At 45.2% G+C, this 115,343-nt stretch carries 110 protein-coding genes, 1 other RNA gene and 3 other annotated features (1 of these 114 only partly in view); of the genes, 98 read left to right on the top strand and 13 right to left on the bottom strand.

Annotated features, from left to right (window positions below):
• From D3H55_RS03915 to ysxE, 9 genes are all read left to right on the top strand, one after another.
• Positions 1 to 212: the 3' end of a cytochrome c biogenesis protein gene (locus D3H55_RS03915; RefSeq protein WP_119545602.1), read on the top strand. The gene continues 622 nt to the left of window position 1, outside the view; 212 of the gene's 834 nt are visible here — the last part of the coding sequence; its start codon lies off the left edge, out of view; the stop codon is at positions 210 to 212.
• A gap of 16 nt (positions 213 to 228) precedes the next feature.
• Positions 229 to 1,161 (top strand): hydroxymethylbilane synthase, encoded by a 933-nt coding sequence (hemC, locus tag D3H55_RS03910; RefSeq protein WP_119545601.1) that lies wholly within the window; start codon positions 229 to 231, stop codon positions 1,159 to 1,161.
• Complete coding sequence (locus D3H55_RS03905) at positions 1,161 to 1,952, top strand: uroporphyrinogen-III synthase (protein WP_119545600.1); 792 nt, start codon at positions 1,161 to 1,163, stop codon at positions 1,950 to 1,952. The genes hemC and D3H55_RS03905 overlap by 1 nt, the downstream gene beginning before the upstream one ends.
• 12 nt (positions 1,953 to 1,964) lie before the next feature.
• Positions 1,965 to 2,945: a porphobilinogen synthase gene (gene hemB, locus D3H55_RS03900; protein ID WP_119545599.1), complete on the top strand. Its 981-nt coding sequence runs from the start codon at positions 1,965 to 1,967 to the stop codon at positions 2,943 to 2,945.
• Positions 2,946 to 2,996: 51 nt separating this feature from the next.
• Positions 2,997 to 4,286: a glutamate-1-semialdehyde 2,1-aminomutase gene (gene hemL / locus D3H55_RS03895; protein WP_119545598.1), complete on the top strand. Its 1,290-nt coding sequence runs from the start codon at positions 2,997 to 2,999 to the stop codon at positions 4,284 to 4,286.
• A gap of 843 nt (positions 4,287 to 5,129) precedes the next feature.
• Positions 5,130 to 6,293 carry a stage VI sporulation protein D gene (gene spoVID, locus D3H55_RS03885; protein WP_119545597.1) on the top strand — a complete coding sequence of 388 codons (1,164 nt, stop codon included), beginning with the start codon at positions 5,130 to 5,132 and terminating at the stop codon, positions 6,291 to 6,293.
• Between the two features lie 59 nt (positions 6,294 to 6,352).
• Positions 6,353 to 6,709: a hypothetical protein gene (locus D3H55_RS24005; RefSeq protein WP_168412953.1), complete on the top strand. Its 357-nt coding sequence runs from the start codon at positions 6,353 to 6,355 to the stop codon at positions 6,707 to 6,709.
• Entirely contained in the window at positions 6,636 to 7,562 is a 927-nt protein-coding gene (locus tag D3H55_RS03880; protein ID WP_168412952.1) for a putative sodium/potassium/calcium exchanger, read from the top strand. Before D3H55_RS24005 ends, D3H55_RS03880 begins: the two co-directional genes overlap by 74 nt.
• A gap of 122 nt (positions 7,563 to 7,684) precedes the next feature.
• The gene (gene ysxE, locus D3H55_RS03875; RefSeq protein WP_119545595.1) at positions 7,685 to 8,728 is read left to right on the top strand and encodes a spore coat protein YsxE; all 1,044 of its coding nucleotides are present in this window, start codon (positions 7,685 to 7,687) and stop codon (positions 8,726 to 8,728) included.
• A gap of 17 nt (positions 8,729 to 8,745) precedes the next feature.
• Here ysxE and D3H55_RS03870 read toward each other — a convergent pair whose 3' ends face one another.
• Positions 8,746 to 8,937, bottom strand: a complete 192-nt coding sequence (locus D3H55_RS03870) for a YszA family small membrane protein (protein ID WP_119545594.1) — start codon at positions 8,935 to 8,937, stop codon at positions 8,746 to 8,748.
• A gap of 162 nt (positions 8,938 to 9,099) precedes the next feature.
• Positions 9,100 to 9,326 (top strand) — a binding site (T-box leader).
• Positions 9,327 to 9,396: 70 nt separating this feature from the next.
• On the opposite strand from D3H55_RS03870, the gene D3H55_RS03865 reads away from it, so the two are divergent.
• The 4 genes from D3H55_RS03865 to D3H55_RS03850 all read left to right on the top strand — a co-directional run bounded on the left by D3H55_RS03865 (position 9,397) and on the right by D3H55_RS03850 (position 18,201).
• Positions 9,397 to 12,042: a valine--tRNA ligase gene (locus D3H55_RS03865; RefSeq protein WP_119545593.1), complete on the top strand. Its 2,646-nt coding sequence runs from the start codon at positions 9,397 to 9,399 to the stop codon at positions 12,040 to 12,042.
• Positions 12,043 to 12,122: 80 nt separating this feature from the next.
• The gene (locus D3H55_RS03860; RefSeq protein WP_119545592.1) at positions 12,123 to 13,418 is read left to right on the top strand and encodes a bifunctional folylpolyglutamate synthase/dihydrofolate synthase; all 1,296 of its coding nucleotides are present in this window, start codon (positions 12,123 to 12,125) and stop codon (positions 13,416 to 13,418) included.
• 122 nt (positions 13,419 to 13,540) lie between these two features.
• A complete protein-coding gene (locus D3H55_RS03855; protein WP_119545591.1) occupies positions 13,541 to 15,250 on the top strand; it encodes a sensor domain-containing diguanylate cyclase in 1,710 nt (569 codons plus the stop codon).
• Between the two features lie 152 nt (positions 15,251 to 15,402).
• Positions 15,403 to 18,201, top strand: coding sequence for a vWA domain-containing protein (locus tag D3H55_RS03850; RefSeq protein WP_119545590.1), 2,799 nt, complete (start codon positions 15,403 to 15,405; stop codon positions 18,199 to 18,201).
• Between the two features lie 36 nt (positions 18,202 to 18,237).
• On the opposite strand, the gene D3H55_RS03845 is transcribed toward D3H55_RS03850, so the two are convergent.
• From D3H55_RS03845 to D3H55_RS03835, 3 genes are read right to left on the bottom strand one after another with little or no spacing between them, the layout of a single operon-like run.
• Positions 18,238 to 20,208 (bottom strand): hypothetical protein, encoded by a 1,971-nt coding sequence (locus D3H55_RS03845; protein WP_119545589.1) that lies wholly within the window; start codon positions 20,206 to 20,208, stop codon positions 18,238 to 18,240.
• Between the two features lie 14 nt (positions 20,209 to 20,222).
• Positions 20,223 to 20,816: a PilW family protein gene (locus D3H55_RS03840; RefSeq protein WP_119545588.1), complete on the bottom strand. Its 594-nt coding sequence runs from the start codon at positions 20,814 to 20,816 to the stop codon at positions 20,223 to 20,225.
• On the bottom strand, positions 20,758 to 21,276 hold the full coding sequence (locus tag D3H55_RS03835) for a type IV pilus modification PilV family protein (RefSeq protein WP_168412951.1): 519 nt from the start codon (positions 21,274 to 21,276) through the stop codon (positions 20,758 to 20,760). Before D3H55_RS03835 ends, D3H55_RS03840 begins: the two co-directional genes overlap by 59 nt.
• 114 nt (positions 21,277 to 21,390) lie before the next feature.
• On the opposite strand from D3H55_RS03835, the gene D3H55_RS24000 reads away from it, so the two are divergent.
• The 30 genes from D3H55_RS24000 (at position 21,391) to D3H55_RS23995 (ending at position 48,816) form a co-directional block, all read left to right on the top strand.
• Positions 21,391 to 22,947 (top strand): SdpI family protein, encoded by a 1,557-nt coding sequence (locus D3H55_RS24000; protein WP_168412950.1) that lies wholly within the window; start codon positions 21,391 to 21,393, stop codon positions 22,945 to 22,947.
• Positions 22,948 to 22,956: 9 nt separating this feature from the next.
• Positions 22,957 to 23,694, top strand: a complete 738-nt coding sequence (locus D3H55_RS03825) for a PRC-barrel domain-containing protein (RefSeq protein ID WP_119545650.1) — start codon at positions 22,957 to 22,959, stop codon at positions 23,692 to 23,694.
• 19 nt (positions 23,695 to 23,713) lie between these two features.
• Complete coding sequence (locus D3H55_RS03820) at positions 23,714 to 25,090, top strand: VanW family protein (protein ID WP_119545586.1); 1,377 nt, start codon at positions 23,714 to 23,716, stop codon at positions 25,088 to 25,090.
• A 26-nt stretch (positions 25,091 to 25,116) separates the two neighbouring features.
• Complete coding sequence (locus D3H55_RS03815; RefSeq protein WP_119545585.1) at positions 25,117 to 26,778, top strand: GspE/PulE family protein; 1,662 nt, start codon at positions 25,117 to 25,119, stop codon at positions 26,776 to 26,778.
• A 9-nt stretch (positions 26,779 to 26,787) separates the two neighbouring features.
• Positions 26,788 to 27,831, top strand: a complete 1,044-nt coding sequence (locus D3H55_RS03810) for a type IV pilus twitching motility protein PilT (protein ID WP_119545584.1) — start codon at positions 26,788 to 26,790, stop codon at positions 27,829 to 27,831.
• A complete protein-coding gene (locus D3H55_RS03805) occupies positions 27,831 to 29,042 on the top strand; it encodes a type II secretion system F family protein (protein ID WP_119545583.1) in 1,212 nt (403 codons plus the stop codon). The genes D3H55_RS03810 and D3H55_RS03805 overlap by 1 nt, the downstream gene beginning before the upstream one ends.
• A 114-nt stretch (positions 29,043 to 29,156) precedes the next feature.
• Positions 29,157 to 29,666, top strand: coding sequence for a type II secretion system protein (locus D3H55_RS03800; RefSeq protein ID WP_119545582.1), 510 nt, complete (start codon positions 29,157 to 29,159; stop codon positions 29,664 to 29,666).
• A 6-nt stretch (positions 29,667 to 29,672) separates the two neighbouring features.
• Positions 29,673 to 30,422 carry a prepilin peptidase gene (locus tag D3H55_RS03795; RefSeq protein WP_119545581.1) on the top strand — a complete coding sequence of 250 codons (750 nt, stop codon included), beginning with the start codon at positions 29,673 to 29,675 and terminating at the stop codon, positions 30,420 to 30,422.
• Between the two features lie 18 nt (positions 30,423 to 30,440).
• A complete protein-coding gene (gene pilM / locus D3H55_RS03790; protein ID WP_119545580.1) occupies positions 30,441 to 31,400 on the top strand; it encodes a type IV pilus biogenesis protein PilM in 960 nt (319 codons plus the stop codon).
• Positions 31,400 to 32,017 (top strand): PilN domain-containing protein, encoded by a 618-nt coding sequence (locus D3H55_RS03785; protein ID WP_119545579.1) that lies wholly within the window; start codon positions 31,400 to 31,402, stop codon positions 32,015 to 32,017. The genes pilM and D3H55_RS03785 overlap by 1 nt, the downstream gene beginning before the upstream one ends.
• On the top strand, positions 32,017 to 32,823 hold the full coding sequence (locus tag D3H55_RS03780) for a hypothetical protein (protein WP_119545578.1): 807 nt from the start codon (positions 32,017 to 32,019) through the stop codon (positions 32,821 to 32,823). The genes D3H55_RS03785 and D3H55_RS03780 overlap by 1 nt, the downstream gene beginning before the upstream one ends.
• Before the next feature lie 30 nt (positions 32,824 to 32,853).
• Positions 32,854 to 33,297, top strand: a complete 444-nt coding sequence (locus D3H55_RS03775) for a prepilin-type N-terminal cleavage/methylation domain-containing protein (RefSeq protein WP_168412949.1) — start codon at positions 32,854 to 32,856, stop codon at positions 33,295 to 33,297.
• Between the two features lie 147 nt (positions 33,298 to 33,444).
• On the top strand, positions 33,445 to 34,440 hold the full coding sequence (locus D3H55_RS03770; protein ID WP_119545576.1) for a hypothetical protein: 996 nt from the start codon (positions 33,445 to 33,447) through the stop codon (positions 34,438 to 34,440).
• A gap of 483 nt (positions 34,441 to 34,923) precedes the next feature.
• Positions 34,924 to 35,490 (top strand): Maf family protein, encoded by a 567-nt coding sequence (locus D3H55_RS03760; protein WP_119545649.1) that lies wholly within the window; start codon positions 34,924 to 34,926, stop codon positions 35,488 to 35,490.
• 70 nt (positions 35,491 to 35,560) lie between these two features.
• Complete coding sequence (gene radC / locus D3H55_RS03755) at positions 35,561 to 36,232, top strand: RadC family protein (protein WP_119545648.1); 672 nt, start codon at positions 35,561 to 35,563, stop codon at positions 36,230 to 36,232.
• Positions 36,233 to 36,357: 125 nt separating this feature from the next.
• Positions 36,358 to 37,362, top strand: a complete 1,005-nt coding sequence (locus D3H55_RS03750; protein ID WP_119545574.1) for a rod shape-determining protein — start codon at positions 36,358 to 36,360, stop codon at positions 37,360 to 37,362.
• A 226-nt stretch (positions 37,363 to 37,588) separates the two neighbouring features.
• Positions 37,589 to 38,467, top strand: coding sequence for a rod shape-determining protein MreC (gene mreC / locus D3H55_RS03745; protein ID WP_119545573.1), 879 nt, complete (start codon positions 37,589 to 37,591; stop codon positions 38,465 to 38,467).
• Positions 38,464 to 38,982, top strand: a complete 519-nt coding sequence (gene mreD / locus D3H55_RS03740) for a rod shape-determining protein MreD (protein WP_119545572.1) — start codon at positions 38,464 to 38,466, stop codon at positions 38,980 to 38,982. Before mreC ends, mreD begins: the two co-directional genes overlap by 4 nt.
• 200 nt (positions 38,983 to 39,182) lie before the next feature.
• Positions 39,183 to 39,863 (top strand): septum site-determining protein MinC, encoded by a 681-nt coding sequence (minC, locus tag D3H55_RS03735; RefSeq protein ID WP_119545571.1) that lies wholly within the window; start codon positions 39,183 to 39,185, stop codon positions 39,861 to 39,863.
• A gap of 1 nt (position 39,864) precedes the next feature.
• Entirely contained in the window at positions 39,865 to 40,668 is an 804-nt protein-coding gene (gene minD / locus D3H55_RS03730; RefSeq protein WP_119545570.1) for a septum site-determining protein MinD, read from the top strand.
• Between the two features lie 650 nt (positions 40,669 to 41,318).
• Positions 41,319 to 42,095 (top strand): M23 family metallopeptidase, encoded by a 777-nt coding sequence (locus tag D3H55_RS03725; RefSeq protein WP_119545569.1) that lies wholly within the window; start codon positions 41,319 to 41,321, stop codon positions 42,093 to 42,095.
• Positions 42,088 to 42,954 (top strand): M50 family metallopeptidase, encoded by an 867-nt coding sequence (locus tag D3H55_RS03720; protein WP_119545568.1) that lies wholly within the window; start codon positions 42,088 to 42,090, stop codon positions 42,952 to 42,954. Before D3H55_RS03725 ends, D3H55_RS03720 begins: the two co-directional genes overlap by 8 nt.
• 95 nt (positions 42,955 to 43,049) lie before the next feature.
• Positions 43,050 to 44,507, top strand: coding sequence for an Rne/Rng family ribonuclease (locus D3H55_RS03715; protein WP_119545567.1), 1,458 nt, complete (start codon positions 43,050 to 43,052; stop codon positions 44,505 to 44,507).
• Positions 44,508 to 44,969: 462 nt separating this feature from the next.
• Positions 44,970 to 45,051, top strand: a sequence feature (ribosomal protein L21 leader region).
• A 13-nt stretch (positions 45,052 to 45,064) separates the two neighbouring features.
• Entirely contained in the window at positions 45,065 to 45,373 is a 309-nt protein-coding gene (gene rplU / locus D3H55_RS03705) for a 50S ribosomal protein L21 (protein ID WP_119545566.1), read from the top strand.
• 12 nt (positions 45,374 to 45,385) lie between these two features.
• Positions 45,386 to 45,721, top strand: coding sequence for a ribosomal-processing cysteine protease Prp (locus D3H55_RS03700; RefSeq protein ID WP_119545565.1), 336 nt, complete (start codon positions 45,386 to 45,388; stop codon positions 45,719 to 45,721).
• A 12-nt stretch (positions 45,722 to 45,733) separates the two neighbouring features.
• Positions 45,734 to 46,024 (top strand): 50S ribosomal protein L27, encoded by a 291-nt coding sequence (gene rpmA / locus D3H55_RS03695; RefSeq protein ID WP_113930151.1) that lies wholly within the window; start codon positions 45,734 to 45,736, stop codon positions 46,022 to 46,024.
• A gap of 175 nt (positions 46,025 to 46,199) precedes the next feature.
• On the top strand, positions 46,200 to 46,724 hold the full coding sequence (locus D3H55_RS03690) for a Spo0B C-terminal domain-containing protein (RefSeq protein WP_119545564.1): 525 nt from the start codon (positions 46,200 to 46,202) through the stop codon (positions 46,722 to 46,724).
• Positions 46,725 to 46,790: 66 nt separating this feature from the next.
• Positions 46,791 to 48,083: a GTPase ObgE gene (gene obgE, locus D3H55_RS03685; RefSeq protein WP_119545563.1), complete on the top strand. Its 1,293-nt coding sequence runs from the start codon at positions 46,791 to 46,793 to the stop codon at positions 48,081 to 48,083.
• Between the two features lie 29 nt (positions 48,084 to 48,112).
• On the top strand, positions 48,113 to 48,568 hold the full coding sequence (locus D3H55_RS03680) for an ACT domain-containing protein (protein WP_119545562.1): 456 nt from the start codon (positions 48,113 to 48,115) through the stop codon (positions 48,566 to 48,568).
• A gap of 65 nt (positions 48,569 to 48,633) precedes the next feature.
• Positions 48,634 to 48,816 (top strand): hypothetical protein, encoded by a 183-nt coding sequence (locus tag D3H55_RS23995; protein ID WP_168412948.1) that lies wholly within the window; start codon positions 48,634 to 48,636, stop codon positions 48,814 to 48,816.
• Here D3H55_RS23995 and D3H55_RS03675 read toward each other — a convergent pair.
• Both D3H55_RS03675 and D3H55_RS03670 read right to left on the bottom strand, forming a co-directional pair.
• A complete protein-coding gene (locus D3H55_RS03675) occupies positions 48,813 to 49,358 on the bottom strand; it encodes a transcription repressor NadR (protein ID WP_119545561.1) in 546 nt (181 codons plus the stop codon). The two genes, D3H55_RS23995 and D3H55_RS03675, sit on opposite strands and share 4 nt — an antisense overlap.
• A 29-nt stretch (positions 49,359 to 49,387) precedes the next feature.
• Positions 49,388 to 50,524: an IscS subfamily cysteine desulfurase gene (locus D3H55_RS03670; RefSeq protein WP_119545560.1), complete on the bottom strand. Its 1,137-nt coding sequence runs from the start codon at positions 50,522 to 50,524 to the stop codon at positions 49,388 to 49,390.
• Positions 50,525 to 50,635: 111 nt separating this feature from the next.
• Here D3H55_RS03670 and nadB point away from each other — a divergent pair, with 111 nt between their 5' ends.
• From nadB to nadA, 3 genes are read left to right on the top strand one after another with little or no spacing between them, the layout of a single operon-like run.
• Entirely contained in the window at positions 50,636 to 52,216 is a 1,581-nt protein-coding gene (nadB, locus tag D3H55_RS03665) for an L-aspartate oxidase (RefSeq protein WP_119545559.1), read from the top strand.
• Positions 52,185 to 53,018, top strand: a complete 834-nt coding sequence (gene nadC / locus D3H55_RS03660) for a carboxylating nicotinate-nucleotide diphosphorylase (RefSeq protein ID WP_119545558.1) — start codon at positions 52,185 to 52,187, stop codon at positions 53,016 to 53,018. Before nadB ends, nadC begins: the two co-directional genes overlap by 32 nt.
• A gap of 31 nt (positions 53,019 to 53,049) precedes the next feature.
• Complete coding sequence (gene nadA, locus D3H55_RS03655) at positions 53,050 to 54,156, top strand: quinolinate synthase NadA (RefSeq protein ID WP_119545557.1); 1,107 nt, start codon at positions 53,050 to 53,052, stop codon at positions 54,154 to 54,156.
• Between the two features lie 507 nt (positions 54,157 to 54,663).
• Here the strand turns inward: nadA and D3H55_RS03650 are convergent.
• The gene (locus D3H55_RS03650) at positions 54,664 to 55,140 is read right to left on the bottom strand and encodes a tetratricopeptide repeat protein (protein WP_240628472.1); all 477 of its coding nucleotides are present in this window, start codon (positions 55,138 to 55,140) and stop codon (positions 54,664 to 54,666) included.
• Positions 55,141 to 55,402: 262 nt separating this feature from the next.
• On the opposite strand from D3H55_RS03650, the gene safA reads away from it, so the two are divergent.
• From safA to yajC, 10 genes are all read left to right on the top strand, one after another.
• Positions 55,403 to 56,878 carry a SafA/ExsA family spore coat assembly protein gene (gene safA / locus D3H55_RS03645; RefSeq protein WP_119545556.1) on the top strand — a complete coding sequence of 492 codons (1,476 nt, stop codon included), beginning with the start codon at positions 55,403 to 55,405 and terminating at the stop codon, positions 56,876 to 56,878.
• Positions 56,862 to 57,833 carry a phosphotransferase gene (locus tag D3H55_RS03640; protein ID WP_240628475.1) on the top strand — a complete coding sequence of 324 codons (972 nt, stop codon included), beginning with the start codon at positions 56,862 to 56,864 and terminating at the stop codon, positions 57,831 to 57,833. Before safA ends, D3H55_RS03640 begins: the two co-directional genes overlap by 17 nt.
• A gap of 126 nt (positions 57,834 to 57,959) precedes the next feature.
• The gene (locus D3H55_RS03635) at positions 57,960 to 58,682 is read left to right on the top strand and encodes a YhcN/YlaJ family sporulation lipoprotein (protein WP_240628471.1); all 723 of its coding nucleotides are present in this window, start codon (positions 57,960 to 57,962) and stop codon (positions 58,680 to 58,682) included.
• A gap of 349 nt (positions 58,683 to 59,031) precedes the next feature.
• The gene (locus D3H55_RS03630; RefSeq protein ID WP_119545554.1) at positions 59,032 to 59,601 is read left to right on the top strand and encodes an intercompartmental signaling factor BofC; all 570 of its coding nucleotides are present in this window, start codon (positions 59,032 to 59,034) and stop codon (positions 59,599 to 59,601) included.
• Between the two features lie 207 nt (positions 59,602 to 59,808).
• The gene (ruvA, locus tag D3H55_RS03625) at positions 59,809 to 60,417 is read left to right on the top strand and encodes a Holliday junction branch migration protein RuvA (protein WP_119545553.1); all 609 of its coding nucleotides are present in this window, start codon (positions 59,809 to 59,811) and stop codon (positions 60,415 to 60,417) included.
• A gap of 24 nt (positions 60,418 to 60,441) precedes the next feature.
• Positions 60,442 to 61,443 (top strand): Holliday junction branch migration DNA helicase RuvB, encoded by a 1,002-nt coding sequence (gene ruvB / locus D3H55_RS03620; RefSeq protein ID WP_119545552.1) that lies wholly within the window; start codon positions 60,442 to 60,444, stop codon positions 61,441 to 61,443.
• Positions 61,440 to 61,646, top strand: a complete 207-nt coding sequence (locus D3H55_RS03615) for a DUF2905 domain-containing protein (protein ID WP_119545551.1) — start codon at positions 61,440 to 61,442, stop codon at positions 61,644 to 61,646. The genes ruvB and D3H55_RS03615 overlap by 4 nt, the downstream gene beginning before the upstream one ends.
• 29 nt (positions 61,647 to 61,675) lie before the next feature.
• Positions 61,676 to 62,704 (top strand): tRNA preQ1(34) S-adenosylmethionine ribosyltransferase-isomerase QueA, encoded by a 1,029-nt coding sequence (gene queA / locus D3H55_RS03610; RefSeq protein ID WP_119545550.1) that lies wholly within the window; start codon positions 61,676 to 61,678, stop codon positions 62,702 to 62,704.
• Positions 62,705 to 62,726: 22 nt separating this feature from the next.
• Entirely contained in the window at positions 62,727 to 63,866 is a 1,140-nt protein-coding gene (tgt, locus tag D3H55_RS03605; RefSeq protein ID WP_119545549.1) for a tRNA guanosine(34) transglycosylase Tgt, read from the top strand.
• A gap of 59 nt (positions 63,867 to 63,925) precedes the next feature.
• Positions 63,926 to 64,186 (top strand): preprotein translocase subunit YajC, encoded by a 261-nt coding sequence (gene yajC / locus D3H55_RS03600; RefSeq protein WP_119545548.1) that lies wholly within the window; start codon positions 63,926 to 63,928, stop codon positions 64,184 to 64,186.
• 124 nt (positions 64,187 to 64,310) lie between these two features.
• Here yajC and D3H55_RS03595 read toward each other — a convergent pair whose 3' ends face one another.
• On the bottom strand, positions 64,311 to 64,697 hold the full coding sequence (locus tag D3H55_RS03595; RefSeq protein ID WP_240628470.1) for a TIGR04086 family membrane protein: 387 nt from the start codon (positions 64,695 to 64,697) through the stop codon (positions 64,311 to 64,313).
• A gap of 176 nt (positions 64,698 to 64,873) precedes the next feature.
• On the opposite strand from D3H55_RS03595, the gene D3H55_RS03590 reads away from it, so the two are divergent.
• Positions 64,874 to 66,169, top strand: a complete 1,296-nt coding sequence (locus tag D3H55_RS03590; RefSeq protein WP_119545547.1) for an ArsB/NhaD family transporter — start codon at positions 64,874 to 64,876, stop codon at positions 66,167 to 66,169.
• Between the two features lie 247 nt (positions 66,170 to 66,416).
• A complete protein-coding gene (locus D3H55_RS03585) occupies positions 66,417 to 67,061 on the top strand; it encodes a DUF421 domain-containing protein (protein ID WP_119545546.1) in 645 nt (214 codons plus the stop codon).
• 149 nt (positions 67,062 to 67,210) lie between these two features.
• Here the strand turns inward: D3H55_RS03585 and spoVB are convergent, their stop codons facing one another.
• Complete coding sequence (gene spoVB, locus D3H55_RS03580) at positions 67,211 to 68,761, bottom strand: stage V sporulation protein B (protein ID WP_119545545.1); 1,551 nt, start codon at positions 68,759 to 68,761, stop codon at positions 67,211 to 67,213.
• Between the two features lie 113 nt (positions 68,762 to 68,874).
• On the opposite strand from spoVB, the gene D3H55_RS03575 reads away from it, so the two are divergent.
• The 8 genes from D3H55_RS03575 to dtd all read left to right on the top strand — a co-directional run bounded on the left by D3H55_RS03575 (position 68,875) and on the right by dtd (position 79,296).
• Complete coding sequence (locus tag D3H55_RS03575) at positions 68,875 to 69,195, top strand: post-transcriptional regulator (protein ID WP_119545544.1); 321 nt, start codon at positions 68,875 to 68,877, stop codon at positions 69,193 to 69,195.
• 137 nt (positions 69,196 to 69,332) lie between these two features.
• Positions 69,333 to 71,600, top strand: coding sequence for a protein translocase subunit SecDF (gene secDF / locus D3H55_RS03570; RefSeq protein ID WP_119545543.1), 2,268 nt, complete (start codon positions 69,333 to 69,335; stop codon positions 71,598 to 71,600).
• A gap of 122 nt (positions 71,601 to 71,722) precedes the next feature.
• Entirely contained in the window at positions 71,723 to 72,643 is a 921-nt protein-coding gene (locus D3H55_RS03565) for a cation diffusion facilitator family transporter (RefSeq protein WP_119545542.1), read from the top strand.
• A 12-nt stretch (positions 72,644 to 72,655) separates the two neighbouring features.
• On the top strand, positions 72,656 to 73,003 hold the full coding sequence (locus tag D3H55_RS03560) for a LapA family protein (RefSeq protein WP_119545541.1): 348 nt from the start codon (positions 72,656 to 72,658) through the stop codon (positions 73,001 to 73,003).
• A gap of 469 nt (positions 73,004 to 73,472) precedes the next feature.
• Positions 73,473 to 75,818, top strand: coding sequence for a single-stranded-DNA-specific exonuclease RecJ (recJ, locus tag D3H55_RS03555; protein WP_119545540.1), 2,346 nt, complete (start codon positions 73,473 to 73,475; stop codon positions 75,816 to 75,818).
• A gap of 15 nt (positions 75,819 to 75,833) precedes the next feature.
• The gene (locus D3H55_RS03550; protein WP_119545539.1) at positions 75,834 to 76,346 is read left to right on the top strand and encodes an adenine phosphoribosyltransferase; all 513 of its coding nucleotides are present in this window, start codon (positions 75,834 to 75,836) and stop codon (positions 76,344 to 76,346) included.
• Positions 76,347 to 76,647: 301 nt separating this feature from the next.
• Positions 76,648 to 78,840, top strand: coding sequence for a RelA/SpoT family protein (locus D3H55_RS03545; RefSeq protein ID WP_119545538.1), 2,193 nt, complete (start codon positions 76,648 to 76,650; stop codon positions 78,838 to 78,840).
• 15 nt (positions 78,841 to 78,855) lie between these two features.
• Positions 78,856 to 79,296, top strand: a complete 441-nt coding sequence (gene dtd, locus D3H55_RS03540) for a D-aminoacyl-tRNA deacylase (RefSeq protein ID WP_119545537.1) — start codon at positions 78,856 to 78,858, stop codon at positions 79,294 to 79,296.
• Positions 79,297 to 79,342: 46 nt separating this feature from the next.
• Here dtd and D3H55_RS03535 read toward each other — a convergent pair whose 3' ends face one another.
• Positions 79,343 to 81,136 carry an N-acetylmuramoyl-L-alanine amidase family protein gene (locus D3H55_RS03535; RefSeq protein ID WP_168412947.1) on the bottom strand — a complete coding sequence of 598 codons (1,794 nt, stop codon included), beginning with the start codon at positions 81,134 to 81,136 and terminating at the stop codon, positions 79,343 to 79,345.
• A 97-nt stretch (positions 81,137 to 81,233) separates the two neighbouring features.
• Between D3H55_RS03535 and D3H55_RS03530 the strand changes: the two genes are divergently transcribed.
• From D3H55_RS03530 to D3H55_RS03510, 5 genes are all read left to right on the top strand, one after another.
• Entirely contained in the window at positions 81,234 to 81,410 is a 177-nt protein-coding gene (locus D3H55_RS03530) for an RNA polymerase subunit sigma-70 (RefSeq protein WP_119545535.1), read from the top strand.
• A 68-nt stretch (positions 81,411 to 81,478) separates the two neighbouring features.
• Positions 81,479 to 81,707, top strand: a binding site (T-box leader).
• A gap of 72 nt (positions 81,708 to 81,779) precedes the next feature.
• Positions 81,780 to 83,051, top strand: coding sequence for a histidine--tRNA ligase (hisS, locus tag D3H55_RS03525; protein WP_119545534.1), 1,272 nt, complete (start codon positions 81,780 to 81,782; stop codon positions 83,049 to 83,051).
• A gap of 13 nt (positions 83,052 to 83,064) precedes the next feature.
• On the top strand, positions 83,065 to 84,831 hold the full coding sequence (gene aspS / locus D3H55_RS03520; protein ID WP_119545533.1) for an aspartate--tRNA ligase: 1,767 nt from the start codon (positions 83,065 to 83,067) through the stop codon (positions 84,829 to 84,831).
• 64 nt (positions 84,832 to 84,895) lie between these two features.
• Positions 84,896 to 85,084, top strand: a non-coding RNA gene (gene ssrS, locus D3H55_RS03515) — 6S RNA.
• A 383-nt stretch (positions 85,085 to 85,467) separates the two neighbouring features.
• Positions 85,468 to 86,229 carry a tRNA threonylcarbamoyladenosine dehydratase gene (locus D3H55_RS03510; RefSeq protein WP_119545532.1) on the top strand — a complete coding sequence of 254 codons (762 nt, stop codon included), beginning with the start codon at positions 85,468 to 85,470 and terminating at the stop codon, positions 86,227 to 86,229.
• Between the two features lie 50 nt (positions 86,230 to 86,279).
• Here D3H55_RS03510 and D3H55_RS03505 read toward each other — a convergent pair whose 3' ends face one another.
• The gene (locus D3H55_RS03505; protein ID WP_119545531.1) at positions 86,280 to 86,651 is read right to left on the bottom strand and encodes a hypothetical protein; all 372 of its coding nucleotides are present in this window, start codon (positions 86,649 to 86,651) and stop codon (positions 86,280 to 86,282) included.
• 220 nt (positions 86,652 to 86,871) lie between these two features.
• Here D3H55_RS03505 and D3H55_RS03500 point away from each other — a divergent pair, with 220 nt between their 5' ends.
• From D3H55_RS03500 to D3H55_RS03480, 5 genes are read left to right on the top strand one after another with little or no spacing between them, the layout of a single operon-like run.
• Complete coding sequence (locus D3H55_RS03500; RefSeq protein WP_119545530.1) at positions 86,872 to 87,636, top strand: hypothetical protein; 765 nt, start codon at positions 86,872 to 86,874, stop codon at positions 87,634 to 87,636.
• Positions 87,637 to 87,638: 2 nt separating this feature from the next.
• Complete coding sequence (locus D3H55_RS03495; protein ID WP_119545529.1) at positions 87,639 to 88,019, top strand: GntR family transcriptional regulator; 381 nt, start codon at positions 87,639 to 87,641, stop codon at positions 88,017 to 88,019.
• On the top strand, positions 88,016 to 88,732 hold the full coding sequence (locus D3H55_RS03490; protein ID WP_119545528.1) for an ABC transporter ATP-binding protein: 717 nt from the start codon (positions 88,016 to 88,018) through the stop codon (positions 88,730 to 88,732). Before D3H55_RS03495 ends, D3H55_RS03490 begins: the two co-directional genes overlap by 4 nt.
• Positions 88,729 to 89,655, top strand: coding sequence for an ABC transporter ATP-binding protein (locus D3H55_RS03485; RefSeq protein WP_119545527.1), 927 nt, complete (start codon positions 88,729 to 88,731; stop codon positions 89,653 to 89,655). The genes D3H55_RS03490 and D3H55_RS03485 overlap by 4 nt, the downstream gene beginning before the upstream one ends.
• On the top strand, positions 89,648 to 90,598 hold the full coding sequence (locus D3H55_RS03480; protein WP_119545526.1) for a DUF2705 family protein: 951 nt from the start codon (positions 89,648 to 89,650) through the stop codon (positions 90,596 to 90,598). Before D3H55_RS03485 ends, D3H55_RS03480 begins: the two co-directional genes overlap by 8 nt.
• Positions 90,599 to 91,602: 1,004 nt before the next feature.
• Here D3H55_RS03480 and D3H55_RS03475 read toward each other — a convergent pair.
• Positions 91,603 to 92,868 (bottom strand): replication-associated recombination protein A, encoded by a 1,266-nt coding sequence (locus D3H55_RS03475; protein WP_168412956.1) that lies wholly within the window; start codon positions 92,866 to 92,868, stop codon positions 91,603 to 91,605.
• 431 nt (positions 92,869 to 93,299) lie between these two features.
• Between D3H55_RS03475 and cymR the strand changes: the two genes are divergently transcribed.
• The 18 genes from cymR to D3H55_RS03385 all read left to right on the top strand — a co-directional run bounded on the left by cymR (position 93,300) and on the right by D3H55_RS03385 (position 112,408).
• Entirely contained in the window at positions 93,300 to 93,719 is a 420-nt protein-coding gene (gene cymR, locus D3H55_RS03470; RefSeq protein WP_119545524.1) for a cysteine metabolism transcriptional regulator CymR, read from the top strand.
• 15 nt (positions 93,720 to 93,734) lie between these two features.
• Positions 93,735 to 94,877, top strand: coding sequence for a cysteine desulfurase family protein (locus tag D3H55_RS03465; protein WP_119545523.1), 1,143 nt, complete (start codon positions 93,735 to 93,737; stop codon positions 94,875 to 94,877).
• Positions 94,878 to 94,997: 120 nt separating this feature from the next.
• Positions 94,998 to 96,113 (top strand): tRNA 2-thiouridine(34) synthase MnmA, encoded by a 1,116-nt coding sequence (gene mnmA, locus D3H55_RS03460; protein WP_119545522.1) that lies wholly within the window; start codon positions 94,998 to 95,000, stop codon positions 96,111 to 96,113.
• Between the two features lie 135 nt (positions 96,114 to 96,248).
• Positions 96,249 to 96,914, top strand: coding sequence for a tetratricopeptide repeat protein (locus D3H55_RS03455; RefSeq protein WP_119545521.1), 666 nt, complete (start codon positions 96,249 to 96,251; stop codon positions 96,912 to 96,914).
• Positions 96,915 to 96,937: 23 nt separating this feature from the next.
• Positions 96,938 to 99,334: an SF1B family DNA helicase RecD2 gene (recD2, locus tag D3H55_RS03450; RefSeq protein WP_119545520.1), complete on the top strand. Its 2,397-nt coding sequence runs from the start codon at positions 96,938 to 96,940 to the stop codon at positions 99,332 to 99,334.
• Between the two features lie 209 nt (positions 99,335 to 99,543).
• Positions 99,544 to 99,729 (top strand): YrzR-like zinc ribbon domain, encoded by a 186-nt coding sequence (locus D3H55_RS03445; RefSeq protein ID WP_119545519.1) that lies wholly within the window; start codon positions 99,544 to 99,546, stop codon positions 99,727 to 99,729.
• A gap of 7 nt (positions 99,730 to 99,736) precedes the next feature.
• Positions 99,737 to 99,877: a YrzQ family protein gene (locus D3H55_RS03440; RefSeq protein WP_119545518.1), complete on the top strand. Its 141-nt coding sequence runs from the start codon at positions 99,737 to 99,739 to the stop codon at positions 99,875 to 99,877.
• 287 nt (positions 99,878 to 100,164) lie between these two features.
• Positions 100,165 to 101,241: an AI-2E family transporter gene (locus tag D3H55_RS03435; protein WP_119545517.1), complete on the top strand. Its 1,077-nt coding sequence runs from the start codon at positions 100,165 to 100,167 to the stop codon at positions 101,239 to 101,241.
• Between the two features lie 576 nt (positions 101,242 to 101,817).
• The gene (alaS, locus tag D3H55_RS03430; RefSeq protein ID WP_119545516.1) at positions 101,818 to 104,451 is read left to right on the top strand and encodes an alanine--tRNA ligase; all 2,634 of its coding nucleotides are present in this window, start codon (positions 101,818 to 101,820) and stop codon (positions 104,449 to 104,451) included.
• Positions 104,452 to 104,531: 80 nt separating this feature from the next.
• Positions 104,532 to 104,798, top strand: coding sequence for an IreB family regulatory phosphoprotein (locus D3H55_RS03425; protein ID WP_119545515.1), 267 nt, complete (start codon positions 104,532 to 104,534; stop codon positions 104,796 to 104,798).
• Positions 104,799 to 104,801: 3 nt separating this feature from the next.
• Complete coding sequence (gene ruvX / locus D3H55_RS03420) at positions 104,802 to 105,218, top strand: Holliday junction resolvase RuvX (protein WP_119545514.1); 417 nt, start codon at positions 104,802 to 104,804, stop codon at positions 105,216 to 105,218.
• A gap of 13 nt (positions 105,219 to 105,231) precedes the next feature.
• Positions 105,232 to 105,516 carry a DUF1292 domain-containing protein gene (locus D3H55_RS03415; RefSeq protein ID WP_119545513.1) on the top strand — a complete coding sequence of 95 codons (285 nt, stop codon included), beginning with the start codon at positions 105,232 to 105,234 and terminating at the stop codon, positions 105,514 to 105,516.
• 477 nt (positions 105,517 to 105,993) lie between these two features.
• Positions 105,994 to 107,130 (top strand): endolytic transglycosylase MltG, encoded by a 1,137-nt coding sequence (mltG, locus tag D3H55_RS03410; protein ID WP_119545512.1) that lies wholly within the window; start codon positions 105,994 to 105,996, stop codon positions 107,128 to 107,130.
• A 363-nt stretch (positions 107,131 to 107,493) separates the two neighbouring features.
• On the top strand, positions 107,494 to 108,129 hold the full coding sequence (locus tag D3H55_RS03405) for an O-methyltransferase (RefSeq protein WP_119545644.1): 636 nt from the start codon (positions 107,494 to 107,496) through the stop codon (positions 108,127 to 108,129).
• A 79-nt stretch (positions 108,130 to 108,208) separates the two neighbouring features.
• The gene (gene udk / locus D3H55_RS03400; protein WP_119545511.1) at positions 108,209 to 108,844 is read left to right on the top strand and encodes a uridine kinase; all 636 of its coding nucleotides are present in this window, start codon (positions 108,209 to 108,211) and stop codon (positions 108,842 to 108,844) included.
• A 216-nt stretch (positions 108,845 to 109,060) separates the two neighbouring features.
• Positions 109,061 to 109,537, top strand: coding sequence for a transcription elongation factor GreA (gene greA / locus D3H55_RS03395; RefSeq protein WP_119545510.1), 477 nt, complete (start codon positions 109,061 to 109,063; stop codon positions 109,535 to 109,537).
• 212 nt (positions 109,538 to 109,749) lie between these two features.
• Positions 109,750 to 111,510, top strand: a complete 1,761-nt coding sequence (locus D3H55_RS03390; protein WP_119545509.1) for a peptidoglycan D,D-transpeptidase FtsI family protein — start codon at positions 109,750 to 109,752, stop codon at positions 111,508 to 111,510.
• A 118-nt stretch (positions 111,511 to 111,628) separates the two neighbouring features.
• A complete protein-coding gene (locus tag D3H55_RS03385) occupies positions 111,629 to 112,408 on the top strand; it encodes a DUF1510 family protein (protein WP_119545508.1) in 780 nt (259 codons plus the stop codon).
• A gap of 123 nt (positions 112,409 to 112,531) precedes the next feature.
• Here the strand turns inward: D3H55_RS03385 and D3H55_RS03380 are convergent, their stop codons facing one another.
• Positions 112,532 to 112,744 (bottom strand): YrzA family protein, encoded by a 213-nt coding sequence (locus D3H55_RS03380; protein WP_119545507.1) that lies wholly within the window; start codon positions 112,742 to 112,744, stop codon positions 112,532 to 112,534.
• 115 nt (positions 112,745 to 112,859) lie between these two features.
• On the opposite strand from D3H55_RS03380, the gene mtnN reads away from it, so the two are divergent.
• The 4 genes from mtnN to D3H55_RS03360 all read left to right on the top strand — a co-directional run bounded on the left by mtnN (position 112,860) and on the right by D3H55_RS03360 (position 114,674).
• Positions 112,860 to 113,555, top strand: a complete 696-nt coding sequence (gene mtnN / locus D3H55_RS03375) for a 5'-methylthioadenosine/S-adenosylhomocysteine nucleosidase (protein ID WP_119545506.1) — start codon at positions 112,860 to 112,862, stop codon at positions 113,553 to 113,555.
• A 159-nt stretch (positions 113,556 to 113,714) separates the two neighbouring features.
• Positions 113,715 to 113,966 carry a YrhC family protein gene (locus tag D3H55_RS03370; RefSeq protein ID WP_119545505.1) on the top strand — a complete coding sequence of 84 codons (252 nt, stop codon included), beginning with the start codon at positions 113,715 to 113,717 and terminating at the stop codon, positions 113,964 to 113,966.
• Between the two features lie 377 nt (positions 113,967 to 114,343).
• The gene (locus D3H55_RS23990; protein ID WP_168412946.1) at positions 114,344 to 114,481 is read left to right on the top strand and encodes a YrzI family small protein; all 138 of its coding nucleotides are present in this window, start codon (positions 114,344 to 114,346) and stop codon (positions 114,479 to 114,481) included.
• A gap of 55 nt (positions 114,482 to 114,536) precedes the next feature.
• Positions 114,537 to 114,674: a YrzI family small protein gene (locus D3H55_RS03360; RefSeq protein ID WP_119545503.1), complete on the top strand. Its 138-nt coding sequence runs from the start codon at positions 114,537 to 114,539 to the stop codon at positions 114,672 to 114,674.
• Positions 114,675 to 115,343 lie beyond the last annotated feature (669 nt).

Here is a 115,343-nt window from a genome sequence, read left to right as displayed (position 1 = left end):
TCATTAAACTGCCTGATTTTATATGGTATGATCCCAAGATAATAGGTTCATTCATTTTGTTGATCATTTATAGTGTGTTTTTATATTTACGGGTACGGAAAGAGGTATATGGCAAGAATCTGGCACTGTTGAACATTGGTGCATTTCTGGTGATTTTGATCAATTTCCTTCTTGCCAGCCGCCTGTCATCATTCCATTTCTGGTATTCATAAGCTTAGGAGGTTCGTAATGCGAAAAATTATAGTAGGTTCACGTCGAAGCAAGCTTGCATTAACACAAACGAATTGGGTCATTAATAAATTGAAGGAATTGGACCCATCATTTGATTTTGAAGTAAAGGAAATTGTCACAAAAGGGGATCAGATTCTGGATGTGACATTATCAAAGGTTGGCGGAAAAGGGTTGTTCGTCAAAGAAATTGAACAGGCTATGATGGACAAGGAAATTGATATGGCAGTCCATAGTATGAAAGACATGCCGGCGGTACTTCCTGAAGGCCTGTGCATCGGCTGTATTCCCGAGAGAGAAGATCATCGCGATGCATTCATATCGAAGAATCATGTGAAACTGAGTGATCTTTCTGCAGGATCCATCATCGGAACCAGCAGTTTGAGAAGGGGAGCGCAAATTCTTGCTCAGCGTCCTGACCTTGAAATCAAGTGGATCAGGGGAAATATCGACACGCGTCTTGCCAAGCTTGACACCGAAGATTATGACGCAATTATTTTAGCTGCAGCGGGATTATCCAGAATGGGCTGGACTTCCAATGTGGTGACAGAATTCCTTGAACCGGAAATTTGTGTGCCTGCAGTCGGACAAGGTGCTCTTTCCATCGAATGCCGTGAAGACGATGATCAACTTCTCGGCTTATTGAGCAAGTTTGCATCAGCGCAAGTTACCAAGACGGTGACAGCGGAGCGGACTTTCCTTCACAAAATGGAAGGCGGCTGTCAAGTGCCGATCGCGGGATATGCCCGGTTGAATGATGAACAGGATGTAACCATGACTGTCCTGGTTGCTTCGCCGGATGGAAAAGATATCTACAAGGAAACCGTTACGGGACCAGATCCTGTTCAAGTGGGGGAAGAAGCTGCTGCACTGCTGACTGAAAGAGGTGCCAAAGCACTGATTGATAAGGTCAAAGAGGAGCTTGACCAGTAATGGAACCCGCTTTACCGCTTGCTGGTAGAGACATTCTCGTTACAAGAGAAGAAAAGGCTGCGAAAGGGATGGCGGACATTATCAGACAATATGGCGGTGTTCCCCATATTGTTCCGCTGATCTCTTTCAAACCCTTTCATGATAAAAAAGAAACTACATATTTAGAAAGACTGAAATCCTATGAATGGATTTTTTTTACTAGCAAAAATGGTGTCAGCTTTTTCTTTCAAAAATTAGAGGAACAGCAGCTTTCCCTGAAGGGCAGCCAAACCAGGTTTGCCGCTGTAGGGGAAAAGACCCGTCAAGAGATGAAGCTTCATGGAATAGAGGCAGATTTCATCCCCAGTCTGTATACCGGTGCTGACTTTGCGGCGGAGTTTCTTAGGGAATACCCCGATTCAGGTCCTGTGCTGCTATCTAAAGGGAACCTGGCGCGGGATACCATAGCAGCCTGCTTTAAGGATAGAGGTAAGCACCTGGATGAATGGATAACCTATGAGACTTGCTTTCCAAAGGATCGTGCAAAATGTCTCTCATCATTGCTGCAGAAAAGAGAAGTCTCAGCCGTCACATTTACCAGTCCTTCAACCGTACGGCGCTTTGTGAAGATAGTCAATGATCATCAATTGCATGATGCAGTGAACGGTATTACTGTAGCTTGCATAGGGCCGGTTACCGAGGAAGCTGCGCTCAAAAATGGTCTGACTGTACAAGTTGTCCCTGAAAGGTATACAGTGGAAGATATGATGGAGGGTTTAGCAAGATACTTTGACACTTTAGATGAAGAGTAGGGAGGAATAATCATGAAAGACTTGAAATTCAACCGCCACCGCCGTCTTCGCCAATCTGAAAACTTAAGAGCGATGGTACGTGAAAACTTTTTGAGGACCGATGATTTAATTTATCCGCTGTTTGTAGTGGAAGGTGATAACGTCAAAAACCCAGTTGCGTCCATGCCTGGTGTCTACCAAATTTCATTGGATTACCTAAAGGAAGAATTGGATGAATTGAACAGACTTGGCATCTATTCGATCATTCTGTTCGGAGTACCGGCGGAAAAGGATGCGCTTGGGAAGAGTGCATATGATGCGAATGGAATTGTCCAGCAGGCCGCACGCCTTGTAAAAGAATACTATCCGGAGATGGTAGTTGTTGCTGATACATGCCTGTGCCAATATACGGACCATGGACACTGCGGTATTGTGGAAGGCGGAAAAATCCTCAACGATCCTACACTTGACCTGCTTGCCAAAACTGCTGTAAGCCAGGCAGAAGCAGGAGCGGATATCATTGCACCATCCAATATGATGGATGGGTTTGTCGCAGCAATCAGAAAAGGGCTTGATGAAGCTGGATTCATCGATGTGCCGATCATGTCCTATGCGGTCAAATTTTCTTCAAGTTTCTACGGGCCTTTCAGGGATGCTGCCCACAGTTCACCACAGTTTGGCGATCGCAGAACGTATCAAATGGATCCTGCCAACCGAAAAGAAGCACTCCGAGAAGCGCAATCAGACATGGAAGAGGGAGCGGATTTCCTGATTGTTAAACCTGCACTTTCTTATCTGGATATCATCCGTGATGTTAAAAATGAATTCAATGCTCCAGTCGTTGCCTATAATGTCAGCGGGGAGTACTCCATGATAAAAGCGGCCGCAGCAAATGGCTGGGTCGATGAAAAAGCGATGGTCATGGAAAAGCTGACAAGCATGAAGAGAGCAGGAGCAGATTTGATCATCACATATGCAGCAAAGGATGCAGCAGCCTGGATTAAAGGCGAGTAAGCCTCTTGCACTTCTTTTACAATGAATTTATTAGAAACGGAGGAACGAATCATGCGCAATTACGACCAGTCAAAACAGGCATTCAAAGAAGCGGTAAAGCTAATGCCTGGCGGGGTGAACAGTCCTGTCCGTGCATTTAAATCAGTCGATATGGATCCCATCTTCATGGAGAAAGGGAAGGGCTCGAAGATATATGATATCGACGGAAATGAATACATCGATTATGTACTATCCTGGGGGCCGTTAATCCTTGGACACACCAATGAAAAAGTGGTTGAATCCATTAAGGAAGTTGCCGAGCTCGGTACAAGCTTCGGTGCACCTACCTTGGTTGAGAACAAACTTGCAGAGCTTGTCATTGAACGTGTACCTTCGATTGAAATTGTCCGGATGGTGTCGTCCGGTACAGAGGCAACAATGAGTGCCCTCAGGCTTGCCCGAGGATATACCGGACGGAACAAAATCGTTAAATTCGAAGGCTGCTACCATGGCCATGGTGATTCGCTGCTGATCAAAGCAGGTTCAGGTGTAGCAACTCTTGGATTGCCCGACAGTCCCGGAGTACCTGCAGGTGTCGCAGAAAATACGATCACCGTTCCTTACAATGATATAGAAAGCTTGAACTATGCTTTTGAACAATACGGTGATGATATTGCCGGTGTCATCGTTGAACCGGTTGCAGGAAACATGGGAGTCGTCCCACCGCAGCCTGGATTCCTGGAGTCACTGAGGGAAATCACGGATAAACACAGTTCCCTATTGATCTTTGATGAAGTCATGACAGGGTTCCGAGTGGGGTATAATTGTGCACAAGGCTACTTCGGCGTTACACCTGACTTGACTTGCCTTGGAAAAGTGATCGGCGGCGGACTGCCTGTTGGTGCATACGGCGGTAAAGCGGAAATCATGGAAAGAGTTGCGCCGAGCGGTCCGATCTATCAGGCAGGGACCCTTTCCGGGAATCCGCTTGCAATGACAGCCGGTTATGAAACACTTAGCCAGCTCACTCCAGAGAGCTACAAAGAGTTTGAAAGAAAAGCGGACCGGTTGGAAGAAGGCCTTCATTCGGCCGCTGAAAAATATGATATCCCTCATACAATCAACCGTGCAGGTTCCATGATCGGTATCTTCTTCACCAATGAAGAAGTGAAGAACTATGAAGGTGCAAAGAGTTCGGACCTGGAGCTGTTCTCTGCGTACTATCGTGAAATGGCAAACGAAGGCGTATTCCTTCCGCCATCTCAATTTGAGGGGCTTTTCCTGTCTACGGCCCATACGGACGAAGACATTGAGAAAACCCTCCAGGCAGCTGAAAAAGCCTTCCAGCGAATCAAAGGATAAAACAGTAAAGACAAAGCCAAACCGCTGGCTTTGTCTTTTTTTGCTTGTTTCTTGAATTTTTATATAGCAAAGCATTAACTTCCCTAAGCTTAATTCAATCGATGGTAAAGGGGAATGGTCTCATTAGCAAATCTTTTATAATAACTGTTTTTGCGCCTCCCCCCTTTCCGTAGGAGGATTGGAGCGGAAGATGTGAGATATCATGCGGGACTAGCGGGACTTGTCTAGTTCCAGCGGCCAACGACTAGCTGATTTCAGGCTCCTTCCTTGCGATAAGTCATCATCGAATCGTTCTGCTCTTCGTGATTCGTTTATCTCATGCAGGAGCCCTCCAATCCGTACGTCGTTGATCGCCGCTTCCACATTTGGTAGGTGAGACCCCGCAGGCGCAGCTGAGGATAAGGCCAGTCCAGCTCCAGCGCCTAGCCCCTCGGGGTCATAAGCCAATCCGTCAAGAAGGTGAAAGAGCAACCTTCCCGCCGGCTGGTCTTATGCCTGTCGGGTCTGACCAAGGCGCTTCCGCTTTTTAGTCAATCCAGCTCCAGCGCCTAGCCCCTCGGGGTCATAAGCCAATCCGTCAAGAAGGTTTAAAGAGCAACCTTCCCGCCGGCTCGTCTTATGCCTGTCGGGTCTGATCAAGGCGCTTCCGCTTTTTAGTTCACCGCCCGCCCCGCGGAGTCGTGCGCCTGGAGCGGAAATCCATTACTATGAACAGCCACACTTTGTGAAAAGAAATTCATGAAAAGATCATTTTTAAAATCAATTCATATTCTTCCGCTCCTCTTCATAAGTTGATAATGACATTGATATACCTTGTTACGGAATTGAAAGGAGGAGTTTTCTTTGTCACAAGAACAACAATCGTGCTTGCGATTTTCATTGGAAGAAGCTGTTTGGTTTAAAAAAGGACAGGAAGTAGAAGAATTGCTTTCCATCTCTTTAGATCCCCATATAACGATCCAAGAGCAGGAACAATATGTACTCATCCGCGGAACGCTGGATTTGACAGGTGATTATTTACCGAGCGGTTCTCCTGAAGAAGACCAGGAAAATTGGTATGACTTTCATCAGAACGGCAAGTATGTCCACCGGGTTGAGTACAGAGAAAAAGGAGAATGCGAGTTTTCACACAGCTTCCCTGTTGATGTGACGATTCCAAAGAACCGCATTGCCAACATGGATGAAATCGATGTGTATGTCGATTCATTTGATTATGTGGTCCCGGAAAACGCATGCCTTAAGCTTAATGCTGATTTGACGATTTCCGGCATTTACGGGGAACAGCAGGCGCATGTCCCGTATGAACTGACAGAGGAACAAGTGATTGAACCTGCATATCGTTCTGCGCCAGCAGCAGAAGTCCTTCAAGAAACGGAAGAGGAAGAATCGTTAGACGAATTGGAAGAAGTATACGAGACTGAAAGAGAAGAGGAAGAAACCGAAGTCGAGACAGAAGTATACTTTGAAGAAGAGTATGAAGAGGAAGAAGAAGATACGTATGAGCCATTTACGGTTGAGGGCAGAAGAGTGCCAGACCAAGAGGAAGAAGTGATCGTCCCTATTTCATATGAAGCAAAACAAGAATCTCCTCCGGTTTTTTCTTTTGAAGCGGAAGAATTTGAATATGCAAGAGGGGAACAGAACATAGAGTTTGAGGAAGAGGAATCGGCTGAGCTTTACCAGCAGGCTGAAAACGAGGCAGCCTCTCACGATGAAGAGGAAAGCAGCTCTTCGCCTGAAGTCGAGGGCAAGAAGAAAAAATCACTATTCAAGAAAAAAACAGAAATGATCTCTTTAACAGATTTCTTTGCCCGCAAAGATGATGGAAGAGCTGCGAAAATGAAGGTTTGCATCGTACAGCAAGGGGAAACGCTTGAACTGATTGCTGATAAATACGACTTATCGATTCCTCAGTTGCTGCGTGTGAATCACCTGGAAGCACACCAGGATGTTACTGAGGGCCAGGTCCTGTATATCCCTCAAGAGGAACCAGCCTATAAAAATTAACCAGTGGTGAGCAGGGTCTGATCCTTGCTCTTCTGTTTTTTATTTGGAAAGCAGTCCAGATGCCAGAGCTTCTGATGTATTTGAATGGTTATTCGGACAGAAAAGCCGGAAATGGGGAAAAAGAGTCCGAATCCGGTGGTGATTCGGACAGAAAAGCCGGAAATCACGAAAAAGAGTCCGAATTCGGTGGGTATTCGGACAGAAAAGTCGAAAATGGCAAAAAAGAGTCCGAATCCGGTGGTGATTCGGACAGAAAAACCGAAAGTGCCGGAAAAGAGTCCGAATCCGCTGGTGATTCGGACAGAAAAGCCGGAGATGGGGAAAAAGAGTCCGAATCCGGTGGTGATTCGGACAGAAAAGCCGAAAATCACAAAAATAGAGTCCGAATCCACTGGGTATTCGGACAGAAAAACTGAAAATGGCAAAAAAGAGTCCGAATCAGGTGGTTATTCGGACAGAAAAACTGAAAATGGCAAAAAAGAGTCCGAATCAGGTTGGTATTCGGACAGAAAAGCTGAAAATCACGAAAAAGAGTCCGAATTCGGTGGGTATTCGGACAGAAAAGTCGAAAATGGCAAAAAAGAGTCCGAATCCGGTGGTGATTCGGACAGAAAAGCCGGAAATGGGGAAAAAGAGTCCAAATCCGCTGGTTATTCGGACAAAAAAGCCAAAAATCACAAAAAAGAGTCCGAAGCAGGTTGGTATTCGGACAGAAAAACTGAAAATGGCAAAAAAGAGTCCGAATCAGGTTGGTATTCAGACAGCAAAACTGAAAATGGCAAAAAAGAGTCCGAATCAGGTTGGTATTCGGACAGAAAGGCCGGAAATGGGGAAAAAGAGTCCGAATCCGGTGGTGATTCGGACAGAAAAGCAGGAAATGGGGAAAAAGAGTCCGAATCCGGTGGTGATTCGGACAGAAAAGCCGAAAATGGCAAAAAAGAGTCCGAATCCGGTGGTTATTCGGACAGAAAAGCCGAAAATCACGAAAAAGAGTCCGAATTCGGTGGGTATTCGGACAGAAAAGCCGAAAATCACAAAAAAGAGTCCGAATCCACTGGGTATTCGGACAGAAAAACTGAAAATGGCAAAAAAGAGTCCGAATCCACTGGGTATTCGGACAGAAAAGCCGGAATTGGGAAAAAAGAGTCCGAATCCGGTGGTGATTCAGACAGAAAAGCAGGAAATGGGGAAAAAGAGTCCGAATCCGCTGGTTATTCGGACAAAAAAGCCAAAAATCACAAAAAAGAGTCCGAATCCAACGCGCATTAGGACAAAAAAGCCCACAAAACCATAAAAAGTCCAAGTCACCATCAATGTGAACCGACCAGTAAAGCACGGAATGAAACTTAACACATGCCCTTAACGGTTAAACTATAAAGCAGGTGAGGGAAATGGCTAACGACCAAGCTTTAAAAGAAGTTTTGAAGCCTTACGGCGTACAGCCGCACTTCGTGGAGGATTTCGGCAAAATCCAGAAAGTCTACACAGAGAAGGGAACGCTCGCTGTCAAAAAGATACCTGCCGGCACGGGGGTGGACTTTGTCAGGAATGTTCAGCATTTGTTTCAGTCAGGATATCACAGGATTGTGCCGATTTATCCTACCCTCGATGGCAGGTATGCGGTTTGGCAGGAAAATGATTTGTATTATGTCATGCCTTGGCTTGCAAACGAAGTCAAAGAAAATCACTTTGAACGGCACCAGACACTTTTTCGGGAACTTGCGAGGCTTCACACCCTTTCCTCCAAAGATCAGAAAATCGGAAAAGAAGAACGTGAGGAACACTATGAAACCTTGAATTCCAGATGGGAAAAAGAACAGAATTTCCTTGAGGAATATATAGAACTGTGTGAAAAGGAATGGTATATGTCCCCGTTCCAGCTGACCTATTGTATGTACTATGCGGATGCCTCGCAGGCTCTGCGGTTCGCGAGGAAAAAATTTGACAGCTGGTATGAGGAAACGAAGGATTCTGAGAAGGTCAGGAGTGTTGTTGTACACGGAATAATATCTCCTGAGCATTTTTTATATGATGACCGGGGTTCAGGGTATTTTGCCAACTTTGAAAACACCAGGATTGCCTCTCCGATACATGACATTCTTCCGTTCCTGTCGAGAACACTGAAGACATATCCGAAAGCATATGACGAATGCTTTGACTGGCTCATGACGTATTGCAGCCACTTCTCATTCAGGAATGAAGAGAAATTATTGTTTTTAAGCTATCTGGCTTATCCGAGCGGCTTGATTTCCATCGTGAAAAAATATCATGAAACACCTAAAGAAAAACGGAATGAAATCAAGTTCCTGAGGAAGCTTCAGCATCACTACTGGCTGCTGAAGAATACCGAATATATCGTCATGAAATGGGAAGAGTGGGAACAGCGGAAGAAAGAAGCGCAGCAGAAAGCACAAGAAGGAGCTTCATCCTCATAAGGGGGAGAAGCTCCTTTTTATAACCATTCAAAGTAAAAGGCAAGAGCAAGGCCGATGAAGATTGCCAGCAGCAAGACATCAAATGTTGTAGGGATGAGTATGGTCCTGATTCCTTGGAAGATACAAAATGGGATACTGAACTGCTTGCATACATTCCGGCAGTTGCGAAGCCAAGGAGGCAGCAGGTAGGGATTGTATTTTTTTCGCATTTGATCTCCCCCTAACACAATTTATTCTATTCTATGTTTGGAAATTCTATTTGTTCCGCATTTGTCCGAAAAGTTTTTTGCATTATTTTTAAAAAAATGGGCGATAATGATTGACGAATAGAATTAAAATCCTATACTATATTGAATAATAGTAAATACATTCGAAATGCAAAGAAAGGGAAGAGTACTTTGAAACTCGCCTCAAGAGAGGGAAATCATACCTGCTGAAAGATTTCCCAGGCTAAGACAAAGGAAGGTCGCCCCAGAGCAGTTTCCGTGAAGGACCAGTAGCGGAAGCCGGTTTAAAGCCGTTATCTCAATGAAGTGCCAGGCGTCAATTTTGCCTGTGTAAAAAGGTGGTACCGCGAATCAGCTCCCTCGTCCTTTTAGACGAGTGGAGTTTTTTTATTTTCTGGAAAAAAACCACAATGTAACACCAATGCTAAGGAGGATGAGATCATGGAAAACAATGAAATCAGCATGCCGACCAAATATGATCCGCAGAGTATCGAAAGCGGCCGCTACCAGTGGTGGCTGGACGGCAAGTTTTTTGAAGCGGAAAGCAATAAGGAAAAAGAGCCCTATACAATCGTTATCCCGCCGCCGAACGTAACAGGAAAGCTGCACCTGGGGCATGCATGGGATACAACACTGCAAGACATCCTGACACGGATGAAAAGGATGCAGGGTTACGATGTATTATGGCTGCCGGGGATGGACCATGCCGGAATCGCCACCCAGGCGAAAGTAGAAGAAAAGCTACGCAATGAAGGGAAGACAAGATACGACCTTGGCCGTGAGAAATTCCTTGAAGAAACCTGGAAGTGGAAAGAGGAATATGCGAAACACATCAGGGCGCAATGGTCCAAGCTGGGGCTCGGGCTGGATTATACCAGGGAGCGCTTCACTCTTGATGAAGGCCTTTCAGACGCTGTTAAAGAGGTTTTTGTTAATTTATACGAAAAGGGCTTGATCTACCGCGGTGAATATATCATCAATTGGGATCCTGCAACAAAGACGGCCCTTTCTGATATCGAGGTTATCCATCAGGATGTTCAAGGTGCATTCTACCACATGAAATATCCATTGACTGACGGATCGGGACATATTGAAATTGCGACCACCCGCCCTGAAACAATGCTGGGAGATACAGCAGTTGCGGTCCATCCAGAAGATGACCGCTATAAACATCTGATCGGCAAGAAAGTTACGCTTCCAATCACCGGCCGTGAAATCCCGATTGTCGGGGATGATTATGTAGATATGGAATTTGGTTCCGGGGCAGTAAAAATCACACCGGCCCATGACCCTAATGACTTCGAAATCGGGAACCGCCATAATCTTGAACGCATCCTGGTTATGAATGAAGACGGAACAATGAATGGGAACGCAGGTAAATACGACGGCATGGATCGATTTGCCTGCCGCAAGCAGATTGTAAAAGACCTGCAGGAATCCGGTGTTCTTTTCAAAATCGAAGATCACATGCACTCTGTGGGCCATTCCGAACGAAGCGGTGCGGTTGTTGAGCCATACCTGTCCACTCAGTGGTTCGTAAAGATGCAGCCTCTTGCAGATAAAGCGATTGATCTTCAGAGCAAAGAGGAGAAAGTGAAGTTCGTTCCTGACCGTTTTGAAACATCTTACCTCCGCTGGATGGAAAACACACGCGATTGGTGCATCTCCCGCCAGCTTTGGTGGGGGCATCGCATCCCGGCCTGGTACCATAAAGAAACAGGAGAAATTTATGTTGGAAAAGAAGAACCTTCCGACATTGAGAACTGGAAACAGGAAGATGATGTACTCGATACGTGGTTCAGTTCAGCATTATGGCCATTCTCTACAATGGGCTGGCCGGATACTGAAGCGGAAGATTTCAAACGCTACTACCCGACGGATGCACTTGTGACAGGGTATGATATCATCGGTTTCTGGGTTTCCCGCATGATTTTCCAAGGCCTGGAGTTTACTGGAACACGCCCGTTCAAGGATGTTCTGATCCACGGTCTGGTAAGGGCAGAGGACGGCCGCAAGATGAGTAAATCCCTTGGAAATGGCGTCGACCCTATGGAAGTGATCGATCAATATGGAGCAGATGCGCTAAGGTATATGCTTTCTACAGGAAGTTCCCCGGGCCAGGATCTGCGTTACTCAACAGAAAAAGTTGAATCCGTTTGGAACTTTGCGAACAAGATCTGGAACGCTTCACGATTTGCGCTGATGAACATGGATGGTCTTAAATATGAAGAAATCGACCTGACAGGGGATAAATCAGTAGCCGATAAGTGGATCCTGACTCGATTAAATGAAACGATTGAGACAGTGACAAAATTGGCTGACCGGTATGAATTCGGTGAAGTCGGCCGCATCCTTTACAATTTCATCTGGGATGACTTCTGTGACTGGTATATCGAAATGGCAAAGCTGCCGTTGTATGGAGAAGATGAAGCAGCCAAGAAGACGACCAGATCCATTCTTGCTTATGTTCTTGATAACACAATGAGACTGCTGCACCCATTCATGCCGTTTATTACCGAGGAAATATGGCAGAACCTGCCGCATAAAGGCGAATCGATCACGGTTGCTGACTGGCCTGCGGTAAAAGAAGAATTCACGGATAAAGCGGCTGCGGAAGAAATGAAGCTGCTGGTTGAGATCATCCGTTCTGTACGTAATATCCGTGCAGAGGTAAATACACCGCTGAGCAAACAAATCAAGCTGCTCCTGAAAGCAAAAGATGAGCAGACGTTAGGCACACTCGAGAAAAATAAAGGATATATCGAGCGCTTCTGTAATCCCGAAGAGTTGACCATCTCAACAGAAATTGAGGCACCTGATAAAGCAATGACAGCTGTCGCAACGGGTGTTGAATTATTCCTTCCATTGGAAGGGCTGATCAATATTGATGAAGAAATTGCCCGCCTGGAAAAAGAGCTGGAAAAATGGACTAAAGAAGTGTCCAGGGTACAAGGCAAGCTGAACAATGAGAAGTTCGTCAGCAAAGCTCCTCAAAAGGTTGTTGATGAAGAGCGTGCGAAAGAAGCGGACTATCTTGAAAAGCGCAGTACGGTTGAAACGCGGATCAAGGAATTGAAAGGTCAATAATTAGTTGAAATTACGGGACTGGTCCTAGGCGGGATGCAAGCGTCTATAAGGCCGGTCCCGATTTTCGATAGGAGGCCGAAATGATACATACATATGACGAAGCAGTTGACTGGATCCATTCCCGATTACGTCTCGGCATCAAGCCTGGTTTGAGCCGGATGGAATGGATGATGGAAAAATTGAACCATCCTGAAAAAGAACTGAAGGCTGTGCATATTGCCGGAACCAATGGGAAAGGTTCCACGCTGACTTTCCTGCGCAAGATACTGGAATCTGCCGGCTTTGATACAGGCACTTTCACTTCCCCCTATTTTGAAGTATTCAATGAGAGAATCAGTATAAATGGAAAGCCGATTTCAGATGAGGAAATTATGGAACTCGTCAACATCATCATCCCGCTGGCAGAGGAACTGGAGGAAACTGAAATGGGTGGGCCTTCAGAATTTGAAGTCATTACATGCATGGCTTTATATTACTTTGCCCGCATGAAAAATGTGCCGATTGTCCTGTTCGAAGTAGGTCTGGGCGGCCGTTTCGACTCCACTAATGTAATTGACCCCTTGCTGTCGATCATCACCAATATCGGTATGGATCACACGCAGTTCCTTGGTGACACGATAGGGGAAATCGCCTTTGAAAAAGCAGGGATCATTAAAGAAGGAAAGCCGGTGATATCGGCAGCTTCCCAAGCAGATGCCCAAAAAGTGATCATCTCTAAAGCATCCGAAATGAAAGCGGAGTTATTAATGCTTCATCGTGACTTTGAAGTCAGGTACACAGGACCTTCTGAAAGCGGGGAGGAATTCGATTTCTTTGGAAGAGAAGGAAAACGAAGTTATCGAATCGGCATGATCGGAAGACATCAGACTGAAAATGCTTCACTGGCTGTTCAAGCTGCAGTTCTTTTAAACGAAAGATATTCCTTTGAAATCAAAGAGAGCGCCATTAAAGAAGGATTATCATCTGCTCATTGGCCGGGCAGGATGGATAAAGTCAATGATATGCCCGCTGTTTATTTGGATGGAGCACATAATCCTGAAGGGATGCAGACATTGATCAACACGATAGAAACACGCTTTCAAAAGAATAAAGTCCATATTTTGTTTGCAGCACTGAAAGATAAGGACTTAACCTCCATGGCCAGGGACCTCGAGGAAAAAGTATCTGATATTGCTCTTACGACATTTGAATTTCCCAGAGCAGCCGCACCAGAAGAGCTCGCTGAACACTTTCACCAAGAAAATCACCGTATTGTAAGGGACTGGGAAACATATATTAAAGAATTTCTGGCTGGGGGCGGGGAAGAAGAAATACTTATTGTCACTGGGTCGCTTTACTTCTTGTCCGAAGTGAGGCCAAAGGTTATAAACAACTGATAGTATTTGTAAATTTTTCATGACTTTTCCTGCACAGTTTGATAAAATATTCTTAAACTTGTGACTTTTTAACTAAATTCGACTAATAGATTATAAGGAGTTTTAAGGGAGGTGGAGGATTGATGGCTATTACGAGGACGCAGGAAACGATCATCTGGGCAGTTTGGGCTTTGCTTGTTCCGGCCGGCATTTATTTTACCTATCAATTTTTCCCTCCTGTTAACGCTGATATACTCAGTATGTTGGCGTTCGTTGTATTCACAATCATCATTTCCGTCATGCCTATTATGATCAGCGGACTTCCGATCTTACTCATTCAATGGGTGTCGCTTGCCGCGTTCTTGAAATTCGGTCTGTTCTTTGAAGTCGTCCTCCTGCAGATTGCGATTTTCACTTATATGATCCGCCTTCGGGTAGGAAAGAGTGACTTATATCGTCTGCCATGGAACTCCATCATGTTTTTCCTGATGTCACTGTCCAGTGGTATGATTTATTTTTCTATTGGGGGCACCGTGGGGTACACCCCTGTAGAGTCGGTATTCTTTCCGGCACTCATTTATCAAGTTTCTGCCATTCTGATAAACCAGGTGTTACTGGTAGGTTTTCATGCATTCCTCAACAGGGAGATCAAACTGTTCGGAGAGGACCTCAAATGGGATTTCTCCGCTATGCTGATCATGTTTCCTATGGGCCTCGGATTATTTTACCTGCAGTATCAGATAGGTCCCATCGCGCTGTTCCTGATTGGCCTGCCATTTATTTCAGGTGCGATGATTCTCAGGCTCTACAACTCATCCGAGCAGATCAACCAATATCTGCAGAAGGCTGTAGAAATAGGGCATCAGCTGACAGAGAGCCTCCAGGTAAACGAGGTGCTTCAGTTATTCCTTGATAAGATTCTGCAGACCCTTCCGGTGGAGTATGCCTACATACTGGATGTCAAAGGGGATGAACTTGTCCTCTTGAGGCGGGTTGAAAATAATATAAATAAGCCTATTAATCTGCCTCCATTGAAGAAAAATGAAGGCATCAGCGGCCTGGTATGGGGAACAGGGAAATCCGCACTGTTTCATACGAAATCCGATTGGACTGAGGTAGTCAAGGGATATATGCCTGAGGATGTGGAAAGTGTCCTGTCCGTCCCGATTGTCAGAAACCAAAAAGTGAGGGGTGTACTGCTCCTGGCATCATCGAAAAGGAGGGCGTACAGGAAGTATCAGCTCATGATTGTAGATATTTTGTGTTCGTATCTCGGGGTTGCGATAGCAAATGCCCGCCATTACGAAACCACTAAGCGGAACAGTGAGCATTGTGCCCTGACAAAGCTTTATAACTACAGATACTTTGAAAATCTGCTTTCCAGTGAGTTCACTGCCATGCAGACCGGGGACCGTGCCTGCCTTTCTTTGATCATGCTCGATATCGATCACTTTAAATCTGTCAATGATTCATACGGGCATCAGAGCGGAAATGAAATTCTCTATGAGCTTGCCAGAAGGCTGGAAACACTCATTGGAGATGAAGGGACCGTTGCCCGCTATGGGGGGGAGGAATTTGTCATACTCCTTCCGGATACAACAAAAGAAGATGCCTTCCTTATTGCAGAAATTGTACGAAGGACGATAGCGGACCGGCCCTTCATTTTGCATGACAACCTGGAAGCTGAGAGGAAAACCATTTCGCTGAAGATTACAGCAAGTATCGGTGTGGCAGCTGCTCCGCTCGATGCCGATGACAGCATGGCGCTGATAAGGCATGCCGACAGGGCCCTCTATACAGGAGCAAAACAGGCGGGAAGAAACAGAGTAGCTGAATATGTGAAGTCATCTTGACCCCGTTATCAATGAACGGGGTCTTTATTTGTAAAAATTCATAAGATTGAGTACTTTGGTCTATATAATGGAGAATAAGGTTGATATAATAGTAGTTAAGTAGTGAATATAAGTGTTTATTTTACAATAAATGACAAAAGGAGGGGCGGATTTTGAAAAAGAAGGTTTCTTTTGGAATCATTTTTGCCATCATATTCAGCTTCATATCATATGCCTCACAAGCTGACGCAGCAGTTCAACCTTCAATCGATTTTTCCGTACAGCCAAGCGCGACTGAATATGTCAAGCCTCAAAACGGCGATGCCCAGGGCAGGCTGGACATTGAACTGACGCCCAGGGGACAAGCCACAAATGAAGAACGGAAACCGATCGATGTGGTATTCGTCCATGACACCTCAGGTTCCATGAAAGATACATATGGCGGTGTCAAGAAAGCAACAAGCGCAGAGAACGCGTTGAAAGAATCCCTGAAATTTTTCGAACAGAACAAACAGAGCAATGATAAATATTACTTTGTCCCATTTGACAGTGATGTGAGTTATAAGTCCACCGGCAATAAAAGGGTGGAGCCGACCGAGGGGATCAGCAACATTAAATCCATGGCAGAGAACCTTGATTATGGAGACCGCTCATGTTTCATTATCTGGTGCAGCGAATATGATTTCAGTGAGGGGGGAACCAACTATACCCAGTCCCTGGACTATGCACTGACCAAGTTCTCGGGCATGAGGGACGCTTCCCGTTACATCATTTTCCTTACTGATGGTGAGCCGACGTCCCTCCGATTCAATAATCAGCAATATACTCTTTACACGAATGGAAGAGCATCGATCGGGAACTATTACGAAGATTATAATACTGTCAAAAAGACAATATTACAAAAAGCCATCTCCAGTTCCGAGAAGCTCGGAGCCAATGAAGTGAAGATGTACAGCATCGCATTTGCCCAACCTGGAGAGGTGAACTATCAGCTTCTGGAGACGATGTCGAACAAAACGGGCGGAAGAGCGATTCAGGCTAACCCGGACAGCCTTTCGAATGTCTTTACAGATATATCCAAGGAGTTCAATTCACCTTCAATAGATGGCGAGATTCAAATCGATTTAAGCAAGTTCAATGGTAAAGTGAAATTGGCAGCCAATTCCGATGCCTATGTCGATAACCGAAATATAGTGCATATGAAATATAATTTCACCTATCCTATCGGGAAGCAGCCTTCCCCAGGAAATATACAGATGAGCCTTCCGCTTGAATTTACGGAAAGAGGCCAATATGTATTTGATAATATCAAATTGATTTATAAGGACTTTGACGGAAAGACACAGCCGGCTGTTACGCACAGGAACGTCACCATCAACATCGTGGATGAGGCGGCGCCTAAATTCGAAAGTTCGGTAAAAATCAACGGAAATCAATATCATAGTACAGAAAACCTTGTCAAAATGGGAATGCAAAATAATGAGCATAATGAATTCTCTATAGAGTATGATTTGACACCATCAGGAATTCTGCAAAACAATAAGTCGGGTATGCTCAATGGTATGCGAATCGTTCAGCCATTGCCTGAAGGAATCAGTTTGAAAAGTCCAAACCTGCAAACATCCGTTAGCGGATCTCTCACCGGGGCATCCGTCAGGGAGATCGACAGCGGCGGCCAAAGGGCTTTGGAAATTACCCTGGGCAAAACAATTAATTATTCCGGAAGCCAGTTCTCTCCAAACCGGTTGAACGTAAAAGCCGTCCTTCAAGCAGAATTCGCTATGTCTTTAGTGAAAATGCCAAAGGCCGCCATTTATTACAATGATACAAATTTCAGCCGGCAAAGCCATACACTTACTTCTCATTCCGGATATATAGGTCTGCAGGTGATGTTGAAAGGGCTGACGGACAGCACCAGCTATATTGGGGACCATACCGGAAAGCTCATCAAGAAAAACGATGGCACGAATGAAGTTTTAGCCGAGGAAACGCCTAAGCCTCTTCCTGTGAAAGGGCTGGAGTTAAGGGATGGCAATACGATAAGAGTCCATTTTAAAGACGACTCTTATCGTGACATCTACTTAAAAACTGATTTTGACGTATATGAAAATAATTCAAAAAAAATCCTTGCCAATAATGAAAAAACAACAGGACCTGCTTCGTTCAAAATCAGCAGGCTTGTGGGCGGGGAAAATGTAATTTACCGCTATAAGATCAAAACAAGCCAGACGGATTCGGGATGGGTTGAGTTCAACGCAGGGGATTCCGTTCCCATACCAGGAAGCCTGAGTGGAGAAGTGGAAATCCAGGTAAAGACTGAAGGCGGGTTTACATTGGATCAGCAGCCAGTCAAGAAGAAGATAGTGATAGTCAAAAAGGTAAGTGAAATAAATGTGACCCCTAATCCAATCGAAGTGAACGTAGGGGAATCAATAGCGTTTGAGGTTGAAGTGCTGCCAGCTGAAGCTGCCGATAAGAGCATAACGATTTATCTGCAGAACGGCAATGGCACTAATGCTGAATATTCAGGTGGAGATTCACAGGAACACCGGATCATCGGAGTCAAGGCTGGAGAAGACCGATTAATAATAGAAGCGAATGATGGTTCCGGTATTCAAAAAATCATTCCTGTGACTGTCATCGACCCGTATGTGGCTCTCGAGGAAATCAGGTTCAAACAGGACAAAATCAATTTGCCTTTGACTGAAGCGGAAATTCCGATTGAGCGGTTCCTGATTTTCAATCCTGAAAATGCAACCAATAAAGAATTAGCCGAGACTATTTCTTCATCAGATGCCATCAGTGTAGTAGAAGAGAATGGAAAATGGTATATCAAAACCGAGGAACTCGGTTTTACGACCGTCACAGTAACAGCAGAAGAGGACAAGTCGATCACCGACTCAGCAGTCTTTGAAGTCGTTACACCTGAAGAAGGCGGAGACGATAATCCATATCTTGATGGCCGATGGTAACAAAAAAAGCTTTCCCGATGCGGGAAAGCTTTTTTTCTATTGTACAGACACTTCGTCACTGAACAATGACAAGGATTCTGTTTTCGGAAGAGCGTCAATCTTTTGCAGAAGTATATCACGGTTGTAATTGATATTGAAACGCGAGTAATGAAGGTCCTGATCAATCTTTGTTGAGTACAGGTCCGCTTCCCTTATGTTCGAGATTTCGCCTCTGATCGCGTTAATCTTAAGTGTGTGATGGGCAAAGACACCGCCGTCGATATGGAACAGGGAACCCACACCGTAGAGCTCGGCCATTTCATTCGTATAAAAGAAAGCTTTTAAAGGCTTAATCGATGTATCCCTAACGATGCCATTAAAGTCATCTCCTTCTTCGCTTTGGACAAAGTTCTTATATTCATTCATCCTGGTCATCGTCAGTTTTCCCCCCGCCAGAAGGATGAGTTGTTTTGTATTTTCTTCGCTGCCGGAAATGTTCAGGTTCGAGATGAACGCTTCCCCTCCGGAGTATATGACGGAATCAAAGATCACTTCATCATCCTCAGGAAGGTCACCTTCGTTGCTGTTACCCTGGATAAATAGCTGCCCACCGGCAATGATATTTCCAATGATGGTGGAAGCGGAATCGAGGGATTCAATGTTCAAAGAAGTTCCCGCCAGCATATACCCTGTTTCATTGGTAAGGGTGTCTTTTTTAAAGAGAAAGTTACTGTTTCCCTGAATATTGATACTTCCTCCGGAAATGATGTCTCCTTTGACCGTCATAGCCCCGTTGAGGTTGATAAGATGGATATCTCCGGTAGCGATGACATCATTAAGGGCAATATTCTGATTGCCAATGATATAAATATCTCCGTCAGCAATGATTTTCCCGGGAAAGTTCAAGTTTGAAGAGACACTTGATATCACAAGGTCGCCCGGTACCTGTATGTTCGAGTCCGTGCTGCGGTCAATCAGTTTATAACTTAGAGAATCCACTTGGCTTACAAGGTCCTCATCAAGCAGTCCATCCAGCGACTCCAATGCGGGACTGCCGGGAAAGCTGGCGGGGGTGAAGGAATAGGCATTTTTAATGGATCGGACCAATTCATCCGGCAGCTCTTCCAGGGTGGATGTTTGGGTGAATCCCTGTTCCTGCTGGATCACATTGATTTGCTCATTGATCGTTTTCTCGAATTCCACTTCAATGAACTGGCTGTCATTTTTAAGCTGTGGCAGGCGGTTATGGTAAAACTTATCCGCGGTCAGATAATCCATCACTTCTATATATTTCGCCTTTGAGGAATCAATGTAGATGTCCCCGAAGATGGATGAGTAAGGAGTCTCGATTTCCTTATCATTTCCATCTGTCAACTGATAGTGAGCATTTTTGTCTATCGTCACTTTTTTGCCGAACACATTTCCGGCAATATTGGGGGAACCGTTCAAAATGGTTTCTTCCTCTGCTCCAGCTGCATACTTTAAGAAGCCTGGCAGAGGAGAGAGGATGACCCGCTTCCTGATGGTTCTGCTGACAGTACCCTCCTGATTCTCGGGGGTTTCAACAGCGACTACAAACTCCAAAACTCTTGTCAGCTGCCGGGCGGGGTCAATGCCGAAGGTCTGAAGCCCGGAAATGGTGTCCCCGAGGCATTGATTTTCAACGCCGGAAATCAAATACTTTGGAGTATCAGAAGTCACATCCACTACATTTACGCAGGAAATGCTGTCGCCGGCGGACAATTGGCTCTGCCTGGAGGTGAAGTATGTACTTAACTTGGCTGTTAAGCCCGCGGCTGATATGTTCTGGATCTTGAAGGAATCAAGCGATAGTTTTGCCGATAAATCGGCTGTCATTTCATCCACCAATCTCAAACCATCATAGGTTATATCAATATCGGTCTCCCTGACCTCGGTCCTTTTGGCACCGCCGATGGAAGCGGAAAGGACCGCCATTCCAAGCGTGATGACTACCAATGAAGTGATCATTACTGTAATAAGTGTATTGCCTCTTTGGTTATCCAGCATAATAGCTGCCTCCCTTAAAAACCAAAACTGCTCTCAAGATTCAGCTGTTTCGTATGATTTGTATGTGATACCCGAAAATCAAGAAAGATCGTGGCGCTCGTGCACTGCCCTTTTCTGTTTTCCTCTGAACATTTGAAGGATATTTCGGAATCCCGGAAGTCAGAAGGGGTATCCACAATGGAACCGCCGCTCGACCACACTTGGCGGCCGTCTTTTTCGGACAGTTTTATTTCAAAGTGGCTTTCACTTGATTTTTGTTTATCCTGATCGATTACCTCCGGATTGAATTCGTTTTGCGCGGTTTCGACACTGTCCACAAATTTAAGGCAGTTATCTTCTCCATCGCACTCATCCACATAATCAAAAGGAGTGGAGTACAGCCGGTTCATCACCATGGCTGAAACGTAATCGGCATCATCCCTCAACTGCGCTTCGATGCTGACTTTTTCATAGATTTTATAGCCGGTTAGAAACGTTCCGTATATGACCGGAAGCAATATGGCAGATATCGCGAGGGTCAATAGAAGCTCAATCAGTGTGAAGCCATCTTCATCGTATGTCCTCGCTTTTGACCGTTCCTTCAACTGATGTACTGTGCTCCTTATCATTTGTTATCCACCTCACTTTTGCGGTAATAGGTATGTAGTATTCCAGTTCTCCCTGCCGGGAAGCTGAAACCGGCTCCGATAGTATTTCTACTTTGTAATTCGTTCCATTTATGGGAATATCGCTGCAATCTGAAGGAGGGGTCAGTCCCGTTAAGAAGGTCTTATAACCATCAGCGCAAAGTTGCAATTGCAAGGAATGGTCAACCGGTTCAAGATTTCCTTTATTGACTTCCGAAAATTCTTTTTTCATTTCCAGATAACTCTGACCTTCCATGAACATCAGCGCATTACGGGCAACATTGACGGCAACTGTCTTTTTTTGATTCATATTCGTATATGTACCAGCCTGGAAGAAAAAATTCAAAAATACTAAAAGCACGGTGCTCAGTATCGTTACTGAGACTAAAACCTCAATAAGTGTCAAACCTTGGTTATTTTTTAATATATTTGACAGTTTCACTCCGTCACCTTCTTTCAAAATACCTAAGTTTATTATACAATATCTAAGAGTCGAATAATGTAGAAGTAGTACTAAATTCATAGAATTTTAATACATGATGAAGGGAGTGGGAGAATGGGGGAATATATTTTTGCCTTGATAGCGTTCGCGGTCCTTTTGCCTGTGCTGTATTTCCTGCCCGGGGGAATGACAAGGAAAGGGAAGGTATGGATAGCCGCCGGCGGACTGCTTATCTCTCTGATGGGCCTGCTTGCATTGAACCAGTATTCACTTTGGATGGTTGCCATTATTTTATTCATTTTAGTAATTGTTTCCTCTTTAATGATAGGAAATCGTTTTGGTCCGCAGCTCATGGCAGATGCCGGGGTACAGGTTGAAGGCACTTCTGAGGCAACACGTGGAGAATCAGAGGAAATCCTTTTTCCTGCTGTGGAAGATGACTCAACATTGGCTGAATCAGCTTCGGAAGAAGGGATGGAAGCCGGCGAAGGCACTCCTGAAGAACCAATTCAGCTTGATGATCTGGAAGAGATAATGGATGTTTTGGAGATTGATGATAAAGACAAAGCGATAGAAGAGCAAGTGGAAATCCAGGATGAAATTGAGGAACCAGATTTGCTGGAACTGCCGGAGGATACACTCGTGGAAGACAAGGCGGATGGAGATCTGAGTGAAATCGAGTGGCTGATTCAACAGGAAGGCCAGGATGATTCTGAGTCAATACATAAATTGGAATTAGACGCTGCAGTTCCTGATCCTGAAGGTGAGCTTGAAGAACCCGATATTCCCGAAGACCCTGGCAATGGAGATACTGATGAAGATATGGAGACACTCAGTGAAATTGAATTGATGATTCATCAAGCTGACGAAGAACCAGGCTCCCTTGAAGAAGACCCTGCAGTTGAACAATCCATTGATAATGGGGATGAATTGCAGCCGATTGAGCTGACGAATCAGGAAATCGAGTTTTTAGTAACTGATGCCGATGATGATTCTTCTGAAGTAAAAGTCGATGATCATTATGCCGATATAGAGGAAGAAACACCAGGAACAGATCTTACTGAACAAGAAGGATTTTCAGCTGAAACTGAAGCTGTGAAAATGTCTGAAGCAGGACTGGAAGAGGACCTGGGACAAGAGCAAGAACAAGAACAAGAACAAGAACAAGAACAAGAACAAGAACAAGAACAAGAACAAGAACAAGAACAAGAACAAGAACAAGAACAAGAACAAGAACAAGAACAAGAGCCGGGACAAGACCTGGAGCCAGAACCAGAAGTTGAAACAGAAATTGACCCGGATCCGGAATCCTTATCCGTTGAACTGCCTGGTGACACACCAGCGATACATTCCCAGTTGCAGACGAGGGTGATCCATACAATCGTCGAGGAACTGGATTTTTATAGACATAGACTTTCTTTGGAAGAATTTGAATCGCTGGCAGGACAGTATATGCATCCGGAAATGCATGACCGCGATTTTTATGTTCTCGCCCAACAGTTGATTCAGCGGTACCACGAATCTAAGGAATATAAGAAACTGAAGTTATTTATCGATGAGATAGAGGAAAGATTCATTTCTTATCCTGTCCTTAAAAGTGAATTGAATGATTATAAAGAAATTGCTTGGAAGAACATTATCAAACAACAAATGAAACACGGAAGGGAATAGGTGCAAGTTATGAAAAAAAGTACTGAAATTGTAGGGTTGCCGATCATCAGCATTAACGATGGAGTGGAAATTGGAAGTGTGAAATCTCTTGTAGTAAATCCGGAAAAGGGGTCAGTGGACTTTTTGACAATCGAACATGAAGACTGGCAAGTGAGTGTCAAAGCCATTCCATTCAAAAAAGTAATCGGTATCGGTGAGTATGCAGTCACTGTGGAGAACGGCAACGCAGTCATCGACTTGAATGAAATTCCGATTGCCAATGCCCTGGTAAACAAAAAAATCAGAATCAATGACACGAAGGTCATGTCAAGGAAAGGCCAATTGATCGGCGAGGCGAAGGAATACTATGTGGATGATGAAACAGGCAACATCATGGGTATCCTTGTTGCTGTGAAGGAAGATGAAAAAATCCTGAAATCCGGTCAGATCCTGACATACGGAAAAGATATCCTGGTTGTGCAGGAAGACGCGATGAATCACTTCATTGAATCAGTGGATGATCTTCTATCTGAAAGCAAGCCGCTGGAAAATGCAGAATTTGAAGAAACGGCGCCGAATGACCTGGAAAACATCAAGAATAAACAGGCTGAGCTGTTAAAAGGCAAGCGGGTGACAAAAGATATCGCCGGTATATCAGGTGAGACCTTGATCGCTGACGGGACCATCCTGACTGCTGCTGATATTGCCAAAGCACAAAACGAGGGACCATCCGTATTTGTGGAATTGACAATGAATACACAAGGATAAGGTGAAGGGAGCATTTCACATGGAGGACAAGCCATTCACGAAAGTATTTATCCCATTGCTCTCTGCCACCGTGTTCATATTTGGTTTCTCCCATGCAGGATCTTTTGCATTAGAAAAATTCACAGAATCTGCGGTGATTAAACCTTCCACAATGGTAGCTTCCATCAATATCGGTGGACAGCCGGAACCGGAAGCGAAAGAAGCCCTGGCACAGGCTGCTGCCGACTGGAAAGCTTCAGCGGAAATAACAGCTGAACTATCAGGGAAAGAGGCACTTATTGATTTGTCAGCTATCCATATCGACCTGAATCAAAGCTTACAGAGTGTCAATGAGGGAGGGCCGAATCCTTTGGCTGTATCCATTGATATAGATTCAGTAATGGAGGGAATGAAGGCTGCTTTTCCTGATTTGAAGGCGGATGAGATGGACACTGCCGCATTTCAGGAAGACTTGATCAGCCAGGTTTCCATGCTTCCCGGCAGTGCCGTCATTTCTTTAAGTGATTACTTTCCAAAAGGAAGTGTAGAGGAAGTTGCAGCAGAAGCCCTCTCAGGAAAGATAACCGTCACCCCTGAAGTTAAGAGATTCATAGAAACCTTTCCTGAGATCGCAGTGAAGCAGGGGACCGACTTCTCCTTCCTTCGCCACTTGGAAGAGAACGGTTTTTCGGCTGATGAAGACCTCAGCCAGGTAACATCGCTATTATATAAACTTATCCTGCAAACCAACTTTACGATCATTGAACGCAATACGAGTCCTGAACTGCCAAAAGAGGTTGAACTGGGTTATGAGGCAAAAACGGATGCGGGGAGTAATCTTGACTTCATCTTCGCTAACCCCAACAATGCAGATTACATGATCCAATTGGAGCTGATGAATGACCAAATCTACGGAAAGCTGGTCGGGTTCCCATTAGCGACGGATTATAAAGTTTCATTGAAAGATAAGGAAGAATTCCCTCCTAAGAAAATCGTCCAATACAACCCGTTCATCGAGAAGAATGTCGTCCGTGTACAGGAAGAAGGCAGTAAAGGGATCCTGATTAAAGTATTCCGGCAGAGCATAGGTGGAAACGGAGACGTAATGGAAGAGAAACTCATAGCTGAGGATTTTTATCCACCAGTGCACAGAATCGAAATTCATAGTTTGGAAGAGGCTCCGAAAGATGTAAAAGAAACGGATATTGTGGATGCCCCGCTTCCTGATCCTGATACAGAAGGTGCGGATCCGGAAGGGACCAGTGGACCGCCACAGCCGGCATCCGGAAGCGGCGACAGCAGCACTAGCGGAGCAGGCGGCACGGCCGATGACACAGAAAGCACAGATAACACGGCTGATTCAGTGCGTGGAGATGCCTCTCCAAAGGCTCCAAACGATAAGCAAAAGATCAAGTAAATTATAAAGGATAAGCTGGTGATTGTATGGTTCAGACCAGAAAAAGGCTCGGGGATCTTCTTGTGGAAGCGGGCCTTATATCGGAAGAAAAACTTAATATGGCCCTGCAGGAAAAAGAAAAAGGACAGAAACTGGGTGACGCATTGCTGCAAAAGGGATATATCACTGAGCAGCAGCTGATCGAAGTGCTTGAATTCCAGCTGGGGATCCCGCATGTCAGCTTATACCGCTATCCTTTTGATACAAACCTTTTCCATCTGATACCAAAGGAAGAAGCCAAGCGCAACTTGATGATTCCTTTGAAAAAAGAGGGAGAGAAGCTGTATGTGGCCATGTCTGACCCGATGGATTTCTATGCGATAGAAGACTTGAGGCTGTCAACCGGTTTCCAGATCGAAACCGCGATAGCGACGAAGGATGATATCCTGCGTGCGGTCACAAAGTATTATGACACTGAAGAGGGCTTTGAAGAGCTTGTCAATGAGAAGCCTGAAAAAAGCACGATTGAAGAGCAGACGATCGTCGATCAGGATTCACCGATCGTAAAACTGGTTAACCAGATCCTTTCCAATGCCGTCACCCAGAAGGCCAGCGATATACATATCGACCCTCAGGAGACAAAGGTGTCCATCCGTTACCGTATCGATGGTGTGCTGAGAACCGAGCGCAATCTGCCGAAGCACATGCAGAGCATGCTGATTGCAAGGATCAAAATCATGGCCAATCTTGATATAACCGAGTTCAGGGTTCCCCAGGACGGCAGGATCAAGACGAACGTCGACTACAGACCGGTCGATTTGCGTGTTTCCACCCTGCCGACTGTTTTTGGTGAAAAGGTCGTTATGCGGATACTTGATTTAAGCTCCGCACTGAATGATATCAAACAGCTGGGATTTAATAAGCTCAATTTCAAGCGGTTCATGGATATGATTCAGCAGCCGACAGGAATTGTCCTGATTACCGGTCCGACCGGTTCTGGTAAATCATCGACTTTGTATGCCGCGTTAAATCATTTGAACAGCGAAGAAGTGAATATCATCACCGTGGAAGACCCGGTTGAGTATCAGCTGGAAGGCATCAACCAGATCGGTGTCAATCCCAATGTCGGCCTGACCTTTGCCAAAGGCCTGCGGGCAATACTCCGACAAGATCCCAATATCATCATGGTCGGGGAAATCCGGGATAAGGAAACAGTCGAAGTCGCCATACGTGCTTCCTTGACAGGGCATCTTGTTCTAAGCACCATCCATACAAATGATTCACTTGGAACGGTAACAAGGCTTCTTGATATGGGGGTTGAGCCCTTCCTTGTTGCTTCCTCATTAAGTGGAATCGTGGCTCAGCGGCTTGTACGGAAAGTATGCAGGGACTGCGGCAGGGAGCATGAGCCGAGCAAACGGGAAGTGGAAATCTTCGCGAAGAGGGGCATGAAGATCGATAAAATCATGCGCGGGGAAGGCTGCTCATCCTGCAACATGACAGGATACAAAGGCCGTTTGGCGATCCATGAAGTCCTCGTTATGAATGATGATATGAAGAAAGTGATATTGAATGGCGAGGCGTTTTCAAAACTGCGTGAACACGCCGTAAAGAACAAAACCATTTTCCTTGTTGATGATGGACTATTGAAAGTGAAACAAGGTTTGACAACAACCGAAGAAATTCTTCGTGTAGCCATTTCGGAATAGGTGATAGCAATGAAAGAAAAAATCGATTATTTACTTCGTGCAGCATACGAGTTGAAAGCTTCCGACATTCACTTGACGGTCGGGGCTCCGCCGGTCTTCCGTCTTCATGGAGACTTGAAGAGGTACGGAAAAGAAATCCTGAAACCGGAGGATACAGAAGGCATGGCGAAATCCATCATCCCCCAGGACCTTTGGAATACTTTCCTTGAGCAGGGGGAGCTTGATTTCTCGTATGGGATACCGGGGATTTCCCGTTTCAGGATCAATGCGTACCAGCAGCGATCCTGTACTTCCCTTGCAATCCGTATCGTCCCAACGAGCATTCCCACCATTGATGACCTGGGACTTCCGCCGGTTTTAAAAAGGATCACTGATAAACCGCAAGGACTTGTACTTGTAACAGGACCGACTGGAAGCGGAAAGTCCACCACGCTCGCTTCGATGATCGACCATATCAACAGGACGATGAGAAAGCATGTCATCACCCTGGAAGATCCGATTGAATATCTCCATAAACATGGCGGCAGCATCATTGACCAGCGTGAAGTCGGCTTTGATACCAAAAACTTTTCAAGGGGCCTGCGCAGTGCGCTGCGCCAGGATCCAGATATCATCCTTGTGGGGGAAATGCGGGACCTTGAAACGATTCACACGGCGATAACAGCCGCCGAAACCGGCCATCTTGTCTTTGCTACGCTGCATACATCGAGTGCGGCAGCAACCATTGAACGGATTGTGGATGTTTTTCCACCGGAACAGCAGTCGCAGGTCCGGATCCAACTTGCATCGGTCCTGGTGGCCATCCTTTCGCAGAGGCTGTTCCCTACAGTTGATAAGAAAGGCAGGAAAGCAGCGACTGAACTGCTCGTCAATAATCCGGCCATCGCCAACCTGATCCGTTCCGAAAAGGTCCATCAAATCGATAACATTCTGCAAACATCAAAAGGAATGGGGATGCATCTTATGTCTTCAAGTATCAAGAACTTATATGAATCAGGAGTCATTTCCCGTGAATCCGCCTTTCCTTATATAGAGACGGAGCAGACGACATAATGGCGCGATTTAAATATACAGGCCGAGGACGGACAGGGAAGAAGTCGGGTGTATTGACAGCAGCCTCTACAAGAGAAGCCATGCTGAAGCTCAAGAACCAGGGCATCAGGGTGATCGAAATGAATGAAGTGCCGGAAACCCTTCTGACAAAGGACATTGCCATTGGCAACCCGGTGAAATTGCAGCATATGGTCATCTTCCTGAGACAATTCGCGACGCTCCTCCAGGCAGGAGTCACTGTGGTCGATGCAACGGATATTCTGTCTTCCCAGACGCAGAGCAAGCCGCTTGGCAGAGCGCTGGGCGAGGTGCAGATGGAACTGAAGGATGGAAATCCCTTGTCGGATGCCCTGGCTAAACACCGCCGGATTTTCGAACCTATGCTGATCAACATGATCAGGGCGGGGGAAGCATCCGGGAGCCTGGATGAAACGCTTGAAAGTCTGGCCACGCATTATGAGAAACAGCATATGACAAGGCAGAAAATCGTTTCCGCCCTTGCCTACCCAGCCGTGGTCGGCGTGATTGCCATAGCTGTTGTCATTTTCCTGCTTGTGGCTGTCGTCCCTACGTTTGTCACCATGCTGGCTGATTTTGGCGGCGAACTGCCTGCCATCACCAAGTTCGTCCTGGGTTCAAGTGAATTCATGCAGAAGTACTGGTACCTTGTGACAGCAGGAATGGCTGCGATTGCAGCAGGGATCATGGTGCTGAAAAAGAACAGCAGGACGAAATACTATTTCGACTATGCCATGCTGCGCATGCCCATCTTCGGAAGCATGATTCAAAAAGCCGCCTTGGCAAGGATGACCCGGACGCTAAGTTCTTTATTCTCCAGTTCGGTTCCCATTCTGCAGGCGCTCGCCATCGTGGAGAAGGTAGTTGAAAATGAAGTCATCGCACGGGTCCTCCGCCATTCCAGGGATTCATTGGAAAAAGGGACTTCTTTGACGGAACCGATGAAGAAGCACTGGGCTTTCCCGCCGCTTGTCACACAGATGATCGCCATCGGGGAAACAACCGGATCACTCGATTCCATGCTCGGTAAAGTTGCCGATTTCTACGAAAAAGAAGTGGAAAACAGCACGGACCGGCTGAAATCCCTCATCGAGCCGCTGATGATCGTCTTTCTTGCAGCACTCGTAGGGACTATCGTCACGTCGATCATGGTGCCGATGTTCGAGATTTTCAACAATGTTCAAGGTTATTAAACAATTTCTTTAAAATTTTTACAGTTACCTACTTTTCACGACAAAATTGTCATGTATAATTAAACTTAGTAATTACTAATTACCTAATTAAAAAGACTTATAGGAGGTACGGAAATGTTTAAGAAAATCGGTCAAAAAATGAAAGACCAACGAGGCTTGACCCTCATCGAATTGCTTGCTGTTGTCGTTATCCTTGGAATCATCGCTGCGATTGCTATACCTAGTATTGGTGGACTTATTAATAACTCTAAGAAGGATGCGCATATTGCGAACGCTCAGCAGATGGTTAGTGGTGCAAGGTTGGCAGTAAGTGCTGGAGAAGCTACATTTGGAACTAATGATACTGCAACTATCTCATTAGAAACACTTATAGATAATGGTTATTTGGAGCCTGTTGACAACCCTTCCGATGGCGAATATAACGAAGCTGGAAGTAGTGTAACTGTAACAAAAACTGCATCTGGGAATTATACTTATGTAGCAACTCTTACAAATAACGCTAATGGAACACCTGGATATTTTGTTACTAAAAATCCTGATAATTTAACTCGGAAAGGTGTAAGTTTAAAAGCTACATTTACTGCAGCAACTGGAGCAGACGGAACAACAACAAAAGAAGAGTAATAGACTATGGCAATTATCATTGTCATATACGGTCTACTCCTAGGCTCCTTCTACAACGTAGTCGGCCTTCGAGTGCCGGTTAACCAATCGATCGTCAAGCCGCGTTCCGCCTGTCCGGGATGCGGCCATACACTGACACCGCTGGAATTGATTCCGGTCTTGTCTTACTTAATCCAAGGAGGAAAGTGTTCCCGCTGCCGGGAACGCATTTCTCCTCTTTATCCTTTAGTGGAAGGTGCAACAGGGATCCTGTTTGTGTTCTCCTATTGGACTATCGGATGGGAGTGGGAACTGCTTATCGCTCTCACGCTTGTATCGCTTTTTGTCATCATCTTTGTTTCTGATATCAAATACATGCTCATCCCTGATAAAGTGCTGTTGTTTTTTGCGGGGCTTTTTTTAATAGAGAGGGTATTCATACCGTTATCCCCATGGTGGGATTCTTTGGCAGGTGCAGCCATCGGATTTACCTTGCTGCTTCTCATTGCGGTCGTCAGCAAAGGCGGAATGGGCGGGGGCGACATCAAGCTCTATGCGCTCATTGGCTTTGTACTTGGCACCAAACCAATGCTGCTTTCCTTTTTCCTTGCAACTTTGCTGGGAGCTATGGTAGGCATAGCAGGACTGGCGGCAGGCATTTTTGAACGGAAAAAACCGATACCGTTCGGACCGTTCATCGCAGCCGGGGCACTGATTTCTTATTTTTACTACGAAAATATCATCAACTGGTATTTATCACTTTTACTAGGTTTCTAGGCAGAGGGGTTATATTCAATGAACTTTGGATTGTTTGGCACTAACAAAAGAATAGCGAATCTCGTCATCACCGACACGGCAATCCGTTATGCAGACCTGAAGACGGAGTCTCCGCTGACTTTGCACAGCTGCGGTGAGAAGCTTCTTCCTCAAGGCGTCATTGCGGATGGAAAGATCATTGAATATGACACCCTCGCCATGATACTGGAAGAGTGTATTTCCGACTGGGGTATAAAGAAGCAGCAAGTCCGTTTCATTGCCCCGAGCACTTCGATCATTGTCAAAAGGATGCTGGTGCCTGCTGACATCCGCGAAGATGAACTGAAAGGGTATCTTTTCATGGAAATCGGGACGAGCATTCATCTCCCGTTCGAGGACCCTCTGTTTGATGTGGTCCTTCTGGGTGAAAAAGAGGACAAGCAGGAAATACTGCTTGTCGCTTCTCCTGAAGAGGTCATCCATTCTTACAGGGATATCCTTGATGAAGTAAAGCTGAAGCCTGTGGCTGCTGATATTTCTCCATTGGCTCTTTACAGATATTTTTATCACCAGGACATGGTGAAAAGCACGGACCATGAAATGCTTCTCCAGTTCGATGAGAAACTGCTGACGATCTCCATCTTCCATAATAACCAGCCGATTTTCCTCAGGCCGATTTCCCTGCAAGGGGACCTCGAGTTATCGGACCATGCAGAAGTAGAGAATGCTTCATTGCTGTTTTTGGAGGATACCTTCAAAGAAATTGAGAAAGTGATCAGCTTTTATAAATATTCGTTGAATAAAGGTGAGGTCAATGTCAACAAGGTCATCCTGACAGGAGACCATCCTGATTTGACAGAGATCGAAGAAATCCTCAAGAAAAGACTCGACGTTCCTGTCCATAAGTCTCCTGAAGACTACGCACTGGATGCCCGGGGACAATCGGTACCGAGTCAATTCGACCTGGCCATCGGTCTGGCGCTGAAAGAGGTGCTGTGATGCTGATTGATATCAATTTACTGCCCCAGAAAGAACATAAACGCAGGCTCCCTGTGTATATTGCAATTGCTGCAATCAGCATGGCTCTCCTTGGAACGGTCTTTCTGATCATTTACACTCAGGTCTCTCAGCAGAAGCTGGATAATTTAACGAAAGAGCTGGAAATGAAAAAGGAGTTCCGCATACAGCAGGAGACAGCTGTAAGCAATGTGGAATCCTCGGATGGCATGCAGCAGCTGCAGACAGCGGTGAAATGGGCTGAGGAGTATCCAATCGATACCGTGCCTGTACTCGAACACCTTACCTCTCTTTTGCCGGAGAGGGGCTTCTTCAGGCAATTCAATTACACCGAAGATGGAAAGATCAACCTCAATGTCCAGTTTGATACGAGCAGGCAGGCGGCCTACTTCCTTAACGATTTAAAGAATTCCGATTGGATAGTGGATGTGAAACTGGCTTCCTTGGAAACTACTTCCCAAGCAGAGGCTGCTGACGAAACAACCGCCCTTACGGAAGATCAGCTCATGCCAAGGTATCTTGGCCAGTATGAAATTTCACTGAATCAGACTTTAATAAAAAATGAGCTGCACTCAGAGGATGAAGGAGGGGATGAGTGATGAACCTCCAATTCGAAAAGAAGGAATGGCTGCTGATTACAGGCTCTATTTTGCTTGGGCTTTGCATCATCGCCGGAGTCTATTTCCTTTTCTACAACCCGGTTCAAAAAGAAATCACCTTGCGGGAACAGGATCTTGAAACAGAAGAGAAGCTGATTATGATTTTAGAGCAAAAAACCGGTGCTATTCAGCAGGAAACATTTCAAAGCTCCGTTGCTCTGCAAAAAAAGGTGCCAGTAAAGCCGATGACGGAGAAACTTGTCCTTGATTTGGAAAAAGCGGAGACGATTTCAACCAGCTTCATCTCGAGTGTCCAGTTTTCTGAAGGAGACGTAACACTTCCCCTCACACCGCAAAGTCCGGAAGAGGATATCGAGAATCTCTCACATGACGAAAATGAAGCCGAGGGTGAAACAGATACGGAAACAGAAACTGAACAAGACATAGAGACAGAAACAGAAGCACAGCCCCAGGACCTCCTTCCGCAGGGATTGAAAAAGCTCAGTGCAACACTTTCCGTTGAGTCCCCAAGCTATTTTGAAATGGAAAGATTTTTGGAAGTGCTTGAAGACCTTGACCGCATAACCGAAATTGAGCAGATTGCGTTTGAAGGGCCTGAGGAATCGACAATGCAGGGTGAAAGCTACGATAAAGTCAGTTATAAACTGGTGGTCGCGGCCTTCTACCTGCCTGACTTGCTGCAGCTGATGGAAGAGATGCCGGGATTGAAGACACCTCCTCCGGCAAACAAGGTGAATCCATTCAGCAGTTACAGTGACCTGGACAAAGAAAAAGAAGATGAATAAATGAATTGCCAGCAAAGGGGCTGGATTGCCATGAAACTAAATCAAAAAGGACTGACGCTGGTTGAATTGCTGGCCGTCATCGTCATAATGGGGATCATAGGGATGATCGCTGTGCTGGCAATCGGCCAGATCATCGAGAAATCCAAGCATCAGGCATTTGTCGCCAATGCGCATACATTGAAAGACGCCGCCAGCCTGTTTGCCAAGGAGTCGCTCCTCCATGATACCGCACTCACGGAGATCACCTATAAGACACTTTATGACAACAATATGATTGAAAAAATCAGGGATCCTTTTACAAATAAACAATTGGACCCTGAAACCAATAATTCTTTTGTCATATTAAACGGGGAAACCATTGAATCTATTTGTTTCATTGGGGAGACAAAGAAATTATGCGGCGGGGATGGAAGCAGTCTCATTCCTGTACTGCTCAATGACATTGATGAGTCAGCCATTTCTTCTGTAGAGTAAATCGTTGATTCATCCGCCATCGCTATACATTATTAAGCATTTAAAAAAATTGGCGAAAACCTCTTGGGGCAAGACGACAAAAGTCTTGTTCTTTTTTTTATGCGCTGTGATAGCATGAAAAAAACGACACAGAGGAGGGGGACAAAGATGGACAAGCAGGGGAAAAAGAATGGCAGGATTACCATAAAGATCAATGGCGACAAAAAAAACTACAATGAGGAACTGCTTGTACATAATTGGAAATTAGGAGAAGAAGAATCTGCTGCTGCTGCAGAAGAAAAAGCGGAAGATGACTCTTTTGATTGGGTCCTTCCTGATGAAGATCCGGCTCCTAAGGAATTCAAAAAGATTAATTATGTACAGAATAAGAAAGGGAAAAAACCTTTCAGGCGTGGTGAAATCACTCCCGGTATAGCCAGGCTCATCTATACACTGGTTGGTGCGGTTGCGGTCTCCTTGATTTTTGGCTTCATCATTCTTAATGTCATTACTGATGGGGAGCAATCAATTCCGGCTGTGCAGCTTCAGGAAGCAGGAGAGGACGGGAAATCAGGCAGTAAAGATACTCCTTCTGCGTCCGGCGGCACTATCAAGCTTGAGAGCTTGAGCGCGTCTGTAGTGCAGGGCGGTGTGTTTTCCACAGAGGATGCAGCAAATGCAGAAAAAACGAACTTGGAGGCAAAAGGACTACCTACCGTATTGTTTGAAATGGAAGGCAGCAGGCTTTTGTTTATTGGGACCTCCGGCGATCTGGAGGGTGCGAAGGCGATGGGCAAAAAACTCTCTGCTGAAAATGTCCAAGTTTATGCAAAGGATATTGTCCTCCCTGAGAAAAGTATTAAAGGAACAAAGGCCGATGGCGAATTCATTCAAAAGTCCACAGCCGTATTTGCAGCGCTGGCTGGAGAGAGTTCGAATGCTTATACCAGCGGGAAGGTCAATGCAGAGACAATGACTGAAATCAATGCAGGGATAAAAGAATTATCTGACTTAAAAGTGAGTGAAGGGATCACTGGGCTTAAAGGAAAACTGGAAGCTGCGGCCAAAGGTTTGCAGGAATACCAGGGATCCTCCGAACTTTCTAAGTTAGTTGCGGCACAACAGTCCTTGCTGAGCTACTTGGAATCTTATCATAAATTGTAATTTCATCAGGTATATTGGATATTTTCCGGGAAATATATAAAAATGAGGCGGAGAGATGCAGATCACTCTGCTTTTTTATTTTTCTGAACGATTCGGCTGATCCGGCTCGTCTATTGCCTGTCGGGCCTGGACAAGGCGCTTCCGCTTTAGCATCATCCAGTTCCAGCGCCCAGTCCCTCGGGGTCAAATAACCCGAAGAGAATAAAAGGGAAAAACGCCTTTTTTTCTCTTCGGAACATTTGCCTGTCGGATCTGAACAAGGCGCTTCCGCTTTAGCATCATCCAGCTCCAGCGCCCAGCCCCTCGGGGTCATAAGCCAATCCGTCAGGAAGGTGAAAGAGCCACCTTCCCGCCGGCTTGTCTTATGCCTGTCGGGCCTGCACAGGGCGCTTCCACTTTAGTTATATGTTGTTAATGGGGCGACTATTTGGTACGATTGAGGTGTATCTCCCAATCTTACGGAAGAAGGGAAAGGTGTATGAATTGCCAAACCTCATATTAGCTTCAGGTTCCCCCCGCAGAAAAGAACTTCTACAACAAATCCATCTATCTTTTTCCATTGAAGTCAGCAATGCTGACGAATCTTTTTCACAAGATCTGCCGCCCGATGAAGTGGTAATGGAACTGGCTGAACGGAAGGCTGTGTCCATTGCCGCAGAAAACCCCGGATCATTTGTCATTGGATCTGACACCGTCGTTGTATTCAATGGCGAAATCCTGGGAAAACCTTCAGATTCAGACCACGCAAAAGAAATGCTGCGCATGCTTTCAGGAAAAACCCACTTTGTTTACACAGGCGTTGCCATCGTAAAAGACCAAACCGAAAAAATGTTTTACAAAAAAACGGAAGTAACGTTTTGGGAGCTGACAGAAGAGGAAATAGATATGTATGCGGCTTCCGGCGAACCGCTTGATAAAGCAGGCGGTTACGGGATACAGGGGCTTGGCGCCTTCCTCGTGAAAGAAATCAGCGGTGATTATTTTTCAGTTGTAGGGCTGCCGGTTTCCCATGTATACCGAAGCCTGAAAGAGATGGGCTACCACCCATAGCATATTTACACTCTTTTTCCTCCCATGCGTTATAATTGGGAGGTAAGCATATTTGACTGAAACAAAACTGATGATCAGAGATTATCCAACTGATGAACGGCCGCGTGAACGGATGGTTCAGAATGGGGCATCGAGCCTTTCGAACCAGGAACTGCTGGCGATCATTTTAAGGACAGGCACGAAATCGGAGTCTGTCCTGCAATTATCCAACAGGGTCCTGACGACGTTTGAAGGCTTCAGGCTTTTGAAGGAAGCATCCCTCGAGGAAATCACCAATATCAATGGGATCGGCCATGCGAAAGCGGTCCAGATCATGGCTGCGGTGGAAATCGGCCGCAGGATAAGCAACCTTGCTTATGATGATCGATACTCGATCCGTTCACCTGAAGACGGGGCCAACTATGTGATGAATGATATGAGATTCCTTTCACAGGAGCATTTTGTCTGTCTTTACCTTAACACCAAGAATCAGGTGCTTCATAAGCAGACCATCTTCATCGGCAGTCTGAATGCATCGATTGTTCATCCCCGTGAAGTGTTCAAGGAAGCTTTCAGGAGGTCGGCCGCATCCATCATTTGCATCCACAATCACCCATCAGGGGACCCTACGCCGAGCCGTGAGGACATAGAAGTGACGAAGAGGCTGGTCGAATGCGGGAAAATCATTGGGATCGAAGTGCTTGACCACTTGATAATCGGTGAGAAGAAATATGTGAGCTTGAAGGAAAAAGGATACTTATGAGACTTTGTTTTTCATGACGGTTAGGCTATAATATTGTTTGTGATTTTTGGAAGATAGACATATAGGGAAAGATCTTATATAGATTGGAATGGACCCATTCCGTATTAGAAAGGGAGATACAATTAATGTTTGGTACAAAGGATCTTGGTATAGATTTAGGAACGGCTAACACACTTGTATATGTAAAAGGAAAAGGGATTGTCGTTCGCGAGCCATCGGTGGTTGCTTTGCAGACCGATTCGAAGCAGATCGTCGCCGTAGGGAACGATGCTAAGAATATGATCGGAAGGACACCGGGAAATGTAGTGGCGCTCCGCCCGATGAAAGACGGTGTCATTGCTGACTATGAAACAACTGCTACGATGATGAAATATTACATAAAGCAGGCTACAAATGGAAAAGGTTCGTTTTCCCGCAAGCCTTATGTAATGATTTGTGTCCCATCAGGCATTACAGCGGTGGAAGAGCGTGCAGTTATTGACGCGACCCGCCAGGCTGGTGCAAGGGATGCCTATACGATCGAAGAACCGTTTGCTGCGGCAATCGGTGCAAATCTTCCTGTATGGGAACCCACTGGAAGCATGGTCGTCGATATTGGAGGCGGAACGACGGAGGTTGCCATCATTTCGCTTGGAGGCATCGTGACGAGCCAGTCCATCCGGGTTGCCGGGGATGAAATGGATGAAGCGATCATTAATTACATCCGGAAAACGTACAACCTTATGATCGGTGACCGGACAGCTGAAACGATCAAAGTGGAAATCGGTTCTGCAGGGGACTCGGATGGTGTTGATACACTTGACATCCGCGGACGGGACCTGTTGACAGGGCTTCCGAAAACGATTGAAATCACGGCAGAAGAAATTGCCGCAGCTTTGAGGGATACAGTGTATTCCATCGTAGACGCAGTGAAGAGCACGCTTGAAAAGACTCCACCGGAACTGGCGGCGGATATCATGGACAGGGGAATAGTTCTTACAGGTGGAGGCGCATTGCTCCGCAACCTGGATAAGATTATCAGCGATGAAACAAAAATGCCTGTCCTGATTGCAGAGAACCCGCTTGATTGTGTGGCAATCGGTACAGGAAAAGCTCTGGACCATATCGACTTGTTTAAAAATAAGAAATAATAGTACTTGATTGATTAAGATGGGGCTGCACTCATTGGAAGGTATCGTGGGCAGTCCCTTCTTGTTTGTGTTGAATGGTAAATCTATCCGGTCGAAGGAATCGGCTTTTTAAAAATGCCTCTTTTTCCTTCATAAGAAAAGTGGTAGATTAAGAAGTGTACTTGGTGAGTGACTATTTATATAACAGCAGGAGAGAAAATAAGTGTAAAAGATAGAGGTGTCTTACATGCCCCGCTTTTTTTTGAATAAACGATTGATCATCCTACTTGTCAGCATCATCGTGCTGGTGGCATTGATAGGGTATTCTGTTCGCGAGAGGGAAAATATATCCTGGCCTGAACAGTTTGTTGGAGATATTGTCGGATTTGGGCAATCCCTTGTATCCAAACCGGTTGGTGCCGTCGCCGGATTCGTTGAAAATGTTAAAGATCTGCAAAATACTTATACTGAAAATAAAAAGCTGAAATCCCGTCTGGAAGAGCTTGTGAAATTGGAAACAATGGTGAAGGACCTGGAAAAGGATAATGATGAACTTCGCAGTATCCTTGATAAACAGGAGAACCTGCGGGATTTCAACCCAGTACAGGCCACCGTCATTGCGAGGAACCCAAGCCAGTGGGATGACCTGCTTGTCATTGATAAAGGGAAGGTGCAGGGAGTGCAGGCCAATATGGCTGTCATTACCTCACAAGGTTTGATTGGGAAGGTGAAAAGCGTGAAGCAGTTCTCCTCCACCATCGAACTGCTCAGTAATAAAAACCCCAACAACCGGATTTCCGCCCTGATACAGGGAGAAGAAAATGTAATAGGCTCCATTGAAGGGTACGACATGGAGAGGGATCAGCTGCTCGTTAAACGCATCCCTAACGACATGAAGGTGGAGAAAGGCTCCAAAGTGATCACCTCTGGTCTTGGCGGAGTCTTCCCTAAAGGGCTGCCGATAGGTGAAGTGAAGGAAATTGTACCTGATCAATATGGACTGACACAAACCGCTTATGTAGAACCGATAGCTGATATGTACCATCTGGAACACGTGATTGTGGTGGACAGAAGCAAAGTGAGCATCGATCTGGAGGAGCCGGCAGAAGCGGAGGGTGAGGAATGAAGAAATTTCTCCTTCCGCTGATTGCTTTAATCTGTTTTTATGGATCAAGCGTATTTGTCACCTACCTCCCGATGGGGGGTATCAATAGTGACAGGGTGCTTGTACCGCATTTCCTGATCATTTTCATTTTGCTTATGAGCGTTTATTACCATAATAAGACGGCAGTCCTTTATGGGTTTATATTCGGATTCCTGTATGATTCTTTTTTCACAGAAGTCCTTGGCGTCTATTTATTCATATTCCCTTTTGTCACGTTCATTACTTCGAGGATAATGAAAGTGCTGCACAGCAATTTGATTGTCACAGGCATTGTCATTTTAGTGAATTTGTCGATCCTTGAATTTCTCGTCTACCAAATAAACTTGCTTATCGGGAAGACCGACTGGGCGATCGCTGTGTTTGCAGACTTGCGGCTGTGGCCGACCCTTGTTCTGAACGCAGCCTTTTTGATCATCGTATCCTATCCTTTGAAAACCCTGCTCTTGAGGCTGCAAAAGGAAAGACAGGAAGACTGAGAACGGCTGACCCTGCCTAGGGCGAAATCGGCGGGCCGGCTGATCTCGGCAGGTAAGGAGTCAGGCGGAAATACAAAATCCAGCTATTTCTTTCACCTCACATCCTATCCTTAATATAAATATGAAAAAGCATGTTTCAAAAAAAGGAAACAGGCATGCATTTGTCGAATTAAATGACGACTGAGGTGAATATTTCCGACATGAAAAACAGGCAAAATGTAATGATAAAAGGGACAAAAGACGGACTTACCCTTCACCTGAATGATCAGTGCTCATACGAAGAACTGAAGAAAGAATTGAAGGATAAGCTGTCAGCCCAATATCGTCAAACTGAAGGCACTCCTCTCATCACCGTCAAAATACAAGCTGGAAATAGATATTTGACTGCACTGCAGAAGGAGGAGCTTGAGCAAATTGTCACTGAAAAGCGCAATTTGTCAGTTCACGAGATTGGCAGCAACGTAGTAACGAATGAAGAAGCACTGAAGATGAAAGAAGAAGGTGAAATCCATACCATCGCCGGTGTCATACGATCCGGCCAGGTGGTGGAAGTTCCAGGAGATTTGCTGATCATCGGGGACGTTAACCCGGGAGGAACGGTAAAGGCTGCTGGTAACCTTTATATCCTGGGAGCACTAAAAGGAATTGCGCATGCCGGGTACACAGGAAGCCAGGAAGCCGTCATCGTGGCTTCGCAGATGACTCCTTCCCAGCTGCGGATAGCCGATTGCCTCAACAGGGCTCCGGATCATTTTGACAAAGAAGAGGGACACGAAATGGAGTGCGCTTACATAGATGAATCAAATCAAATCGTGATAGACAGATTACAAGTTTTAAAGCATCTTAGACCAAATATTACAAGTTTTAAAGGGGGACGCTAATGTGGGTGAAGCAATAGTAATCACTTCAGGTAAAGGCGGGGTAGGAAAAACGACTACTTCGGCAAATGTTGGTACGGCATTAGCACTGCAAGGTAAAAAAGTCTGTTTAGTGGATACCGATATCGGCCTTCGGAACCTTGATGTTGTAATGGGATTGGAAAACCGTATCATTTACGATTTGGTGGATGTCGTGGAGGAACGATGCAAAATCCATCAGGCTCTTGTAAAAGATAAACGCTTCGATGATAAGTTATTCCTGCTTCCGGCAGCACAGACCAGCGACAAATCCGCAGTTACTCCCGAGCAGATGAAAAAACTGATCGACACCTTAAAGCAGGACTATGATTATATCATCATCGACTGCCCTGCAGGTATTGAGCAGGGATATAAAAATGCTGTGGCGGGTGCCGACAGGGCCCTCGTTGTGACGACCCCTGAAATATCGGCTGTCAGGGATGCAGACCGTATCATCGGCCTGCTTGAAAAAGAAGATATTGAACCGCCTAAGCTGATCATCAACCGGATCAGGACTCACATGATGAAAAGCGGGGAAATGCTTGATGTTGATGAAATCACTACCCATCTTTCCATCGACCTGATCGGCATAGTTGCAGACGATGACAATGTCATCAAATCCTCTAACAGAGGGGAGCCAATCGCCATGGATCCCAGCAGCAAAGCGGCCATTGCCTATCGCAATATCGCCCGCAGGATCCTTGGGGAATCCGTTCCTCTTCAATCCCTGGAAGATGACAAGCAGGGTGTTTTTACAAAAATCAAGAAATTCTTCGGTGTTAAAGCTTAATGGATGTGCCAGGCCGGTCTGCTGCTGCAGTCCGGTTTTTTTGTGTTTATAAAGCGGGGAAGATGTTTGGGAGCCAGTGAAAATCTGTCCCCTTGCCTGCGAACGGCATTAAATGAATCTTTGATAGAAAGAGCCGGCCGCTTTTCGAGCGGGCATCATCAAATAAATGCTGGAGAAAATGCAGCCGGCCGCTGGGAAGCGGGAATATCAGAATCATTTTTTAAAAGGCTCTTTTCGTAAACTTTGCTGCTATTCACTATAAAAATATTGTCCTGGTAAATCGTCGTAAAATCCCCGGTGAGCAGGGAAGAAAAGACCTGCTCGTTCATTTTCGAGAGTAAATCCGGCACCTGGGATTTATCCGAAAACAACAAAATATGCGAAAACAGCCTTTTGAAAGAAATAATATAGGTCATCCAGAAAGCATGGACCGCTGAGTGAATTCATGAAAACAGCATCTATTCCCCCGCAGCTCGGTCCCTGCTGGGAAAACCCATATTAAGATACAGAGACATAATTCCAAAGGACAAGTCATACATTGAACCAAAAGGGACTTGTACTTGAAACAGGAATAAGGGGCTGCATTATCAACCGGTCTTCACAGTCTTCTGTGTGTACGCGTTCCGGCATACAAAAAGGGGAATGGTATTATGGGGAATCGAGCGGACGAAATCAGAAAACGGATAGCCAGAAGAAAACGAATGAGCAATAACACCTCCTCATCATCGCTTTCAAGGAATATGCTGCTGCCTGCTGATGAAGAAAGGTATGGCGGAGAACGTTTCTCTTCTTATGAGGGAGGTCCATCGGAAGGCGGCCATCCACTTTTCAGTAAAGAGTTTTTTATTCTGAAGATACTTGGGGCGAGCGTCCTTGTCCTATGTATGGCAATCTTATTTCAGAATCAGGTGCCAGGCTTTGATAAGGCGCGTTCGTTTGCAGAGAAAACCATGACAAGCGAGTTTCAGTTTGCGGCGGTTTCCACATGGTATGAGGATCAATTCGGCAAGCCGCTTGCATTGCTGCCAAAAGGAAATGATGCCGGGGAGGCTGGAAAGACCGAGACAGCAGAGTATGCTCTGCCTGCTTCCGGCAAGGTTGTGGAGAATTTCAAAAGCAATGGGCAGGGAATCATGGTTCAAACAGGAAAAGGAGCAAAGGTCGAAGCCATGAAAGGCGGACTGGTCATCTTTGCGGGAAAAAAAGACGAGCTTGGGCAGACTGTCATCATCCAGCATGATGATAAATCGGAATCCTGGTATGGCAGCCTTAACACCATTGAAGTTACCCAATATGAAAAAGTTGTAGCCGGCGATTCTGTAGGAACCGTAACAGATGAAGAAGATACAGCAACCGGTGAATTTTATTTTGCGATCAAAAAAGAAGATACATTTATAGATCCGATCCAGGTGATAACATTTGAGTGAATTCATCAAGCTGCTGAAGAAGATACACATTCATCCGCTGCTCTGGGCGGCAGCCGGTCTTGCGATCCTGACCGCCCATTTTACAGAGTTGATCATGCTTTTTATCATAATCTTTATACATGAGTTGGGACATGGGGTCACGGCCCATGTTTTTTCTTGGAGAATTAAGCGGATTTCCCTGCTGCCCTTTGGCGGTGTGGCAGAAATGGATGAACACGGAAACAGGCCTCTGAAGGAAGAACTGCTGGTCGTGGCCGGCGGACCCCTGCAGCATCTCTGGCTTATGGGAGGCGCGAAATTACTGCATGCAGCCGGAATATTCTCCCTCCATCATTTTGAGCTGTTCATTCAATTGAATCTGATGGTCCTGTTATTCAACCTTCTTCCGATCTGGCCGCTGGATGGGGGGAAATTGCTCTCCATCCTCCTGGGATACAAGTTAAGGTTCATCGCAGCCTATCAATGGACGCTGATTCTCTCTCTTGCCGCGCTCCTGTTGTTTCATGCCGTCGTTCTCCTGACGGTCCCATTCCACCTTAATCTTTGGATCATTTTGTCTTTCCTTTACTTTTCACTATGGACCGAATGGAAACAGAGAAAATTCACTTTCATGAGGTTTTTACTGGAGCGGTATTACGGAAAGGGAGGCAGTGTACGGGAATTGAAGCCTCTGGAAATTAACGGGGATGAAACGATTTATTCAATCCTGGAGCGGTTTCACAGGGGCTTCAAGCATCCGGTGATCGTTTATGTGGATGGGAAAGAAGCAGGGAAGCTGGATGAAAATGAAGTCCTGCATGCTTATTTTACAGAAAAGATGACTACAGCCAAGTCACATGACCTGCTGTATTTATATTGAATCGTTTGCGTAAGGAAGCTGCTGCGTATTATGATGAAAAGGCTAACGAAGGTGTTAGCCTTATTCTATTTGTACGGTGGAAAGAGGAGGTTTTAATGGATAGGATCATTGTGAATGCACTGGGCAGGGAAAAGAGATGGGCCCGGCTGCGTGAGGGAATAATGGAGAGCTTTCATGTCTATCAGCCTGAGAAAGAATCGATTGCCGGAAACATTTACTTAGGCAGGGTCGACAAAGTCGAAAAAGGTCTCAATGCCGCTTTTATCAATATCGGAGAAGGTAAAAACGGTTTTTTGCATATAGATGATCTGCCGGGATTCCTGGCACTGGATGAAAATGAAAGAATGACCGCAGTAATAAGCAGGCTGCTTCATCAAGGGCAGAAACTGCTTGTTCAGGTGAAAAAGGACCCTACCGGAACCAAAGGCCCCAGGCTCACAGGGATTGTCGAAATAAAAGGTAGATCGATTGTATTCCTTCCCGAAGGCAGATATGTAGCCGTTTCAAAGAAAGCTTCGAGTGAGGAGCAGAAGAAAAAATGGAGGCGCTTTGGTTCAAGGATGAAAGAGGAACAGGAAGGCATCCTTTTCAGGACAGCGGCCCTTCTGGAATCAGAAGAAAGTATTAAGGAACAGTTCCTGGAATTGAGAAAGCAATATCAAGATATTCACAGCTTGTCTCTGAGTAAAAAAAATCCTGCACTGCTTCATCGCCGGGATGTCATGAAAGAAGATATCCTTGAAGAAATGAAAAAGATAAAACAAGCGGAGCTTATCATCGATGACTTCACATGGAAAAATGAATTCCAGGACTATTTACAAAAGAACGGGGCATCCCTGATCGGAGAGGTGATCCATTTTCAGGGCAGCGAAAATATTTTCAGCAGATACCGTGTGGATGCACAGATTGAGAAGGCAATGAGAAAAGTCGTCTGGCTGGAAAATGGAGCAACGATCGTCATCGAGCCCACGGAAGCATTGACAGTCATCGATGTTAACACTGGAAAGTTCACAGGGAAGAAAGACTTATCCCAAACGGTGTTCAGGACGAATGAAATGGCAGCAAAAGAAATAGCCCGTCAGTTGAAAATCCGGAATCTCTCCGGCATCATTCTGATCGATTTCATTGAAATGAAGAGTGAACAGCACCATTCTGACATCATCCAGGTCCTTAAAGAAGGATTGAAGGAAGATGGCAAGAGGACGACCATCGTCGGCTTCACCGAGTTGGGCATCCTTCAGCTCACCAGAAAAAAAACAAAGCAGCCGCTGCTCGAATACATCAGCAGTGAATGCCCTGTTTGCAGCGGATATGGAATCGTCCAAAGCGCCGAATCACTCGCATACAAGCTAGAAAGGGAACTCCAAGAACTTTCCCCCGCCGTCGAAGATAAAGTCATCATACAAGCCACAGAAGACGTCCAGACGGCCTTCAAGGGAGAAAGCTCGCATTACCTAAAAGAAATGGAGAAAGCGATCAACAAGAAAATCGAATTCCAGACAGCCAAAGACTGCCATCCATTCTATAAAATCAAAAGATTGGAAAGTAGATGAATGTTTTTGATTATATATTGGCGGCAGCTGCAACATTGTTGTTTTTTGACCGGAGCGGGAGGTGCTCGACCTCCTGCGGGAAAGGCGGGACAGCTTGAGACCAAGGTTACGTACCAACTGGAACGCAAACCCGCAGGCGAAGCCGAGGAGGCCCATCCAGTTCCAGCGGCCAGCGCACAGCGGATTTCGGTCTCCTTCCTTAGGATAAGTCAACATCGGCTCGCTTCGCTTGCCGTGTTTCCTTTATCTCAAGCAGGAGATCTCCAATCCGTACGGCGCTGAGCGGCCGCTTCCGCTTTTTAATTCACCGCCCGCCCCGCGGAGTCGAGCATCTGAAGCGGAGATCAAGAAACTTTTAACACTATTGTTAAGTAATGTTTTATACCATTATAATTCTGATAAAAGCTGTTGACACCAATCTCTGATTTGTGATAGGATTCTTATGTTATAGTTTTTGTAGCACCCGTGCTACAACCGCTCAAATCAGGCAATAAGCTTTTGTTGCAAAACAAGACGCCTGTACTTGGCGAGTCTGAGTTTATAAGGAGGTGCCATTCATGTACGCAATTATCGAAACTGGCGGAAAGCAAATCAAAGTAGAAAAAGGACAATCCATCTACATTGAAAAGCTTGCAGGAAACGAAGGCGAAACAGTTACTTTTGACAAAGTACTTTTCGTAGGTGGCGACGATGTAAAAGTAGGAAGCCCATTAGTTGATGGAGCTACTGTTACAGCTAAAGTTGAAAAACAAGGCCGCGCTAAGAAATTAGTCGTTTTCAAATACAAGCCTAAGAAAAACTACCGTCGTAAGCAAGGTCATCGTCAACCTTACACTAAAGTAACGATTGACTCAATCAACGCATAAGGCGCTTGAAAGATGATTAATGTTTACTTCACTAAAGATCCTGGAGGAAGGGTTTCCTCTTTTTCCATGGATGGTCACGCAAATTTTGCGCAGAATGGTCAAGATATTGTTTGTGCCGGAGCATCTGCTGTATCTTTTGGTGCCGTTAATGCGGTCATGTCACTGACCGGGGTCGAACCCGTGATTGACCAATCGCCTGATGGCGGTTACCTTCACTGTGAATTTCCGGCGGACCTGCCGGAAGAAACGGATGAAAAGGTCCAGCTTCTCTTACAAGGGATGATTGTCTCTTTACAGACGATAGAACGTGAATATAGTAAATTTATAAAAATAACCTTCAAAGCGTAGGAGGTGGAACACATGTTAAGATTAGATCTTCAATTTTTCGCATCGAAGAAAGGGGTAGGTTCGACTAAAAACGGTCGTGACTCAATCTCTAAACGTCTTGGTGCAAAACGTGCTGATGGTCAAGAGGTTACTGGCGGATCTATTTTATACCGTCAACGCGGTACTAAAATTTACCCGGGAGTTAACGTTGGACGCGGCGGTGACGATACTTTATTCGCTAAAGTTGACGGAATCGTACGTTTCGAGCGTATGGGCCGTGACAAGAAAAAAGTCAGCGTATACCCTGTAGTTAAAGAAGCATAATGCTTTTTAAGGAAAACTCTAACCGTGTATTCGGTTAGAGTTTTCTTGTTTTATACCGCTGTCCCGGTTCCTATGTCGATTTTCGTCTTTTTCACAGGAATATTTTTTCGTTCTTCCAATCTTTTCTGATATACTACAAGTAAGAAAAGTCCGAATTTTTGTAGGGAGTTTTTTGATGAAGAATGAATGGAACCTGGTTGAGGCACTCAGGCATGCCCGCCATGACTGGATGAATAGATTACAATTGATCAAAGGAAATATGGACCTGGGGAGAACGGACAGGGCAAGACAGATCATCGAGGAAATCGTTGGAGAAGCTCAGAATGAATCAAAACTCTCTAACTTAACACTGCCGAAATTTGCTGAGCTGATGCTGACGTATAATTGGCAGACCCAATTCATCAAGGTAGAGTTTGAAGTTCTGCAAGCAGAAAAGCATGGACTTGATGATGGACGCCTATATGAGTGGTTCATCGGATTTTTCTCTGTTTTGGAGAAAACGGTCATGGCCTATGCAGAAAACAATTTGGTCATCATCATCAATATTTCCCAGGAGGATGCACGGTTTGAATTGGATTTTAATGGGATAATAGAAGATAGGGACACCCTACGGAATTGGATGGCTCAGCAAAATGAAGATGTAACCATCCATACGCTTGAAAGTGAAGGGTTTTTAATGACCCTGCGTTTAAATACATAATCCAAAGAGGCAGAAATCTTTAGGGGAAAGATGATTCCCTGCCCTTTTTTTAAGGAGTGAAAATAAATGTTTGTCGATCAGGTCAAGATTTACACCAAAGGCGGCGATGGAGGCAATGGAATGGTTGCTTACCGCCGTGAAAAATATGTACCGAACGGTGGTCCCGCAGGCGGAGACGGCGGAAACGGTGCAGATGTGGTATTTGAAGTGGATGAAGGGCTGCGCACTTTAATGGATTTCCGTTATCAGCGCCATTTCAAAGCACCGCGCGGGGAACATGGAATGAGCAAGAACATGCACGGCAGAAATGCAGAGGACATGATTGTCAAAGTACCGCCGGGCACCATTGTCAAAGATGACGATACCGGGGAATTGATTGCGGATTTAACGGAACACGGGCAAAGAGCTGTCATTGCCAAGGCGGGCCGTGGAGGAAGAGGGAACACCCGCTTCGCCACACCTGCAAACCCTGCTCCTGAACTGTCCGAAAAAGGAGAGCCGGGCCAGGAACGTTATGTTGTCCTTGAGTTGAAGCTGCTGGCTGATGTAGGGCTTGTAGGGTTCCCGAGTGTCGGTAAATCAACACTGCTGTCCATTGTGTCTGCCGCAAAGCCGAAGATCGGTGATTATCATTTCACAACGATTGCACCGAACCTCGGAATGGTTGAAACGGAAGACGGGCGCAGCTTCGTCATGGCCGACCTGCCGGGATTGATTGAAGGCGCTCATGAAGGTGTCGGATTGGGGCATCAATTCCTGCGTCACATCGAGCGTACCCGGGTTATCGTTCATGTCATTGATATGAGCGGCCTTGAGGGACGCGATCCATATGAGGATTACCTGACCATCAATGCAGAGTTGAAAGCGTATAATCTGCGTTTGACAGAGCGTCCGCAAATCATTGTTGCGAATAAGATGGATATGCCGGATTCTGAAGAAAACCTCAAGAATTTCAAGGAAAAGATGGAAGAGGATTTCCCTGTATTCGGTATCTCTGCCGTTACACGCCAAGGGCTGCGCGATCTTTTATTCGCCATTGCGGATAAATTAGAGGAGACACCTGAGTTTGCCATGTTTGAAGAGGAAGACGAGGAAACGAAAGATCAGCGTGTCCTTTATAAACATGAGAAAGCAGAACAGGAATTCATCATTACTAGAGAACCGGACGGCACTTTTGTCGTCAGCGGTGCAAAAATAGAGAGACTGTTCAAGATGACCGACTTCAGCCGGGAAGAATCTCAAAAAAGATTTGCGCGTCAATTGCGTACCATGGGAGTCGACGAAGCACTCAGGGAAAGAGGAGCCAAAGACGGCGATACAGTCAGATTGCTTGAATTCGAATTTGATTTCGTGGATTGATGTAAGCATTTTTATTGGGGGAACCTGTCTTGCGAAAAAAACCACAGGACGAAAAGTTTTATTTGGTCAGGGAAGATGTGCTTCCTGATGCCATGAAGAAAACCTTGCAGGCCAAAGAGCTCATCGAACGAGGGAAAGCCGATTCTGTCTGGGAAGCGGTCCGCAGCATCGATTTGAGCCGGAGCGCCTACTATAAATACCGTGATACGGTCTTCCCTTTCCACACCATTGTGAAGGAACGGATCATCACCTTGTTCTTTCATCTTGAAGACCGTTCCGGTACCCTCTCCTTTTTGCTTGGGGAGGTAGCCAGAAATGGCTGCAATATCTTGACGATCCACCAGACCATTCCATTGCAGGGAAGGGCCAATGTTACACTTTCCCTCAATGTGGCAGATATCAAGGTGGATATCGAAGAAATGCTGAGCAACTTAAGGAAATTGGAATTTGTTGAAAAGGTGGAAATGCTGGGCTCTGGAGCCTAGCATTTTTTTGTGCGCGCGGAAGGTAATGGAATCGGTTTTATAGTATTGGCAAAGCCGTTGATAGAATGCCGCAAGTCGTTGATAGACGGGGCAAAGTCGTCGATAGACATACCAATGTCGACGATAGAACCGCAAAACTCGTGATAGCCCCGCAAAAGTGCTCGATAAACGGAGCAAACTCATCGATAGAATACAAAACCAAAAACAAAAAGGACACCCGCAGAGGGGCATCCTTTTTGGCTTTCTAAGAGTATGATTCAATCAGGAACCCGGCATCTTTCAACGCTTTTTCTGCGTCGGCCATGACCTTCTCATTCGGAGCAGAGATGGTATGGAGGTGGATGCCGTCTGTGAGTTCGGAAAGGTATGAAGCGTTGGTATCATTGATCTTATTCAGGAATTGCTTCACTTCCCTTCGGTTGGACACCATGATGGAAGCTGTAAGGTCCCCGTATACTTTGTGCTCGATCCGGACATCTTTTACCAGGATTCCGTGATCGACCAGCAGATTCAGTTCTTCTTCCGTTCTGTCGGGAGTATGTTTGCAGGCGATGGTTTTTTCTACAGTGCCCTCCGGCTGTTTCGGCTGCAGATACAGGTAGCCCTGGCTTGTCGCGATGATCGGTTCTTCCCTGGCTTTCAACAAGGTGATGTCGCTGACGATGACCTGGCGGCTGACGTTGGTGAATTTAGCCAGGTCTCCTCCTGTGATTGGGACACCTTCATCACGGAGCTTCGTTAATATCAGGTTTCTTCGTTCTTCTCCAAGTATTTTTTTGCCTTTTGACATAGAATTTCCCCTCTCCATTGAAACAGAAGCTATTGTCCATAATGTGAATTTGCAATATCGGCAAGAGCCTGTACAAGCTCTTTAACATCCTCTTTGGTTGTATCTTTTCCAAAAGATATCCGGATAAACTCTTTTCCTTCCTCTTCAGAGAGGCCGAGAGCATTTACCGTTTTGGAGATGGCTTGCCGGCCAGTCTGGCAGGCGCTTCCCGTCGAGATGCCAAACCCTCTTCTATTACATTCTAACATGACCCACTGGCCCTGGAGGCCATTTATGCATAATCCGATCACATGCGGCATCTGCGACTCTGCAGGTGCTTCAAGTATTGAAACTGAATCCCCCAATGCCTTCTTCATCCCGTTGACAAACCATGTCCTTAAGTCCTTGAATTTTACAGACTGAAAATTTTGGCAGGCGGTATTGGCAGCAGTTACGAACGCTGCAATACCCGGAGTGTTAACGGTGCCGCCTCTGAGTCCGCCTTCGTGTGACTGATCAGGGAATATCGATCTGGGTGAATGTTTAGGATCGATATAGACTGCCCCGACTCCTTTAGGTCCATAAATCTTATGAGAAGAAACAGACAGGCTGTCCACCATTCTCGCAGCTGATGCAATCTCCATTTTCCCAAACGACTGCACCATATCAGAATGCAGAAGGATTCCCTTCCCTTTAATGAGTCGGGCAGCACCCTCGATATTTTGGACGGAACCGATTTCTCCGTTTGAATGGGCAATTGATATAAGAATCGTATCGTTTCTAATGGCTTCTTTCAATAGATCCAGGGGAAGGAGACCTTCTCTGTCAAAAGGCAGCTTTGTGATTTCGAAACCCTGGTTTTCCAGGTATCCCATTGCCGAATGGACTGAAGAATGTTCAGCAGTCCCAGTAATGATATGTTTACCGCGTTGATGGTTTTCAAGCGCCAGTGAAATGATGCCGAGATGGTTGGCTTCCGTTCCTCCTGATGTAAAATAAATGCCTTCTGAAGGAACACCCATCATCTTCCCCAGTGTCTTCCGGCACTCTTCCAGCAGTCCATCTGCTTTCGCGCCGATGTCATGCAGGCTCGAGGTATTTCCGTAAAAGCCGGAAGCGGCTTCCATGTAAACCTGCAGCGCTTCTGGATCTATAGGCGTGGTAGCTGCATAATCAAAGTATTTCATAGGCTGTACTCCTTTTAGAAAATTCAAAATAAGAAAAAACTCTTGTCATTAGTTTAAATATGTGTAAATATATGTGTCAAGACACCTGTAAAATAATTTGGAGGGTCAGACGTGAAAAGAGCAGACGTCATTATTATCGGCAGCGGGATCGCTGCCTTGCAGACTGCACGGAATTTAAGTCCGGATTTAAATGTGATGATTATCACAAAAGGGAACAGGAAAGGCAGCAATTCCTACATGGCACAGGGCGGAGTAGCGGCTGCTGTAGCTAAGGATGATAGTATATCCAAACATTATCAAGATACATTGGAAGCTGGAAGAGGCCATCATCAGGAGGAAGAAGTGATGGCTCTGGTGAGTGAAGGGCGGGAAATCATCTTGGACCTTATGTCAGAGGGTGCGCCATTTGACAGACAGATTGATGGTTCCTTAAGCCTGGGAATGGAAGGGGCACACAGTACGAGCCGGATTCTTCATTGTGGAGGAGATCAGACAGGCAGGTTTTTAATTGACCATTTATTGAAAACCCTTTCAGACAATATCTGCTGGATTGAAGAACAGATGGTTTTTGACCTGATACAGGACAGGAATGGCAGATGCATTGGCGTCAAGGCATTGGATCGCGCGGGGGCGGCCTGCTCCTATATGGCGCCGAATATTGTGCTGGCAGCAGGAGGGACGGGCGGCCTGTATTCCTCAACCTCCAATCACCCGACTGTCACCGGCGATGGAATGGCTCTTGCATTCAGGGCAGGTGCCGAAATAGCGGATGCGGAGTTCATCCAGTTTCATCCAACGCTTCTGTTTGTTGAAGGCAGGACAAAAGGTCTTATATCTGAAGCGGTCAGGGGCGAAGGTGCCGAGTTGGTCAATGATATTGGAGAGCGGATAATGGACGGCGTTCATCCGTTAAGGGAACTGGCTCCGAGACATATAGTCGCTCAGCAGATTTTTACACAAAGACAGATGGGGAGAGATGTCTATTTATCTATTGATTCCATCACAAACTTTCAGGAAAAGTTTCCTTCCATCACGGATATGTGCATACAGAACGGCATTGATTTATCCCTTGGAAAGATTCCGGTATCGCCTGGATGCCATTTTATGATGGGAGGCATTGTCATTGATCCAGCCGGCAGGACCAATGTCGAAGGGCTGTTTACAATCGGGGAAGCTGCATGCAGCGGAGTACATGGAGCAAACAGGCTTGCAAGCAACTCGCTTCTTGAGGGGCTGGTCTATGGAAAGAGACTGGCGGCCTGGATCAATAACCAAGGAAAACATCCTTCGCAGATTCTTTTAGAAGAGCAGGAAATGAAAAAGACTGCCAAGGAAAAAGAAACATTTGAAGTAGGGGAATTCCAGGCACGGATGATGGAATCAGCAGGGATAATAAGAGAGGGAGCAAAGCTTCAGGAACATCTGGAGTGGCTTCAATCGATAGATTTTCAGTTTGAAGAAGAGTTGGGAAATCTCCATCCCCGGGATGTCCAGAAATACTTTATGTGGATCAACGGCATGATTGTGACCAAGGCGGCCCTCCTGAGAACGGAGAGCCGCGGGGGACATATCAGGAGTGACTTCCGCGAGGAGGATCCCGCTTGGAGGAAGAAGCGGATCATTCATAGATTAGAAGACGGAGAGATGAGGATGTGGTTGGATGAACAAATTAAAACTAAAATCTATGCTTGAGCAATTTTTTCTGGAGGACATTGGCGAGGGAGACCTCAGTTCCCAGGCTCTGTTCAATGAACAGGATCACAGCACATTTCACTTCATTGCGAAAGAATCCGGGGTATTCTGCGGTAGTGAAGTCATCAGGAGCGGATTTCATATCATGAGTCCGGATATCGAGGTGGCAATTTTTGCTGCAGACGGTGAAGGGATTGAAGCGGGAACAGTGATTGCCGAAGTTGCCGGGCCGTCAGCAGATCTTCTGCAGGCAGAAAGGGTAATTCTGAACCTTGTGCAGAGAATGAGCGGGATTGCGACACAGACCAAACAAGCAGTCGATCTTGCGGGAAGCTATCGTGTGCGGGTTTGTGATACACGCAAAACGACTCCCGGACTGCGGATGCTTGAAAAATATGCAGTTAGATGCGGCGGCGGCTTCAATCATCGTAATGGATTGTATGATGCCGTCATGCTGAAGGACAATCATATATCTTTTCTAGGGTCGATTGACTCTGCAGTAAAGGAAGTCAAAAGCAAGCTGGGCCACACCGTAAAAGTGGAAGTGGAAATCGAAACCCGGGAAGGACTAAGGGAAGCGATTGAATGTGGAGCGGATATCATCATGTTCGATAACCGGACTCCGGAAGAGATTGCCGAGTGGCTTGAAGATGTCCCACCGCATATCATCACGGAGGCTTCCGGAGGAATTCAGATGGAGAATATAGTGGATTATGCCAAAACGGGAATCAACTATATTTCGCTTGGTTTTCTGACCCACAGCGTCAGAGGGCTTGATATCAGCGCCAAAGTGATGAATTAACCATGGTGATAACGAAAGGGGTAAAACAATTGTGAGCGTATTGCAGACCTTAATGAAAAACACATATGAACTTCCAGGGAAATATAAGGAAATGTCCGCCGGGGAAATGGAGGGAAGAGTCAGGGAAATCAAAGCACAACTTGGAAAGAGGCTCTTCATACCAGGCCACCATTATCAAAAAGATGAAGTGATCCAATTTGCGGATACGACGGGTGATTCACTGCAGCTTGCCCAGGTTTCCGCTGCTAACGGTGACGCAGAGTATATTGTCTTCTGTGGTGTGCACTTTATGGCAGAGACAGCTGATATTCTGACAAATGAAAACCAAAAAGTCATCCTTCCCGATATGAGGGCAGGCTGCTCAATGGCCGACATGGCAGATATCCACCAAACGGAAAGGGCTTGGGAAAAGCTGCAGCATCAATTCGGTGATACCATTCTCCCGCTTACCTACGTAAATTCGACTGCCGCAATTAAGTCGTTTGTCGGTAAGAATGGCGGAGCAACGGTGACGTCTTCGAATGCCCATAAAATGGTGGAGTGGGCGCTTGAGCAAAAAGAAAGGATACTCTTCCTGCCGGACCAGCACCTGGGCAGGAATACTGCCGCTGATCTTGGTATCGCGCTTGAAGATATGGCTGTGTGGGATCCGATCACGAATGAGCTTCTTTTTGAGGGAGATGCCGACCAAATAAAAGTCATTCTGTGGAAAGGCCATTGTTCGGTACATGAAAACTTTACACTGAAAAATATTGCTGATGTCCGTGAGCAATCTCCTGAAATGAAAATCATCGTACATCCGGAATGCCGCAGGGAAGTGGTAGAAGCATCCGATGACAACGGATCAACCAAGTATATTATTGAGACCATTAAAAAAGCAGCACCTGGCACCTCATGGGCGATCGGAACCGAAATGAACCTGGTCAAGAGACTGATCAATGAACATACAGATAAAAATATCATTTCCCTGAATCCCCATATGTGCCCATGCTTAACAATGAACAGAATCGATCTTCCCCATTTATTATGGTCTTTGGAGAATATCGTGGAAAGCAAACCTGAAAACATCATCAAAGTGGATGAAGATGTTGCACATAATGCCGTTCTTGCATTGGATCGAATGCTTGCAAGGGCGTAAATTCAGAGGGTCAGCCTGAAAGAGGGGCTGGCCCGATTTTTGTCTTTTTTTTAGGCTCTTTCCGTCAACTTTTTTGCTATTCAAGATATATTTCAAATAACATTCTGGTAAATCACTGTAAATACCCCGGTGAGCAGGAAAGAAGAGCTCCTCGTTCTTTTTTCGAGAGTAAAACCTTTGAATACAGGGGGGAATCCGGCACCTGCGATTTTTTCGAAAGCTATAATATAGGCGAAAACAGCCTTTTTTTAAGGTTTAAGGCTGCCAGTCCTGCCAAAAGGAGCGGCAGAGGGAGGTTTTGCTCGCACACAGCCTGAAAATCGGGCAGTATTGCCGGCTAATTCGACAAAGTGAGGTGGGCTAAGTCTGGTATTCTGTCCCGAATCCCCAAAAAACAGGGTCCCCTGATGGAAAGAGGGAGTATCCCATCTCCCAAGCGGGAAAATCCGCAAAACAAGCTGCCATTCCAGCCCGCCCACTTAAGACAATTAGATTCTTTTTAAAGCCCTACCGCCAGACTTTATCAACATCCTCGCTGTAAAATCGCAGGGCTTTTTCATATTTCCTGATCCACTCCTCGGATGAACCGGAAACAAGATCAGCAAGCATATTCGTGAAAGCCTTTTTATGGTCTCCCTTATTATAGAGGGTCATGTTATAAAAGACTTTCATGGCCGGATTCTCAGGAAACTCACTCAGCCCCTTCTCCAAAACTTCCCCGGCAAAGTCATATTCCCCGATGCACCTATAACTGCTCCCCAGCTGAATGTAGGCTGCCTCACGAAGATCACCGGAAACTCCGTTTTCCAAAGCGCGCCGGTAATAGGGGATTGCTTTTGTTTCATAACCTAAAGCATCATTTACAGCTGCGCAATGATAATTTATTACTGGATCTTCAGGTGAATCATTTATCATAGCCTCGAGCATCACTTTCGCTTCATCATATTCTTTATTAGATATTTTTACTAAGGCTTCTTCCAGCATAAAAGCACCTCCTGAAGTGAAATGTAACAGAATCGTATCACTATAATGAATAAACCGGAAGCGTGATACAGGAAAAACAATCGCTTTATGCTTCTTCCAAAGACTCGAAGAACGTGAAAAAGCATTGTAGGAATCAAAGCCGGACAGCCTCCGAAGGTATATTTATTTCTGGGAATTCATAAGTATTTGTGTAGATTGTTAGCACTTTGCCTATTTATTGACATAGGATATATAGACTTATGCCTGAGGAGGGGAATAAATAGTGAAGATCCATATCGTACAAAAAGGAGATACTCTTTGGAATATCAGTAAAAAATATGGAGTGAATTTCGAAGAGCTAAAGAAAATGAATGCCCAGCTGTCCAATCCTGATATGATCATGCCTGGTATGAAAATAAAAGTTCCGACGTCAGGCGGGATGGTTAAAAAGGAGATGGCAGTAAAAAAAGAAATGCCGAAAGCAGAGCATCCATTTGCTCAGCAGAAACCGGCTGCCATGCCGGTCCAAACACCTAAAGAAGCCGTCAAGCCAAAGAAAGAAATGCCTGTGAAAGAAATGCCAAAAAAACCATATACACCGAAAATGCCGCAGCCGGTCATACCGGAAATCGATATCAATAACTACTACATGATGAATATGGCAAACATGCAAATGCAGACACAGCCGCAGGCAAAGCCGAAAACACCAAAGGCGCCTGTGATGCCAAAAGCACCAAAAACACCAAAAGCTCCAGTCATGGGAGAATCGGAAAAGGCTCCGCAAAAGATGCCGAAAGTTCCAAAAGCACCTGTGCTGCCTAAACTACAAGATATGCCGGACACTGTTGCAGGTGTCCAGGATGAAGAAAGTCCGGGGGGACCACAAATGCAAATGCCTTATCCACAACAACCAATGCAGGAATATTGTTATCCAGTTTCGCCAGTAATGCCTGGAAGCGGCCTGGGTCCAATGCAAGGAGGACATCCAATGCATGGCGGCTATCCAATGCAAGGCGGTTATCCTATGGGGCAGGTCCAGGGAGCTTCCATGATGCCTCAAGGACTGCCTGGCATGCAGCAAATGCCGATGGGATATGAGGAAGAATCCTCTTCCTTCATGCCTTATACGCCTCAGCAGCAAATGGGAGCTCCGATGGGCAGCCAAATGATGGGGCCGATGGGATCACCATCCACTGTAGCAGGAGTGCAAGACGATGGAGGTTTTCCCGGCCAAATGCCTATGGGAGGCATGCAGCCGCAAATGGGTCCAAATCCGGGAATGATGGGGCCTGGAATGATGGGTCCGGATGGCTGTTATCCGGTATCACCGGTAATGCCTGGCCCGGGATTCGGAAATCCGGGTATGATGTCACCAGCTGGTCACGGAAACCCAGGACCGGGGTATGGTAACCCTTATGGCCAAATGCCTCAGGTTCAAGGAGCTATGATGGAAGAGTCACCAGGCATGTATGGCGGCGCACCAATGCAGCAAGGAGGCTGCGGATGCGGCGGGCCTGCGCCAATCGGACAGTATGGACCGGGTCCTGCTGGAATGCAAGGGCAAGGAATGCAGGGGATGCAAGGAATGCAAGGAATGCAAGGAATGCAGGGAATGCAGGGAATGCAGGGAATGCCTTATGGGCAGGGCATGATGTCACCGCAAGGACCAGGAATGATGCAGCCAGGAGCGGGCTATCCGGGAATGTACGGTCCAGGGCCGTTCGGAATGCCGCGTTTTGACGATGATTTTGAAGACTAAAGAAAAGGGTGGAGACGGTTTTCAAAATCGTCTCCTTTTCCTATTAAAAGAAACACTTGGAGACGAAAGCATTCGGATAACCAAAATAAAAGAAGGCAAATGGAGGGTGCAGGCTGGAAAAGACCAATGGTTCCTTAAGCTGTATCCGACAAGGCAAAAGTTCCAATTGCAAAGAGCGGTGGCTCAAGCGCTTCATCAAGAGGGATTTTTAAGAACCCCTGGGTATCATCCTGTTCATGAAGGCAGCAGTGAGATGAAGCTCGATGAAAAAATTGCCGGTCTTACTGAATGGGTGCATACTGGCAAAATATTTACGTATCATACCTTCAAAGATAGGCATGATGCTCTCTCTGTCGTGGAAGGTTTTCATGATTCATCCAGAAGGATCCTCAAAAAAGACAGCATCCAGTTTCTGCCCGGGCAGGTGCTGATTGAAAAATGGAAGAAAAGACTACAAGAATTTCGCAGTAACAGGCAGAATTTGAGTGAATATGTTCCGTTGGCAATGATTGATTCGTATATACAAATCGGCCAGACAGCTCTTTTGGGTTTGCTGCAGCATGGTTTTTCAGATGAATCCTGTATCCTCCATGGAGATTTGGCTCATCATAACTTTATCCGCGGTACCAACAATGAAATGTATCTGATCGATCTTGATTTGATCACCAGAGGTCCCTGCGAGATTGATTATATCCAATTTGCAAACAGGATTCTTCCGTTTTGCGGCTGGTCCCTCGATAAGCTGTGGAGACATAAGCCTTTATCGGAGTATAAGGATGACAAGGCATTCTTATTTGGGATCCTTTTCCCATCGGATATTTTCAGGGAGTGGAACCGTTTTTTTCGCGAAGGAACTATTTATCGGCATAATGTCTGGAATTATCTCATGGAGCTGACGGTGAATCAGTTTCATCACAGAATGGTATGCAGCCGGGATATCCAGAGCTTGTTATGACTTCAATCCAAATACAGGAGAGATGCCCAGCTTTTTTACGGTAAATAACAGAATCATCTCTGAACGATCTCCGCAAGCTAACAGAGAGCAGTCATGCTCAAAGTTTGTGGAAAGAGGGTGACGTCATTGCAGAAGAAGCTTTTGCTGATTCCTATGTCTGTTATGTTCCTTGGAGCCTGTAATGGAGCAGAAGATGCTGTTGGCGGGCAAAACGAGAATGCATACGAGCCAATGGGTTTCTATTCCAATGCCGGACACGGGGATGACCGGAATGAGGATAGGGATGGCCCTTTGACTGAATGGTATGATCATTCACTCGGGCAGGAAGGCAAGGCAATCCGGGAAGGCAAGAGGCGGTATCTTCAGGTAACAGATGAAAACGGAAATCCACAAAACCCTTCCAAACCCCTGGCGGAGACTGACCGAAACTACTTCCTTCAGGATGGAAGAGCAAGTCATAGTGATGCCAATTACCACGGTCATCTTGACGACAATACTCGAAAGGCCAGACAGTCGTACTACACTGCTTATGAAGGTGATCTTGCTGAAAAGATTGCGGATGTAACGGCGTCGGTTGAGAATGTGAATGATGTAAGGTCAGTCACGTATGGGACTGATGTCCTGATTGCGGTGGATTTGGATGATCACAGCCAGTTTGAGCAAACAAAGGAAGAAATCACGAAGGCAGTCCAGCCTTATTTAAAGGGAAGGACCGTTACAGTAGCTGAAGATGAAGGAACCTTCAGCCGCCTGAGAAATATTGATAATGATTTGCGTGACGGCGGGCCGCGTGAAGCGATCCAAATGGATATCCATGATATCATCAGGACAATAAGAGGCGAAAGATAAAGCGGGGAAGCTGATTCCTCGCTTTTTTGTATATGGCTCTTTTCGTTAACTTTGTTGCTATTCACTATAAATCTCAAATAAAGTCCTGGAAAATCCCCGGTGAGCAGGGAAGAAAAGAGCTGCTCGTTCTTTTTTGAGAGTAAAACCTTTGAATACAGGGGGAAAATCCGGCATCTGGGATTTTTTAGAAAGCAACAGTATATGCGAAAACAGCCTTTTATATTGAAGATTGGTGAAAATCCACTTTAAGGGGATAGGATTGTTAAAAAATGGTCAGACTATTACCAGTAAGGTTCAATGGTATTCGGGTTTGAAAAGAATTTAAATATTTGAGTATGAGGTGATCACGATGACGGTTAAAATTCGGCTCGTGTTTATGGTGCTGCTCCTGATGGGAGCCTTTTACTTCACTTTCTTCCATGATGACGGGAAGATGGGAAAAGAAGCAGCGGAAAATCCGGCGGCTTCCCAGCAAACGGATGCTGATCCAGATCCTGCTGTACATACAGTGGATGTCATCTTGGAACGGGTCTATTTGGATGGTGAGGTAAGCGAAGAAATCAAATCCGAAACAATCTGGTCAATGGAAGATTTCTGGGCTGCATATGCAGCATGGGAACTGGTGGATATGTCGGAGGAACAGGTCGTGTTCCGCCAGGCAGTCGATGATATTTCTCCATTGATGAAATCAAACGGGTATTTCGGGATTTCAGATGAAGGGGTGCTTTCCATCTTCAACGGGAAGCCGGGACAATCTGAAATCATCCAATCTTTCTTCCAAATCGATATTAAAAGGCTTGAAAGCAAGCAGCATGATGAACTTGTCAAAGGGATCCCTGTGAAATCCAAGCAAAGCTATGAGCAGGTCATTCAAAGCTTCCAGCCATATTCCATGAATGATGATGCTTCTTTTGAGTAAAACCGGCTGTATTACCTGGCCGGTTATTTTTTTATCGGCTTAAAAGAACCAAAAAAGAACAGTTTAATGCATGGTATTTGTTTCTTTCTCCCGTTTTTTTGTTAAAATAAGAACAGGTGTTTCGGGTAGTGGTTGTGACCTGATCAGTAACACCGATTTTCATGTACTTATGGTACAATGTAGTGATTAAGGGAGAGAAGATAAATCATGTATGAATATATAAATGGAACCGTGAAAAGAGTGGGCCCGGAATATGTGGTCCTTGAAAACAATGGCCTGGGGTACCAGATTTTCACCAGCAACCCGTTTCTGTTTTCTAAATTTGAAAATCAAAATACGACAATCTATACATATCAGCATGTTAGAGAAGATATTTTGGCTTTGTATGGTTTTTTGACCATGGAAGAAAAAATGTTATTCATCAAGTTATTGAATGTGTCGGGTATCGGTCCTAAGGGAGCGCTGGCTATCCTTGCCTCCGGTGCACCGGAACAGGTGATTTCAGCCATTGAAGGGGAGGACGAACGGTTTTTGACAAAGTTCCCAGGTGTAGGGAAAAAGACGGCAAGACAGATGATCCTCGATTTGAAAGGGAAACTGCAGGACGTTGTCCCTGACTACTTTCCTAACCTCTTTCAGGAAGGGAAGCATCAGCCGGTTTCCGGCAATGAAGAGCTTGTGGAGGAAGCAGCTCTTGCATTGAAGGCGCTCGGTTATTCCGAAAGGGAAATCAAAAAAGTGACTCCGAAACTGGCATCAGAAGGCAAATCGACTGATGAACTCATAAAAGATGCATTGAAATTATTACTGAAATAATCCTGAGAAAAGGAGGAGGAGCAGTTGGAAGAAAGAGTTGTGTCTTCAGAAGCAGAAACCAGTGACCATTCCTTTGAACTTTCTTTGAGACCACAGACGTTGAATCAATATATAGGACAGGATAAAGTTAAAGACAACTTAAGCATTTTCATTGAGGCGGCGAGAATGAGGCAGGAGACATTGGACCATGTTCTCCTGTACGGTCCACCAGGGCTTGGTAAAACCACGCTCGCCGCTGTCATTGCAAATGAGATGGGCGTGAATCTAAGGACTACATCCGGGCCTGCTATCGAGCGGCCCGGAGACCTTGCGGCTATTCTGACTTCCCTTGAACCCGGTGATGTTCTGTTCATTGATGAAATCCACCGGCTTCCCCGTTCAATCGAGGAGGTGCTATATCCGGCAATGGAAGATTTCTGCCTTGATATCGTCATCGGCAATGGTCCGAGTGCAAGGTCAGTCCGCCTTGATCTGCCCCCGTTCACCCTGGTTGGAGCAACCACAAGGGCAGGTGCTTTGTCCGCACCGCTGCGGGATCGATTTGGGGTATTATGCAGGCTGGAGTATTATAATGAGGAACAGCTCCGGGAAATTGTGATCCGTACATCCGATATATTGGATACGGTCATTGACGGCATGGCTTCAGTGGAGCTTGCGAGAAGGTCCAGGGGAACACCGAGGATCGCGAACCGGCTGTTGAGGAGGGTGAGGGATTTTGCGCAGGTGAGAGGTAACGGTGAAATCACTGCCGAGCTGGCCAGCCATGCCCTTGAACTGCTACAGGTCGACAGACTCGGCCTGGACCATATTGATCATAAATTGCTGAGGGGAATCATTGAAAGGTTCAGAGGCGGACCAGTCGGCCTTGATACCATTGCAGCAAGCATCGGTGAGGAATCCCACACAATCGAAGATGTTTATGAGCCCTATCTGCTGCAAATCGGGTTTTTACAGCGGACCCCCAGAGGAAGAGTTGTGACATCTTCTGTATACGAGCATTTCGGAATGGAGATTCCTGACTTATGAGCGGGCTGCCGAAGCTGATGATGATTGCAGGAGCGGTCCTCCTGGTTCTTGGCTTTCTAATGGCCTTCACCAAGCTGGGGAGGCTGCCAGGGGATATCATCATCAAAAAAGAGAATTCTACATTCTATTTTCCGGTTATGACATCCATAATCGCGAGTGTTGTGTTATCATTGATTTTTTATATAATTGGCAGATTTAGATAAGACATAATTTGAAAAGTAAGGTGAGAGCTTTGAAGGTTGAAGATTTTGATTTCCATTTACCGGAGGAATTGATTGCACAGACACCTCTGGAAAAACGTTCAGAAAGCAGGCTGATGGCCATCGACCGCAAGACAGGCAGCCTGCAGCATAAGCAATTCAAGGACATTACCGGCTTCCTGCAAGAAGGAGATTGCCTTGTATTGAACGATACCCGGGTCCTTCCCGCCCGTTTGTTCGGGATAAAAGAGGATACAGGAGCGAAAATAGAAGTGCTTCTTCTTAAGCAGGAAGAGGGGGACAAGTGGGAGACACTGGTCAAACCTGCCAAAAGGGTTAAGGCCGGGACCAAAATCTCTTTCGGGGAAGGGAAATTGACGGCAGTTTGTACCGGAGAGAAGGAACAGGGAGGAAGAATCCTCGAATTCCAATATGAAGGTATCTTCTATGAAGTTCTCGATGAACTCGGTGAAATGCCACTTCCCCCGTATATCAGTGAAAAGCTGGAAGACCAGGACAGGTATCAAACGGTGTTTGCCCGTGAAAGAGGATCTGCTGCAGCACCGACGGCAGGGCTTCATTTTACCGAAGAGCTCTTGGATGAAATCAGGTCGAAGGGTATCCATGTAGCGTTCATAACGCTGCATGTGGGACTTGGCACATTCCGTCCGGTATCAGTCGATAGTATCGAGGAACATGACATGCACTCGGAATTCTACCAGATTACCGAAGGGACAGCCCGTCTTCTGAATGGCGTAAAGGAAAGCGGAGGCAGGATCATCACGGTCGGAACGACTTCGACCAGGACCCTCGAAACGATCGCCTCCAAACATGACGGCCGTTTCGCAGAGGAAAGCGGCTGGACTGATATCTTTATTTATCCGGGATATGAGTTCAAGGCGATTGATGGACTTGTTACAAACTTTCATTTGCCGAAGTCAACCTTGATCATGCTTGTCAGTGCTTTTACGAGCAGGGAGATCATCCTTAATGCATACAATACAGCTGTAGAGGAAAAGTACAGGTTTTTCAGCTTTGGCGACAGCATGCTGATCCTGTGAACATTGGAAGGAGTTAGACGATTTGACTGCAATTCGTTATGAACATATCAAAACTTGTAAACAAACTGGAGCGCGTTTGGGCAGGGTGCATACCCCTCACGGCTCTTTTGACACGCCAGTCTTCATGCCTGTCGGAACATTGGCCACAGTCAAGACCATGTCACCGGAAGATCTGAAATCGATGGAAGCGGGGATTATCCTCAGCAATACCTATCATCTCTGGCTGCGCCCCGGACATGAAATAATCAGGGAAGCCGGCGGGCTGCATAAATTCATGAACTGGGACAGGGCTATCCTTACCGATTCAGGCGGTTTCCAGGTGTTCAGCCTGAGTGAATTCCGCCGCATTGAAGAGGAAGGGGTGCATTTCCGCAATCACCTCAACGGCGATAAATTGTTCCTCAGCCCTGAAAAGGCAATGGAAATTCAGAATGCACTGGGTTCGGATATCATGATGGCATTCGACGAGTGCCCTCCTTATCCCGCAGAGCGTGATTATATGAAACGCTCTGTAGAAAGGACATCTAGATGGGCGGAACGCTGCCTTGAGGCACACCAGCGCCCTCAGGACCAGGGTCTGTTCGGGATAGTCCAGGGAGGGGAATATGAAGACCTGCGCAGACAAAGTGCCAAGGATCTCGTTTCTCTGGATTTCCCTGGCTACGCAGTCGGAGGACTGTCCGTCGGGGAGCCGAAGGATGTCATGAACAGGGTGCTGGAATTCACCACACCATTGCTTCCTGATGACAAACCCCGTTACCTGATGGGGGTAGGTTCTCCAGATGCCTTGATTGACGGGGCAATGAGGGGAATCGACATGTTCGATTGTGTTCTTCCTACCCGTATTGCGAGGAATGGCACGCTGATGACAAGCAAAGGGCGCCTGGTGGTGAAAAATGCAAAGTATGCCAGGGATTTCAGCCCGATCGATGAAAATTGTGATTGCTATACATGCCGCAATTACTCAAGGGCTTATATCCGTCACTTGATTAAATGTGATGAATCCTTTGGGATTAGGCTTACGACTTATCATAATCTTCATTTTCTGTTAAAATTGATGGAGCAAGTCAGACAAGCGATTCGAGAAGATCGTCTGGGGGACTTTAGAGAAGAATTTTTTGAAGCATATGGATATAATCGTCCGGATGCCAAAAACTTCTGATTTAGGGATGTTCTTCTTTTATAAGAATACACATCCTAAAACGGAAAGGAGGTCATAGAATGGATACTTTTGCTACTTTAATACCTTTGTTGCTGATGTTCGTACTTTTCTACTTCTTGCTGATTCGTCCTCAGCAAAAACGACAGAAAGCGGTCCAGCATATGCAGAATGAACTGCAAAAAGGTGACAAGATCGTTACAATCGGCGGATTGCATGGTTTCATCGATGCTATCGAAGAAGGAACAATCGTTGTAAAATGCGGAGATGGAAGCCGTCTTACATACGACAGGAACGCTGTCCGTGAAGTCATCAAAGCATAATGTTAAAGCCCCGCAGCCATTGCGGGGCTTTCTTTGTGTCAAGGGGATGGCCATCCTTGACATCCAATATGATTTCACCTGTGGTGCCCAGCTGGCTGGCAGGAAGCTAGTCAGGGGTGCTGCTTTAAGATGTTTTTCCTCCGCTGATGTTGACTCCGAGAATACCGCCCATCATGCAGGTGAGGATGAAGCAGCCATGATAAATCAATTGTTTGATGGAAAACAGGGAATCATAGCCTAAATACTGAAATAAAAACACTCCCAAGGAAAAAATCAATCCTGTGAAACCTCCGAGAACCAGCCCTTTTTCCTTTCCTTTGCCACCCGACATAAATCCTCCAATGAATAATGCCAGGAATGAGATGATTGTTACTGCAAGATTGATCGAGCTTTCTTCAAGGCTTGTGAAACGTAGCAAAAGAGCAAATATAAAGCTTGCTGCAATGGCAATGACCAGAATGGTTCCTGTACCATATAAAATCGCGCTTCCCATTTTCTTGGCTTCTATCATATTCCTCTCCCCTCTGTTCAAACATGAAAAAATCAAGTTTTTCCTAGTACAAGCATATTCACCAAAGAAAAAAATAGACTATAATTTTTGCCGGCCAAGCCTCATACAATGAAAGAGGCAGACAAGCTGAAAGCAGCGGTACAGCCCTGCACAGGAATCCAAAGGAGAGGGATGTTATGTCACCCTTTATCATATTAGCGGTATTCATAGCCGTCTATATTGTATTAATCACCGAAAAGTGGAACAGGATATTGGCGAGCATGTGCGGAGGAGTTGCGATGCTTTTGGCCGGGGCATTCTCAATCGAAAAAGCGTTGTTTACTTATATCGACTGGAAAACCATTACATTATTGTTCTCGATGATGCTGATTGTTACTGTCACAAGTAAAACAGGCTTCTTCGAGTTTCTTGCAATCAGGCTGGCTCAGGCTGTCAATGGCAACGGATTGGCGCTGCTTGTTGTTTTTTCATTGCTGTCTGCAGTGGGATCCGCCTTTTTGGCCAATGTAACCATCGCGATGCTCCTTGTCCCGATACTGTTCACTCTTACCAAGGTACTCGATCTGCCTCCACTCCCATTTTTGGTCATGATGATCCTGGCTTGCAACATCGGCGGAACAGCGACTTTGATTGGCGATCCTCCGAATATGATGATCGGACAGGCGGTTGAACACTTTACTTTCAATGCCTTCCTTCAAAATCTCCTTCCTGTTTCAGCGATGATCCTGCTTGTAACCATTACCATCATCTGTCTGATCTACAAAGAGATCCTGGTTGTTAAAGAAGACAAAAAACTATTGCTGAAAGGCATCAATGCAAAAAGATACCTGAAGAAGAATCAAGGACTCATTGCTTCAATCAGTGTTCTCGGGTTGGTCCTTCTGGGATTTTCGTTACATCCGGTGCTCCACCTTGATGTGACGTCTGTTGCATTGGCGGGAGCGGTCCTGATCATGCTCCTGCTGGAGAAGATATATGACCCGGAGGAGGTCTTAAAAGAAGTGGAATGGGGGACCTTGTTTTTCTTCATTGGTTTATTTTTACTTGTAGGCGGAATAGAAGAGGCGGGATTCATTGATGAGGCAGCAAGGGAGATCATAAAGCTGACGGAAGGGGATATGAAAACCACAGCATTTGTCATTTTGTGGGGAACGGGTCTGCTCTCTGCAGTTGTCGATAATATACCTTTTGTAGCAGCTATGATTCCGGTCATAGAGGAATTCCAGGAATTCGGGATGGTCAATATGGATCCTCTTTGGTGGTCGCTTGCGCTGGGGGCCTGCCTTGGGGGCAATGGCACACTGCTTGGTTCGTCTTCGAACCTCGTTATCGTGGGTCTTGCCTCTAAGGAGAATGTGCAGATCAAGTTTTATCAGTACCTGCTGATCGGCATTCCTATCACCCTGATTTCGCTCGCAGTATCAACTGTTTACGTTTATTTTAAATATATTTTGCCTTTTTTGGGTAGCTGAGTGAGTCTGTGTTCAATCGAACGCGAATCAGTTGACGCACGGATTTGTTGCTATAAATACATATCCCTGTAAAGAAAACGGGGGGCTGCTTTGAATTTTTGCCTGCTGGGCACAGCCGTCTACATATGGAACACTTACAGACAAATCCTTGTTCAAAATGAGGATTATAGTAAAAACTTACCTCTTATCTTTCCTTTTGGCGGGAGCATAATAATGGGTGCATACGTACCTGAAGGAGGAGAGGGACGTGAACGAGTTTTTGGTGATTATTCTAAGGACTATTTTTTTATATGCCGTCATTTTATTCATTTTCAGGGTGATGGGCAAAAGGGAAATCGGCGAGCTGAGTCTTCTGGACCTGGTTGTATTTATCATGATTGCAGAGATGGCTGTACTGGCAATTGAAGAGCCTGGCAGTCAATTGGTGAACACTCTGCTCCCGATGGGTGTTCTCTTTCTCATTCAGATAGGGACAGCTTTTCTATCTCTGAAAAGCAAGAAGTTCAGGGAAATTGTAGACGGAAAACCGACCGTACTGATCAGCCATGGGAAGATCGATGAAAAAGCCATGAAGCGCCAAAGATATAACTTTGACGATCTGCTGCTCCAGCTCAGAGAGAAAGATGTCAGCAATCTTGCTGATGTAGAGTTTGCAATACTTGAACCATCCGGAACATTGTCGGTCATAAAAAAAGATAAGAAAGGCGAGGGTTCGTTGACCCTGCCGCTGATCTTGGACGGCATCATTCAGAAGAATCATCTTGACATGCTTGGGAAAAATGAATTCTGGCTGAGGAAAAGACTGAGGGAACAAAACTATCATAACCTTGAAAATATATCATTTTGCAGCTTTCAGAACGGGCAATTTTATATTGATTTACGTGATCAATGATTATGTAGTGATGTTAGCGAAAATCGGAAGAATTCATTTCCCGGTTCTTTTCCCTGGCTATAAGATTTTCAGGAGCGGGGAAGAGGGCTCTTTGTTTTTTCTCCCATATAGAAAAAGCCATCACCTGCTTATTAGGCAGGGATGGCTTTTTAAGTAATGACCAGTTTCTTCAGGAACGGAATTCTTTTCAAATCGTCTTTCCGGATTAATCTCAAGAGAATGGAAAGAATGACATACAGCATGGTTGTCACAACTACACCGGCAGCCAGGCGAAGACCAAGCGGCATGTCCTGCAAGGCCGCTGTATAGAGATAATGACCGCTGATCCCTGTACAAGCCATGACAACAGTAAACTTCAAATAATCCTTTACATATATCGTCATTGGAATGGTCTTGAGAATGGTGGCAAAATGGAGCATTGTCACAAGCATCATCCCTGTAACGATCCCAAGTGCAGCCCCATTGATTCCGAAGGCAGGCTGTGAAGCCAGAATGAAGATGATGGCCGTCTTCACAACAGCTCCGATTAAACTGTTGATCATGGCTGCCCTTGCCAGGTCAAGCGCCTGCAGGACTGCCTGGAGAGGACCCTGGTAATAATAAAACAGGAAAAATGGAGCCATAATCATTACAAATCCTGCTCCGCTGCTGCTGCCGTACATCACCGTCATAAGCGGTTCAGCAAATATGAACAAGAGGACCACGGCAATCCCTCCGGTAATAAGGCAGAACCTTAAAGCCTGTGTCAGCCGGTGTTCAATCAACTGAAAGTTTTGCTGCTTATTGGCTTCACTGACAGCGGGAACCAGCGAAGTGGATAGCGAGACAGTGATGAAGGACGGCAGGAATAATAAAGGCAGTGCAAATCCTGTCAGGGAGCCGTATTGTTTGGTTGCAAGGGAAGTCGCCACTCCTGCCAGGGCGAGACTGTGGGCAACGACAATAGGTTCAAAAAACCAGGAAATCGATCCGATCATCCTGCTGCCTGTTGTTGGAATCGCAACCCTCAATAATTCATCTAAAGTCGAACGGCCGGATTTAATTGCTGTGAAGAAGTTTCTTCTCACTTTGAATTTCTTCTTGAGCTTGAATGCCGTGAACATATAGAGAAGGGAAGCGAGTTCACCCAGAACTGAAGCTGCCATAGCTGCCGCCGCCGCGTATTCAATTCCATAGGGGAGGAATGTCTTGGTCATGACAGCGATCAGCGAAATGCGGACAACCTGCTCGATGACTTGGGAAATCGCTGCCGGCTTCATGTTCTGTCTTCCCTGGAAATAGCCTCTGATGACGGAAGAAACGGCCACTATCGGGATGATAGGTGCAATCGCTACCAATGGATAGTAAGTACGGGAATCAGTGAACAGCGTTTCAGACAAATAGGGAGCAAGCAATATCAGCGCAGGGGTGAATAATAATGAAAGAGAGACAGTGATCGCAAGCGATACTGCAAGAATCTTCTTTACCTTTTTAATGTCCCCCTGTACTTCCGCCTCTGCAACACTCTTCGAAATCGCCACAGGGAGACCCATCTGTGTAATAGTTATTACGAGGATCAAAGTTGGGAAAGCCATCATGAATAGGCCGACGCCCTCTTCACCGATAAACCGTGCAACGACAATCCTGTTTATAAATCCAAGGATCCTGGTAATCAGGGCAGCGCCCATCAAAATCATAGTGCCCTTTAAGAATTTAGACATTGTATTCCCTGCCTTCTCAAAAATCGTAATATCGTATACAATTAACTATATGCATCAGGTTGGACAAAGCATGACAAGTTGTTGGTATTTTGAAAATGGAGCGGAGGACAAAGATGAATGTTTTAAAACATCCGTACAGTAGTTTTTATTATGATGTCGAGCCGGCACTTACCAGTAAAGTGGAGGAATTTGCAGTGCTTGGCTATGGGGAAGCAACTGTTGAAAGCTTGTGGACATACCTGTTAAAGAAAAAATGGAAGAAACCCAAGGAAGAAATAAGGGTGTTTGAGCTGGTAAGCGACATAATGAGTGTTAAGCCAGGCGAATATATGAGTTTTGAGACGGTGGAGGCATACCGTTCTCCTAATTGGTTTACAGACTTGAATGAGGATGAGCTGAAAGAGCTGTTGAAACCGGGCAAAAAACCGACATAAAACTGGAAAAATATTGAATTGACAGTCAATTACTTCTAATTCATAATGGGAATATTGGTACAATTCAGGTGCAGTCTGGCCTAAATTAAAAATTGAGGGGCACTGCCCTGGGTATTTGCAAGGAGGATTCATACATAATGGTAAAACGTAGCAGGATTGTTGCTTTCTTCGTCATCGTTCTATTATTGGGAGGATTGATCGGAGGCACAACAAGCAATATTTTAAAGGACATCAAGCTCGGTTTGGACTTGCAGGGGGGCTTTGAAGTTCTCTATCAAGTGGAGCCAATCAAAGACGGTGATAAGATCACCAGTGAAACGGTGGCCAACACTGCGGACGCGCTGGATAAAAGGATCAACGTCCTGGGTGTCAGCGAACCGAATATCCAAATTGAAGACGGCAACCGCATCCGTGTTCAGCTCGCCGGAGTCGAAGACCAGAACCAAGCCAGGGAAATCCTGTCCACTCAGGCTAACCTGACCTTCAGGGATGTTAACGATGAAGTGAGACTGGATGGTTCTGACCTGGTATCAGGAGGAGCACAGCAGACATTCGACCAGAGTAATAATCCGATTGTATCGCTGACTCTGAAAGACCATCAGCAGTTCTATGATCTGACGAAAGAACTCTCTCAAGAACCTCCACCAGATAACAGACTTGTCATCTGGCTGGATTTTGAAGAAGGCGTTGATTCTTATGAAAAGGAATTAGCCAAAGAGGACCCGAAATTCCTATCCGATCCTCAAGTATCTAAGCCGATCAACTCTGAAGAAGTTCAAATTACAGGTAACTTTACAGTGGAAGAAGCACAAAACCTGGCAGCCCTTCTGGATGCGGGTGCTCTGCCTGTGAAGCTGACTGAAGTTTATTCCACATCGGTCGGTGCCAAATTCGGGGAACAAGCAATGGATAAGACGGTAACAGCAGGAATCATCGGTATAGCGATCGTATTCCTGTTCATGCTGATTTTCTACCGCTTCCCTGGTTTCATCGCCATGATTACTTTGTCCGTCTATATTTTCTTGATTCTATGGATTTTCGATATGATGAATGGGGTGCTCACACTCCCGGGAATTGCCGCCCTGATCCTTGGTGTCGGAATGGCCGTGGATGCCAATATCATCACCTATGAACGGATCAAGGAAGAATTAAAGGTAGGGAAAAGTGTACGCGCAGCATTCCAGGCAGGTAACAAATCTTCCTTCATGACCATCCTGGATGCAAACGTGACAACAATCCTTGCCGGAGCAGTGTTGTTCTATTTCGGAAACAGCTCCGTCAAAGGGTTTGCCACTATGTTGATTGTCAGTATCCTGGCAAGCTTCCTGACAGCTGTATGGGGGTCCAGACTGCTGTTGGGCTTATGGGTGAACAGCGGCGCATTAAACAAAAAGCCTTCCTGGCTTGGTGTGAATCCTAAGGACGTCAAGGACATTGCGGATAATTATGATACCCTTGACCTTCCTACGAAATTTGATAAGTTTGACTTTGCTAAGCAGCGTAATAAATTCTTTGCCCTTTCAGGTATTTTGATTGCCGCAGGATTAATCATTCTGGCCGTTTTCAGACTGAACCTCGGTATCGACTTTGCTCAAGGTACACGAATGGAGATCCTGTCCAATGAGGGCTTGACTGCCGAAAGTGTATCAGAAGAACTTGAGGAAGCCGGATACCCTTCAGATGAAATTGTCCTTTCCGGGGATAATAATGAAATAGGCGTAGTCCGATATACAGAGGTCCTGAATAAGGATGAGATTGCCGAGTTGAAGAATCACTTCAGCGAGGTTTATGACGCAGAGCCGAACATCAGTACAGTATCACCGATCATTGGCAAGGAGCTGGCAAAGAATGCGATGATCGCTGTTGCAATCGCTTCGATCGGCATCATTATCTATGTCACCCTTCGCTTTGAGGTTTATATGGCTGTCGGGGCCATCGTTGCCCTAATGCATGATGCCTTCTTTATCATTGCGTTCTTCAGCCTGACACGCCTTGAAGTGGATTTGACATTTATCGCGGCAGTCCTGACAATCGTCGGTTATTCAATTAACGATACGATCGTAACGTTTGACAGGCTGCGTGAGAATCTTCAGAAGAAGCGCCGTTTGAAAACGGTTGAAGATATTGAAGAAGTCGTGAACAAAAGTTTGCGCCAGACGCTTACGCGGTCAGTCAGCACTGTTATTACAGTAGTATTTACTGTCGTAGCTTTGATGATTTTCGGCAGTGAAACGATTACAAACTTCTCGATTGCCTTGCTGGTTGGTCTGATTTCAGGTACTTACTCTTCTGTATTCATTGCTTCACAGCTATGGATTGTATTGAAGAAGAAGGAACTGAAGAAGAAGGGAACAATCATCACATTCAAAGAGAAGAAGAAATTTTCCGACGAACCACAGGTATAACCGGAATTTTGCAGAAGGACGGGTTTGCCGGCAGGAGTGCCGGCGGCTCGTCCTTTTATGTGTTTCAGGAGATAGATTGGAGGGGAATGGGTTACAATAAAGTGGAATAAGGGGGGACAGCAATGAGCACAGATGATCGTTTTAAGAAAGCTGAATTTGCAGCCATGGTAGGAGTTGTCGGAAACCTCCTGCTTGCAGGCATCAAGTGGTGGGCTGGCATAGCCGGCAATAGTAAGGCGCTTATTGCCGATGCTGTGCACTCTGCTTCTGATGTTGCAGGTTCTTTGGCTGTTTACATAGGATTGCGTGCGGCAAAGCAGCCGCCTGATGAAGATCACCCATATGGCCATGGAAAAGCAGAATCCATTGCGGCCATCATTGTGGCAGTTTTGTTATTTTTGGTGGGGATTGAAATCGGAAAATCTTCTATTGAATCATTTTTCCATCCCATCAGTCCTCCAACAGCCATTGCCATCTATGCAGTCATCTTTGGTATTGTCGTAAAAGAGGCAATGTTTCAGTATAAGTACAGATTGGGTAAAAAACTGAAAAGCGATGCCCTCATTGTAAATGCCTATGAACATCGATCCGACGTCTATTCTTCTATTGCCGCCCTGATTGGTATCGGGGCTGCCATGTTCGGGGGAATGTTAGGAATCGACTGGCTTGAGTATGGGGATCCGGTAGCTGGAGTATTTGTTTCTTTACTCGTCTTGCGGATGGCTTGGAAATTGGGAGCGGAATCGATCCATAATACCCTCGATCATGTCCTGCATGATGAGGATACACAGGAACTGAGAAATGCAGTGAGTGAGGTGGCAGGTGTCATTGCCATTAATGAACTGCATGCAAGGGAACATGGGCATTATCTTATTGTGGATTTGAAAATCAGTGTCGATCCCCATATCACTGTGGAAGAAGGCCATAAAGTAGGGAAAAATGTAAAGAAAAGGTTGCTGCAGAATCCGGATGTACAGGATGTTTTCATTCACATCAATCCTTATAATGCAGAAAATGATGGAGAGAGAGTGGACTTAACGTAAGGAGGGAAGGCAATGAAATTTCAGTGGAATCTGATTTTAGGACTTATTTTTGCTTTAGTTGTTGCAATCTTCGCTGTAATCAATGTTGATCCGGTAAGGGTGAATTATCTTTTTGGGGAAGCTGAATGGCCGCTGATCCTGGTCATCATCGGATCTGTACTGATGGGCGGCCTGATCGTTGGTTCTGTCGGCCTATTCCGGCTTTTCGTTATACAGAGGAAGGTTAAATCGCTGCAAAAAGAAAATGAGCAGCTGAAAAAAGAGGCAGGCGGCCATGAACCTGTAGCTGCAGACTCTGCCAAAGATGACTTGACGGCTGAAAACACTTCAAAAGAGGAAAGACAGCAGCCGGGTATCTGATGATGTGGCGCTCCAAAACAGGGGCGCCTTTTTGTTTGGTTTCGATCAGCAGCTGGCGAGGAGCCTTTCAGAGGTTTTTAAGCGGCTCTTTTCTTAAACTTTGTTGCTAATCAGTATAAACATAAATAAAATACTGGTAAATAGTCGTAAGAACCCCGGAGAGCAGGAAAGAAAAGAGCTTCTCCTCCTTTTTTCGGGAGTAAACCCTTTGATTACAAGTGGAAATCCGGCATCTGCGATTTTCCGAGAGCAACAAACTATGCGAAAACAGCCTAATAAAAGTGTGAGGGAATTAAATCGGGATGGAGCCCTTCCAAAGAATTTCATAGAAAAAACAGAGTCCTTTGAAAGTTCCATCCCACACTCAATCTTCACCAAATTCAACAGCATACCATCTTGGTTTCCATGTTTCTCTGATTGAAAGGCCGGACCCCATTTTGTATAATAGGAAAGGCTGAGGGGTGAACGTATGTTAAAATCAAAATCGCGCTGGGTAGTCAAAGACCACAGTGAAGCAAATAGCAGGAAATTACAAGAAGAGTTGAACCTGCCTCCAATAGTCAGCAAGCTTCTGGCTAACCGGGGGATACATGATATAGATGAAGCGAAGACCTTTTTATATGGTGAAGACCAGCCTTTCCATGATCCATATTTAATGATGGATATGGGGAAAGCGGTTGAACGGGTGAAAAAGGCAATTGAGTCTGGGGAAGCCATACTGATCTTTGGGGATTACGATGCGGATGGCGTCAGTTCAACTTCAACCATGATGCAGACCCTCCTGGACCTCGGGGCTGAAGCTCATTTTTATATACCAAACCGATTTACAGAAGGGTACGGACCGAATGAAAATGCTTTCCGCTGGGCTGCAGAGGAAGGCTTTTCACTGATCATTACAGTGGATACCGGAATAGCGGCACTGAAGGAAGCTCAGCTTGCTAAGGAATTGGGAGTCGACTTGATCATAACGGACCATCATGAACCAGGTCCTGAACTTCCTGAAGCCCTGGCGATCCTTCATCCGAAAAGGGAAGGCAGTACATACCCCTGCTCCGATCTGGCGGGTGTTGGAGTGGCATTCAAATTTGCTCATGCCTTGTACGGAACATTCCCGGAACACCTTCTTGACCTGGCTGCAATTGGAACGATTGCAGATCTCGTTCCTTTGAAAGGTGAAAACAGGGCGATTGCCAAGAAGGGGCTGGAGAAGATGCGGACAAGCCAGCGCCCTGGTTTAAAAGCCCTTTGCAAAGCGGCTAAAGCACAAATGAACGAAATCACCGAAGAGACGGTAGGGTTCGCCATAGCCCCGAGGATCAATGCGATCGGAAGGCTGGGAGATGCGGACCCGGCTGTTGATTTGATGTTATCGAATGACCTGGAAGAGTCTACAGCGATTGCCCAGGAAATCGATGGCATCAATAAAGAAAGACAAACCATTGTGAATGAGATGACACAGGAAGCGGTTGAGATGGTGAACACTGAATTTCCCCTTACCGAAAATTCTGTTCTAGTCATAGGCAAAGAAGGATGGAACTCAGGTGTTGTAGGAATTGTTGCTTCCAGGCTTGTTGAAAAGTTCTACAGGCCAGTGATTGTCCTGAGCTTTGATAGTGAAAAAGGAACAGCCAAAGGTTCTGCCCGCAGCATTTCCGGGTTTGATCTTTTCAAGAATCTATCTCAATGCCGGGAACTCCTGCCTCACTTTGGAGGACATCCAATGGCTGCCGGGATGACATTGAAATTGGAAGATGTCCCGGAATTGAGGAAGCGTTTGAATTCATATGCGGCAGAACAGTTGACTGAAGAAGATTTTATCCCGCTGACCGAATTGGATGCTTCGATTGATTTAGCGGATATCGACCTTGAGACAATTGAAGCGCTGGAAATGCTTGCTCCCTTCGGAATGGGGAATCCCAAACCGAAGCTGCTGATTGAAGGGGTTTCCATCTCCGGCATGAGGAAAATCGGTGGAAACCAGGATCATTTAAAGCTTTCCTTGAAGAAGGATGTCTATACATTGGACAGCGTCGGGTTTGGCATGGGAGAGTTCGCAGATGAGATTTCACCGCTTGCCGAGCTTTCCGTTATCGGTGAGCTTTCCATCAATGAATGGAATAATATCAGGAAGCCCCAGATGTTCCTCAAGGATCTTACAGTCGACCATTGGCAGCTGTTTGATATGAGGGGAATCAAACCTGTTAACAGGTGGTTCGATAAGGTGCCATCCGGCAACACGAAAATTGTCGCTTTCAATCAGACCACAATTGACCGGCTGCCGCTTGATGCACGCAAAGATGATATTTTGCTGATCTCTTCCACTGAAGAAGCAGGAAATCTGCCAGGGCCTGCAGCAAATGTTGTCTTCCTTGATCTGCCCCCACAAGCGGAATGGCTGGAGGCCGTCGTCAGAGTTACGGAACCAGAACGGATATATGCGCATTTTGACCATGAGGAGGATCACTTTTTCAGTACTGTCCCAAACCGTGATCATTTTAAATGGTACTATGGTTTCCTCTTAAAAAGGGAATCTTTCGACCTCAAGAAACATGGAGGCCAGCTTGCCCAGCATAAAGGCTGGTCGAAGGAAACAATTGAATTCATGTCAAAGGTGTTTTTTGAACTCGATTTTGTTACAATAAAAAATGGATTAATTTCCGTCAATCCTGTAAAGGTTAAGAGAGATTTGGAAGAATCGGTCACTTACCGCCAAAAACAGGAACAATATATTCTAGAGAATGAATTGTTGTATTCATCTTATCAGGAACTGAAGGATTGGTTTGATAAGAAGACTGGTATGGTCTGCAACATATGAGGAGGATTTTTAAGCATGGACTTAAAACAATACGTTACTATCGTCGAAAACTGGCCTAAAGAAGGAATCAGGTTCAAAGACATCACAACTTTGATGGATAACGGCGATGCGTATAGATATGCTACCGATCAAATTGTCGAATATGCAAAAGAAAAGCAAATTGATTTGGTAGTAGGACCAGAAGCTAGAGGTTTCATCATCGGCTGCCCTGTCGCTTATGCACTTGGAGTAGGTTTTGCGCCTGTCCGCAAGCCGGGCAAACTGCCTCGTGAAACGATCAGTGTAGATTACGGCCTTGAATACGGAAAGGATGCGCTGACAATCCATAAAGATGCCATCAGGCCTGGCCAGCGTGTGCTGATCACGGACGACTTGCTGGCAACAGGGGGCACAATCGAAGCAACAATCAAGCTTGTAGAAGAATTGGGCGGGATTGTTGCAGGTACGGCATTCCTTATTGAGTTGACTTACCTTGACGGCCGCGATAAACTTGACGGCTATGATATTATGACATTAATGCAATACTAATTACTTCGATCTGAATAGTATAAAAGACAGAGGACTGAGAAGGAAGATTTATATCCGATTGCTCAGTCCTTTCTTTTTTTTATTGGTGTAAACGTTTTTATTTCGAAATGGTAAATATTTTTCGACAAAAAGAGCCTTTTTTTATGTTGAAGGCTTTACATATCTTCTATTTTTTTTGATAATAGTATACAATACGCTTTTTTATTATGAACAAGGATTCATCATCCTGTTGAGAGATTTGTATTACTTGGTTTCAATATGGATCGGATGAATTTAATATATTGTAAAGGTGATTTTGCTGATGGCAAAAGATCAGGTATTGACCCCCGAAGAGGTCGTAAAAAAGACAAGTGAATATTTACCCGAGCAGGATGTCTCCCTGGTGCAAAAGGCATATGAATTTGCCAAGGAAGCACACAAAGAACAATTCCGGAAGTCAGGTGAACCGTATATCATCCACCCTATTCAGGTAGCCGGCATCCTTGCCGATCTGGAAATGGATCCCTCTACAATTGCCGGGGGCTTCCTGCATGATGTCGTGGAGGATACAGACATCACCCTGGAAGAAATAGAAGACAAATTCGGGAAAGAAGTCGCTATGCTGGTGGATGGCGTCACCAAGCTGGGGAAAATCAAGTATAAATCCCAGGAAGAACAGCAGGCTGAAAATCACAGGAAAATGTTTGTCGCAATGGCGCAGGATATCCGTGTGATACTGATCAAACTTGCGGACCGCCTTCATAACATGAGGACCCTAAAGCATCTCCCAAGTGAGAAACAGCGGAGGATTTCCAATGAAACCCTGGAAATCTTTGCACCTTTGGCCCACCGTCTGGGTATTTCCAAAATCAAGTGGGAATTGGAAGATACGGCTCTCCGTTATTTGAACCCTCAACAATACTATAGGATCGTTAACTTGATGAAAAAGAAAAGAGCGGAGCGGGAGCAATACCTTGATGAGGTAATAGATGAAGTGAAGTCAAGCCTCGGCGAAGTGAAGATTGAAGCGGATATCTCCGGACGGCCGAAGCATATCTATAGCATCTACCGGAAAATGGCACTTCAGAACAAGCAGTTCAACGAGATTTATGATTTGCTTGCTGTACGGATCGTAGTGGAAAGCATTAAGGATTGTTATGCAGTTTTGGGGATCATCCATACGTGCTGGAAACCGATGCCAGGCCGTTTCAAGGATTATATCGCCATGCCGAAGCCGAATATGTATCAATCCCTCCATACAACGGTTATCGGTCCAAAAGGGGACCCCCTTGAAGTGCAGATCAGGACAACCGAGATGCATCAGATAGCCGAATACGGGGTTGCGGCTCACTGGGCATACAAAGAAGGTCAGAACGTTGATGAGAAATCTACGTTTGAAAAGAAACTTACCTGGTTCAGGGAAATCCTTGAATTCCAAAATGAATCAGCAAACGCAGAAGAATTCATGGAATCATTGAAGATTGACTTGTTCTCGGATATGGTATTCATCTTCACTCCAAAAGGAGATGTCATTGAACTGCCTGCGGGGTCTGTCCCGATTGATTTTGCCTACCGAATCCACTCCGAAATCGGAAACAAGACTATCGGTGCCAAAGTGAACGGGAAGATGGTCACCCTGGATTATAAGCTTCATACCGGTGATATCATAGAGATCCTTACATCCAAACACTCCTATGGTCCAAGCAAGGACTGGCTGAAATTAGCTCAGACGTCCCAGGCTAAAAACAAAATCAAAACGTTCTTCAAAAAGCAGCAGCGTGAAGAAAATATTGAAAAGGGCCGGGAACTTGTTGAAAAAGAGATCAAAAATCTGGAATTTGAGCTTAAAGAAGTTTTAACGCCTGAGAATGTTTCGCGTGTAGCTGAAAAGTTCAATTTCATGAATGAAGAAGATATGTATGCAGCAGTCGGGTACAGCGGTATTACGGCAGCACAGCTCGCCAACAGGCTGACAGAAAAGCTTAGGAAGAAACGTGATCAGGAAGAATCCCTTCAGGAAACGATCACTGAGCTGAAAGCAAACCAGCCTGTGAAAAGGAAAAGGGACGCAGGGGTTCAGGTGAAGGGGATCGATAACCTGCTTATCAGGCTTTCAAGGTGCTGCAACCCGGTACCTGGTGATGAAATCATCGGGTTTATTACAAAAGGGCGCGGAGTATCCGTCCACCGCTCCGACTGTACAAATGTTTCTGCGGAGAATGCGGAACAAAGGCTGATTCCCGTTGAATGGGAAAGTGATTTCCCTAACCGCAAAGAATACAATGTGGACATCGAAATTTCAGGATTTGACCGAAGGGGCCTCCTCAATGAAGTCCTTCAGGCAGTCAATGAAACCAAAACAAATATTTCGGCTGTAAGCGGCAAGTCCGATCGTAATAAGATGGCCACCATCAATATGTCGATTTCAATTCAGAATATCTCCCATCTGCACAGGGTAGTGGAACGGATCAAGCAGATCTCGGATATTTATGCTGTCAGAAGAATCATGAATTAAGGAGTTAATAACAAGATGAAAGTAGTGTTGCAGCGTACCCGTAATGCATCTGTGACAGCAGACGGCAGACTCAGCGGCCAAATAGAATCAGGATTCGTACTCCTGGTCGGAATCACGCATGAGGACATAGAGAAAGATGCTGACTGGCTCGCAGACAAAATTGTCAATCTTCGTGTTTTCGAGGATGAGGAAGGGAAAATGAACCGTTCTCTGCTTGATGAAGGCAAGGAAATCCTTTCGGTATCACAATTCACCTTATACGGGGACTGCCGTAAAGGAAGGCGGCCCAATTTCATGGAGGCAGCTAAACCTTCGCAGGCAGAAAAGCTATATGATTATTTCAATGATGAGCTCCGGAGAAAAGGAGTACATGTGGAAACAGGTGTTTTCGGCAGCATGATGGACGTCCAGCTGGTCAATGACGGCCCTGTTACCCTCATTATTGAAAGCAAGTAACCAAAAAGGATGAAGATTTTATAAAATCTTCATCCCTTTTGTAGTTTTAGTCTGCAAAATAATCTGTAAGCCCGTTATAGATACTTCTGGCAGCCATATCCTGAAAGCTGTGGGTAGTGACTGACGCTTCCTCTGAAGGGTTGCTCAAATAGCCAAGTTCAAGGAGGACAGCCGGCTGCTTGTTTTCACGGATGACATAGTAGTCGCCTTTCTTGACTCCCCTATTTTTTGAAGACAACTGTTCCGACAGGCTATCGAGGATAGTCTGTGATAATTCCTTCTGGTATTGATGATAATAATAGGAGGTATAGCCCTTGATGGATGAATCATTGATGCTGTCATAATGAATACTGATAAAGGCATCACTGTCATGGTAATGGGCAAGTGCAACCCTTGTATTCAGTGAGTAATACGTATCATCACTTCGGGTCAATTTGACATCGGCGCCAGCGTTTCTCAATAGATCGAATAACAATTGAGAAGTCGACAGGGTCAACTCCTTTTCAAGAGTGCCTCTGTAGCCGATCGTTCCGCTGTCATGTCCACCGTGTCCCGGGTCAATCACTATGGTCTTTCCTTTGAGTCCGCCGGTTTTCGGCTTGTTGACAGGTTCAGGGTTGCCGCTGGTATCAGATACAGAGACAATCCATCCGGCTAAATAAGCCGACTGTCCGTCATTCATCGCAACCTTGTACCAGTCCCCTTGTTTCTCCTGGATGGCGAATGATTCCCCGGAAGAAGCACGTGCAACAACCGGTGCACCTGTAGAGGCTTCACTCCTGAGGTTTGTACCGTTGTAAAGGATTTGAACTTGTCCAGATGTGTCATTGCCTGCCTTTTTCTCCGCCTGTTGGCCAGCTGTCTTCTCGATGTACCAGCCTGCAGCCCAGCCGGTTTTGCCGCCTTTTAAAGAGAGCTTGTACCAATTGTTCTTCTCCTCCAGTATTTCATAGGATTCCCCTTGCTCTACTGAACCGACAACTTTGCCGTCAAGGCTTGCTTTGTCCCGGACATTCAAGGAATAGATGGATACTTTTCCATAACCGGGGTGGCTGCTGTTTTCTGAAGAAGCAGGAGCAGGCATGGATTTCTCGATATACTGGCTGCTTACCCAGCCCTCGCTGCCTTGGTATTGAATTCGATACCATCCGGACATACTTCCGGTGACCGAAACGGTGCTTCCTTTGCTTAATTTACCAAGAATGCTTGTATTCAGGCCGGCTGAACTGCGGATGTTCAATGAATCAACAGTCGAAACCCCGGTCCATTCTTCTGTACTGACTTGATCCGGTTCTGAATCAGTACCTGTACTACTTCCTGATGCAATATAGTCCCTATGTACCCATCCGGATTGGCCTCCGGCTGAAATCTTATACCAGCTGCCGCTGGTCTCGACTATTTCCACTTCCTGCCCCTTGGATAGAGTATCAATCACCGGATAATCGGTTCCGGCCCCGTCCCTTACCCTGAGACCGTTCTCCGTGACACTTCCGCTCAAGGCAGTTTGTCCAGCTTTAGACTTCACAAGCCATTCAGCAACCCATCCGGTTTTGGAAGGACTTAACTGGACTTCATACCATTCATTTTCCTGGGAAACAATCTTAAACTCATCGCCTTTATGTACCTGCTTGGATACAGGAAAGCTCAGTCCGGGTCCATTCCTGACATTTACTGTATCTGTCCCGATTGTAACAGTCGATCCTTCAGCAGCTGCTTTATCAGGCCACCATATTGGAGATGAACCTAATAATAGGAGCAGGCAGATGATAGAATAAAAAGCCTTTTTGATCATGCGCACCACCTTTTCTGCAAGAATATTTATCCAGTATAGTCTATTCAACTATTCTCCGTAAACAAGAAAAATCCCTTTTAGATGAAAGAATTTTCTCCAGAATGGAAATGATAAATAACAACTGGAAAAAGAAAGGGTGGGTACAATGAGAGAGAGTGAAAAAGGCAGGATGAGTTCAAATGGGGAAAACCAGCTTTTTGGCGTCAACTTCCATAACTTTTTGGAGAGGGAGAAGAACACAGACACCTTTGAACTGGCGTCGGAGTTCGGTTTGACCTTGGCCGGAGTCCGTAAACTAAAAAAGAAGATGGAACGATCATAAATTTTCCTTGAGGCTCTTGACAACTCAGGTAGCCATCCGTATTATTAGAGAAATAAAATAACTATTAACTATTACCTTAGATGGAGCATAGTAGCTGAAATAACAGGTGTAAAGAGAGGGAATGCCGCGGCTGTAAGCATTTCTACATACTGGTTCGGTGAATGAACACTCCGGAGGTTTCCTGCTGAACGAAGGTTTTCCAAGGCGGGAACGTACCAGGCGTTAACTGGCTAAGTGGAAGCAGATCATGCTTCAATTAGGGTGGCACCACGGGAATCCAAAGCTCTCGTCCCTTGTTTCAATACAAGGGATGAAGAGCTTTTTTTGTTGTATTTTTGATTTTATTGATTATCAGGGAAGGGGATCATTATGTCTATTAAAATTCCTCGAGGTACGAAGGATATACTGCCGGAGGATTCAGCCAAATGGCAGTACATTGAAAAAACAGCGGCGGATATCTGCAGGAACTATCAATATGAAGAAATCCGGACACCGATTTTTGAATCAAGTGAATTATTTTTGCGAGGTGTAGGAGATACCACGGATATCGTTCAGAAAGAAATGTATGTCTTTGAAGATCAAGGCGGAAGGAGCCTGGCATTGAGGCCTGAAGGAACTGCTTCGGTGGTCCGCTCTTTTGTTGAAAACAAAATGTTCGGTGCTGCCAATCAGCCGGTCAAGCTTTACTACACCGGGCCGATGTTCCGTTACGAAAGACCGCAGGCAGGGCGTTACCGCCAATTTGTGCAGTTCGGCATTGAAGCGCTCGGAAGTGAAGATCCTGCAATCGACGCTGAAGTCATTTCCATCGCAATGGAAATTTATCGCCAGCTCGGTTTAAAGGAGTTAAAGCTCGTCATCAACACTCTGGGTGACAATGAGAGCCGCAAAGCTCACCGTGAAGCTTTAATTGCTCACTTCGAGCCGAGGATCGGAGAGTTTTGCAGCGACTGTCAAAACCGCCTGGAGAAAAACCCGTTAAGAATTCTTGATTGTAAGAAAGACAGAGATCATGAATTGATGAAAACAGCTCCTTCGATTCTGGATTTCCTTAATGAAGAATCCAAGAATTATTTTGATAAGGTTCAAAAGTATTTAGGGGAAATGGAGATTTCATTTGAAGTGGATCCGACTTTGGTGAGAGGGCTGGATTATTACAACCACACCGCCTTCGAAATCATGAGCAGCGCCGAAGGATTCGGTGCCATTACCACTTTATGCGGCGGAGGCCGATACAATGGCCTGGTAGAGATGATCGGCGGGCCGGCAACACCCGGTATCGGATTTGCGTTCAGTATCGAGCGCCTTCTGGCCGCTCTTGAAGCGGAAGCTGTGGAGTTACCTGTACAGACTGAATTGGATTGCTATATTGTCACAATGGGCGAAGAAGCGAAGGATCATTCAGTCAAACTTCTGCATAAGCTCCGCCAGGCAGGATTGTCGGCAGAAAGGGATTATCTTGACCGCAAGATCAAAACTCAATTCAAGTCTGCGGATAGAATGAATGCGAAGCTTGTGGCTGTATTGGGTGAGGATGAGTTGAAAGAAAACAAAATCAACTTGAAAGATATGAGTACAGGCGAACAGCAGCAAGTGGATCTTGACGTATTTGTAGAAGAAGTTAAAAAGTATCGCGCCTAAGGAGGAGTTACGTATGAAAAGGACTGTATATTGTGGAGAAGTCACCGAGAAGTTCATCGGTGAGAAAGTGACACTAAAAGGATGGGTGCAAAAACGAAGGGACCTTGGCGGGCTGATATTCATCGACCTGCGGGACAGAAAGGGAATTGTACAGATCGTCTTTAATCCTGAAACATCTTCTGAAGCCCTCGCAATTGCAGAGAAAATCAGAAATGAGTTTGTCCTGTCTGTAACTGGAGTGGTTTCTGCAAGGCAGGAAGGTACTGTGAACGAAAACTTGAAAACAGGCAAAATCGAGATCCATGCAGAAGAGGTTGAGATCATTAATGAAGCCAAGACTCCTCCATTTGTCATCGGGGAAGGGAAAGAAGTTTCTGAAGAGCTGCGCTTGAAGTATCGATATCTGGACTTGCGCAGAAAAGTGATGCTTGACACCTTCAAGTTAAGAAGTGATGTCACAAAGTCTTTCCGTGACTTCTTGACAGAACATGAATTCCTGGATGTTGAAACACCGATTCTGACGAAAAGCACCCCTGAAGGTGCCCGTGATTATTTAGTGCCAAGCAGGGTACACCCTGGTGAGTTCTATGCGCTACCTCAATCACCACAGCTATTCAAACAGATGCTGATGGTATCCGGTTTCGACCGCTATTACCAAATTGCCCGCTGTTTCCGCGATGAAGACCTGCGAGCCGACCGTCAGCCTGAATTCACCCAGGTCGATATTGAAATGAGCTTCATGGATCAGGAAGAAATCATTGAACTTGTGGAAAAAATGATGCAGAAGCTAATGAAGGATGTAAAAGATCTTGAAATCAATGAGGCTTTTCCCCGCATGACTTATCAGGAAGCGATGGGCAGGTATGGCTCTGATAAGCCTGATACACGTTTTGAGATGGAGCTGACCGATGTTTCTGAAGCTGTTAAAGATTCAGGCTTCAAAGTATTCGCAAGCACCGTTGCAAACGGAGGAGAAGTAAAGCTGATCAATGTAAAAGGCGGCGCGGAGAAATACTCTCGCAAGGACATTGATGGATTGACTGAGTTCACAAGCGTTTATGGTGCGAAAGGCCTGGCGTGGATGAAAGTGGAAGACGCTGGATTGAAAGGGCCGATTTCAAAATTCTTCTCTGAAGAGGAGCAATCTGTATTGAAAGAATACGCTTCGGCTGAGACAGGGGACCTTCTGTTATTTGTAGCAGACAAGAAATCAGTGGTAGCCGACGCCCTGGGAGCTTTGAGGCTGAAGCTCGGAAAAGAACTCGGCTTGATTGACGAAAGCAAATTCAACTTTCTGTGGGTGACAGACTGGCCGCTGTTTGAATATGACGAGGAAGAAGGCCGCTACTATGCAGCCCACCACCCATTCACGATGCCTGTAAGAAGCGAAGTGGAAATGCTCGAAACAGAACCTGAAAAGGTACGGGCGCAGGCCTATGACCTTGTCTTGAATGGTTATGAACTCGGCGGTGGATCCCTCCGTATATATGAGCGTGATGTACAGGAAAAAATGTTCCAAGTGCTTGGTTTCTCTAAAGAAGAAGCACAGGAGCAATTCGGTTTTCTCCTGGAGGCGTTTGAATACGGCACACCTCCGCATGGCGGGATCGCCCTTGGACTGGACCGCCTGGTGATGCTGCTGGCTGGCCGCACTAATCTAAGGGACACCATTGCCTTCCCTAAAACAGCTAGTGCAAGCGACCTGTTGACTGAGGCGCCTAGTGAGGTAGCTGGCGCTCAATTGGATGAATTGAGCCTGCGCCTGAAAACTGGTGAATAATACCTAGTGGGTTTGAATTGATATTGACTGATTATTGTGATATTATCTTAACAACACTTAAAACAAAGTCCTGATGTGTTCGTTGTTTTACCTATTAGTTTTGACCGAACATTTCTATCTCGGGAGTCTGGCGTTTTCGAGCAGCGTTAATGCCTCTGGCTAAGAGGACTAATTAAACTCGAAACAAGACACCCACCTGCTTAGTGCGGGTTCAAAACGATGGAATCTCAGCAACGGCACGATCGGGACTTTGTTTAAACAACTATATTGAATTATCCCCCTCGCTTCGGCAGGGGTTTTTTTATGTATCAGCAGGGTAAAATGTACATAGAAAAGGGTCAATGTTAACAATACTAAGCATTGAAACCCTTGCGATAAGACGACACCGGGCTACGCTTGCCGTGTTTCCTGTATCTCTTGCAGAAGCCATCCAATCCGTACGTTGCTGAACGCCCACTTAAGCTTTTTTTTAGGTGTGGCCCTTCAGGTGCGGCCGTGCATTATGGAGCGGATATCAAGAAGCAAAGATGTTATAAAGCATTATTCCTATTGGAAAGGTTGCGTTAAAGCAGACCATCGTTTATTCTTAATCAGTACTCATAACACTTGAAACTCGATATAACGGAGATGATTTAATTGTTACACCAGTTTTCGCGTAATGAATTGGCAATTGGAAAAGAAGGTCTCGATATATTGAAGAACAGCACAGTCGCAGTTCTTGGTGTGGGCGGAGTCGGCTCTTTTGCTGCTGAAGCTCTGGCTCGATCCGGTGTCGGAAGGCTGGTGCTTGTCGACAAGGATGATGTCGATATCACGAATATCAACCGCCAGCTTCATGCATTGCTGTCGACAGTGGGGCAGCCTAAAGCCGATCTTATGAAAGAAAGAATCAAGGATATCAATCCTGACTGCGAAGTTATAGCACTCAAGATGTTTTATACAGAAGAAACTTATGAAGAATTCTTCAGTTACGGTTTGGATTTCATTGTGGATGCTTCCGATACGATCTCTTACAAAATCCATTTAATGAAAGAATGCCTGCAAAGGGACATCCCGCTGATTTCTTCAATGGGTGCTGCTAATAAGACCGATCCGACCAGATTTATGATCGAGGATATTTCCAAAACCCATACTGATCCAATTGCAAAAGTGATTCGTACTCGTTTGAGAAAAGAAGGAATCCGCAAAGGCATCAAGGTGATTTTTTCTGATGAAAGTCCGATTGTCATCAGGGAAGAAGTGAGGCAGGAGGTCGGAAAAGACGATGCCAAAATCAGAAAGGCCAAGATTCCGCCTTCCTCAAATGCATTCGTTCCTTCGGTAGCTGGATTGATTGCCGCAAGTTATGTAATCAATGAGCTTCTTTCATCAATCGAAATCAAAAGAGTCAAAGACTGAAAAAAGCTGCCGTTTGGCAGCTTTTTTTGTATGCCAGACCGAATTTGGTTTCAAATCCCCGGCATGAGCAGATTTTTGTAATACTCTCTAAGGTCCTGATAATTTCGTTCTGCAGCGTGTAACGCCTTAATCAGTTCCTCTTGTTCTTTCTTCAATTGTTCGTTTTCAGAGACAGGATTTTCAGGACATAATGATTGTAAAAATGAGATGCAATCTTCCAAGGTTTGAGATGGGATCCAATTGATGTCTCCGTCTGTTTTCAGTTTCTTCATTTTCTTGTTCCATCTGAATCTGCACGCACCGGTTGTTCGTCCAATAGAATATGCTGCTTCTTCGAAAGCTTCTTTAAGAGTCTTTCCTTCTTGTATATAGGTGATGACAATCTCAGACAATAATTTTTCTTCATATTCTGTCCATTTCATCCTTTCTCACACCTCCAGCTGCGAGAGTTGTCTATGTAGTATATGAAGAATGAATGCAGGTATCCATATAATGCTGTTCACGTAAATAATTGAAACTATTTGCCAATTTATCCGTAACCTTAATGAACGAAGAAATAGGTGTTTGATTGAGAAATCCATCTTGACTTCTTATGGTGTACCGGTGTACTATCTAACTAGAACACTATTACAGGAGGTCAATATGAAAGCATTTAAAGGGTTGCTTTGGAAGGATTATTCGATATCAAAGCTTTGGTTCCTGGGCTGGCTGGCGCTGCTTTTGTTTTTTTACGCAGTCGGTATCAGCCTGTCCACCTATTTTGGGTTCCCGGAACTTTCAGTGGTTGTGGTTTTCATGGAAGGCATGATTCACATCATCTTCATGCCGCTCATCCTGTTGAACATGCTCATGATTGAAGGGAAGACGCAATTGTGGCTTCATACCCCTCAATCCGGAAGGAAATTACTGTTGTCCAAATTTATCGTGGCTTTCAGTTATTCACTCATTTCCCTTTTGATGGTCGATCTTTTGGGTGTTCTCAGCTTATCCTGGCAGGAGGGGGATATCTTATTTTTACCTTGGAAAGAAAGCATATTCTTCAACGTTGCCGTAACATCAAGTGCCGTGTATTTCTCATGCTGGGTGTTCCTGTACTGGACCATCTATTACGGCTTGTCTAAATCCCCTGTCCTGAAGAAGTTCCGCTGGCTCATCCTTTTCTTGGTCTTTGTCCTATATCAAGTCGCTGCATCACTCTTCGTGGCAATGGATTGGTTCCAGGAATTTATAAACTTGTGGACCATAAAAGTCAGGGGCCACTTCTTCATTGAAATGGGTCCGGACAACTTTGAGGCAGGAAGTAAGTTCATTCATCTTCCTCTTATACCGTTCCTTCTCTATGCCATATTGGCGTTTGTGATTTTTATGACAGCCAGCTGGATTCTGGAACGAAAGGTAGAGGTTTAGATATGACGGAGGAATATAAAGCGGCAAAACCGATTTATGTACAAATCGCCGACAAGATCATTCACAGCATTGTCAGGAAAGAGCTTTCGCCTGGTGAGAAGCTTCCTTCAGTGAGGGAAATGGCCGTCAAATCGGGAGTGAACCCAAATACAATTCAAAGAACCTACAGTGAATTGGAGAGGATGGAAGTGGTGGAAACCAAACGGGGACAGGGGACTTTTGTGACAGAAAAAGAAGAGCTGGTCGAGGAAATGAAGGACAAGGTGCAGCAGGAACTTATGGGAAGCTTCATTGGGAGTATGCAGGAACTGGGGATTTCCCGGAAAAAGATACTCGATGATCTAGCCTTGTACCTGAAAGTGGAAGGGGGTAAGGAATCATGAGTGCCAGTCTCGATACTGTGAGCAAAAAGTATGGAAATATCCATGCTTTAACAGATGTAAGCATGTCGTTTGAAAAAGGCAAAATCTACGGACTCCTGGGCCCGAACGGAAGCGGGAAGTCCACGACGCTTAAGCTCATTGCCGGCCTTGTTCACCCCACCTCGGGCGAAGTAAGGATAAGCGGGGAGAAAGTGACGAGGCAGGCAGCCGGGAAAGCAGGATATCTGACTGAGCTGGATATGTTTTACGACAGCTTTACGGTAATGAACATGATTGATTTCTATGAATCCCAATTTTCCGATTTTCAAAGAGAAAAGGCTTTGGAACTGCTGAACTATATGGAACTGAAACCAACGATGAAAATCAAACAGCTTTCGAAAGGGAAACGCGGGAGATTGAAACTCGTCCTGGTCCTCTCTAGAAAGACAGAGCTGCTCCTATTGGATGAACCGTTTTCTGGACTTGATCCGATGGTCAGGGACACCATTGTCAAGAGTCTGCTGTCATTCATAGATTTTGAATCACAGACTGTCATAATAGCGACACATGAAATCAGTGAGATCGAGGCTCTGCTGGATGAAGCCTATATCCTGCAGGATGGGGTATTGAAGGACCACTGCATCGTCGAGGAATTAAGGGAAGAAAGCGGCATGTCACTGATGGATTGGCTGAAAGCAAGAACACAAAACAAAGACAAGGGGGAAGAGATTTGAAAACAGTATTGGAACTCAAGAACGTTTCAAAAGTAATCAAAGGCAAGAAAATCATCGATTCACTTTCTTTCGGGGTGCATGAGGGAGAAGTCTTCGGATTCCTGGGACCGAATGGAGCGGGGAAAACGACGACGATAAGAATGATCGTCGGTCTCATGGGAATTACAGAAGGCGATATCGTTGTCAATGGAAACAGTGTAAAGAGCAACTTTGAGGGAGCCATTAGAGAGATAGGTGCAATCGTCGAAAACCCGGAGCTATATAAATTCCTGTCAGGATATAAAAATCTTCAGCATTTTGCGAGGATGCACAAAGGAGTAACAGAGGAAAGAATCAAGGAAGTCGTGGAATTGGTAGGGTTGACCGACCGGATCAATGATAAGGTCAAAACTTATTCCCTTGGTATGAGGCAAAGGCTCGGCATCGCACAGTGCCTGCTGCACAATCCAAAAGTATTGATCTTGGATGAACCGACAAATGGCCTTGACCCGGCAGGAATCCGGGAAATCAGGGATTATATCCGCAGATTGGCTGCAGAGAGCGGCATGGCGGTAATAGTATCCTCCCATCTTCTTTCCGAAATGGAAATGATGTGTGACCGTATCGGAATCATACAAAAAGGGAAACTGGTCGATGTCCAGCAGGTACAGGAGTTTGTTCAAGGCAATGAGCAGGTCTATCAGCTTGAAACAGGAGAGGCAGAAAAAGCTTCTAAAGTGGTTTCAGAGATATATCCTGATCTTCCTCATCAGGTCAATGCCGGTAAAATGCAAATAGCTTTAACGAAGGAACAGGTCCCGCAGCTTATCAGCACGCTGGTACAGCATAATATCGATATCTATTCCGTGATCCCGGTTGCCAAAACACTTGAGGACCGCTTCCTGGAAATCACGAATGAAAAGGGGGAAGCGATAAATGTTTAATTTGATCAAAAATGAATGGATTAAAATATTCAGCAGGCCAGGGACTTATGTGATGATCGGGCTGTTGGTCCTGTTGGTTGTCGGTGCCGGATCAGTCATGAAATTTATGGGCCCTCCGGATACGGCTGAAGGAGATTGGAAGCAGCAGACTCAGATGCAGGTTGAATCGGATAAGCAGTATCTAAAAGAAAATGAAGGAATGCAAAGCTTCCAAAAGCAATCCATTGAGGAGCAGATTGCAATCAATGAATACAGGCTGGACAACGACATTGAGCCTGCCAGCGGTGAAAATATGTGGTCATTTGTGAACTTCAATGCCAACTTCATTGATATCATCGGACTATTCGCCATTATTATTGCTGCGGGTATCGTTGCCGGTGAGTTCACATGGGGAACCATTAAACTTTTACTGATCAGGCCGATTTCCAGGACAAAGATCCTTCTATCCAAATATATTACTGTCCTGCTGTTTGGAGTTACATTACTGCTGACTTTGTTTGTACTATCAACCATCCTGGGTGCAATATTCTTTGGCGGGGGAGACAGTCAGCCGCATCTTGTTTACATTGATGGATCAGTGGAAGAACAAAGTATGCTGCTGTACTCAATCAAAAACTATCTGTTAAGTACCATCAGTATTACGATGATGGCGACAATGGCCTTCATGATTTCAGCTGTATTCAGAAACAGTTCGCTTGCCATCGGTATCTCATTGTTCCTTCTGTTCATGGGAAGCACTGCGACAGGCTTCATCGCCTTAAAATACGACTGGGCAAAATACAGTCTGTTTGCGAATACCGATTTGAGAATGTATACAGGGGCCATGCCGAAACTGGTGGAAGATATGACGCTCGGATTTTCGATTACAGTTCTCATCGTCTACTTCTTGATCTTCCATCTCCTTGCATTTTTCGTTTTCAATAAGAGGGATGTTGCAGCATAAAAAAATAGGATATACACAACCGCCGCGGGACTTGGTTCCGCGGCGGTTTTTTACGCTCTCTTCGCAAAGATTATGGCTGTTTAGATTAATGGATTTCCGCTTCAGCCGCACGACTCCGCGGGGCGGGCGTTGAGCCTCCCCGGCTTTGCCTGCGGGTTTACGTTCCAGTGGGTACGTAACCTTGGTCTCATCTATCAAAAGCGGAAGGGGCCGTTCAGCGTACGAATTGGATGGCTTCTGTATGAGATAAGGGAATCACAACGAACAGCGTGAGTTGATGATGACTTATTAATAAAAGGCGTAAAGGCCCGATCAGATGCGTACGGACTGGACTGAATCCATATGAGATAAAGGAAACACGGCAAGCGAAGCGGCCGATGTTGACTTATCGCAAGGAGGAATCGGGAAGTACGCTAGCAGCTGGGCCTTGAAGCTGGATTCGCAAGGAAGGAGCCTGAAATCCGCTAGTCGCTAAGTCCGTTCCGGTGGGTATGGACCTTCGGCCACTGAGCTGGACGAGTCCCGCTAGTCCGCAGGAGGTCGTACCCCATCCGATACAATCCTATTAGGATAAAGGAAGGAGAATATAAAGCGGGGTGGCAAGAGTTCCGAGAATTCCGAGAAGAGTTCCTAAATAGACTAAGGTGTAACATGAAGGCTTCATAAAACCAGAATAGGGTATCTCATTAACGCTTCATAAGACAAGTTGTGCATTCATAACTAAGGTTAGGGTGCCCCATGAGGACTTCATGAGACCAGAAGTGAACTCCAAATAAGTTAAGAGTGTTACATGAGAGCTTCATGAAGCCATAAACAAACCCCAAACTAAGATTAGGTGACCCATGAAGGCTCCATGAGACCAAAAACGAACTCCAAATAAGAGTAGGGTATTTCATAAAACCCTCATAAACCCAAAAACAAACTGTAAATTCAATTAGCTTGTTTCATGACAGCCGCTGAGATACTCCATAATAAAAAGAGGCGCCATAAAGCACCTCCGAATGTTATTTCTGTCCCATAATTTTTTTATAAACCTGGGAGATCGCCGTCTCGAATTTACCAGTCTCCTTCGGTTCATAATAGCGGGCATTTTTGAGAGTATCCGGCAGATATTGCTGTTTGACCCATCCAGATGGATAGTCGTGGGGATACTTGTACTCGATCCCCCTTCCCAATTCCTTGGCTCCAGCGTAATGGGCATCCTTCAGGTGTGCAGGCACTTCCCCGTTCCTTCCGCTCCTGATATCCTTTAACGCGGCATCGATTGCACTGATTGCCGTGTTGGATTTTGGAGAAAGGCACAGCTCGATGACAGCATTAGCGAGAGGGATTCTTGCTTCAGGAAAACCGATTTTTTCAGCTGTTTCCACCGCCGCCAGGGTTCTTTGTCCGGCTTGCGGGCTGGCTAATCCAATATCTTCATAGGCGATCACCAGAAGTCTTCTGGTGATGCTTGGCATATCCCCCGCTTCCAAGAGCCTTCCCAGGTAATGGAGGGCCGCATTCACATCGCTTCCCCTGATGGATTTTTGAAAACCGCTGAGAACATCATAATGTGCATCTCCGTCTTTATCATGGGAAAAGCTTTTTTTCTGAAGGCATTCTTCAGCGGTCTCCACATTAATTTCAACAATCCCTTCTTCCGTGGGCTTTGTTGAAAGGGCGGCGAGCTCAAGGGCGTTCAAGGAGCTTCTCACATCCCCGCTGCTGGCTCGTGCAAAGTGAAGGAGCGCCTCCTCGGTGACTGAAATGTTTTGCTTTCCAAGCCCCCGCTCTTCATCCTTAATCGCATTTTCCAGAGCAAGTTTCATATCCTCGGCAGACAAAGGCTTCAATTCAAATATCTGGCATCGTGATCGGATGGCCGGATTGATTGCATGGTAAGGGTTGCTGGTTGTAGCTCCAATCAATGTGATCATGCCGTTTTCAAGGTATGGAAGCAGAAAATCCTGCTTGGCTTTATCCAGGCGGTGGACCTCATCCAGAAGCAGAATGACTTTTCCGGACATCTTGGCTTCCTCTGCAATCACCGCCATATCCTTTTTATTATTCGTAACCGCGTTGAGGGTCCTGAATGCGTAATTGGTGCTGCCGGCAATCGCGCTCGCAATCGATGTTTTTCCGATGCCGGGCGGACCGTACAAAATCATGGAAGAAAGCTGCTTGGCTTTGACCATTCTATCTATGATTTTTCCTTCACCCACAAGGTGCTGCTGGCCGATGACTTCATTTATGGTTCGCGGCCTCATGCGATAGGCCAATGGTTTGATGCTCATATTTATCTCTCCAAACTGGCGTTCTCATTATTTTATTAATTTATCACATTCTGCCCAACATTGAAACGATGGCATCCGCAGGACGGCTCTTTTCGTAAACTTTGTTGCTATTAAATATAAATTTCATATAATATCCTTGTAAATTGTCGTGAAAACCCCTGTGAGCAGGAAAGAAAAGAGCTGCTCGTGCTTTTTCGAAAGTAAAACCTTTGTATTACAGGGGGGAAATCCGTCACCTGGGATTTTTCCGAAAGCAGCAATATTTGCGAAAACAGCCTTTTTTAACAGAGCCTTTCGATTGTGCTATAATGACAAAAGTTACTATAGGAAATCATAGTTGATATAGACCGTTATATCATAGGAAAGATAGATGAAAAACAACTACCAATACGATCTTATGAAAGATAGATTGAGGGGCGAGAGTTATGAAGATTTCTACTAAAGGACGCTATGGATTGACCATTATGATTGAGCTCGCAAAGAGGCATGGGGAAGGCCCGACTTCCTTGAAGGCGATTGCCAAAGCGCAGAATTTATCAGAACATTACCTTGAACAACTTGTGGCTCCATTGAGGAACGCAGGGCTTGTTAAAAGCATCAGGGGTGCATACGGAGGTTATATCCTGGGGAATGAACCTGCACAAATAACGGCAGGAGATATAATCCGGATCCTTGAGGGACCGATTTCCCCGGTCGAGGGCATTGAAGATGAAGAGCCTGCAAAACGTGAACTCTGGATGAGAATCAGGGACGCAGTTAAAGAAGTGTTGGATAATACCACGATAGAAGACCTTGCAAGCTATACTGACGAAGGCGAGTCAGATGCCTATATGTTTTATATTTAATTTGGAGGAATGACTATGAACACGATTTATCTCGATAATGCGGCGACCGCCCCGATGGATCCCCGGGTTATTGAAGTAATGACAGAAGCTATGAAAGGCACGTTCGGAAATCCATCCAGTATCCATTCTTCCGGAAGGGATGCCAGACATCAGCTGGACAATGCCCGTATGGCGGCAGCTAAAAGTATAGGAGCAGGGTTCAATGAAATTATTTTTACAAGCGGAGGCACGGAGGCTGATAATTTGGCGTTGTCCGGTACTGCCCATGCGCTGAAAGAAAAAGGCAGGCATATCATCACAACTTCCATCGAGCACCATGCCGTACTCCATACCTGTGCCCAGCTGGAGAAAGAAGGATTTGAAGTCACCTATTTGCCGGTGGATGAACAGGGGCTGGTTTCTGTCAAAGATGTCGAAGCTTCTTTAAGAGATGACACCATTTTAGTCAGTATCATGTACGGCAATAATGAAATCGGAGCCGTTCAGCCGATTTCTGAAATCGGGGAACTGACCAGAAGCCGGGGAGTATTGCTGCACACAGACGCAGTCCAGGCTTTCGGTTTGATTAAAATAGATGTCCAAGCTCAAAACATAGATTTGCTTTCCATCTCATCGCACAAAATCAACGGACCAAAAGGGGCCGGCTTTCTGTATGTAAGAAAAGATGTTCCCATTGAGGCCAAAATGTTTGGCGGCGAACAGGAACGAAAGCGGAGGGCAGGGACCGAAAATCTGCCGTCACTTGTCGGGATGGCTGAAGCAATCAGGCTGTCTCAGGAAGAGATGGATAAAAAAGCTGAAGAATATAAAGAATTTAAGAAGATATTAATGGAGTCGCTAAAAGAGGAAGAAGTTGAATTCTACTTGAATGGAAACTTGGAACATTCGCTTCCGCACGTCCTGAACCTCAGCTTCCCTGGAACCGACGTCGAGTCGATGCTGGTGAATTTGGATTTAGCAGGCATCGCTGTCTCCAGCGGCTCTGCCTGCACAGCAGGATCCATTGAACCTTCCCATGTTCTGCTTGCTATGTTCGGCAAAGACTCTGAGCGTCTGAGAAATTCAATCCGCTTCAGCTTCGGTATTACGAATACAAAAGAGGATATCATTCAAACAGCCAAAGAAGTCGCCAAGGTTGTCAATCGCCTGAGAAAATAAGGCAGAGCTCAATCTCTTGTCTTCCCCGGCAGTTTGTATTAGAATCTTTCTATTGTTTTACAAACAATCACAATGATTAAAAGACATTTTCGTCCTGACTATATAAAGGAGGTGCCTTTCGTGAAGAAGGAACCTAAAGATACAAGAGTGGTTGTCGGCATGTCAGGAGGGGTGGATTCCTCCGTCGCTGCACTGTTATTAAAAGAGCAGGGATATGATGTCATCGGAATTTTCATGAAGAACTGGGATGATACCGATGAAAATGGCGTATGTACGGCTACCGAAGACTATGAGGACGTCATACGGGTGTGCAACCAAATTGGGATCCCCTACTACGCCGTCAATTTCGAAAAGCAATATTGGGACAAGGTATTCACGTACTTCCTGGACGAATATAAAGCAGGCCGTACACCAAATCCCGATGTCATGTGCAACAAGGAAATCAAGTTCAAAGCATTCCTTGAGCATGCAGTGAAACTAGGGGCAGACTATCTGGCAACAGGGCACTATGCACAAGTCGAATACCGCGACGGCGAATATAAAATGCTGCGCGGCAAGGACTCCAATAAGGATCAAACCTACTTCCTGAATCAGCTTGGTCAGGAGCAGCTTGAAAAAGTCATGTTCCCGATCGGTAACATCGATAAGAAAAAGGTAAGGGAAATCGCTAAAGAGGCAGAGCTTGCAACGGCAGCCAAAAAAGACAGCACAGGTATCTGCTTCATCGGCGAGAGGAACTTCAAGGAGTTCCTGAGCAACTACCTGCCTGCACAACCGGGGAACATGGAAACGCTGAACGGTGAAGTGAAAGGAAAGCACGACGGCCTGATGTATTATACAATCGGCCAAAGGCAGGGACTTGGTATCGGCGGAGCTGGTGAACCTTGGTTTGTCATCGGAAAAGACCTTGACCGGAATGTCCTTTATGTTGAACAAGGCTTTGACCATGAAGCACTTTACTCGGATTCGATTCTTGCAACAGATATCAGCTGGACTTCGGATAACGAAAAGCAGGCTGAGTTTGAATGCACGGCAAAATTCCGATATCGTCAGGAAGACCATGAAGTGAAGGTGCAGCTTCTTGATGATGACAAGGTGAAAGTGATCTTTAAAGAGCCTGTCAGAGCGGTGACTCCTGGACAAGCCGTCGTTTTCTATAACGGAGATGAATGCCTTGGCGGAGGAACCATTGATGAAATTTTCAAGGATGAAAGAAAGCTTGAGTTTACAGGCTGATCATCTCAAGGTTAATCAGATTGGATATCTGGTTAGCCTTTTATTTTTGTATAGGGCTTTTCTAAGCGAACAAGCTGTTATGATATACTAGGGAAATAAACCGAAACACAAATCAACGAACCAGAGGTGTTACATATGGATAAAAATTTAAAAGGAATCCAGCTTCTTCAAGAAGGAAAGGTGGAAGAGGCAGTCAAGTTTTTCACGGAAGCGATTGAAGAAAATCCAACAGATCCTGTTGCATACATAAACTTTGGAAATGTCCTTCTATCAGTAGGAGAAAATGAAAAAGCGGAGAAGTTTCTAAAAAGGGCCATCTCTCTTGATGAAGAAGCAGCCTCGGCTTATTATTCACTGGGCAACCTGTACTTCAGTGGAGAAAATTTCGATGCAGCAAAAGAAGCCTTTGAAACGGCTGTCAAAAAAGGGCTTGAAAATGCAGATGTCTTTTTCATGCTGGGCATTTCCCTTGTTAATTTGGAACAGCCGAGATTAGCGCTTCCATACCTGATGAGAAGCGTTGAACTGAACGGAGAGGATACTGATGCACGTTTCCAATACGGACTGTGCCTTGCAAAAACGGAAGCTTATAAAGAGGCGATAGACCAGTTGAAAATCGTCGTTAATCAAGATCCCGGACATGCAGATGCGTATTATAATCTGGGTGTTGCCTATGCGGGCTATGAAGATGATGCTGAAAAAGCAAGAAGCTGTTTTGAAAAGGCGATAGAAGTCCAGCCGGATCATATGCTTGCTGGTTACGGCTTGAAAATGATTGATCAGTTGAAAGAAGATAACTAAGCAGAAACAAGGGGGGATTCTAAATGAGCAGGCAGGACTCGTTAGAACTTTTCGATGACAACGAAATCTATATAAAGGGTAAACATCTTGTCACCATTTTCCACAATGAAAGCAACCTTTACTCTGTCATCCGGATCAGGGTTGAGTCGACCAATGCCCAATATGAGGATAAGGAAGCAGTTGTCACCGGCCATTTTCCAAAGATCCATGAACAGGAAACCTATGTATTCCATGGTGCATTCAAGGACCATCCAAGGTTTGGCATGCAATTTCATGCGCAGCGATTCAAGAAAGAAATCCCCCAGACGAAACAAGGAATCGTTGATTATCTTTCAAGTGAACTGTTTAAAGGAATAGGCAAGAAGACAGCTGAGAAAATTGTGGAACAACTGGGCGAGAATGCAATCAGCAAGATACTGGAAAGCCCTTCCCTGCTCGATGACATACCGAAACTGCCCCCGGAAAAGGCAAAGGCGCTCTACGATTCCCTGGTGGAACACCAAGGCCTCGAGCGAGTAATGATCAACCTTAACGGCTACGGGTTCGGTCCGCAGATTTCCATGAAAATCTATCAAGCATATAAGGAACAAGCTCTCGAAATTCTGCAGAAGAACCCTTATAAACTGGTTGAGGATATTGAAGGGATCGGATTTGGCCGTGCGGATGAATTGGGCAGCAAGCTTGGCATCACCGGAAGTCATCCCGACAGGATAAAAGCCGGCTGTCTCTATACCCTCGAACATAACTGCCTGCAGGAAGGCCATGTCTACCTGGATGCCGAAACCCTGTTGACCAACGTGAAATCCCTTCTCGAAAAAAGCCAAAGTGAACGAATCAGCTTCGATGATATTTCCCGTGAAGTCATAAAGCTGCAGGAAGAAGGGAAAATCATCGGTGAAGAACGAAGGATATATCTTCCTTCTTTATTTTTCTCCGAAAAAGGGCTGATAACGAATATCGAACGGCTCCTTTCCCAGGATCAATATACAGACCAATTTCCCCAATCTGAGTTCCTGATGGCTCTTGGAGGTCTGGAAGAAAGACTGCAGGTTCAATACGCTCCGACTCAAAAAGAAGCCATTGAGACAGCTTTAATGTCTCCGATGATGCTGTTGACAGGAGGCCCCGGGACAGGAAAGACGACTGTCATTAAGGGGATCGTCGAGCTTTATAGTGAACTTCACGGCTGTTCCCTTGATCCAAAGGATTACAAAGACGAGCCATTCCCTGTCCTTCTTGCTGCACCTACAGGAAGGGCCGCGAAAAGGATGACCGAATCCACCGGCCTTCCTGCGGGGACGATCCACAGGCTTCTTGGATGGAATGGGATGGACGGCTTTGACTATGACGAAGAGCGTTCCATTCAGGGAAAACTCCTGATTGTCGATGAGATGTCAATGGTCGATACGTGGCTTGCCAATCAGCTTTTCAAAGCCCTGCCTGATGATATTCAGGTAGTGCTTGTAGGAGATGAAGATCAACTTCCTTCTGTAGGTCCGGGACAGGTCTTGAAGGACCTGCTCCGTTCGGAAGTCATCCCGACCGTTCGGTTGACTGACATTTACCGTCAGGAAGAAGGGTCTTCCATAATCGAGATGGCCCATGATATGAAAGCGGGCAGACTACCGTCCAATTTGCTCCAGCCGCAGAAAGACCGCTCCTTTATCAAATGTACGGCTTCACAGATTGCGGAGGTTGTGGAGAAAGTGGTCAAAAATGCGAAATCGAAAGGATACACCGCGAAGGAGATTCAGGTGCTGGCGCCTATGTACAGAGGACCAGCCGGCATTGACAACCTGAATATCATGCTTCAGGAAATATTCAACAGCAACGACGGAAGCCGTAAAGAAATTGCATTCGGAGATACGAAATACAGAATTGGCGATAAAGTGCTGCAACTCGTCAACCAACCGGAAAGCAATGTCTTCAATGGTGATATCGGTGAAGTGATTTCCATTTTTTATGCTAAGGAAAACACAGAAAAGCAGGATATGGTAGTGGTCTCCTTTGAAGGAAATGAGGTCACCTACACGCGGCAGGAACTCAATCAAATCACACTTGCGTATTGCTGTTCCATCCATAAGTCACAGGGAAGCGAATTCCCGATTGTCATCCTGCCTGTTGTCAAAAGTTACTTCAGGATGCTGCGGCGGAACCTCCTCTATACGGCCATCACCAGAAGCAGGAATGCATTGATTCTCTGCGGTGAGGAACAAGCCCTGCGGATGGGCGTGGAAAGGGAAGAAGACGTTCAGAGACTGACGACCCTTTTTCAAAAACTTAAAGGAATAAATTCTGAGGATGACGAGGCGGAATCGATCCCTGATGATGAACCTCAGCCGAAAGATAAGCTGGGGGAAATGCTGCTGACAGATCCGATGATCGGAATGGAAAACGTTACACCTTATGATTTCCTTTGATAAAGCGAACCATATTAGTATCCGGTGTTAACCTCCGGGTATATTTACAACTATGGCGCCGTTCTTCCTCGTAAAGCTGAAACATTGAATAAGCTTTTGATAATTTGGACATACTGGCTACTGGAATTGATGGCAAAGATTGACGTTTGAACAGGCTGCAGCTGCCTGGGAACTGGTCGATGCCTCGGATTTAAAGGGGTGGCTGAGTAATGAAATGTCCAAATTGTCAAAGCAAGGATATAGGCAAGATTGGGATAAACCAGTATTACTGCTGGAAATGCTTTATCGAACTTTCAATCACCAAAGGTGTGATTCACACACATCAGGTCGAGGAAGATGGAACACTTAGCTCTTTAGATGACTTGTTTGACGAGGAAGACCGCCAATTAAGTTAAGGAAGAGGTGGGTACCTTGAACAAAACAATGACCTCCATGATTGCTTTCGGAGCAGGAATTGCCGCAACCATGTACTCCAGCCGTACGAACATGATGAGCGGGCGGAACATGAAGAAGATGCGGAAACAAATTAAGAAGATGTTTTAAAAGCAGGGGGGCTTCCCTCTGCTTTTTTCATTATTATCCTATCCTGATTCACTTTCCAGAGTTTTTTCTCCGGGTTTCAAATTTGTTTCAAACACTGCATAGAGGCGGGTACACGAACTGGGACAGGACAAGAGAAACTGCCGGTGTAAAAGCTGAAGGAGCAATTCTTTATATATGGCTTTTTCTCATTCCCTTTCACCCCTTTATTATTAAACTATACTGAATGGTTTCCTTTTTTTTGCCCACATTAAGTAGTAGTCAATACGTGAGTGAAAAGGAGGGGAAGGATGAAAAACAACAGCACATATATAAGATGGCTATACCGGCTGGCGATCACCCTCCTTGCAGTGATCACTTTTTATATACTCTACCTGCTGCATCCTGTATGGAAGCCTGTTTTAAGTGTCATCATCATAGGAATTATCCCGTTTCTTCTTGGCGGTTTCATTACCTATCTCCTCCATCCCGTCGTCGAAAAGTTGTTCGAAGCCGGAATCCACAGGGGAATCGCCATATTGTTGATCTATATCTTATTCTTTGGCGGTTTGGGCTATGCTGTTTACAAAGGGATTCCCATCATCATTCATCAACTCAAGGATTTGGCGGAAAATGCCCCGCTCTATACGGATCAGTACCAGCGCTGGCTGGATTATATTCAAAGGCAGACCTCAACTTGGCCAGACGGCATCCAGCAGCAACTTGACTCCCGAATTGAGAGGTTCGAGAAATGGCTGAATGGGATTGTTGCACTGGTCCTGTCGGGTGTCCTAAAAGTGATGAACAGTTTGCTGCTGTTTGCGATTGTTCCCTTCATCTCCTTTTATTTATTAAAGGATTTTCCTACAGTGAAAAAAACTGCGACAAGGCTGACGCCAAAAAGATGGAGAAATAGTGCAGGAAGTTTTTTGAGGGATCTGGATGAATCGCTTGGCGGGTACATCAGGGGGCAGTTATTGGTTTGCTTGATAATCGGCACTCTTGCAGCGCTGTCTTTTTGGATGTTCGATATGAAATATCCGCTGCTGCTTGGCATCATTGTCGGTATCACCAATGTCATCCCCTATTTTGGCCCGGTGATCGGTGCCGTACCGGCCGCCATTGTAGCAAGCACGATATCCAATGAGATGATCATTAAGGTGGTTGTGATTGTTTTTGTTCTTCAGTTCCTCGAAGGGAATATCCTGTCCCCATTGATAGTCGGCAAAAGCCTGCACATGCATCCGCTTTTTATTATGGCAGCTCTGATCATAGGAGGTGAAGTCGGAGGGGTGCTTGGCTTGATTGTAGCTGTTCCGCTTCTCGCAATGCTGAAAGTAGCCATCATCCATGCGCGCACCCATTTTACAGCGAGGGAAGCTCCCTGATAAATAAATTTTTCTTTTTTTGCACGGTTCAGATTGACAAATAGCGATGATATTTCTATAATTCGACTTATACAATAAAACACAAACCAAATCGACGAAAGATCGAGTATGTTATAGTCCATCTGAGTGCATTGGCACGGAAGAGAGGAATTTCCCAGGCTGAAAGGAATTCCAGGTGAAGGATAACAGAACGCTAATCCAGAGTGCAGTAAAGCTGCCGTTCGCCGCGTTAAGGCTCCAGAGTGATGGATTCTGTTTTTAACAGGTCCATAACCAGGGTGGTACCGCGAGCAAGCTCTCGTCCCTGACCAGGGATGAGGGCTTTTTTGTATGCTTTTTTGGTGTATTTTTAACAAAGGTTGTTTTCGCATATATTGTTGCCTTTTGAAAAATCCAGGTGCCGGATTTTTCCGCTGTATTTAAAGGTTTTACCATCGAAAAAGAATGAGCAGCTCTTTTCTTTCCTGCTCACAGGGATTTTTTACGGCGATTTACCGGGACTATATTTGAAATTTATAGTGAATAGCAACAAAGTTTACGAAAAGAGCCTTAACAAATGAAGGAGGAAGAAGATCAATGAAACCCCTAACAGGTGCAGAAATCAGAAGAAAATTTCTAGAGTTTTTTAAAGAAAAAGGCCACAGGGTAGAACCAAGTGCTTCCCTTGTCCCACATGAAGATCCTTCATTGCTGTGGATCAACAGTGGTGTTGCCACACTGAAAAAATACTTTGACGGACGTGTCATTCCTGAAAACCCGCGTATCGTGAATGCGCAAAAATCAATCAGGACCAATGATATTGAAAATGTCGGGAAAACAGCCCGCCATCATACATTTTTTGAAATGCTTGGGAATTTCTCCATTGGTGATTACTTTAAAGTGGAATCAATCGAGTGGGCATGGGAATTCCTGACAGATGAAAAGTGGATAGGCTTTGATCCGGAAAAACTTTCTGTAACGATCCATCCGGAAGATGAAGAAGCATTCGAAATCTGGAGAGACCAAATCGGTATTCCTGCTGAAAGAATCATCCGCATCGAAGGGAACTTCTGGGATATAGGAGAGGGCCCAAGTGGACCTAACACCGAAATCTTCTATGACCGCGGATTGGAATATGGAGACAATCCGGAAGATCCCGAACTTTATCCAGGCGGAGAAAATGACCGTTACCTGGAAGTATGGAACCTTGTGTTCTCTGAGTTCAACCATAATCCTGACAACACCTACACACCGCTTCCAAAGAAAAATATTGATACCGGAATGGGCCTTGAAAGAATGGCATGTGTTGCCCAGGGAGTTCCGACAAACTTTGATACCGACCTTTTCATGCCGATCATGAGGGCTGTTGAAAAAGTATCAGGCGAAAAATATCGTTCAGATGAACAAAAAGACGTGGCCTTCAAAGTCATTGCTGACCATATAAGGACAGTTTCATTTGCAGTCGGTGACGGAGCGCTCCCATCAAATGAAGGAAGAGGCTACGTATTAAGAAGGCTGCTGCGCCGTGCTGTAAGGTTTGCAAAACAAATCAATATCAACCGTCCATTCATGTATGAACTGGTTCCAGTGGTGGCAGAAATAATGGTGGATTTCTACCCGGAAGTAAAAGAGAAAACGGAATTTATCCAGAAGGTCGTCAAGAATGAAGAAGAACGGTTCCATGAAACGTTGAATGAGGGGCTTTCAATCCTTTCTTCTGTCATCCAGAAGGAAAAGGCAGTAGGCAATACTGTGATCTCAGGAAAAGACGTGTTCCGCCTTTATGATACTTACGGCTTCCCGGTTGAATTGACTGAAGAATATGCTGAAGAAGAAGGCATGACGCTGGATCAGGCAGGTTTTGAACAAGAGATGGAACTCCAGCGCGAACGTGCACGTTCTGCCCGCCAGGATACTGGGTCGATGCAGGTTCAGGGTGGCGTTCTTGGAGATATCAAAGTCGATAGCGAATTTGTGGGTTATGATAAACTTCAAACAACCTCCAAAGTTGAAGTCATTGTGTTGAATAATGAGCTAACAGACAAAGCTGAAAAAGGCGATGAAATTCAATTCATTCTAAATAAAACTCCATTTTATGCTGAAAGCGGAGGGCAAATCGGAGATAAAGGCCTTCTATTATCCGATGGAGTGAAAGTTGCAGTCAAAGATGTTAAGAAAGCTCCAAATGGCCAGAACCTTCACAGTGCTGTAGTAGAAGAGGGTACGCTCTCAAAAGGGCAGGAAGTAAAAGCATCTGTCAATGAAACAACCCGGAGTAAAGTCGTCAAGAACCATACCGCGACACACCTTCTGCATCAAGCATTGAAGGATGTACTCGGCGGCCATGTCAACCAGGCAGGATCACTTGTGGAACCGGACCGCCTGCGTTTCGACTTTTCTCACTTTGGAAGTGTGAGTCCGGAGGAAATTGAAAAGATCGAAGCAATAGTCAACAAGCAGGTGTGGAACAGCATTGCAGTGGGAACAGATTACAAATCGCTTGCAGAAGCAAAAGAAATGGGCGCGATGGCATTATTCGGAGAGAAATATGGAGATACTGTCCGTGTAGTCTCTATCGGAGATTTCAGCCTTGAATTATGCGGCGGATGCCATGTCAGCAATACTTCAGCAATCGGCCTTTTCAAAATTGTGTCTGAAAGCGGAATTGGCGCAGGTACACGCAGGATCGAAGCAGTCACTGGCGAAGGGGCTTACAATATGCTGAATGAACAAGTCACCCTGCTGAAGCAGGCTGCCGAGAAGGTGAAGTCCAAGCCTAAGGATATCGTGACCAGGATCGACGGTCTTCTTACAGAGATGAAGGATCTTCAGCGTGAGAATGAATCTTTGACCACCAAACTGTCGAATATTGAAGCGGGCAGTCTGATTGACCAGGTGAAAACAATCGACGGTGTGAAGGTTCTTTCTGCGAAAGTTGCAGGTGCCGATATGAATAATCTGAGAAACATGGTCGATGACTTGAAGCAAAAACTGGGCTCTGCGGTGGTGGTTCTTGGGAGTGCACAGGATGACAAGGTCAGCATCACGGCTGGTGTGACGAAAGATCTTGTTGATAAGGGCTACCATGCAGGCAAGCTCGTGAAAGAAGTTGCCGGTATTTGCGGCGGCGGGGGCGGAGGACGCCCGGATATGGCTCAGGCAGGCGCTAAAAACCCTGAAAAATTGGATGATGCCTTGAAGTTTGTAGAAGATTGGGTTAAATCCGTTTAAATCGATACTAAAGTGGTGTACAATGAAAGTAATAAGACAGGTTTGACAGAATACACCAAGCCTGAAGAGAGGTGCGAAAGATGAGCTCATTTGATAAAACAATGCGATTCAATTTTCCGGATGAACCATTTGAACAGGATGTCAACGAGGTCCTGCTCCAGGTTCACAATGCTTTACAGGAAAAAGGATACAATCCAATCAATCAAATTGTAGGTTATCTGCTATCCGGTGATCCTGCGTACATTCCCAGACATCAAGATGCACGTAACATCATCCGTCGTTTAGAACGGGATGAGATCATTGAAGTGCTGGTTAAATCTTATTTAAAACAGCATAAAGAGGGGTAAAGGATGCGCGTTATGGGACTTGACGTCGGCTCGAAGACAGTCGGCGTAGCAGTGAGCGATGCCATGGGATGGACCGCCCAGGGCATCGAAACGATTTCCATCAATGAGGACCAGTCACAATTCGGCCTGCAGAGGGTGGAAGAACTAATAAAAGAATACGAGGTCGAAAAAGTGGTTATCGGCTTCCCGAAAAATATGAACAATACAGTGGGTCCCCGTGGAGAAGCATCACAAAAGTATGCTAAACTGGTGGAGGACAAGCTGAGTATTCCAACTATTTTGTGGGATGAACGTTTAACCACGATGGCTGCGGAAAGAATATTACTGGAAGCGGACGTCAGCAGGAAGAAACGGAAAAAAGTAATTGATAAAATGGCTGCAGCTTTTATCCTCCAAGGATATTTGGACAGCCAAAAATAAGAGGTGTATAAATATGGAACACGGCGAAAAGCAAATCACAATTATCGATGAAGAAGGAAGCGAACAGCTTTGTGAAGTTCTTTTCACTTTTGAATCGGATCAGTTCAACAAATCATATGTACTTTACTATCCAGTAGGAGCAGATGAAAATGGAGAAGAAGAAATCGAAATCCATGCCTCTGCATTCGTTCCTGGAGACGAAGGCGAAGAAGGCGAATTGAAGCCGATCGAAACCGAAGAAGAATGGGACATGATTGAAGAAATGCTTGAAACCTTCCTTGATGAGGAAGAAGAATAAGAATATGTACCGCCGGGGACGGAACCATTCATGGTTCCGTCCTTTTTGATTTTTGGCAATCAGCACCTGATACCAAGCCGCTGCACCGCAGGCATATTTATAGTGGTGACTGGTACATGAATTACAGACAGTCCCATAGATCATGTATGAAAATGACGGTGGTTAGTACATGAGAAGAGGCCATTGCCGGAGATTATGTATGAAAAAACAGTGATTGATACATGAGTCATAGCCTGGCTGTAGTGATTGGTACATGAATTGCAGTTAGTCCCGCAGGTCATGTATGAAAAAGCAGGAATGGTCTAAGTTACAGTCAATCAGGGGCTGATAGGATAGAGGACTTCCTGCAAATGGAAAGAAGATTCCTTTTTTGCAGAAAGTCCTCTTTTTTTGACAGAGAAATATAGTATAATATAAAAGATGCATGTCGAAATTTAAGGGGGAACCCCGTTTTTTCTCAAGAGGGGGATATATAGAATGAGTGAAGAAAAGAAATCCAAAAAAGAAATTCTCTTATCAAAATTAATAGAGCGAAAAGAAGAAGCGAAGGTCATCAGAAAAATTGTCGGGATCATTGTGCTTGCACTGTTAATCATTGTCGGAGGTACAGCGATCGGCGGATATCTGTACGTTAAATCGGCACTTCAGCCTGTCGACGAAGATAATAATAAGGCTGTTAAAGTGGAAATCCCGATCGGCTCTGGTGTGACCTCAATCGGAAATATCTTAGAAGAAAACGGCATTGTGAAGAATGCCCATGTTTTCAAATATTATGTCAAGTTTAATAACGAATCAGGATTTCAAGCAGGCAACTATGATCTAACACCAGCCATGACCCTGGATGAAATCATCACAAGCTTAAAGACCGGAAAAGTAATGATGAAAGCTGAATTCAAAATCACAGTTCCCGAAGGACTTCAATTAGATCAGATTGCAGAGAAGATTGCGGAGAAGACACCTTACAAAACGGATGAAATCATCAAGAAATTAGATGACGAGAAATTTATCAAAGGGCTGATTGAAAAGTTCCCTGATCTCCTTGTCAAAGAGGATATCATGGCAGATGGCGTCAAACATCCCTTGGAAGGATATTTGTATCCTTCAACATACCCATTTTATGAAGAAGAACCTTCATTGAACACTATCATTGAAAAGATGGTTTCACAAACCCAGGATGTCCTGACACAGTATGAAACTTCCAGAGTGGAACAGGATTTCTCTATTCATGAACTGATGACATTCTCTTCATTGGTCGAAGAGGAAGCAACAGAAAAGGCGGACAGAGGCAAAATATCCAGTGTATTCTATAACCGGCTGGAAAAGGAAATGCCGCTGCAGACTGACCCGACCGTGCTTTATGCGTTAGGAGAGCATAAGTCCAGAACCGTGTATGATGACTTGGAGGTAGACTCGCCTTATAATACCTATCAGAACCGGGGACTTCCGCCTGGGCCGATTGCAAATGCGGGAATTTCATCAATTGAAGCCGTACTCAACCCTGACAACACGGAATATTTATATTTCCTTGCTTCAAAAGAAGGTACGGTATATTATTCAGAAACACTTGATGAACATAATGAGAAGAAGGCTAAATATATCACTTCGGAACAATAGAACCATAGAGGAAAGTTTATTAGCTTTCCTCTTTCTTATGTGCTAAAATAATACAAGTGTTTTTTTAGATACATGTAAATGAATGACTATATATTTCAGGTAGAAAGCTTGCGGGCTTTCTACTTTTATGTAGGCTTTTAATACGGCTTTTTTCGTAGAACGCTGCTGCTATTTCGATACTATTGATGACAATCTTCAGTTAGTCCTTTGTTTGCAGGCAAAAGGGATGCACCCCTGTCGAGAGAAAGCTTCCAGTACCCCTAAAGCAGCAATTATACGGAAATAGACAACAATAATTTGCTGATAGGAAGCAGTTATTCTCCTATTAGATTGCCTGAAGAAACCGGAAAGCGAGTGAATGCCTTGGATAGTGCAGTAAATGTTTATATTGAATCATTGATAGGAGACCGGAACGATCTTTTGACTGAGATGGAAGAATTCGCTCAAAGAGAGAACGTGCCGATCATGGAACTTGCAGGCATTGAGACCCTTCTGCAGCTGCTGAGGATTCAAAAGCCGGGAAGGATCCTGGAAATCGGTACAGCAATCGGATATTCCGGACTGAGAATGGCAGAAGCCCTTCCAGGTGTTGAAATAGTGACATTGGAAAGGGACGAAGCACGCTATAAACAAGCTATTGACTTTACAGGGCGCTCGCCTCAAAAGGACCAGCTTGACATCATCTTTGGCGATGCGCTGGAAAAAGTACACGAGGTTGAAGGGAAAGGACCTTTTGATGCAATCTTCATTGATGCAGCAAAAGGCCAATATCAGAAGTTCTTTGATCTTTATACTCCTTTCCTGACAGATGAAGGGGTCATCTACTCTGATAATGTTCTGTTCAAAGGAATGGTTGCAGAGGAAGAAGTAGAGAATAAACGAATCCGTCAAATGGTGAAAAAGCTTAAGAATTACAACGATTGGCTGATGAATCACCCTGAATATCAAACAGTGATCATCCCGGTTGGTGACGGTATCGCTGTCAGCAGAAAGAAATAGCACCCTGAATAAAAACGACATGAGACTTAAGCAATAATTGAGTCTGCAGCATGATATATGAAAGGAGTTTCACTATTAAATGAGTCCCAAGCCAATTGTAATCGGTGTAACCGGAGGATCGGGGTCGGGAAAGACAAGTGTCACCCGCTCCATATATGAATCTTTTCAAGAACATTCCATCTTGATGATCGAACAGGACTATTATTACAAAGATCAAAGCCATCTGCCTTTTGAGGAAAGATTGAAGACAAATTATGACCACCCATTGGCGTTCGACAATGATCTCCTGATTGAACATTTAATGAAACTATTGAAGCATGAAAGTATCGAAAAACCAGTCTATGACTATAAAATGCATACACGTTCAGAGGAAACCCTTCTGGTAGAACCTAAGGACGTGATTATTTTAGAGGGAATATTGGTATTAGAAGATGAAAGATTGCGTAACTTAATGGATATTAAGCTTTATGTAGATACAGATGCCGATTTGCGGATTATCCGCCGAATGCTGAGAGACATAAAGGAACGCGGGCGCTCCATCGATTCTGTCATTGAGCAATATATCAACGTTGTACGTCCGATGCATAATCAATTTATCGAGCCGACAAAGCGATATGCGGATGTCATCATTCCTGAAGGCGGGCATAATCATGTCGCCATCGACCTAATGGTAACAAAAATTCAAACAATTCTTGAACAAAAATCATTTTTGTAATACGATAGCATAGATAAAAACATACAGTATTTTTTTCCCAAAGGAACCAATTACGAGCGGAAATCCTTGTTTAGGGAATGGACGATGAGGGTAAAACCCACTGGTGTCCATTCCCTAAAATTAAAATCTTTTGAGGAATTTCAGCGCACAAGACGCACGTCTATGTACATAAAGGACTGTAGGAGGTTCTTACTACTTTTTAAGGAGTGAAGTATTTTGGCAACAGAAAAAGTATACCCAATGACTCAAGAAGGTAAAGAGAAGTTAGAAAAAGAGCTTGAACAGTTAAAGTCAGTCAAGCGTAAAGAAGTGGTGGAAAGAATCAAGATAGCCCGCAGTTTCGGTGACCTGTCAGAAAACTCCGAGTATGACGCTGCCAAAGATGAGCAGGCGTTCGTGGAAGGAAGGATTTCCACACTTGAAAATATGATCCGGAATGCTAAAATCATCCAGGAAGATGAAATGAATTCGGATACTGTCACACTTGGAAAATCTGTAAGCTTCATCGAACTTCCTGACGGTGAGGAAGAAACCTATACAATTGTCGGAAGCGCAGAAGCAGATCCGTTCGAAGGAAAAATTTCAAATGATTCCCCGATTGCCAAGAGCCTTCTTGGACACAAAGTCGGCAGTCAGGTAACGATTCAAACACCAGGCGGAGAAATGAGTGTAAAGATTACAGCAGTGAAATAATCGGGATATGAAGTGATGGAAGCAGCTTGCTTCCATCACTTTTTTATAGAAATGAGAGTTTCCTCTTCGTATCAGCTTTTTTCTAAGAGGGCAGCTCATTTTTTAGATTTTTACAAAGCGCAAGGGTTTCTGCAGGCAAGTTTTAAAAAGGGCCGCCGGAAAAGAGTATGTTTCCGGCCAAAAAGTCAACACTGATTGACGAGGTGTTCTAGATGAGAAAAAAACGAATATACTTTTTCAGTGGTGTTGTGCTGGTCATAATGATTGGTCTTCTTACAAGACTGGTCCAGATTCAGTTAATGGAAGCAGAGGCGTTTTCAGAGCATAAAGTCAACTTGATTGAAAACAGTGTCAAACAAAGGACTCAGCAATTGATCATAGATGAAGGCAGAGGTTCATTCCTTGACAGGAAGGGTGAATCAATAAATTATGAATCCAAAAATGTCCTGGTGCTGTTTCCGTTTCTAGCAAGGATCGACTGGGATGCCGCGAAGGTAGCAGACATCCTTCAAATAAACGAGAACCGGCTCCTGGGAGAAATAGAAGAGGCAAAAGAGCCATTCGTCTACGGAGGCAAGACTCCTTACATACTGAATGAAAACCAAATGAATGAAATAAACAGGCTGGAGCTTAAAGGGGTGTTTGCATTAAAGAGGAAATATCCTAAAGACACAGTCGCAGCCCAGCAATTGATAGGATTGACAGGGGAAAATGAAGAAAGGTTTCATGAAAGGTATCCGGATAGAGTTAAAGGAGCTACGCAAAAGATAGGGATATCCGGACTGGAAAAATCTTTCGATGAGTGGATGATAGCAGAGCAGGAATCGAAGCTGATTTATCATGTTGATGCAAGAGGAGGGCCGCTGTTCGGGGTTGATGTGAAATATCTTGCTGCAGCCAACCCTTTTTATCCACTTGATATTCAAACAACGATAGATTCGGGGCTTCAATTGAAGATGGAAGAACTGGTGGACAAACACAATATAAAAAGGGGCGGTGCGGTCCTGTTGGATGTTGAAAGCGGCGATGTATTAGCGAGCGTTTCCAGGCCTGTGGTCCAGAAAGGTGAACCTTTCTCAGACGATGGAGCGAAGAATTTAATGACGACCCAGCTTGTTCCAGGTTCTGTTTTTAAAACAGTCGTTGCTTCTGCGGCGATTGATTTAAATCTAATCGATGAAAATGTGGTCTTCAACTGTGATGAAACGATATATGGAAAGCCTGCTCCAAATCCTCACGGCACTATTAATATCAATGAAAGTTTTGCAGTCAGCTGCAACAGGACATTTGCTGATATCGCCAAAAGTTTGATAGAGAAGGATGATAAGACACTTGACCTCTATGCTGAAAGGCTTGGTTTGACTGGTGATATTGGGTGGAAAGGCAGCATCTTTCATTATGAAAACTTTGAGCAGCTGCCGATTGATAGAGGCAGGATATTCATAAATGAGGATGAGAAAAAGGAAGCCGGTTATGTAGCTCAGACAGGCATCGGGCAGCGGGAAGTAAGGGTGACGCCGCTCGGTGTTGCCAACATGATGGCGACCATTGCAAGGGGGGGCACGCGGCAGAGTGTCAGGACCGTCAGTGAAATCCAGTACAAAAATGGGACTGAATTGGTGGACTTTCCCGTACAGGAATTGGAAAAGCATGCCCTGTCCCCCTATACAGCCATGAAGATGCAGCAATATCTGCGAAACGTTGTAGCAGGAGAGACAGGGACGGCCAGGTTTTTAAACACTGCTTCCTATGAGATTGCCGGGAAAACGGGAACAGCTCAGACAGGCCGGTCGGTCGATGGAAAAGAACTGTATAATAAGTGGTTTGCGGGTTATTTTCCTTTTGATAATCCCAAGTATGCCCTGGCAGTCGTGAATATGGATGTGTTGGAATACGAAGGAGGCATCTATCCCGTATTCAAGGATATAGCTGATATGCTCTATGAAAACAGTGAAATGGAAGCAGAATCCTGATAGGAAAACCTTCTTATTTTTGATGAAATTTCTTTTGATGAATTTATTTGCATGATAGAATGGGTAAAAGAGAAAAAGAGCCTAGTAGGGCAGAATGTTGAAGAGGAGTGTACAATGAATGCCGAAATATAATTCGCGTTTAGATAAAAGGGCCAAGAAGAAATCCAATGTGGTCTTAAACAGCCTTATTGGAGTTGTATTGCTGCTTATTGCTATTGTAGGGGCAACTATATTTCTTGGAAATGATAATGAGCCGGCAGCCGGGGATAATGCCGAATCACCTTCAAATGAAGTAGCTGACAGCAGTTCATCAAACGAAGAAGAGGAAACAGAGGAGCCTGCAGCTGATACTTCAACAGATGAAAATGAAGAAGCAGAAGATGAAGAATCTTCCAATGAGAATGGTTCAGAAACAGGGACAGATTCTGAGGATGCAGACGAAGATAAGCCGGTTGCTGATGGAGAAGCGTTAGCAGAAGATGAGGACAAGGATAAAAAAGAAGAGAAAGAAAAAGAGAATAAAAAAGAAGAGAAAGAGTCTTCCGATGACAAAAAGAAAATTGTAAAGGAAAGCGATGCGCCAAATGTTAAAAAGGAAATCGTGAATCCTGCCTGGAAGCCGATTGGTACACAGCAGACAGGAGAGCATGTAGCCAAATATGAAGAAGATTCCGCGGACTGGCAGGAAAAAGTCCAGGCGCTGTCATATGCAACCGGACTCCCTGAAGATAACATGACAGTCTGGTGGCTGGAGCGAAACGGTGGACCTGATAAAGCCATTGGGACCGTGGCACCGAAGGATCAATCGACAACTTACAGGGTTTACCTTCAATGGGTGGACGGAAAAGGATGGAAACCTGTGAAGATGGAAGAACTCATTGAGAATGATAAAGATTAAATAGCAAGGCCCCTTCCCGTTTTTCGGTAAGGGGCCTTCTTTTATTTCATCAACAATGCAGAGCCGCCTTCCTGCCGTCTTGACTGATGCCTGTCGGGGCTGATCAAGGCACTGCCGCTTTAGTTAATTCATTTCTTTTGCTTTGAAATGTACTGCTGCTGTGTATAATGGATGGCCCTTCCCATCTAACGTGACTTGGTGTGAAACCGAATGGACAGATAGAAGGATGCTTTTGTTATGTCCAATTTGTTCATTTATTTTCTTTTCGAGTGTCTGCAAATCCCTTGCTTCAAAAAACTCAATTTTGTCCTGAATCAAATCAAATTCGATATTCATGGAAACCTCCTCATTCTTCATTCATGCCGTGATGTGGAAAACAGATTGCTATTAGGTTAAAATAACAACGTACATAAAGAGTATACAATAATGTGAATGAAATGAGGTATTGAAAATGAGAATTGCCATTATAGGTGCAATGGAGGAAGAGGTCAGACTGCTTAGGGAGAATATTGAAAACGTCAGCGAAGAGGTCATTGGCGGAAGCCAGTATACTTCAGGTGTCATGCATGGAGTGGAGGTAGTACTCCTCCGTTCCGGGATTGGAAAAGTCAATGCAGCAATGAGCACGGCAGTCCTGCTTGAAAGATTCAAACCGGATTGTGTCATCAATACAGGTTCTGCGGGTGGATTTGACGCAGAACTCAATGTCGGAGATGTCGTCATTTCTACAGATGTGAGGCACCATGATGTCGATGTAACGGCATTCGGCTACGAATATGGGCAAGTACCTCAGCTGCCTGCAGCATTTGCAGCAGACGAACGATTGAAAGAGATTGCTGCAGAAAGCGCAAAAGAAACCTCTGATGTAAAAATTGTATCCGGGCTGATTGCTACTGGTGACTCTTTCATGAATGATCCGGCAAGGGTAGAAGCCATTCGCGGTAAATTTGAAAATCTCCAGGCGGTCGAGATGGAGGCAGCTGCTATAGCGCAGGTTGCCCACCAATTCCAGGTCCCTTTTGTCATCATCCGTTCACTTTCTGACATTGCAGGAAAAGAATCACATGTTTCCTTTGATCAATATCTGGAAACAGCGGCAGTTAATTCTGCCAACCTTGTTATGAAAATGGTATCTAAACTAAAGTAGATCAAGGTTCAAGGCAGGGACAGCCTGGCCGCAAATAAATCCCTTCTTCCACATTTGGTGTGATTTACATGAATAAACAGCCCTCTTTCTATGTTAGAGTGGAAATAGAGTTTTTCAGTGAATCATTAGTTGAAACCCAGATGAAAGAAGGGATTTCTTTTGAAAAATATCCAAAAAACCTTAAATGATAAAATCATAGATTATAAACGATTTGCTTTTGTATTGGTATCAATGAGTGTATTTTTATATTTGGGTGCTGTACTGCCACTTGAAGAAAAGACACTTCTTAAAACTTACGTGCTCATGGGCGGAACGGTCGTTATGCTTGGGTTATCCGGGCTGTTCTTCTTTCAGGCTGCCAGATTGAAAAAAAAGCTTTCTGAAATGGATGATGAGCAAATCAATATGTAGCAATATGACCTGGATGGGGACCTTCCCTGCCAGGTTTTTTTTGTCTTCAAAAAAAGTTATTATAAAAAAGGGCGGAAAAATGGTTTACTTTTCCTGTTGAATTGGATATACTTACCTCTGTAAGGAAATAACAATCAGAAAAGGAGGTCGAATGACATGTTGTTCAAAGCTGAAGCAGAAAAGAAGATGATCGCATCAACTGAATATTTCTATACACATTCGATCGCCGATGGATTGATTATTTCGTAACTTTAATTAATCATGCCAAGCCGCGGGAGTGTGTGCATTCCCGCGGCTTTTTTATGCCTGCTGCGGGGAGATGTCTCTTTGCGGCTTTTTTTCATGGCATGAAACCAAATTTACAAGGGGGTGTTAATATGACGCTGAATATTTTATTTATGAGCGTGACGGTCAAAAAACGGAATCGCACAGTTGATGAATATAATCATGAGTTGATGGTGACAAAGCAATTTGAAGAAAACAAGTTGAAACAACAGACCATTTCCATGTTCTAATTTAAGCCCGGTGAGGGGCGGTGAAAAACAACCCTTAAGAAGGGGAGGTGTTAGTATGACATTAAATATTTTATTCATGAGTATAACCATCAAAAAACGTAATCGGACGTTTGAAGAGTATGATCACGATCACATAGTCTCGAAGCGGTATGAAGAAAACAAATTAAGGCAGGAATCTGTAAGATTGTTCTAATGAACCTATAAAAAATGGAGAGGAGAAAAAGGTATGGTTTTTTATCAGGAGAAGCGTCTGAATGCACTGTGGGTGGAGAAGGACTCTGCATAACGAACCGGCAGGCTGTTCCCTCTTTCCCGCGATTCAGGATATTATGTCATCAAAAAAAGATAACAGAATGAATTGGGAAAGGTGAGAGGTATGTTTTTGAATGTGACCCTTTTGACTTTAAGATTAAAGAGAAGAAAGCGCAAATAACATTAAAGACCGGTGGGCGTTGGGGCCCATCCGGTCTTTTTACTTTTCAGGCTGTTTTCGTCAGAAGTGAAGTGTTTCACAAAGTTGTCACCGCTTAGTAAATAACTGTTCACTTTCTCTCCATGGTTTTGGGGTTTCTTGTAATAAAATAAAAGTAAGAAATCATCCATTATATGAGAAGGAGAGTGGAGAACGTGTTCTCTATGATCATGGGGTTATTGCTGACAACCGCTATCGGTATCATCATTGCTGCTGAAGTAAGTGTAGACTAAAGAAATAATGAATGTTCATTTTGATTGGAGATGATCCCTTGGGATGATCTCTTTTGTTCATACAAAAAGGCTGTTTTCGCATTTATTGCTGCTTTCGGAAAAATCCCAGGTTCCGGATTTTTTCCCCTGTATTCAAAGGTTTTACTCTCGAAAAAGA

It is taken from the genome of Bacillus salacetis (genome assembly GCF_003581585.1).
Classification (GTDB): Bacteria; Bacillota; Bacilli; order Bacillales; family Bacillaceae_B; genus Rossellomorea; species Rossellomorea salacetis.
This window is presented reverse-complemented; position numbering and strand designations above follow the sequence as displayed.

What these genes read in the sequence shown, in the direction of transcription:
- hemC (WP_119545601.1), top strand. Translation starts at nt 229, where the DNA reads ATGCGAAAAATTATAGTAGGTTCACGTCGAAGCAAGCTTGCATTAACA.
- D3H55_RS03905 (WP_119545600.1), top strand. Translation starts at nt 1,161, where the DNA reads ATGGAACCCGCTTTACCGCTTGCTGGTAGAGACATTCTCGTTACAAGA.
- hemB (WP_119545599.1), top strand. Translation starts at nt 1,965, where the DNA reads ATGAAAGACTTGAAATTCAACCGCCACCGCCGTCTTCGCCAATCTGAA.
- hemL (WP_119545598.1), top strand. Translation starts at nt 2,997, where the DNA reads ATGCGCAATTACGACCAGTCAAAACAGGCATTCAAAGAAGCGGTAAAG.
- D3H55_RS24005 (WP_168412953.1), top strand. Translation starts at nt 6,353, where the DNA reads ATGCCAGAGCTTCTGATGTATTTGAATGGTTATTCGGACAGAAAAGCC.
- ysxE (WP_119545595.1), top strand. Translation starts at nt 7,685, where the DNA reads ATGGCTAACGACCAAGCTTTAAAAGAAGTTTTGAAGCCTTACGGCGTA.
- D3H55_RS03870 (WP_119545594.1), bottom strand. Translation starts at nt 8,937, where the DNA reads ATGCGAAAAAAATACAATCCCTACCTGCTGCCTCCTTGGCTTCGCAAC.
- D3H55_RS03865 (WP_119545593.1), top strand. Translation starts at nt 9,397, where the DNA reads ATGGAAAACAATGAAATCAGCATGCCGACCAAATATGATCCGCAGAGT.
- D3H55_RS03860 (WP_119545592.1), top strand. Translation starts at nt 12,123, where the DNA reads ATGATACATACATATGACGAAGCAGTTGACTGGATCCATTCCCGATTA.
- D3H55_RS03855 (WP_119545591.1), top strand. Translation starts at nt 13,541, where the DNA reads ATGGCTATTACGAGGACGCAGGAAACGATCATCTGGGCAGTTTGGGCT.
- D3H55_RS03845 (WP_119545589.1), bottom strand. Translation starts at nt 20,208, where the DNA reads ATGCTGGATAACCAAAGAGGCAATACACTTATTACAGTAATGATCACT.
- D3H55_RS03840 (WP_119545588.1), bottom strand. Translation starts at nt 20,816, where the DNA reads ATGATAAGGAGCACAGTACATCAGTTGAAGGAACGGTCAAAAGCGAGG.
- D3H55_RS24000 (WP_168412950.1), top strand. Translation starts at nt 21,391, where the DNA reads ATGGGGGAATATATTTTTGCCTTGATAGCGTTCGCGGTCCTTTTGCCT.
- D3H55_RS03825 (WP_119545650.1), top strand. Translation starts at nt 22,957, where the DNA reads ATGAAAAAAAGTACTGAAATTGTAGGGTTGCCGATCATCAGCATTAAC.
- D3H55_RS03820 (WP_119545586.1), top strand. Translation starts at nt 23,714, where the DNA reads ATGGAGGACAAGCCATTCACGAAAGTATTTATCCCATTGCTCTCTGCC.
- D3H55_RS03815 (WP_119545585.1), top strand. Translation starts at nt 25,117, where the DNA reads ATGGTTCAGACCAGAAAAAGGCTCGGGGATCTTCTTGTGGAAGCGGGC.
- D3H55_RS03810 (WP_119545584.1), top strand. Translation starts at nt 26,788, where the DNA reads ATGAAAGAAAAAATCGATTATTTACTTCGTGCAGCATACGAGTTGAAA.
- D3H55_RS03805 (WP_119545583.1), top strand. Translation starts at nt 27,831, where the DNA reads ATGGCGCGATTTAAATATACAGGCCGAGGACGGACAGGGAAGAAGTCG.
- D3H55_RS03800 (WP_119545582.1), top strand. Translation starts at nt 29,157, where the DNA reads ATGTTTAAGAAAATCGGTCAAAAAATGAAAGACCAACGAGGCTTGACC.
- D3H55_RS03795 (WP_119545581.1), top strand. Translation starts at nt 29,673, where the DNA reads ATGGCAATTATCATTGTCATATACGGTCTACTCCTAGGCTCCTTCTAC.
- pilM (WP_119545580.1), top strand. Translation starts at nt 30,441, where the DNA reads ATGAACTTTGGATTGTTTGGCACTAACAAAAGAATAGCGAATCTCGTC.
- D3H55_RS03785 (WP_119545579.1), top strand. Translation starts at nt 31,400, where the DNA reads ATGCTGATTGATATCAATTTACTGCCCCAGAAAGAACATAAACGCAGG.
- D3H55_RS03780 (WP_119545578.1), top strand. Translation starts at nt 32,017, where the DNA reads ATGAACCTCCAATTCGAAAAGAAGGAATGGCTGCTGATTACAGGCTCT.
- D3H55_RS03775 (WP_168412949.1), top strand. Translation starts at nt 32,854, where the DNA reads ATGAAACTAAATCAAAAAGGACTGACGCTGGTTGAATTGCTGGCCGTC.
- D3H55_RS03770 (WP_119545576.1), top strand. Translation starts at nt 33,445, where the DNA reads ATGGACAAGCAGGGGAAAAAGAATGGCAGGATTACCATAAAGATCAAT.
- radC (WP_119545648.1), top strand. Translation starts at nt 35,561, where the DNA reads ATGATCAGAGATTATCCAACTGATGAACGGCCGCGTGAACGGATGGTT.
- D3H55_RS03750 (WP_119545574.1), top strand. Translation starts at nt 36,358, where the DNA reads ATGTTTGGTACAAAGGATCTTGGTATAGATTTAGGAACGGCTAACACA.
- mreC (WP_119545573.1), top strand. Translation starts at nt 37,589, where the DNA reads ATGCCCCGCTTTTTTTTGAATAAACGATTGATCATCCTACTTGTCAGC.
- mreD (WP_119545572.1), top strand. Translation starts at nt 38,464, where the DNA reads ATGAAGAAATTTCTCCTTCCGCTGATTGCTTTAATCTGTTTTTATGGA.
- minC (WP_119545571.1), top strand. Translation starts at nt 39,183, where the DNA reads ATGAAAAACAGGCAAAATGTAATGATAAAAGGGACAAAAGACGGACTT.
- D3H55_RS03725 (WP_119545569.1), top strand. Translation starts at nt 41,319, where the DNA reads ATGGGGAATCGAGCGGACGAAATCAGAAAACGGATAGCCAGAAGAAAA.
- D3H55_RS03715 (WP_119545567.1), top strand. Translation starts at nt 43,050, where the DNA reads ATGGATAGGATCATTGTGAATGCACTGGGCAGGGAAAAGAGATGGGCC.
- rplU (WP_119545566.1), top strand. Translation starts at nt 45,065, where the DNA reads ATGTACGCAATTATCGAAACTGGCGGAAAGCAAATCAAAGTAGAAAAA.
- D3H55_RS03700 (WP_119545565.1), top strand. Translation starts at nt 45,386, where the DNA reads ATGATTAATGTTTACTTCACTAAAGATCCTGGAGGAAGGGTTTCCTCT.
- rpmA (WP_113930151.1), top strand. Translation starts at nt 45,734, where the DNA reads ATGTTAAGATTAGATCTTCAATTTTTCGCATCGAAGAAAGGGGTAGGT.
- D3H55_RS03690 (WP_119545564.1), top strand. Translation starts at nt 46,200, where the DNA reads ATGAAGAATGAATGGAACCTGGTTGAGGCACTCAGGCATGCCCGCCAT.
- obgE (WP_119545563.1), top strand. Translation starts at nt 46,791, where the DNA reads ATGTTTGTCGATCAGGTCAAGATTTACACCAAAGGCGGCGATGGAGGC.
- D3H55_RS23995 (WP_168412948.1), top strand. Translation starts at nt 48,634, where the DNA reads ATGCCGCAAGTCGTTGATAGACGGGGCAAAGTCGTCGATAGACATACC.
- D3H55_RS03675 (WP_119545561.1), bottom strand. Translation starts at nt 49,358, where the DNA reads ATGTCAAAAGGCAAAAAAATACTTGGAGAAGAACGAAGAAACCTGATA.
- D3H55_RS03670 (WP_119545560.1), bottom strand. Translation starts at nt 50,524, where the DNA reads ATGAAATACTTTGATTATGCAGCTACCACGCCTATAGATCCAGAAGCG.
- nadC (WP_119545558.1), top strand. Translation starts at nt 52,185, where the DNA reads ATGAACAAATTAAAACTAAAATCTATGCTTGAGCAATTTTTTCTGGAG.
- D3H55_RS03650 (WP_240628472.1), bottom strand. Translation starts at nt 55,140, where the DNA reads ATGCTGGAAGAAGCCTTAGTAAAAATATCTAATAAAGAATATGATGAA.
- D3H55_RS03640 (WP_240628475.1), top strand. Translation starts at nt 56,862, where the DNA reads ATGATTTTGAAGACTAAAGAAAAGGGTGGAGACGGTTTTCAAAATCGT.
- D3H55_RS03630 (WP_119545554.1), top strand. Translation starts at nt 59,032, where the DNA reads ATGACGGTTAAAATTCGGCTCGTGTTTATGGTGCTGCTCCTGATGGGA.
- ruvA (WP_119545553.1), top strand. Translation starts at nt 59,809, where the DNA reads ATGTATGAATATATAAATGGAACCGTGAAAAGAGTGGGCCCGGAATAT.
- D3H55_RS03615 (WP_119545551.1), top strand. Translation starts at nt 61,440, where the DNA reads ATGAGCGGGCTGCCGAAGCTGATGATGATTGCAGGAGCGGTCCTCCTG.
- yajC (WP_119545548.1), top strand. Translation starts at nt 63,926, where the DNA reads ATGGATACTTTTGCTACTTTAATACCTTTGTTGCTGATGTTCGTACTT.
- D3H55_RS03595 (WP_240628470.1), bottom strand. Translation starts at nt 64,697, where the DNA reads ATGATAGAAGCCAAGAAAATGGGAAGCGCGATTTTATATGGTACAGGA.
- D3H55_RS03590 (WP_119545547.1), top strand. Translation starts at nt 64,874, where the DNA reads ATGTCACCCTTTATCATATTAGCGGTATTCATAGCCGTCTATATTGTA.
- spoVB (WP_119545545.1), bottom strand. Translation starts at nt 68,761, where the DNA reads ATGTCTAAATTCTTAAAGGGCACTATGATTTTGATGGGCGCTGCCCTG.
- D3H55_RS03575 (WP_119545544.1), top strand. Translation starts at nt 68,875, where the DNA reads ATGAATGTTTTAAAACATCCGTACAGTAGTTTTTATTATGATGTCGAG.
- secDF (WP_119545543.1), top strand. Translation starts at nt 69,333, where the DNA reads ATGGTAAAACGTAGCAGGATTGTTGCTTTCTTCGTCATCGTTCTATTA.
- D3H55_RS03565 (WP_119545542.1), top strand. Translation starts at nt 71,723, where the DNA reads ATGAGCACAGATGATCGTTTTAAGAAAGCTGAATTTGCAGCCATGGTA.
- D3H55_RS03560 (WP_119545541.1), top strand. Translation starts at nt 72,656, where the DNA reads ATGAAATTTCAGTGGAATCTGATTTTAGGACTTATTTTTGCTTTAGTT.
- recJ (WP_119545540.1), top strand. Translation starts at nt 73,473, where the DNA reads ATGTTAAAATCAAAATCGCGCTGGGTAGTCAAAGACCACAGTGAAGCA.
- D3H55_RS03550 (WP_119545539.1), top strand. Translation starts at nt 75,834, where the DNA reads ATGGACTTAAAACAATACGTTACTATCGTCGAAAACTGGCCTAAAGAA.
- D3H55_RS03545 (WP_119545538.1), top strand. Translation starts at nt 76,648, where the DNA reads ATGGCAAAAGATCAGGTATTGACCCCCGAAGAGGTCGTAAAAAAGACA.
- dtd (WP_119545537.1), top strand. Translation starts at nt 78,856, where the DNA reads ATGAAAGTAGTGTTGCAGCGTACCCGTAATGCATCTGTGACAGCAGAC.
- D3H55_RS03530 (WP_119545535.1), top strand. Translation starts at nt 81,234, where the DNA reads ATGAGAGAGAGTGAAAAAGGCAGGATGAGTTCAAATGGGGAAAACCAG.
- hisS (WP_119545534.1), top strand. Translation starts at nt 81,780, where the DNA reads ATGTCTATTAAAATTCCTCGAGGTACGAAGGATATACTGCCGGAGGAT.
- aspS (WP_119545533.1), top strand. Translation starts at nt 83,065, where the DNA reads ATGAAAAGGACTGTATATTGTGGAGAAGTCACCGAGAAGTTCATCGGT.
- D3H55_RS03505 (WP_119545531.1), bottom strand. Translation starts at nt 86,651, where the DNA reads ATGAAATGGACAGAATATGAAGAAAAATTATTGTCTGAGATTGTCATC.
- D3H55_RS03500 (WP_119545530.1), top strand. Translation starts at nt 86,872, where the DNA reads ATGAAAGCATTTAAAGGGTTGCTTTGGAAGGATTATTCGATATCAAAG.
- D3H55_RS03495 (WP_119545529.1), top strand. Translation starts at nt 87,639, where the DNA reads ATGACGGAGGAATATAAAGCGGCAAAACCGATTTATGTACAAATCGCC.
- D3H55_RS03490 (WP_119545528.1), top strand. Translation starts at nt 88,016, where the DNA reads ATGAGTGCCAGTCTCGATACTGTGAGCAAAAAGTATGGAAATATCCAT.
- D3H55_RS03480 (WP_119545526.1), top strand. Translation starts at nt 89,648, where the DNA reads ATGTTTAATTTGATCAAAAATGAATGGATTAAAATATTCAGCAGGCCA.
- cymR (WP_119545524.1), top strand. Translation starts at nt 93,300, where the DNA reads ATGAAGATTTCTACTAAAGGACGCTATGGATTGACCATTATGATTGAG.
- D3H55_RS03465 (WP_119545523.1), top strand. Translation starts at nt 93,735, where the DNA reads ATGAACACGATTTATCTCGATAATGCGGCGACCGCCCCGATGGATCCC.
- D3H55_RS03455 (WP_119545521.1), top strand. Translation starts at nt 96,249, where the DNA reads ATGGATAAAAATTTAAAAGGAATCCAGCTTCTTCAAGAAGGAAAGGTG.
- recD2 (WP_119545520.1), top strand. Translation starts at nt 96,938, where the DNA reads ATGAGCAGGCAGGACTCGTTAGAACTTTTCGATGACAACGAAATCTAT.
- D3H55_RS03445 (WP_119545519.1), top strand. Translation starts at nt 99,544, where the DNA reads ATGAAATGTCCAAATTGTCAAAGCAAGGATATAGGCAAGATTGGGATA.
- D3H55_RS03435 (WP_119545517.1), top strand. Translation starts at nt 100,165, where the DNA reads ATGAAAAACAACAGCACATATATAAGATGGCTATACCGGCTGGCGATC.
- alaS (WP_119545516.1), top strand. Translation starts at nt 101,818, where the DNA reads ATGAAACCCCTAACAGGTGCAGAAATCAGAAGAAAATTTCTAGAGTTT.
- D3H55_RS03425 (WP_119545515.1), top strand. Translation starts at nt 104,532, where the DNA reads ATGAGCTCATTTGATAAAACAATGCGATTCAATTTTCCGGATGAACCA.
- ruvX (WP_119545514.1), top strand. Translation starts at nt 104,802, where the DNA reads ATGCGCGTTATGGGACTTGACGTCGGCTCGAAGACAGTCGGCGTAGCA.
- D3H55_RS03415 (WP_119545513.1), top strand. Translation starts at nt 105,232, where the DNA reads ATGGAACACGGCGAAAAGCAAATCACAATTATCGATGAAGAAGGAAGC.
- mltG (WP_119545512.1), top strand. Translation starts at nt 105,994, where the DNA reads ATGAGTGAAGAAAAGAAATCCAAAAAAGAAATTCTCTTATCAAAATTA.
- udk (WP_119545511.1), top strand. Translation starts at nt 108,209, where the DNA reads ATGAGTCCCAAGCCAATTGTAATCGGTGTAACCGGAGGATCGGGGTCG.
- D3H55_RS03390 (WP_119545509.1), top strand. Translation starts at nt 109,750, where the DNA reads ATGAGAAAAAAACGAATATACTTTTTCAGTGGTGTTGTGCTGGTCATA.
- D3H55_RS03385 (WP_119545508.1), top strand. Translation starts at nt 111,629, where the DNA reads ATGCCGAAATATAATTCGCGTTTAGATAAAAGGGCCAAGAAGAAATCC.
- D3H55_RS03380 (WP_119545507.1), bottom strand. Translation starts at nt 112,744, where the DNA reads ATGAATATCGAATTTGATTTGATTCAGGACAAAATTGAGTTTTTTGAA.
- mtnN (WP_119545506.1), top strand. Translation starts at nt 112,860, where the DNA reads ATGAGAATTGCCATTATAGGTGCAATGGAGGAAGAGGTCAGACTGCTT.
- D3H55_RS23990 (WP_168412946.1), top strand. Translation starts at nt 114,344, where the DNA reads ATGACGCTGAATATTTTATTTATGAGCGTGACGGTCAAAAAACGGAAT.
- D3H55_RS03360 (WP_119545503.1), top strand. Translation starts at nt 114,537, where the DNA reads ATGACATTAAATATTTTATTCATGAGTATAACCATCAAAAAACGTAAT.